Below are 93,057 nucleotides of genomic sequence, written 5' to 3'. Positions count from 1 at the left end.
ACAGGGGCACCGGCTCCTGGAGCGGCACGGTGTTGGCTGAATCGCACACCGTCTCCTTTGGCACGATCGCAGGCTATACCACACCGCCGCCACAGACGGTGACCGTCAATGCCGACCAGACAACCTCCGTCACAGGGATGTATAGCTCCACCCAGCCGACGGCCGCCGTCGTCCTCAATGAGGTGGCCTTTAGAAGGACCCAGACGATTGTCTATCAGGCCACCCTTACCCCAGGGTCTATGCCGCCGACGCCGGTGGACATCTACCTGTTCGCCCGTCTGCCCGATGGGATCACGTTCGTCTCCCTGGTCCAGGCGTCTCCAGGCGGCGCGATCTCCATGGTCCTCGGCCCTTCCCCGATACCCTTCCTGACGGGCGCGACGCTCAGTTCCATGACGGTTCCATTTGCTTACACCTTCACCGGCTCAGAACCGGTCGGCGCCTACTTGGCCTATGCGGGTCTCGTGACGGCGGGGACCGATCCCCTCCAACCCACGATTTGGCTCAGTCTCGACCAGCAGCCGTTCTGGTTCACGCCGTAGCTGGGTGGGCCGAAGGGTCATGACCATATCCCCCGGGTATTTCACGTGCGACGGAAAGCGCATATCGGCGCTCAACCTTGAAGCACCCAATCAACCCGATGAATAAGGGGCAAATACGCATCCTGTTGACAGGCGCCCGTCTGCTTAACCGTATTGGAGGACTCACACTATGAACGCGTTAGCACAGACACTGACTCGCCTTGCGACCTGTTTGACGCTCCTTGCGCTTGTCTGTCAAGCCTCTGAGGCGCAAGCTGGACCGATGACTACTTTTCAGGGGCGCGCCGACGGCGTATTTACTAACCCATCCGGCCCATCTGGCATGGTTACCACCGGCGTAGGCACCGATTTTTTTACTTGGGGCGTGGCACAGCCCGAAGTGAGCAGCTTTAGATTCACTGGTCACGACTTTACCGTTACCACCCCAACAGGTTATATTCTGGGTAGTCGCGCACAGAGTAACAGACCGGTTTTTTCACTTGGCACACTCGATTATCACAACGGTACGACTCGCATTGGTACCACAGCTGAGACTGTGCGATTGGACGCGACTGTACGGTTGACATCCCCAGTAGCGGCGGGTCCCGCGGTCATTCCCGCTCCGCTAGTTATTGATACCACGCAAAATACCGCCGATCCGGTAGCGAGCGCCGATACTGTCTTTCTACCAGGATCAGGCTCGCCAGTGACGTTGACTACAGCGGGTGGTGCGCCCATCACGGTGGAACCGGTTGGCTTCGGCAATATATCCGGCGGCGGCTTCACCCAAATCGGCCGCTTCTCTGTGTTTGAAGATGCCTCGGCATCAGCGGACCTGTTGGCACGGGTGGCTTCCCCCTGCGAGCCGATTATTCGTGGCCAAGTGCATCCAAAACCGCTTGATGCGGGCCGTTGTAAAGCAATGGGGGCATCGTTCATACCTAAGTTTGACCTCACCCTCAAAGAAGCTGCCGCTTTGTGCGGTTACGACCACTTCAATTGGCTTCAAATAGTTAGGAAAGCGCCCATGAAAGATGGATTAGCGGCCGATAAGTACATCTACGCCAGATATGCTCCCAATACGCCACTAAAGGCACCTCCCCCCTTTATAGATCCGGTTCCGGGGGGGTATACGTATCAAGCAAAGGGTTCTGACCTTCGCCCCTTCTTCTATGACGAAGACGATACCCACGAACGCCCCCTAGGAGACGCTACTACCTTGCTCATATTTGAGGATCTGGCCGCAAACCATGCGTTGCCTGACGGAGAATTTATGGAGTTTGTGACTTCTCTCGTAGGCATTTTTGTTCGACCTGACGGTTCTTGGGGCTGGGATAATTTATCTACTTGGCATTGGACAAGTACTTGCAATGGGACAAGGGGCAGTGTATCTGTACTTGCAAGTATAACGCCGGTAGATCCGGGCAGTGGGACTGGCGGAGTGACCATTCTCAACACCGATCTTAGCGCTGAAGACATACCGCAAGATGTGCGAGAGATCATGCAAAGCGCTGGAGCGCGCAATGTGGATGTCTCCGGACCGACGGCGGCTGTCGCCCTCAGTGGAGCACCGCTTAGAACGGGTCAGACCATCACCTATCAGGCCACCCTGACCCCGGGGTCCGCGCCGACGCAGGCGGACATCTACCTTTGGGCCCTTCTGCCCGATGGGATCACGTTCGTCTCCCTGGTCCAGGCGTCTCCAGGCGGCGCGATCTCCATGGTCCTCGGCCCTTCATCGGTGCCCTTTAGGGCAGGGGCGACGCTCAGTTCCATGACGGTTCCGTTCTCGTACACCTTCACCGGCTCAGAACCGGCCGGTACCTACTTGGCCTATGCTGGTCTCGTGACGGCGGGGACCGATCCCCTCCAACCCATGAATCGGCTCAGCCTCGCGGTCCAACCCTTCCAGTTCACGCCGTAGCTGGGTGGGCTGAGTGATCGCTGCCGCCCACACAACCTTCATGCACGCTCGCGCCCGCAAGAACGTGCCTTGCCGGATTTTGCAAAGGCAGCGCGGGCGTGTTACGATCCTCCTGCAAGCCTGCGGGAAGAGTAGTATATGCATGACGCATCGAAATGCCCCATCGAGGTGATCTGCCCCTGCTGCCAGGCGAGGCTCACCGTGGACCCTGAACTGGGCGCAGTTCTGCATCATGAGCCGCCGCCCAAGGAAACGCCCCCCACTGACCTGAAGGCCGCGGTCGAGGAGCTGAAGGGCGAGGCGGGTCGGCGGGAGGCGCGCTTTAAGGAATCGATGGAAGCGGAGAAGGAAAAAGGGAAGCTCCTGGAGCGGAAATTCAAGGAGCTGCTCAAGAAGGCGAAGGATGAACCCGTCGCCCGGCCCACCCGGGACATCGATCTGGATTAGCCCCCGCCTGTGGTGAACCCAGCCGAACCACCCACCGCCATGAACGATGACGACCTGCTCGGTGCGCTCCTGCGGCGGGTCAGCCGCTCATTCTATCTGACCCTGCGTGTAGTTCCCGGCGACGTGCGGCAGCCGATCGGCTTGGCGTATCTGCTCGCCCGGGCCGCAGACACCATTGCCGATACGGCCCTCATCGACCGAGCCGACCGTCTGAAGTATCTTGAGCTCTTCCGCGAGGCCCTGAGGGAATCAGAGGCCGGACGGCTAGGAGCGATCAGCAAGGCCCTTGCGGGGTCGCAGCAGGTTGCGGCGGAGCGAGAGCTGCTGACCCGCCTCGAGCAGGCGTTCACCCTCTTTCGATCTCTCAGTCCATCCGATCAGTCGCTGGTGCGCGGCGTAGTCCTGACCCTGACCGAGGGGATGGTTATGGACCTCGCCACCTTTCCCGGAGAGGATGAGGGCCGCCTCGTCGCGCTAGAGACGCGAGCCGATCTGGACCGTTACACCTACTATGTTGCCGGGTGCGTGGGAGAGTTCTGGACCGACATTCATATAGCGCATCGCCCGTCCCTTGCCGGATGGGATCGTGAGGCGATGAAGCGACGCGGCGTTCGGTTCGGAAAAGGGCTCCAAATGACGAATGTCCTGCGCGACCTCCCGAAGGATCTCCGAATAGGCCGCTGTTACCTCCCCCAACAAGAGCTGCAAGCACTGGGCCTTCAGCCGGCCGACCTGCTCGACCCTACAGCCATAGTCAAGGTCAAACCGTTGCTGCACTCCCTCCTCGCGCTCACCCTCGATCATTACCAGGAAGGCTGGGCCTATACGCTGGCGATCCCAAGGCGAGAGATCCGAATGCGCCTGGCCTGTGTCTGGCCCCTGTTTATCGGCATCGAGACGCTGGCGCTGCTTGCGCGTTCGCCCAATCTGCTTGATCCTGGCGTCGTCATCAAGGTTCCGCGCGGGGCCGTCTATGGAATAATGGCGCGCTCCCTGGCGATAGCCGGTTCCGACGCCGCTCTGGACCGATACTACCGGCGTCTGTGGCGAAGCGTGGCGGTGTCCGAATAGGGAGGCGATGATGACAGGACAAGCGAAAGAGAACGTCAGGGCCCATGTCTGGATCTCAGGACGGGTTCAGGGGGTCTTTTTCCGCGCCTCTACAGTGGATGAGGCGGCAGCCATGGGGGTTGCTGGTTGGGTGCGGAACGGCTCGGATGGTCGGGTGGAGGCGGTATTTGAAGGCGAGAAGTCGGCCGTGGAAGCGATGATCGCCTGGTGTCGGAAGGGTCCACCGGCAGCCCGCATCACCGCCGTTGAAGTGACCTGGGAGAAGCCAAAGGGTGAGCACGGTTTCGAGGTGCGACATTAGCCGATAGCACACAGTGCAGGCGGCTGGTCCAAGCTTGCAGGGGTCTTGGACTCTATACCCTTGGTTCCAGGGCTATACGGATGTGTACAGGCTACAGAACTCTTCGTCGGTGAGCTGGTCAAGCCTGCTGAAGTTGATGTCGTTCGATGCGCGGCCCGGGTACTTGCTAGTGAGCTTGATCCCGAAGAACTCCTCGAGTTTCTCGCTCCTCACCATGGTGATGGCGTTCCACGCATCTCGCGCGCAAGCCTGCGAACATTTGTCGCAGCCGATACATTCATCGAACCGGATCTGAATCGGCGGCACATAGGCGTGGACACTCCGATCGTATCCATGCAGCTTGACCTGCTCCGGCGTCAGGTGCGAGATACAATCCACCGGGCAGACCGACTGGCACGGCGTCACCCACTCCCCCGGCTTGACATCGTGCCCACTGCACCCGGAGCAGTTGCCGGGATCGACCAGCGCGATCCAGGCCGGTTTCGCCTTCTTCTGGCCGATCTTATCCGGGTATTGATCGGTATCGACCAGACCATCGCCGTCCTTGTCCTCAGGACTACGGTGCAGATCCAGGGTCTTCTGCCGAAGTTTCTCAACGAGCTGCACCCGCTCTTCCGCGAGCGCTTGATAGGTCGCGTGTTTTTCCTTCCAGGTTGCGTAACGGTCCAGCCGAAGTAGCCACGTGTAGCCGTTCTGCTTCCAGAACTCTGCCCGCTTCAGCCGGTTTGCCTCTAGTTGCGCTTCGAGGGCAGCCTTCTCTTTCGCGCGCGTCTCGAGCGTTTTCAGGTAGCCGTCGGCGCGTCGCTTATCCCGTTTGTGGGGAGGGAGATACCCCGGAAGTGCATGTTCGCATCTTGTCAGCATTTCAGGCACCATCGTGAAGTCCCCTTTGCCACTCCAAGATTCAGGCTACCCGCTTACCTGGCTCAAGTCAAGCGCTTGCCGTCCGTCGAACGCCACTCGGGAAGGTTGAGGGCTTCGGCTATCTGAGCAGGGTCGGTGATGGGAGTTTGGCAGGTGAAGTTCCGACAGAGATACAGCGTCGCGCGACCATCGACCAACCCTTTCCCCCTCAGTAGAGGGAGGTCGGGTGGGTCGCCTTCGGTCGGATCGTGATGCGCGATGATCCGGTTTGGAAGGTAATGACGGCCGATCTCCCGGCGTAGCGCCTCACACCCCGCCTCTGTCGGTGCGCCGATCAGGCAGAGATCGACCGGCCTCTCCAGGAGGAGGTCCACGACGGCGAGGCTCTTGGCGAAGGCGTGCGGGTAGAGGGCGATCTGCTTCCCATGCGCGCTGATTGCTCGTTCCGCCGCCCTTCGCCACTCTTCCCGGTCCAGGTGAAACGAGAGGCGGGCCAGCGCCGAGGCCGCGACGGCGCTACCGCTCGGTATGGCTCCATCCGTCCCCTCCAGATGGCGCAGGATCAGCGCTTCATGGCCACGCGACGTAGTGTAGAAGGCGCCGCTCTCCTCATCGGCGAAATCGGCCAGCAGCCGCTCGGCCATGCTTACGGCGGCATAGAGATATTGGACTGCGCCGCCCGCCTCATACAGGTCGATCAGTCCCTCGCAGAGGTACGCATAATCCTCAAGGTAGGCGTGCAGGTGCGCCGTACCGGCCCGGTAGGTTCGCAGCAATCGGCCGTCCGATGAGAGGAGCGTAGAAAGCAGGAAGTCGGCTGCGCGGACGGCGGCGTCAAAGTAACCCTTCTCACCCAAGATGCGGTATCCCTCGGCCATCGCGCTGATCATCATCCCGTTCCAGGCGGTGAGGATCTTATCATCCAGGCCGGGCGATACCCGCTTTCGACGGGCCTCATAGACCGTGGATCGCGCTCGATCGACGGAAGCCTGAAGCTCCTCGACGCTGACCCCGAGCTTTGTGGCCACCTGCGCGGCCGCGCGCCGGATGTTTGGGATGCTCTTTCCCTCCCAGTTGCCGCTGGACGTGATGTCATAATAGGCGCAGAACCGGCGCGCTTCTTCCTCCCCCAGGATCGCCTCGATCTCGACCGGTGTCCAGACATAGAACTTTCCCTCGACCCCCTCCGAGTCGGCGTCGGTAGCGGAGTAAAAACCTCCCTCCGGCGCGGTCATCTCGCGCAGGATGTAGTCAAGGAGTTCGGTCGCGATGCGCCGATAGGACGAGTCGCGCGTCACCTGGAAAGCCTCCAGATAGGTCCTGGCCAGCAGCGCATTGTCGTAGAGCATCTTCTCAAAGTGAGGAACCAGCCAGCGCTCGTCGGTCGAGTACCGGGCAAAGCCGCCGCCGATCTGGTCGTAGATCCCGCCCCGCGCCATGGCGTCGAGTGTCATTCGCACCATCTGCAGGGCGTGGGCATCGCCGGTGCGTCGGTGATGGCGCAACAGGAGCGACAAGGCCGTTGCCGCAGGAAACTTGGGGGCGGCGCCGAATCCGCCGAAGGCGGGATCGAAGGTCGCGGCAAAGTGGGTAACGGCGGCAGCGACTTCACTTTGCCCGACCGGCAGCGGGGCGGACGGGCGATGCGCCTCGCGCAGGCGTTCGGTGATCTCGTCTGATTGTGTTCGAAGGGCGTCGGGCTGCTCGCGCCAGAACTGCGCAATCCGCTTGAGGATCGTCGGGAATCCCGGGCGGCCTAACCCGTCCCTGGGCGGGAAGTAGGTTCCCGCGAAGAACGGCTGCAGGTCGGGGGTCAGAAACACGGTCATCGGCCACCCGCCCTGCCCACGGTTCAGGGCCATCGTGGCTGCCATGTAGATCTGGTCGAGGTCTGGCCGCTCCTCTCGATCGACCTTGATGCAGACGAAGTGCTGATTCATCAGATCGGCGATCGCTTCACTCTCGAACGACTCATGCGCCATCACGTGGCACCAATGGCAGGTGGAGTAGCCGATGCTCAGTAGAATCGGACGATTCTCGTCCCTGGCCCGGCGAAGGGCTTCCTCTTTCCAGGGGTACCAGTCCACCGGATTGTGCGCATGCTGAAGGAGGTAGGGGCTGGTCTCGTGGATCAGCCTATTGGTGTGCCGCGGCAGCGCCTCTTTATCTATTTCGTGGGAGCCATTCATTGTATCCCCTCGCATCTGACCTTAGCTGAGGGGAGGAAGGGTGTCAAGCGCTCACGGTGCCCAACGCCTGCGTGGGGGCAGCGGCGATGTATCTCTATCCCGGATGCGAGAGACTTGACCTGACGCACTATGATGGTTATACTATTGGTATGAAAACAGCGGTGTCAATTCCCGATGGCGTGTTCGAGAAGGCCGAGCGATTCGCGCGCCGCATGAAGAAGTCCCGAAGCGAGCTCTACAGCCGCGCGCTTTCTGAGTACCTTGCCCGCCACGCACCGGACCACGTGACCGAAGCGATGGATCAAGTCTGTGCCGAACTCGGTGCCGAACCTGATGCATTTGTCTCTACTGCGTCTCGCCGCGTGCTGGAGCGCAGCGAGTGGTAATCTCACAGGGAGAGATCTGGTGGGCCGATCTCCCTGCGCCGACAGGATCCGGGCCAGGGTTTCGCAGGCCGGTTGTGGTCGTACAAGGAGACGCGCTGAATCGAAGCCGTATCGCAACGGTGGTGTGCGTGCCGCTGACCAGCAATGTGAAGTGGGCGAAAGCTCCCGGCAACGCCTTGCTTACTTCGTGCTTGACCGGACTCCCCAATGATTCGGTTGTCAACGTCTCACAGGTCGTAACGCTGGACAAAGCGCTACTGACCGAGTGCGCCGGAAAGCTACCTCGGGTACAACTTGAACTGGTGCTCGCAGGAATCGATGTTGTACTTGGTCGCTGATCTCGGGAAGCAGTAGGTCTCAATTGAGGAATTCTGCGCACTGAGGTCGTGGCATCGATTCAGTCTGACCGGGATGTCGGCCCATCTTCCTTATATGTTGACCTCACCCAATGGCTTTGGTAGAGTGATAGCGATTTCTTAGGCATTTTCTGAGGAGGCCAATGCCCACGACAGAGTATGCTTTATGGGCCATTGTGGTCCTATTCTTGCTCTTGGTGTGTGCCATGATCCCTGCGCTTGTGCAGATTCGGCGGACCGCCAGGCAGGCAGAGGATTTTCTCAGGCTGCTTGAACTTGAATTACGACCTACGTTGATTGAGCTGAAAGAAGTTATTGGAAGCCTCAACCGCGCCTCTGACCAGGTGGCTGGCGGATTGAAAAAAATGGACGGGACGCTTGAGGCGATTGCTGAGGTGGGGCAGACAGTGCGAGATGTGAATCAACTGGCGCAGCACATCGTCTTTCCAAAGCTGATCACTGGCGCTGCCCTTATGACCGGCCTTCGGGTTGGCCTGCGAACCCTGCTTGTACGACTCGTGGGAGGGAGGTGATCGACATGAGCGAAGAACGGGGATGTGCTCCTGCATCTGTTGCCCTCGCGTTTATCGTTGGCGGTGTGCTTGGGGCGAGCCTGGCGCTGCTATTCGCTCCGGATGGAGGCCGACAAACTCGCACTCGCCTCAGAGACCTCGCGACAGACGTCAAGGATCGAAGCACCGATCTCGTGGATGACGTCAGGGATCGGGTCGAGGATGTGTTCGGGGTAGGCAAGGAAGTTTTTGAAGAGAAAAAGGCAATTCTCACCGCCGCCTACCAGGCCGGCAAGGAGGCGATGGAGAGAGAGCGAGACAAGCTACAGGAGAGATAATCGTCTGCTGTGGCATCGTTGCGGGCGTTCCCGGATCGGAAGGGGGCGCCCGTTTTGCTTTCAAGAGTCGAGACGCAGGAGCTCGGCGAGCGCGCCCTTAGTTCCTCTTCTTGACAACCTGCATTACCTGGTCGAACAGCCGGCCGTTGGTTGAGATGGCGTTCCCCCCCCGGATGGTCGGCCGTCCCTGCCAATCCGTAAAGGTCCCGCCCGCCTCCAGCAGAATCGGCAGTAGCGCCGCGCAGTCCCAGATGTTCATCACAGGATCGAGCATCACCTCCGCACGCCCCGTTGCGACCAGAATGTGTCCATAGCAATCGCCCCAACTTCGGTGCATCCGGGTGGCGGCGGTGAGATCTCGGAAGGTCGACTCCCGCCCATGTGGCTCGAAACCGGCGCCGTCGGTGTAGAGCAGCAACGCCTCCTTCAGGTCGTCTACGCCGGAGACAGCGGCGCGTCGTCCGTTCCAGAAGCAGCCCATTTCCTTGCTGGCGGAGACCAACTCGCCCAGCGCGGGAAAGTTCGCCACCCCAAGGACGACCTCTCCATCGACCTCTAATCCGAGCAGGACGCCGAAGAGTGGAACGCCGTGGAGGAAAGAGGCGGTTCCGTCAAGCGGGTCGATGATCCAGGTCCGGTCGGAACTGCTCTGCTGCTCGCCGAACTCTTCCCCAAGAATGCCGTGGTCCGGGTAGGCCTGTCGGATGAGCGCCCGGAGCCTCTCCTCGGCGTTACGATCGGCCGCTGTCACAAAGGTGCGGTCCGGCTTCTGCTCCGGCGTCAGAGTGGTCTGGAAATATTTCATGACGATCTCCCCGGCCTCCCGGGCTGCCTCGACCGCGAAGTCCAGGAGCTGCCGGAGTTGGTCTTTTTCGATCATCTGCCTTTCCTATGCTTACGTGGTGGGCGCCTTGACGGGAGGCTCATGAGGCGTCATTCCTCCTCATCCGATGCGCAAAAGGCTTCAACAGTGATCAGTCCTCCTCCACGAGGACGAACTCTTCCCTCGGTGCGCCGCAGTTCGGGCAGTGGTCCGGCGGCCGATCACCCTGATGGTGGTAGCCGCAGATGAGGCACTTCCAGACGATGGCCATGACCGTGGTCTTTGCGAACGTGTCCCCTGCGTGCGATGCCGACTACGAGAGTCCACACACATCTTATCATCACCCCTTGCCCGGAGCAACGCGAGATGGCGGGGCGACAAGGCTTCGACACTGCTCGCCGAATGTGGTACACTAACACTAATTTTCACAAGGAGGCCAGATGGACATTGACATGATACGCATGGTGGCGCTGCGGGCCGCGAAGGAGGCGGGCGCGATCCTTCGTCAAGGATTGGAGCAGAAGCCAACCATCGAATTTAAGGGTGTGAAGAACCTTGTCACCGATATAGATCGCCGCTCGGAGGAGGCGATCGCCGACCTGGTCCGAAGAAAGCTGCCCCATCACAGTGTAGTGTGTGAGGAGGGGACCAGGCTGGAGGGCGACTCCGGATACCGCTGGCTCGTGGATCCGCTGGATGGCACCACGAATTACGCCCACGGCTACCCCTGTTTTTCGGTGTCGATCGGCGTGGAAAAAGACGGTGAGTTGATCTTTGGGTTAGTCTACGATCCGAACCTAGAGGAGCTGTTTACTGCCGAGCGAGGCGCAGGGGCGTTTTTGAACGGCAAGCGATTACAGGTTTCGGCCATCGGCACGATGCCGGATGCCCTGTTGGCCACCGGCTTTCCGAATGACGTCGCAGGCGCCACGCAGAACAACCTGGATTATTTCGTGAGGTTCATGAAGCGGGCTCAGGGCGTTCGCCGTCCCGGCTCTGCCGCCCTCGACCTGTGTTATGTCGCCGCCGGCCGGTTCGATGGTTTCTGGGAGCTGAAACTGTACCCGTGGGACATGGCGGCCGGCTCGCTGATGGTCACGGAGGCGGGCGGCCGGGTCACCGATCTGCGCGGTGGGCCGCATGTCCTCTCGAATCCCCAGATCGTCGCCAGCAACGGCCTACTCCACGAAGAGATGCTCCGCGTCCTGGCCATGGAGAGCTGACCCCGCCATGATGTTGCTCTCCGGCGGTCGGCTGAACGTGCTGCTAGGCGACACGCGCGGCTTTGGCGCGCGTTCGAATTGGGCGGCGGGTTATGCGTGACGTCTTCTTCGTCAGTTCCAGGAGTCCTGACAAGGCCTCATTGACGGTCCGCGATGTCGGAAATGCCTTCGCAATCGACGGTTCAAGGAGCGCGACCGACGTGCCTTTCGCCACTTCCGCATAGAACTTTCCCCGTTCGAGCTTCGAGAAGTCGGAGCGCTTGTACTCTCGCCTCATGTCGCCTTAATCCTCTTCGTAGATTTTCCCTAATGACCCACAGCGAGGCAAGAGCAGAGGCAGCAGGAGTCGGTTCCAGTGCGACGGTTCACCGTGCCTCATGCGGCCCGGTGTTTGGCGATCAACTCTCGAACCTTAGGAACGAGTTCAGTGGGGACTTCCATGATGGTCTGATCTGCCGCCTCAAACGCGGCCTCGTCCTCTGCCACAGCCTCTTCTTCCGTTTGCGATTCATAGTGGACAAGGACCCGCTTGACGCGTTCCGCGTCCCATCCAGGGGGGAATTTATTCTGTTTCATTTGCCTTTCCTCCTGCGACGACGCCTATAAGCTGTGAGTGGCTTACCGCGAAGCTCATATGCCGTAATCACGAATACACTATTTGGCTCTGGATCTGGCACATATATTACCCGCAAATATCGTCCACCCGAAGTGCGGCCAAGTGCAACCCGCGACCCTTCACGTCCAGGCCGATCTTCTCCAGCTCGTTGGAGTGCCTGCTCTACCTCCACTTCCGAGACGTCATGGCTATAAATATGGGGCGACTCTGTTTCGAGATCAATATAATACCGTATCCTCACGGCTCCTTAGCCTTTTCATTACAACGTCGCCTGGATCGCCCAGTTCGGTGTACTCCGCCGCCGTTCAGCCGGCCTTCGCCCACGGCTGCGGCTTTTTCGACGGCAGCGAAACGAGCTTACGCCTGCTGCGCCGCTCTTCCTCCTTGAGGGCCTGACAGATGGCGTCGAGGTTGTAGTGGTACTTGGCCGCATGGCGTTCGCGCACACGCCGCACTTCTTCGACGATCGGATCTTTCCACATCGGTTACTCTCCCATAAGCTCTTCTGGTGTACAGATGACCGGGACGCCGTACCCATGATCGTAGGCAACAGCGGCCACCACGTTGCGAATCTCCGCATTCGCGATGTGCTTGCAGTTCCATGTGAGTAGGTAGTCCATACCGTGAACCGTTGCCAGCGCGATGTGGAGCGCGTCCTCTGTGGTCTTCTTCGGGAGGACTGCTGCCTCCGCAACCGCGGCCGCAAGCACTTTGACGGCGTCGTTGATCTCTAAAGCTGGCACTCCCTTGAGCACCGCAATTCGGCGTTGGGCCGCGTGGGCATCACCCTCAGCCGCTTCCCTTACAACAATTTGTGAGCAATAGAGATCAAATCGCTTGCGACGCCTCCACCACCGGTGCGTCACGGCCTGGTGTGCAACCACGATCGAATCGCGGGCCTGCCGTGCAGTGAGGTAGCTTACGACGGTGGTCTCCAGATAAACCTTGGCTCTCGCGCTCATTGCTCACCCCGTCTCGCACACCGCAGCGCAGGGCTCCGAGTCGCGAGCGATGTACTGCGCGGCTGTCTCGAGATCTTCCCAGGCGGGTTCCGTCCAGACTACTTCTCGAGCCACCGAGACATCCGACGGACCACTTCCTGGTGTGTCAGCGCTCGGCCTTCCCGCATGGCGTCTTTCTGTTGCACGTAGATGTGATACTGAATGTCCTCCAGAGAGGCGTCATCCGGCAGGCCCTCAAGCAGCTCGCGCACTTCGTCTTTGGCAGTTTTCATGCTCGACCTCCACGTGCCATCTGTTTCGCTCGTGATACATCCAAGATTCCACATGATTCTCTTGTCTTTCTAAGGACTTGTCAAGGATTCGCGCAACAAGCCCTTCTCGGCAAACACTGGTCAATATAATCGCATTGTGCTAAACCGCAGGCTACCCGCTGCTGGTCCGGGAGCGTGGAGTTTTTATCATTCTGGGCTAGGGATCGGCTGCTTCAGGACACCGAGGCGGCAAAGGGCAAAATCGTACTTTACGGGATCATCAGGATCGAACGCGCGGAGTCGCCTTGTCACCTCTTTGGCCATTCGCCAGTTGGGCTGCTTGATCCTGGTCAGGCCGAGCTGCCGCGCGATCCGGGCGACATGGGTGTCGAGCGGTACGATCAGCTTCGCTGACGACACCTCTGCCCAGATGCCGAAATCGATCGCATCATTGCGACGCACCATCCAACGCAGGAACAGATTAAGGCGCTTGCAGGCTGATCCCTGAGCCGGCGAGGGAAAAAAGAAGCGAACACCGGCCTTTGCCGGAAGCGTGCCAGAGCGGTAGAATGGCGCGACGTCAAGCAACAGCATGCGGCAGGCAAAGCTGGTCAGGGCGGGCTCAATATCTTCGTGAATGGGGTCGTATCCCTTGAGAAAGAAGGCCTGAAGCGATCCCTCCGCCGCGATGGCCTGATGGAGCAGATGGCATAGGAGCGCCAGATCGAGACCTGAGTTGAAGCGATGAACGAACTGCTGGAACCGAGCGGCATCGCGGGTGGGATCGAACCGCCGGATGAACCTGGCTGGACTCTTGCCCATCGCCTCGAGTGCGGCGTTGGCGCTGCGGTGAATCTGCTTGACGTTCCCGTAGGCAAGTGAAGCAGCCACGAAGGCAGCGATCTCACGGTCTTCTGGGCTGCCGTACTGGTGGGGAATGCTGAGGGCGCTGGTCGAGAGAAAGACGGGCCGACTGTAGCGGTGATACAGCTCATCCAGGAGCCGCTTGAGCTGTGCGTGGGAACGCGCGGCCATGGCGACGACTCACTCCTTGTAGTTCAACTCCTTCGCTTGAAAGCCGATGGCATACGGGCAGTGGATCGGCGCTCGCTCGATGGTCCCGTTTGACTTGTGGTATCCGGCGATCCGGATATTGTACCCGTTAATGCTGCCGGACACGCCGCCGCCCTGTACGTAGTTCCATCGCTGCTGCCTCACCGAATCGTTGATGGCCACCACTATGGCGACATTTCCATCCTTGAAGAACTTCCGATCGACCGCGCTCAGCGTCGTGGTCGCCCGGACGGTACCGTACATCGGGTGCGAGTGATAGTCACCCACGCACTCCCAGCGTGACGTACTCCTGACAGCCTCCTCGACCCGCTGACTCCGCATCAGGTCAACGTGCACCTCGCGAAACTTCCGGTTCGCCGTCTGGTACGGAACGACGAAATCGACAAGGATTCGTTCGGACATACTCTGGCCAAGCAGAACCCCAAAGCACTCCTTACGGTAGACTTCAATAGTCGAGACCAACAGCCCGACAAAGGCATTCTCGCTAAGATATAGATCCATTGCTATCAATCACCGTCGATACAACCTGAAAAGGGCAGGCTCAGCTTTACCATGATGGGGCGTGTGATCGTGCGATTGTGATGTTGAGGCGCCGTCACTGGTGCAAAGCGTATCGCTATCGGTTTCGTCTCGGATGATCGTTCGTGAAGATGCGTTCGCGTGGAGGAGGAACCAGTTGAAGCCCCTTACTGGAGAACCTCGATTCGCTAATGTCAAGGTAACTTCAGCAACCGGCGGACTCGCCGGGCGCATAACAAAGATAACCCGCCGCTTGGAGGGAGGCAAGCCTAAAAAAACGGCAGCCAAACCGAGTCAACAAGGTGGAGTCAAATTGAAGAAAAATGCAGGAAAGTTCAGTAATTAGCGTTTAGTGACCAGCATTCAGCCGTCGGCTTCGCACAAATGTGACGATTCCTGGCAGCAGCGAAAGTCCAATGACGAGGGCAATAACGGCCTGGATATACCTGTCGATATCCGGAATGGTTCTCCCAAGGATGTAGCCGATAGACGTCATGCTCACGACCCAGCCGATCCCTCCCATCACGTTATAGAAGACAAATCGCCCATACTGCATACTGCCCACACCCGCCACGAGGGGAGCAAAGGTACGGAGGATCGGCATGAACCGGGCAAGGATGATCGTAATCCCGCCGTACCGATCGTAAAACTCTTTGGTCGTGATGAGGTGTTTCTTGTGGAAAAACAGCGAATTTTCGCGGGTAAAAATTTTTGATCCGGCACTTGCCCCGATAGTGTAGCCGATGGTATCGCCGACAATCGCGGCCAGGCTGACGAAAAGAAAGAGGCTCCACAAGTCCAGGTGCCCGCCGGCGGCGAACAGCCCTGCCGTGACAAGGAGGGAATCCCCTGGAAGGAAGAAGCCGACAAGGAGACCAGTCTCCACGAAGATGATGGCAACCAGGGCTGTGAGGCCGCCGACTCGGACCAGGGCCTCCACATCGTACACGCTATGAAAAAGATCCCACAGCCATTCCATCTTTGTCTCTCCGTAGTCGGCTGAACGCCTACTCCGTATCAGTCGGTGACCGCGCCCTCCGATGCCGACGAGACGACGCGGGCATACTTGGCCATGACACCGCTCTTGTACCGGGGGGCAGGCGGCTTCCATGTTCGGAGTCGCCGCTTGAACTCGGCGGCTGACAGCTCCGCGTCGAGACGCCGCTTCTTGATATCCAAGACGACGATGTCACCGTTGCGCAGCGCCGCGATCGGTCCACCTGCCGCCGCTTCCGGGGCAACGTGGCCAACCATCAGGCCATGCGTCGCGCCCGAAAAGCGCCCGTCGGTCATCAGCGCCACGGAGTCCAGGAGTCCCGCGCCACCGAGAGCCCCGGTGACGCCAAGCATCTCGCGCATCCCGGGCCCGCCTTTGGGCCCCTCGTAGCGAATCACAATCACGTCGCCGGCCTTGATCTTCCCGGCCTTGACGGCGGTAAAGGCATCCTCTTCCCGGTTAAAGACCCGCGCTGGGCCACGATGGATCATCCGCTCGTGACCGGCAACCTTCGCCACACACCCCTCCGGCGCAAGATTGCCCTTGAGGATCACCATACCCCCGGTCGGCTTCAGTGGCCGATTCAACGGCATGATCACTTCCTGCAGCGGAGTCTCTCGGGCGCCTAGTGCTTCCTCGCCGATCGTCTTACCGGTGACCGTCAGCTCGTCGGCATACAGGAGGCCGGCATCAAGCAGGCGTTTAGCCACCACCGGCATGCCGCCCGCCATGTACATGTCCGGAGCAGTAAAGCGTCCCCACGGCTTCAGGTCAGCCAAGAGCGGGGTTTTTCTTGAGATTCGATCGAAATCGTCCAACGACAGCTTGACACCGACGACCTTGGCGACAGCGATCAGATGAAGCACGGCGTTCGTAGATCCTCCCGTGGCCATGACACCGGCGATCGCGTTGCGAAAGGCGTTGCGGGTAAGGATCTGCTTGGGTGTGATGCCGTGCCGCAGCAGCTCCATGACCAGCTTCCCACTCTCAAAGGCCACCTCTTCCTTCCGGGTATCCGTCGCCGGAACGCCATTCCAGCCCATCGGCGAGATACCCAGCATCTCAAAGGCGGTAGACATGGTGTTGGCGGTGAACTGGCCGCCGCAGGCGCCCGCACCGGGGCAGGCGCAGTTCTCAATGACGCGAAGCTCCTCGGACGGCATCTTACCGACATTGTAGGCACCCACCGCTTCAAAGACATCCTGGATCGTGAGATGGCGGCCCTCGTACTCGCCGAAGGCGGTGGAGCCGCTATAGAGCATAAGTCCTGGTATATTCAGGCGCGCCAGTGCCATGACCGTACCAGGAATCGTTTTATCGCAGCCGGAGATGGCGACCAGGCCGTCAAACAGGTGCCCCCTGGCCACCAGTTCGACGGAATCGGCTACAACCTCCCGACTCACCAGAGATGTCTTCATCCCTTCGGTGCCCATGGAGATCCCATCGGAGATCCCAATCGTGTTGTACTCGATTGGCGTCCCTCCAGCGGCCCGGACCCCCTCCTTGACCCGCTCGGCCAGCGTCCGGTGGTTAATGTTACAGGGCATCACCTCGATCCAGCAGTGGGCAACGCCGACGAGCGGTCGAGCCAGATCCTCATCCTTGAAACCGATGGCCTTGAGCATCGCCCGTGCCGGTGCGCGGTCCGGACCATCGAGCAAGGTGCGACTGTTATGTCGTGGGTCGAAGGTCATTGCGTGCTCCTCATGTATAGCGCCATGTGCCTGCATCCTCTCCTCGCGTAGAGTAAAAAGGACTCACGTGGGGAGACGAGTCACGGGCGGGTAATGCTCACGTGAATTCCCTGTCCCAATAAGCGGGGCGGCGACGTGCGGTTGGTTGAAAGCACATAAAGCTTCCCCTCTTCAGTGACCACGCCGATACTATTTGCTGAAACCGAAAAGGGACGATTGGCCACCCGGGCTACGCCGGCCGAGAGATCGACCGGATCAGTCCCGATCCGGTCGAGCGGCACACCCCATATCTTTTTGTTGGTAGGATCATACCAGACCAGCAGGTCCCTCGTCGAGGCGAGGTAGACTGTTCTCCCATGGGCGCCTGTTCTGAGGTCCTCCAGGCCCTTTGCTGCGTAAACCCCACGGACCAGGTCCGGGCTCCGCGGATCTCGTACCACCCAGAAGAGGTGCCGCTCGGTAATCTTCTGCGAGGTGACCTCATATCCTTCCAGCGTGATCAGGGCTTCCCCGTTTTCGAGGCTTGTCACCAATGTGAAGTCAAACAGACTGAATCGCCGCACCCGCGACGCCGGATCCGGCGCCAGCCTGATGATCGGAAAGACCAGTTCAGACGGGACCTCAGCCACAGCCTTGAGCTCTGTTCCATCCAGACGCATGTGCGAGAAGGCCCGCTCCTCAGGGGTGACCTGGGTGCCAAAGACGAGGGTATTCTCAAAGATCCCCATCTTCTCGTAGGCCAGCCCGGAGGCGCTCCCCGTGTTAGCCACAACCGACCGAAGCGGCCCGGTCGGGAGGTCATACCGCCGCATCTCCCTGTTCAGCCCGAAGAAGAGGGCGTCCTTACCATCAATGTTGTACCGGATCACGGTATCGATCGATCCGCTGATCGCGGAGATTTTCTGCTTGCCCCCGGTGAGCAAATCCACCAGGACCAGAATTCGGTCATTCTGGCTCTCCGAAAGATAGAGGAGGTGATCGTCGTCGAGGAACTTCGGCGAGAAGCTTCTCGCAGTCGACAGTTCATCAGAGAAGTTGCGCCTGGCCCCTACGATGTTATTGTTTTCATCCAGATCGGCGACGAACACCTGCTCGAGGCCGGTGGTGGTCCCGCCGGTTACATAAGCCAGTCGCCGGCCACTGGGTGACATGGCAATCTCCGAGATTGCCCCGGACAGGCCTGGGACACGGACGGGTTTACTGCCATCTGCGTTCTGAACCAGGACCGAGGTTGCGCCCTGGTCTTCTGAGACAATGTAGGCGACCTTCGACGGCGTGGTCGCACAACCCGCACTGAAGATTACAACGGCCGTAAGTCCACACAGGGTAACGATCTTCCTTGCTTGCATAGGGGATCTCCTTCTCGCGCGTGCGACGGAATTACTCGCTGGACCGATCCGCCTCTTTATCTTCAAGTTCCTGGTACAGGATTATAGGAGAGAATCTCCTTCGGCACAAGCACCGGCCGGCTCGGTCGGCGTCACCGTTGCACACCCTTCTCCCCGCGTCGGGGTCAACTCGGCCAACAGGGCATCAGCAGCCGTTTCGCCACTATGAATTGCGTCGGGGACGCCAACGCCGCGGTACGCGTTGCCGGCCAGCTTGAGGGTCGGCCACCGACCAAGCTGACGTTCCACCGTTGCCAACCGAGCCAGGTGTCCCACATGGTACTGCGGCATCGACCGGGGATGCCGTGCTATCTGACTCCACAACGGAGCAGTGTCAATCCCCAGGAGTTCCTGCAGGTCGCGGTGAACTGCAGTCAGCAGCCGCTCGTCATCCCACTCAAATGGCTCGGGCTGCAGCGCCCCGCCTGCAAAGGCGCGCAGCAGCGCGTGTCCCGCTGGCGCGCGATTAGCGAACTTCACGCTACTGAAGGAGCAGGCGATGATAGTTCGCCCCTCGCAGGCCGGCACAACAAATCCAAACCCATCGAGCGGATGGGGGATCGCTTCCCTCCGATAGGCCAGGTTGATCGTGACCGAGGAGGCATAGGGGATAGCCTCCAGCTCCTGAGTAAGGTCGCCGTCAAGATCATGAGTTAGTGCTGCGGCCTGGAAGGCGGGGACGGCGAGGATGACCCCATCGGCCTTGAGGTCAGTGCCATCTTTCAACCGAACAGCCCAGCATGTCTCCTCCCGTGCGATCCCAGCGACCGGGCAGCCGAGCCGCACCGTGTCTGCCGGCAGCCGCTCCACCAGGGCATCGACCAGTGTTTGTAGCCCATTGTCCAGCGTGGCAAACAGACTATACCGCGGGCCGCTGTCGGCCGGGGCTTGACCTTTGCCAGGGACGCTCAACCGTCTCCGTCGCAGGCCAAGGATGAGGCTGCGATGCTGCGCTTCCATTTGCAGTAACTGCGGGAAGGTGGCCCGCAGGCTCAACCGTTCCGGATCGGCCGAGTAGATACCTCCGATCATCGGTTGAGCCAGCCGCTGCAGCGCTTCCGTTCCCAGACGACGCCGAACGAACGACGCAAGACTTTCGTCGGGACCTGACTGCCCCCGGGGCAAGACCAGGTCCAAGGCCATTCTTGCCTTGCCGCGCCAGGTGAGCAGGCCTGATCGTACAAACGGTCGCAGTCGCGTCGGCGCCAGCAAGGCGAACCCTTCTGGCAGAGGATGGAGCGCACTGCCCAGAGCAACGAACGTCCGGCGATGGACCCCACTGGTTCCGATGAGCCGATCGCTCAAGCCGAGGCGCTTGATCAGATCCACTGCCCACGGCTTGTCGGTGAATAAGGTATCCGGCCCCGCTTCGAGGATGAAGTCGTCCCGATACGTCGTGCCGATCACGCCGCCAAGGCGCGGACCCGCCTCCAAGAGCAGCGCCCGGCAAGGGAGCCCACCTTGACGCCTCTCGTGCAGACGGTACGCAGCGGCGAGACCCGCGATGCCGCCCCCGACCACCACGATACGCTTCGGGTCGTCACCCCGATCTATCGCCATCCCCTGCTGTCCAAAGCGGCTGTGATCCGTCCTCGAAAAGGGTCCTCTAACCCTGGTTCACGCGCTGCCGCACCAGGTCTGCCAGCGCCCGGATGTAGAGCGGATGATCGTTCACCGTGCTGGCCCGTTTGAGTTCGAGCCCCAGCGCATCGGCCTCTGCCTTTGCTTCTACGTCCAGATCGAACAGCACCTCAACGTGATCGCACACAAATCCTATGGGGGCCAGCACTACCGATCGGCGCCCCTCGGCCTTGAGCCTCCGCAGGATATCGCGCACGTCAGGCGTCAGCCACTCCTGCCGTGGATCGCCGCTGCGGCTTTGATAAGCGAGTGACCAGTCCGGGTGCCCCAAGGCTGCCGCCACGAGCCGGCACGATTCATGTAATTGCTGAACGTAGGGCGACGATGCGGCCATGGAGAATGGAATGCTGTGGGCCGTGAAGAGCAACGGTGTTTTACAACGGAGAGCCGGCGGGATGGCTTGCAGTTGCAGGCGAATCTGTTCGGCCACAGCCGCGATGAAATCCGGGTGGTTGTAACAGGGCTGGGCGAAGCCCACGTGCGGGGCCCTGGGTCCTGCGGCTGCAAGCGCATCAGTGACCGCCTTCACCGATTTCCCCCAACTTGCTGCCCCGGAATCGTGTGCGGCCATGATGAGGCCGACGGCGCGGTTCACCTTATCACAGATCATCTGCTCGACCGTCTCGCTGGTCATGGGGTGCCAGTAGCGCATCCCCACGTAGACGGGAAGCCTCGGCCCCTCCCGCTCCAGCAGCGCTGCCAGGCTCTTCGCTTGCCGGAAGGTCAGCTCAGTGATCGGCGACCGACCGCCAAGCTGTTCGTAGTGTCGGGCGACCGCTTCCAGACGTTCCGGTGGCACCGGTACGCCCCGAAGCACATTGCTGAGAAACGGGCGGATTTCTTCAGGCTTGGTGGGGCCTCCAAAGGCGATCATGAGGACGGCGTCGAACGGCGGAGCCACGTCATCTCGCCGTCGCTTCGTGAACATAGTCGATGAGCACGCGCAGGTGGTCCACGGGGGTTTGCGGCAACACCCCATGACCGAGGTTGAAGATGTGGCCCGGACGTTTTGCGGCGCGCTCAAGAATTCGGCCGGCCTGGCGGCGAATCTCATCAGGCTCGGCAAGGAGCACCATCGGGTCCAGGTTGCCCTGCACGCCGACCCCCTGCCCAAGACGCGACCAGGCCTCACCCAGGTCTACACGCCAATCCAGTCCGATCACATTCCCGCCGGCATCCCGCATCAGTGGGAGCAGCGTGGCCGTGTCGGTCCCGAAGTGAATGACCGGCACGCCCGGCGTGAGCGCTGTGATTACGCGCTTCGTGTGGGGCAAGACAAACTCGCAGTAGTCATCCGGGCTGAGGCAGCCCACCCAGCTATCGAACAATTGCACCACTTGGGCTCCGGCGGCGATCTGGCCGTTCAGGTAGCCGGACACTACATCAGACAGCCGCTCCATCAGGGCATGCCAGGCCCCAGGATCACGGTACATAAGCGCCTTGGTGTGTTGATACTGACGTGACCCGCGACCCTCGATCAGGTACGAGGCCAGGGTAAACGGCGCCCCGGCGAATCCGATGAGAGGAATGGTCGGCGGAAGGGCCGCCCGCGCGAGGCGCACCGCTTCGAAGGCGAACGAGAGCGATTCCTGCACATCGACCGGCTGCAGCCGCTTCAGGTCAGCCCCGGATCGCACCGGGTTGTGGATCACCGGGCCATCGCCCTTCGTGAACTCCAGGCCGACCCCCATAGGCTGCACCACCACCAAGATGTCCCCGAAGATGATCGCCGCATCCACCCCCAGTCGCAGAGCGGCTGTGACTGCCGCCTCGGCCGCTAGATCCGGCCGGCGACACAGTTCCAGAAACGAGAGCTTACCCCGAATCTCCCGGTACTCCTGCATGTAGCGCCCGGCCTGCCGCATGATCCAGATCGGCGTATAGGGGGTCGGCTCCAGGCGGCAGGCTTTCAGGAATGGACTCTCCTGCAGCAATGCTACGCCTCGGTCTTCCCGCACCTCGCCTGCCTGCCGCACTTCGCACGGCGCAGGCAGGCGAGGTGCGCCCTGCATCGCTCTTGCTCGCTTGATCCGTCGCAGCACGTGCGCATGGCGCGCGGCGGTCAGAACGAGGTACCCCATCTTCGGATGCTCCGGCTCCAGGTCCACAACCAGGCCATGCTCGCGCAAGGCCCTGCTACAGGTAGGGCCGATCGACGCGACGACTGTGTCCCGGAGTCCTGCCCGCAGCGACTCTTCCATGCCCTCCTCCGCTGCGACCTGTAGCAGGTGATTCACCTGCACAGCGGTGGTAAAGAGGACCAGATCGACCTCCCGCTCGATGATGGTCTTGATTGCGCGCCGCAGAGGGCCGCAGTCCTCCGGCAATGCCCATCGGTAGACCGAGACCTGCATCACAGAGGCCCCTCGCGCCATGAGTCCTGCAACCAGCTCAGGGTTGCTCCGCCCGTACTCCTGTACCGCCACCCGCCGACCTTGTAGGGGGATCGCTGCGTCGTCGATCGCGCTCAGGATCTCGCGCCAGGTGTTCGGGTCCGGGACAGCCAGCGTAATCGGGACACCCAACTCGCGCAGCACCGCCTGGGGTTTTAGACCGCGGACAATGGTCGGAATTCGGCTCAACGCTGCAAGGAATTCCGCGCGCGGGTAGGTGCCTTCAATGGCGGCAAGCAGGGCACGAATACCCACGCCGGTCAGCAGCACGACCAGATCGATCCGTCCGGCCAATAACTCTCGTGCGAACTCTAACGCCTCCGGGTTTTTTGCGAGCGGGATCTCGCGTACGGCAGGCGCAGAGATCGGGGTCCCGCCTTGGCGGCTGATCAGGTCAGCCATGGCGCCGGCTAAGCGACTCTCAAAGGAGACTACTGAGAGGTTGCTTAGGCTTCCCATCGGTGAAGCAACAATTTGGTTCATCTCACTCACACAGACCTTCCGGACAAAAGCATCTCTTGATCTCAGCTCCGTAGTATACGGTTCACAGCGAAAAAGTGCTATAGCAAAGATAGCGCCTTGTTCGGTTTCGCTTCAGGATCCGCATTTTTGTCTTGACAAGGGGGTCCACGTCCCTTAAATTATCCCACGAAGCTTGCCTAGTCGAACATGCGAGGGGCCGAGCTGCTCTTAATTAAACGACAAGGCGGCCCTACGCGAGGCTGGCTTGTGGATTCTAAACGGTCGCGTTCAAAAGGTCTACGGTATTTCGATCCACATTGATTAGAGATTCCGGGCGGTAAGGGAGGGGATCACGAAATACGCCTCTTTCTTAGGGATCTTTAAGAAAGAATGTTGCGTGCAATGTGGTAGCGCTTCCGTTTAGTATCTGAATTGCGCAGCGCCTCACTGCTCGGGTCAGTTGCTCATCTCGCTGCTACGGTCGTTCCGAGGTTAGCTCTCCATGGATAGTTGCAAGATCGACCTCCATGAGGTACAATCCGGAGCATATCTGGCAGTGGATGGTGTTAAACGGCCCGGGTTAATCGTTAACCAACTAAACTAAGGGGGGAGTTCAGTGGATCGCGGCGACACAATACTATTGTGGCTTGCGGCTGGTGGCCTGTTGATCTTCGTAACGGTCGCCATGGTGATTTCGTTTATGTAGTGGTTCCGGTAGATGCTGCCTCAGGATTACGCGAACTTGTAATATCAGCAGCAGGAATTCCTCAACGGACTGAGGAGCGGATCGATCGTTTCCATCAAAACTGCCATAACGGCGAGAACCTTCCCTGTATGGTGGGGGGAGGTCTATGCGGTTTCAGTATGTGGCAGGCGAGTTCGTGAGAACCTACCGCTCGCAGTAGACTTTCAAGCCACGCACGAACCAGCCAATCCCTCGATAGGCTAAGAGTGCTGTAGCCGAGCGCAAGGGCGAGAGTGCCATCGTTCGATGGCACTGAGTCGTTGTTTTCTCCTTGTCCTGATGCTCGTGCGCCTAGTTTTTACGAAGCCTCTGTCGGAGCTTTTGTTGCGTAGTCCGCACCTCTTGAGCTAGCGGCAGTGGTTCAGCCGTCTGGCCCCGCGCCTCGTAAGTACCCAGGGTACTATTAGATTGGGGCGCTCGTCTCCTCTTTTCCGGCTAACGAGTTGCTTGAAGACGCGCTCAGGGAGCGCGTCTTCTCTGTCGTGGAATGCCGTGCTGGATTTGCAGTCATCATGGAATACGATATGCTCACGCCATGCAGATTGCTTGGCGTAGTGCGCCTAACGCTTCCTTACATTCACTGTTCACCTCGATCCCTCCGATAGTTGTCATGGCGAACGGCGAGAGGCCTCATCCCCGAGCGCGAACAACGAGGACGGGACGATCGGCTGACCGCAGCACATGCTCTACTACTGAGCCCAGGAGCAGGTGCTTCATTCCGGAATAGCCATGAGATGCCATCACGATGAGGTCCGCCTCCTTGGTTGCAGCTTCCTCGCAGATCGCATCATGGACTGATCCGGAGATCTCCACCACTCGCACCTCCGTTTTCACCTTTCCCTCTGCGCGAACCTCCTCAGGCACAAGCGCTTCCAGCGAGGAGAACAGATCTTCCCGGATCTCCGCCCGCTCCTCAGCGAGCGTCTCCCCCGGCGTGGGCTGGGCGTAGAGCGGGTCCGGCATCTCGGACACGTCAACCACGCACAAAAGGATGACAGTGCCGCCCCGTCCTGCCAGGACAGCATAGGCATGGGGGACCGCGGTGTTTCCGAGGGGTGAAAGATCTGTTGTTACCAGTACTTTCTGATACTTTGGTATCATGGTATGGTACCTCCTTGTGTCAAACGGGTCATGATGCCATCTACTCACTGATCACTGACATTAGGAAGATCGCCCCCGATAACTCTATAGCGTGCCTCTTATGCGTAGCATATGAAGGAATACCTGAGATATAATCCTCTTCGAGTTTCTTGTCAATAGGTGAGTCGGTACCCTGCGGATACGCCTCGTCTCGCTCTCGGAGGCGCTTGCTGTCGGTGCGTGAGAGCTGTAGCTGGCGCTGGGGGATGGGCTGTTCGCTATGGGGGAGGCGACCTCGCGCTGAGGGTGAACGGGGAAACGTTAGTGACGGATGGTGAGCCAGCCCACAGACACGATCGACGCAGGCGCCTTCGACCAGTTCGACCCGCCTGACCCGGAACTCTATCTCGACTGCATCCACTGCGGGTTCTGCCTGCCTACCTGTCCCACCTACCTCGTCCTCGGTAACGAGATGGATAGCCCGCGCGGACGGCTCTACCTCATTCGGACCGCTTCAGAAGGGAAGATCGGCGCCTCTGACAGCTTCGTCAAACACATGGACCTCTGCCTCCTCTGCCGGGCCTGCGAGACGGCCTGCCCTTCAGGTGTGAAGTTCGCCTCTCTGATGGAGACGGCCAGAGGCCAGATCGGGCGGCGCTATCAGTATCCCGCTACCGAGCGGCGATTCCGCCACCTCCTCCTGTACACCTTTACCGACCTCGGTCGCCTGCGGACGCTCACCAGCCTCCTGCGGGTGTATCAGCGGTCTGGCCTGCAACGGCTCATCCGGGCTTCAGGGCTCTTAAGCCTCTTCGGCCGCCTGGGCACGATGGAGGCCCTTCTCCCGGAGTTCGCAGACCCTCGCCTGTACGCGCTCGCTGAGGTCACACCAGCTCAAGGTCAGCAGCATGGGCGGGTTGGGCTCCTTTTAGGGTGTGTGCAGCGGTTTTTCTTTCCGCAGGTCAACGCCGCCACGGTCCGGGTCTTGAGCGAGAACGGGTATGAGGTGATTGTGCCGAAGGACCAAGGGTGCTGCGGCTCGCTCTGTGTCCACGAAGGCGACCGGGAACGAGGCAAACTGCTGGCAAGGCACACCATCGACGTCTTTGAGCAGGCAGGCGTGGATCTCATTGCAGTCAACGCGGCCGGGTGCGGTTCGGTCATGAAGGAGTATTGGGAGCTGTTCCGGACCGATCCGGCCTATGCCGGGAAAGCTGAAGCCTTCAGCAAGAAGGTGCGGGATGTCTCAGAGCTTCTGGCCGGGGTCCCGTTATGCGGTACGCTCCATCCGCTAAATCTGACCGCCACCTATCACGACGCCTGTCACCTGGCGCATGGCCAGAAGGTCCGGCAGGAGCCGAGGCGACTACTGAAGGCGATCCCCGGTCTCCGGTTCGTCGAGCTGAAAGAATCCGACTTCTGCTGTGGGAGCGCCGGGATCTACAATCTCCTTCATCCCAACGTGGCCTTGCAGTTACTGGATCGAAAGATCGAGCGGATCAGGGAGACAGGGGCCGACGTGGTGGTTAGCGGCAATCCCGGCTGCTCACTCCAGATCGAGAAGGGCATCAGGGAGCGAGGGCTTCAGATCCGGGTCATGCACCCTGTCGAGCTGTTGGACTGGTCGTACCGGTCCAACTCCCCCTTCGCCCTCCTTTCTGAAAGGGGGGTTGGGGGGGATTTTGGGGGTTAGCCGCAGTGGCCTCCGAGCGTCGCCACTGCGAAGCCGCGTAGAACGTCAACCCGAACCACAGGATAACGGCGAGAAGGATACAGATGGGCACAATGGTGCGCCAAGGAAAGCGATACGATGACCGTAATGAGGGTGGATGGCTTGAGAGAAATGCTATTGAGGGAGAGTGGGTTCGTCAGAGTCGTGGGCTGATCCGATGTGTACGTAGAAGGCGAAAAGACAGGTTGTACGGATGGCCGCGGCGCCGCGCGTTACCCGGCGCCGGGCTAGAGGCCAGGCGCCGGGTGCTTACGCGTTGCAGAAGACATCTAGGGTGTAACGAACTCGTGCTCTGACTGTCGAACGGTAAGAACGGGACATGGGGCTTGGCGAACTACGCGCTCGGCGACACTGCCCATCGGTGAGTCCCAGGGAAACGTCTGACCGATGTTGGGCCCAGGGGTGCTTCGACCATGCGTGCCCATCACGATGAGATCGATCGCGTTGTCTTTGGCGTACTGAAGAATCTGCTGGACCGGGTGGCCCACCACCGTCACCAGTTGCACATTGAGTTCCTTCAGCTCCGTTTCCGAGAACAGGTTCTTCAGTTGCTCGCGTGACCTCTCCTCCCATCGCTTCGCCCGCTCTTCGAATGACAGCCCCATGACCTCGGTCTCGACCGAGAACGCCCATGGCTGAATCGAGGGATCCGGCAACACGTGCAAGGCATGCACCGAGCCGTGGTATGCGGAGGCGAGCGCCCGAGCATACATGACCGCCCCTTTCGAGGTCTCGCTAAAGTCTGTCGATACAAGAATCTTCTTGAGCGTAATCATTGGACCCTCCCTGGAAGGAAACGCGTTTAGGTTTTCCGCTCTTCTCGTCCACAGCCAGCATTGTCAGTCAATGCGATCTTAGCTCTTAGATCTTGGATATGAGGGGCCCTCCACTATCCAATCTCTGCGAGCCGAAGTCTAAATTACCATCAAAGATTACTTTTAACAAGCGACTAAAGAGGGCCGCGTCCACTCAATCACATCTCGTCACGGTTGTTAGGAACCGAACCGGGCGATGTCATGCCGAACCTGCTCCGGGTTGCCCCAATCGTTCCAATAGATCCCCTTGACTCGAAGGACGCCCATGCCGCGTGAGCCGCGCGCCAGAATCTCCCATGAGAAGTTGACGGGGGGTAAGCCGCTGTAGACCTCTTCCAAGGATCGAGCCTCTTCAGCGCTGCCTTGGTTGGCGGAAGCTATATGTCGCTTCAAGTCCTGGGCTTGGGATCAGGCAGGGCTGAAAACAGACCCAAATCGGGATATGGCTGAGCAACGCCAGACAGGTCAGCCATCCGATGATCTGTCGTAGGATAGGCTGCAGCACATGACGGGAGCTATCGGGTAAATCCCTGAATCGTAGGCAGGAAATCCCTGAGGGGGATTAAAGACGAGACCTCACACAACCCCATCCCGGTGTAACTCTGCAATGGCACGGCCATCCAGCCCGAGTAGGCGGGTGAGGATCGCGTCGGTGTGCTCTCCAAGCAAGGGGGGCGGTAGGCGCATCTCGGCTGGGGTTGCGGAGAGGTTGAGCGGCGTGCCGGCCAGCCGCACGGTCCCTATCGTTGGGTGCGGCATCTGGACGAGCATCCCTCGCGCATCCACCTGCGGATCCGCGAAGACCTTATCGATCGCGTTAATCGGTCCCGCCGGCACATCGGCCTCGGCGCACAGTTGCAGCCACTCGGCAACCGTCTTGCGGCGAAGCAAATCCTGGAGCAGCGGGACTAACACGTCTCGATGTGCGACTCGGTCCGGATTGGCCGCAAAGCGCGGGTCCTGTGCCCATGCGGTCATGCCTGCCGCTTCGCAGAACTGCCGCCACTGCGCATCGTTGCCGACGGCCAGGATCAAGTAATCATCGGCCGCCTGAAAGGTCTGGTACGGGACGATGCTCTTGTGCGCGTTGCCCCAACGCCCGGGTATCTCGCCAGCACAGAGGTAGTTGCTGGCAATGTTTGCCAGCACCGCGACCTGCGAATCGTACAGCGCGATGTCAAGATGCTGCCCAACGCCTGTTCGCTCCCGGGCCAACAACGCCGCGAGGACAGCGTTGCTCGCGAACAGGCCGGCGGCCACGTCTGCAATGGCCACCCCGACCTTCATGGGCGGGCCGTCCGGCTCGCCGGTGATCGACATCAGGCCGCTGCGACCTTGGATCAAAAAGTCGTAGCTCCCTAAGTCGCGGTCGGGGCCGGTATGCCCGAAACCGCTGATAGAGCAGTACACGAGGCGCGGGTTGATGGCCTTCAGATCGCCGTAGCCCAAACCGAGTTTGTCCAGGACGCCGACACGAAAGTTCTCGATGACCACATCGCTGCCTCGCGCAAGTTCACGGGCAAGGGCGAGGCCGCGTTCGTGTTTGAGGTTGAGCGTGAGGCTTTGCTTGTTGCGATTGCAGCACAGGTAATAGGCCGACTCCCCGCCAAAAAACGGCGGCCCCCAGTGGCGCGACTCATCGCCGACGCCCGGGCGTTCGATCTTGATGACCTCAGCGCCCAGGTCGCCCAGCATCATCGCGCAGTAGGGTCCCGCCAGATGCCTCGACAGGTCCAGGACCCGCACACCGTCCAGTGCGCCGGCCATCAGGCGTCGGCCTCAAATGGATACGGGGGGAGCGGCCGCGAGAGCGGCTTGTCGGTGCGGTAGCTTAATGCATACTCCGCCTGAATCAACTGGTGGATCTCCTGCGTGCCCTCATAGATCAGTGATCCGCGGGCGTTGCGGAAGTAGCGTTCGACCGGGAACTCGTCACTATAACCATACGCTCCATGGATCTGGACCGCGTCGTCGGCGGCTCGAAAGGCGTTGTCGCAGTTGATCCACTTGGCCAAGCTGACCTCTCGCGTACAGCGCGTCCCCTGATTCTTCAGCCAGCCGACCTGATGGTACAACAGTCGTCCAATATCGCGTCCGGCAACCATGCGGGCGATCTTTTGCTGAACGAGTTGGTGCTTCCCGATAGGTTGTCCGAAGCTCTGTCGCTGCTCGGCGTACGAGAGGCTGGCATCAAGACAGGCCTCTATCAGACCGACCGCGCCGGCGGCGACCGCGTAGCGGCCGTTGTCCAGCGCGCTCAGGGCGATCTTGAGCCCTTCGCCTTCGTCGCCGATGCGGTTGTCGGCGGGCACGCGCGCGTCCTGCAACGCGATGCTGCCGGTGTTGCCGATACGCCCGCCCAACTTGTGATGGATGCTGGAACTGCTCACGCCGTCAAAGCCGCGCTCGACGATGAACGCCGAGACGCCGCGCGCTCCGGCTGAACGGTCGGTGTACGCAAAGATCAGAAAATGGTCGGCGACGTCGGCCAGGCTGATCCAGGTCTTCTCGCCGTTGAGGATGTAGCGTTCACCGTCGCGTCGGGCGGTTGCGCGGATACCCGCGACATCGCTTCCAGCGTCCGGTTCGGTCAGGGCAAAGGCCGCCAGCTTTTGGCCGCAGGCCTGCGGGACGAGGTACCGCTGTTTCTGCTCTTCACTTCCCCATTGCAGCAAGGTCAGCGAGTTGAGAGCAAGATGCACCGCGATCAGGACTCGAAACGCGGTATCGGCGCGCTCCAGCTCTTCGCAGACGATCCCGAGGCTCACGTAATCCAGGCCCAAACCGCCATAGCGGCGAGGAATGCACAGACCCAGCAGGCCCTGGGCCGCCATCTTGGGCACGATGTCGGCCGGGATCTGCTCGGCTCGTTCCCAGTCGCGCAGATGCGGCAGGATCTCGCGGCGGCAGAATTCACGTGTCGCGTTGCGGACGGCCTCGTGGTCCGGGGTCAGGCTGAGGTCCATCATAGGGCGCAGGTGCGAAACCCTGCAAAGACGTCACGTCGGTCCGGTAGGAAAAAGTTACGAAACGTATTGCGAACCAGGCGAGATCGGGTGGCCCACGCTCCCCCTTTCAAGACCTTGCGATAGCCGAACCAAGGCGCCGAGTATTCTCGATACGGCGAATCGACGATAAATCCGGGAAATGGAAAGAAGGGGGACGCGGTCCACTCCCAGGTATTGCCGATCATCTGGCGGCAGCCCAAGGCGCTATCTCCGGCCGCATACGCTCCCACATCGACACACCCCAACAACCGTGAATCCAGGTTGGCGCGTTCGGGTGTAGGCGGCTCATCTCCCCAGGGGTACCGCCGCTTGCGCCCTGTGATGCTCTTTCCGTCGGGGGTGGGCTCCGCGCTGGCCGCCATCTCCCACTCCGCTTCGGTGGGAAGCCGTCTGCCCGCCCACCGGCAGTACGCCTCCGCCTCGTACCAGTTCACGTGGAGGATGGGGGCATGCGCTTCAAGCGGAACAAGCCGGTCGAAATGCCTGCGCAGCCAGCCGTTCTGTCCACGGTGCCAATAGACCGGCTGTTGCGCGCCCGTCTTGGTGCGCCAGACCCACCCTTGAGGACTCCACGGCTCGCGCCGCAAGTAGCCCCGATCGCTCACGAACTCAGCGAATTCGCTGTTGGTCACAGGCGCCCTGGCGATCCTGAATGGGGCGATGTGTACCGGATGCGCCCATTTCTCGTTGTCAAACACAAAGGGCGAATCGGCTGTAGCGCCAAGCTGAAACATCCCTCCCGGGATTTCGACGTCTCCGAGCCAGGGACCGCCACCAATCTCGCGTGCGCTCGATCCATCCTCGGTGATGCCGAGTTCCGGAGCGGGGTATTCCAGGGTCTGCCTCATGTAGGTGAACGCCTCCCCGTGCATATCTTCATGCGATACGGAGAGCAGATACAGGTAGGTCGCTTCAGCGCCGGGCTGGCCGGAATCCAGATGCTTCAGGGCCGACTCCAGCACCCTGTTCTTATACTCAAGGGTGTTCTTCCTTGAAGGCAGGGGCAGACCCCAGCGGTCACAGTGGTCTACCTTGAACGAGTCGTAGAAACTCTCTGCCCCTTCCAGAAGGAACGTGCTGGAGCCGAGGGTGCGCAGGAGAAAGACATCATAAAAAAAGGCCGCATGTCCCAACTCCCAGAGGAACGGATTGACGATCTCCGTTTGGGGAACAACCAGTTGGGTATCCGCCAGATCGTGTACAAGCGCGATGGTCCGCTCGTGGGCATCGGTGACCATTCGCGCAAGCTCAGCAGCAGCAACGATCGTCGGCATCAAAACCTCCCCCTGCTCCGTCATGAGGTCATTGGGAACATGATGGACTTGGCGAATTATACGTCCACAGCTTAGAAACGGGCAAGAGTTCATTCAGTCCCAAAAAATCCCCCCAACCCCCCTTTTCGTAAAGGGGAGCGAGGGGGGGATTTGGACGCAGGAGATAGGTGGTGTATGCTCTCGATCAGGAACGCTCATTGAGCAAAGAGAAAACAAGATGAATACCCCCTACAACCTGGACCAGTTTATTCGCGATCTGCCAAAAGCAGAGTTGCATGTGCATATTGAGGGCACATTGGAACCCGAGCTGCTCTGCGCGTTGGCCAGGCGCAATCGCCTGACCCTTCGATACGCCACAGTCGAGGAGCTTCGTCAGGCATATCACTTTCACGACCTCCAGTCGTTCCTGGATATCTATTACGAAGGGGTCCAGGTGCTTCTTCATGAGCAGGATTTCTTTGATTTGACCTGGGCCTACCTTGAGCGTGCCGCACAGCAGCATGTCCGACACGCAGAAATCTTCTTCGATCCTCAGGCCCACACCGATCGAGGCGTCCCATTTGACACGGTGATTAACGGCATCCGTCGCGCCCTCGAAGAGGCCGTTCCGAGATTCGGAATCTCATCAAGGCTGATTATGTGCTTTCTCCGCCACCTGAGCGCGGATGCGGCGATGCAGACGCTCGAGGCGTCCCTCCGATTCAAAGACTGGATTGTGGCGGTTGGATTAGACTCGTCAGAGCTGAATCACCCCCCCGAAAAGTTCGTGAAGGTGTTTGAACGGGCACGAGCGGAAGGGTACCTGACGGTCGCCCACGCAGGGGAGGAAGGGCCTCCGAACTATATTTGGCAGGCGCTCAACCTGCTCAATGTGTCGCGGATAGACCACGGCGTTCGGTGCATCGAGGACCCGGCGCTGGTCCAACGACTGGTCCGGGAAAGAATTCCTCTCACCGTCTGTCCCCTCTCAAACGTGAAACTCTGTGTCTTCAAGTCGCTGGAGGATCATAATCTCAAGAAGCTGCTCGATCTCGGGCTGTGCGTGACCGTCAATTCCGACGATCCCGCCTACTTCGGCGGCTATATTACCGAGAATCTCCTGGCTTCACAAAAGGCTCTCGGACTTACCAGGCATGATATCTATACGCTTACAAAGAACGCTTTTGAGGTGAGCTTCTTGCGACCCGATGAGAAGCAATGCCTCATCGCTGAACTCGACCGCTTTATGACGGGGGAAGCCGTTCGGCATTCCCCTCTTGAAGGGGCGCGTTGACGACCCATCCGCAGCAAGTTATGATGCTGATAATTTGACCCAATAATCCTGTTGTGCAACCTCCGCTCACCCTTCGACAGGCTCAGGGCGAACGGTATGCGCATTGAAATGATTAAGGATTTCCCATTCGTGGTGAGCCTGTCGAACCACAATAGGTAGTTTGCAGGACAGGCTCCAACGATGGTGAATTATCGTGAAAGGGAGGGCGCAATGATTGTCGTAGCCAACAGGGTACCAATCGCGAAGGGATACGAGCAGGAGTTTGAGAAGCGATTCGAGCGGCGTCTTGGCGCGGTTGATCAGATGCCGGGATTTATTCGAAACGAGATCCTTCGGCCTCTCATGGGCGATTACTACGTTGTCATGACCTATTGGGAGAGCAAGGAGGCGTTCGAGGCCTGGACTCAGAGCGAGTCGTTCAAGCAGGCCCATGCCAACCCGGCGCCCAAGGAGATGTTCGCGGGCCGGAACGTCTTCGAGATGCACGAGGTCATCCAGATGTCGGAGAAAAAACCGTAGCGGGCGGCAACCGCAACACGATGCAGCATCAGGCAAAGAGGACGATTCTCGGCGTCATCCCGGCGCGGCTGGCTTCGACGAGACTGCCCGGCAAGGTCCTGCGACCGATCTGCGGCCGGCCGATGCTGCACCATGTCTTTGCCTGCGCGAGCCGATGCGGGTTGCTGGATGACCTGGTGGTGGCGACCGACGCAAAGGAGGTGTATGAGTACTGCGTCGAGAACCAGATGAAGGTCCTGATGACCTCGAGTCGCCATGCGTCCGGGACCGACAGAATCCACGAAGTGATGCAGGTGTTGCCGGCCGATATCTACGTCAATATCCAGGGTGATGAGCCGATGATCAGGCCGGCGCACCTGGAAGCCCTCGTGCAGCCGCTGTTGCAGGATGCCTCTATGCACATCACCACGCTGAAGACCCCCATCGGCGCTGAAGAGGCTCACAATCCCAACTGCGTAAAGGTGGTCACGGATATGACCGGCAAGGCGCTCTACTTCTCCCGCTGTGCCATCCCCTACAACCGGGACCAGGTGCCTGAGACTCGCTACTTCAAGCACCTCGGTCTCTATGCCTATACGCGATCGGCGCTCGATCGCTTTCATCAGCTTCCACCGTCGAGGCTGGAACAGGCCGAGAAGCTTGAACAACTCCGTTTCCTGGAGCATGGCATACCGATCTCTGTCATCGAGACCCCATACGACACCATAGGGGTGGACACCGAAGAAGATCTCGCTCACGTCGAGCGGCATTTCCGGGACCTCGACCCCTCAGAGCGCTTCTGAATAGCCGCCACATCTTGTTACTTCTCTTTCTCGGTGCCTGCTCCCCACCTGGTACGCGCCTTCCTTTCCGAGTTTTCCCCTTGACGCTCATTAACACGAAGGGATAGGGTCAAGGTAACCGATATTGTATCGTTGTTCTTTCGACGCCACGATGCAAGCAACGAGATACAAATAGCTGGTGCTGATCTATACACTCCCACCCGAGTGTGGCAGCAGCCGGGTGAGGATCTGGCGCAGGCTGGAGACGTTGCAAGGAGGTGAATCATGAATCCGATGACGTCATTACGCCGGCACGTGTGCGGGCTCATCCTGGGTGGGCTCGGAGGGTTCGGGCTGTTGTTGGTGACCGACTTAATACAAATACAAGTGCGCCCCGGCGGCGAACGGATGGCGGATGCCGCCGAGCTCACTGTCCCCGAGGGTACACCCGTTACCAGTTTTAATTTCGAGACGGAGGATCTGGGAAAGTGGAGGGTCTTCGATGGTCAATGGGCAGTTGAAGAGATGCCCGACGCCCCCAGCGGCAAGCGGGTGCTGATCCAGCGCGCTGACCGCAATGTCTTCAACGTCATCATCACGCCCGCCGGCGCTTTTTACAGAGCAGCTATCGACATCTCGGTGAAGTTCAAGCCACTGTCCGGCAGCGAAGACGCATCAGGCGGCATCGTCTTTCGCTTTGCAGAAGGGAAGTACTACGTGGTCCGCGCACACGCCCGTGAGAACAACGTCCGGCTGTACTACTACGATGGCAACAAGCCGCACATGCTCGTCACGGCGAATGTGCAGCCTCTCGCCCTTCGGAGGTGGCACACCATAAGGATAGTAGCCGTCGGTGATCAGATTCAAGGATGGCTCGACGACCAGCTCCTCATCAACTATGAAGATATGCGTTCTTTGGTACGCACAGATCCGCGTTTGGAGGAAGGTGAGGTCGGCCTGTGGACGAAGGCTGATTCTGTCACCGCTTTCGACGACCTTACGATCCGAGGGTTCCGGTCCGCTCTATCGAAGTGACATCCATCAATGTCTTCGAGGAGCAGCGTCTTTTGGCGTCGACTGCAAGGGATCTAAACAGGACACCTTTCTTGACGCTCTGCGCCGTGAGCCTGCTGGGGCGGCTCAGTTACCAAATGGCCAGGAGCCCGGTCCCGCGCGCCTGAGCAGAGATTCTCGACCGGCCAGGGACGTGTCTGTGTAGACAGCAGGAAAGGGAACAGGGATGGGGCTGACCTTCGGTTTTCCTATTCGCCCATCACCTTGATGATTGCCCGCTTCTTGCGCTGCCCGTCGAACTCTGCGTAGTAGATCTGCTGCCAGGGGCCGAGATCCAACCGGCCGTCGGTCACTGGGACGATGACCTGGTGGTGCAGCAGAAGATTCTTCAGGTGCGCGTCACCGTTCGTCTCACCCGTCTGATGGTGCCGGTAGTCTTCCCGGTAGGGGGCCAGTCGTTCGAGCCACTCGTCGATATCCTGGATCAACCCATTCTCGGCATCGTTGATATAGATAGAGGCGGTGATGTGCATCGCCGAGACCAGAATCATCCCCTCCCGGATCGCACTCTTTTTCAGCGCCGCTTCGACCTCCCCGGTGATGTTGACGTAGTCGCGCTGCGTCTTGATATTGAAGGTCAGGTACTCCGTGTGAAATCTCATTGCGGACTACCCTCGCCAGCCGATGAAGCTTAACTGGTGGCCGCTCTTCCCCTCTTTCCGATATGAGTAGAAATCCCCAATGTGGCAGGCCGTACAGGGACCGATCTTGCTGATCTGCGATCGAGGAATGCCTGCGCCGAGAAGCTGGGCCTCGTTGAGCGCCCTCAGATCAAGGCGACCCTTGACCCCCTCGGGCTTCCAGGCGCCCTTGAGTTCCTCCCTCCAGTTCGCCGCGATCTGCGCCGCGACCTCCGGTCCTACCTCGTAGCAGCAGGAGCCGATCGACGGTCCCATCGCCACATGAAGCGCGGCGGGGTCGATCCCATAGGCCTCTTCCATCGACGCGACCGCCCGTGGGGCGATGCCCGCAGCCGTCCCCCGCCAGCCGGCGTGGACCGCAGCAGCGATCTTTCGCGTGGGCTCTACGAGCAGGATCGGGACACAGTCAGCCGACATCACCCCCACACAGAGGTTGGGCGCATCGGTCATCAGTCCATCCCCGATCCCGGCCAGTTTACCGGTCTCACTGGAGACCGGCAGGATCGTGTTGCCGTGGACCTGCCTGGCCGTGATGATCGAAATTCGCGGCAAGCTAAGCGCCAGCTTAAGCTCGCACCAGTTCTGTTTGACAGCTTGAGGATCGTCTCCATCATCGCATGAAAGGCGAAAGGCGGCGTTGGACGGCCGGTCCTTGCCGCTGACGCGGCCAAGAAAGCCATGGACCAAGCCGTCAAATTGTTCCCACTGCGGCACTTCCAGACGAAGAATCTTCATTTCATCAGCACTATTGAGCCTGTCCTGTAAACTCTCATATGCCCTTCGACAGGCTCAGGGCGAACGGTATGGATATTGGGCATTCACCTTTTCCCGTTCGTGCTGAGCTTGTCGAAGCATGAACGGGGGTTTGCCGGACAGGGGTTATTCTAAGGAATTTACCGGAGGCATGTCAAACTTTGGCGTTGGAACATCTCTGCTTTGCGGCCATGATTGTCACCTGGCACTCTGCGTAGTATAATTTAATGAAATGAAGCAAGCCCTTCTCATTGTCGATCACGGCAGTCGCCGCGCTGGATCACACGAGCTTCTCCGCGAGGTCGCGGGGGTGATGCGGGAGCGCTTCGGCCTGAACATCGTTCACTACGCTCACATGGAGCTGGCGGAGCCGACCATTCAGCAGGGGTTTGATGCCTGTGTCGCCGACGGGGCAGAGGAGGTGATCGTACACCCCTACTTCCTTGGGCCAGGGCATCACGTTACGACCGGCATTCCCGCCCTGGTCAAGCAGGCGGCCAGTCGGCACCCTGGGGTCGCCTGCCGGATCACCCAGCCGCTGGGTGTCCATCCGAAGATCGGTGAGGTGATCCTGGAGCGGATCGCTGAGTCCGAAGGCGACAGTCCGCTCTGCGCAACTCCATCGGAACGCGAGGTGACCGGCGGAGGCACACACCCTCACGGCCATCTACACAGATCGGATGGCTCGTTCCGATATTGCCCGCGATGCGGAATGGGGCTCACGCCCAGGCGGATCAAACCGGACGGGCCGGAACTGCCGGCCTGTCAGAGCTGCTCATTCATCCAGTATCCCGACCCAAAGGTGGCGGCAGGCACCCTGTTTACGCTTGACGGTGGGATCGTACTGGTCCGGCGAGCGATCTCCCCGGCGTACGGCAAATGGGTCTTTCCTGGCGGCTTCGTCGATAAGGGCGAGCGGGTCGAGGCGGCGGCCATTCGCGAGACTCGAGAAGAGGTCAACCTGGATGTGGAGATCGATCGGCTCCTGAATGTCTACTCCTATGAGGACTCAGGGGTCGTGATCGTCGCCTACGCGGCGCGTGTGGTTGGTGGCGAGCTTGCCGCGAAGGACGAAGCGCTCGATGCGCAGATCTTCCCTCTGATCCGGATCCCGTGGGAGGACCTGGCGTTCCGCAGCGCCCACGACGCCATCAAGGATTATCTCGCGCTGTACCCGAAGCCGGAGTAACAGGCATGGCCCGCATGCACGATAATGGAAAAGACTATTACGCTACTCTCGGCGTCTCGGAACAGGCTACGGAGGAGGAGCTGCGAAGGGCGTACCGGCGACTCGCGCTCCAACACCACCCCGACAAAAATCCCGGAGACCCCAAGGCCGAGGAACGGTTCAAGGCGATCAGCGAGGCGTATGCCGTCCTGATGGATCAGGGCAAGCGGCGGCAATACGACGCCTTCCGCACGACCCAGGCCGGGATGGGCGGCCCCGGCGGTGGATTTCGATACTCCCAGGAAGAGATCTTCCGGGACCTCTTCTCCAATCCTGCCATGTCATCGATCTTTGCTGAGATGAATCGTGAATTCGCCAGGGCCGGTATCCGCTTCGATGACGCCTTCGTTCGCCAGGTCTTCTTCGGCAGTCGCGGATTCGTCTTCGGCGGTGTCTTTATCGGCGCGCCGATCGGGGTACTCAGGCGGCGCACCTCGCGTATGGCGGTTGATCGCCGAGGAGACCGGTCAGCGGTCAATCAGACTCGGGACCAGGAGGCGCTGGGCGAGAGCCAATCACAGAGCGGGTGGTCAGCAATCGGCCGCGGCCTTAAGGCCGGCTTTGACCTGGTGAAACGGCTGATATCCGGAGATCAGGATTCTGCCGAGGATAGCCCAAATCTTCGGTATCAGCTTACCATTACCGCTCAGGAGGCCGCATCCGGCGCGCGGAAGCGGGTCACCTTCATGCGGGACGACCAACTCGAGGAGCTGATGGTGGCCATCCCTCCAGGCATCCGATCCGGAACGAGGCTACGGCTAAAAGGCAAAGGGCGTGAAATGCAGGATGGAGCACATGGCGACCTCTACTTACGGGTGACAGTCACATAGCGCAGGCATCGTCTTGGCCTCCTGTGCATAGCGTCGTCAGTCGCCACAACGGACGTCGTTGCCCCAAAAGTTCCTCCCACCGGTCCCCTCCCCCTCGGAGGGGGGAGGAGTCCACACCACAAAAGGTGTCCCTCCCCCCCCTCCCCCCACGAGAGCCTGCCCCGGACTTGATCCGGGGGGGAAGGAGAGGATGGGGGGACTTTTAAGGGAATGGCGGATGGCAGACGCGCCTGCGGGTTCTGGTCGTAGAAGCCGACCTGGTACGTCAGGAGAGAAAAGACGTAGGAAGGATAGACCCGACAAAGACTTGTGTGTTACTTTCATCGCTGTCGGCATTCCCGCCTGGTCCAAGATGACCCCAACGACGTAGAATTGACGCTATGCAATATGGCCGCTGTGGTTCAATAAGCGCATGACAATACGAACCAGGTTGACGCTCGGGTTCGGGCTGGTGGGCCTTGCCCTGGTGGCGGCGCCGCTGACCATCTACCTGCTGCAAAGCAGCAGAGCTCTGCAATCGGCGAGTCGAAAGCATGCCGGGATCGCGCCGTCGAAAGCACTGCTGAGGGTGGTGCAGTTGATCCAGCAACACCGCGGGCTTTCCTCCGGCGTCCTGGGCGGGAACACGACGATGGAAGCGCAACGCGCCGCCAAGCAAACTGAAGCCGACAAGGCGGTCGAGGCGTTTAATGCGCTTGTCACGTCCGACATCCATGATCCCGTGCTTACCGCCACTTGGCGCGGGGCGCTCGATGCCTGGAGGGAGCTTGCGAACGGCGTATCCTCGCGCTTGATCACCGGTCAGGAGAGTGTTGCTAAGCACACGGCCCTCATCGGCGAAAGCCTGAAGCTGCTCGATCTCATGATGGATTACTTCGGCCTATCGTACGACCCGACCGGCAATGACTATCACCTGACCATGGCGCTGTTGGTCCATATGCCGAACCTGACCGAATTCCTCGGCCAGGCGCGAGCGCGCGGCATGCTGCTCCTGGCAGAGAAGCGCATTACCCTGGCGGACCGCACCGCGTTGATCGGTCTCATCAGCAACGTCGAGAGGCAACACGAGTACATGGAGCGCGAGTTAGGCAAGGCAGTGGCACTGAATCCCCAGATGAAGACCGATCTTGGTAACATCGCACAGGCAAGCATGTGGCTCGCGCAGAAAGCGATACATCTTGCCAGAACCCAGGTGGTGGAAGCTGCGAGGCTGAGCTATTCGCCGGCCGATTACTTCTCAGTATTCACCCAGGCGATTGACGGGCAGTTCGCGCTGCTCGACAAAGCGATGGTCGATCTGGAGGGGGCGCTGCAGGCGCGTATCGTCGCGTTGCGGATTGGACAGATCAAGACAGTCGGTTTCATCGCGCTGGTGATCGCGTTCGCGATGTGGCTGGGGGCGGTGATCGTTCGCACGACCAAACAGGATATCGCCGCGCTGAAGCAGAGCGAGGAGGCGCAGCGACGCTACGCCATGGAACTCGAAGTCACCGTCGAGGACCGGACGCGAGAGCTGCGTACGGTCAATGCGCGGCTCGAGGCGGCCTCGCGTCACAAGTCGGAGTTTCTCACCCACATGTCTCACGAGTTTCGGACCCCGCTGAACGGGATTCTCGGCTTCTCGCAGGTTCTGCGAGACCCGACCTTCGGGCCGCTTAACGAGATGCAATCCCGCTATCTTGACCACATCTACGCAAGCGGCAAACACCTGCTTGCCCTGATCAACGACTTGCTCGACCTCGCCAAAATCGAGGCTGGTAAGCTCGATCTGCGCCCGGAGCCCTTCGCCGTTCGAGAGACGCTCGCGGCCGACCTTGCCGATGTCCAGCCGATGGCCGACCAAAAGCGCCTGACCCTCACACTGCACGTAGAAACCGCGCCGATCATCCTCACTGCCGACCCCATCCGATTCAAACAGATCGTCTACAACCTCCTCTCCAATGCCATTAAGTTCACCCCCGAAGGCGGCCGAATCACCGTCACCGCGAGGGCCGTACTAAGTTCCGAGTGCCAAGTGCCGAGTGTAGACGCCAACCCCCAACCCCCAACCCCCAACCCCCCGCAATCTCCCGACTTCGTAGAGGTTTCGGTGGCGGACACCGGGATCGGGATCACGGCGGAGGAAATCCCCAAGCTCTTTGAGCGCTTCACCCAACTCAATCCTGCCCTCGCCAGGAAGTACCATGGGGCCGGCCTTGGCCTTGCGCTCACGAAGCAACTCGTCGAGCTACACGACGGCAGGATCTGGGCTACCTCGGAGGGCAAAGGCCGCGGGAGCAGTTTCATAGTGCGCCTTCCGCTGGCGCCACAACTGAGGCCGGCAATGGAGGGCAGATGACTATGAGGGCTTGCCTCCGATCACCTTACTGAGGAAACGGTTAAGGGTCTCCAGGTAGGTCGTACTGCCTACCAGGTAGAGATCGTTATGGTGGGCGCCCTTGATGCGGTAGAACTCTTTTGACTCTTTCGCGGCTTCGAAGAGGCGTTGGCCATGCTGGAACGGAACGATCTCATCGTTCTCACCATGGACGATCAGAAGAGGGGCCCTGACCTGCGCGATCTTCGAGAGGGTGTCGTACTTGGTTTGAAGGAACGAACCGATCGGGAGGAATGGGAAGCTCACCTTCGCCATCTCGGCGATGGACAGGAAAGGCGACTCCAGGATCAGGGCGGCGCAGCCGTGTCGGGTCGCCATCTCGACCGCCACGGCGCTCCCGAGCGATTCACCAAGGAAGACGATCTTGGTCGGGTCTACATCCCCCAGGCCACGCAGATACCGGATCGCCGCATCACCATCTTGATAGGTTCCCTCCTCTGTCGCCCGGCCTTCGCTCCGGCCATATTCGCGGTAGTCGAAGATGAAAATATTCGTTCCCAGCAGGTCATGGCGAAGCTTAATATTGTCCAGCCGGTGACTGATATTGCCGCCGTTACCGTGGAACCAGAGGATCGTGAGGGGCGACCCGGTCCCGGGAATCCACCAGCCATTGAGGTTCAACCCGTCTTCTGTCTGAAAGTAGATTTCCTCATAGGCTAGGCCTCGATCGCGGGGAGTCTCTGCAATCCGCTTGTCAGGGAAGAAGACGAACCTGCTTTCCATCGCTCCCACGCACCCTCCGGCGAGGAACAGGGTCAGCACCACAACCGGTGCCGACCGCGTGATCGCAGACCCCGGATGTGACCACGCCTTCTTCAAAATTTGGTCACTACGGCGATCAGTATCAGTAGGGTGAAGACAACGAGGCCTGCAAAGAGCCCCATGGCCTGCCCCGCTCGGCCGGTCACGTTGAAGGTCTTGATCTGGCGCGAGGCGAGCAGCTCAATCACGATCAGACCGATGACCAACGCGATCTTGGCCCTGAACCAGGCCAGGTGGAAGTTGACCTGGGCGGCATGGATCAGGAACCCTCCGGCCAGCAGGGTCATTACGGAGCCGGGGATCTCCATCATGCGATGAAGTCCTTGCTGGAGCTGGCGAAACTGAGACCGTACGCTTTCGCCGGCGCCGGACCTGGCAGAATTGAGGAGGATCAGCCTGGCCGCCATACCGCCGATCCAGAAGATAATTCCTACGAGATGGAAGATAATCGCAAGCTGAAGTCCTGGCATGGTCATCCCCTTTCAAGAGCTTGGTTACGCTGCCTCGCCGACTATTGGGTATTATGATGGAGAGGTTTCTATCCCACCCCCTCTCTTGCAACGTAGCTCCTCATGATCTATGCGATATACACGGGTAGGAAAAATACGCCCTTGAGTCATCTGTGTCAACCCTAATTGGCCTTGACCCTGTCCAGCAGGGCCGCCTATACTAGCAGTAACTTACGGGGTAAAGGATGAAACGATTTCAAGCCATCGCGAAGGGTCGTTTCGCGCTGCTGCGAAACCGACGGGCGAGCGCTGCCGCTCTTGTCGGCGACATGCCTGCCGCTTCCGTTGAGCTCTCGGCGCTGACCGGCGCCCTGCAGTCCGTACTGCAGGGGAGCCATGCGGCCGGTCTGATTCCAGCCCTCAGAGAGTTCATCGCCGACGAGCAGGCCAGGATTCTTCAGCGCCATCGGAATGGGGAAACCGGACAGGCGGTGGTTCAATCCATCACTACACTCACCGACGCGGTGGTAACCTCACTCTTTCAACTGGCGGAGGCAGCCTGCGATCCCGTGCTCCGGCGTAGCAGTGACGGCTGTGCGCTGATTGCGCTGGGCGGCTATGGTCGGCGGGAGATGAATCCGGGCTCCGACGTAGACCTGATGTTTGTCTACCCTCGCAGGGCCGATGCCTACCTGAATACGATCCTCCATCCGGTGTTGAGCACTCTTTGGGATGTCGGGTTCGTTGTGGGGCATTGCTGCCGTTCCATCGACGACTGCGTGCGAATGGCCCAGACGGATCTGACCTCCCGCACCTCCATGATGGAGGCCCGATACCTTGCCGGCAAACCGGAGATCTATCAGGCGTTCAGCGCCAAGCTGGAACGGTCGGTCTTCTACAAGCACTCTGCCGCTTTCGTCAAGCAAAAGCTTCAGGAATTGCGTGAACGTCATTACCGGTACGGCGCGTCTATCTACGTGCAAGAGCCGCACATCAAGGAAGGTCCCGGGAGCCTGAGAGATCTTCACGCTGCCATGTGGATTGCCCGGATTACCCAGCGTGCGGGCGCGCCGTCCGAATTGGCGCAGAGAGGGCTTCTCAGTCAGGAGGAGAGAGAACGGTGGGACCTTGCCTTGGATTTCATGCTCCGCCTGCGCAATGAACTGCATTACCTCTCTCGAGGCAAGAACGATGTGCTCTCGCTGTCTACGCAGGAACAGGTAGCGGCCAACCTGGGGTTCCTGGGCACGGACGGCTCTTACGGTGTTGAACAGTTCATGCAGCGGTATTATCTGGCTGCAAAGGATATCTTGCAGTTGTCGCAGCAATTGATCGTGCGCTGCACGCAAGGGAGGTCTCAGGTAGAGATGGTGATGCAGAAGCTGAGGGCTCGCGATATCGGCGACGATCTGACGGAGATCGATCGCTGCATCCATGTGATGCCGAAGAATCGAGGCCTGTTTCAGGAGGACCCTGTCCGGCTGCTGAAGGTCTTCTGGTACGCGCAGCAGATGGGATACACGCTGAGCCAGGAGATTAAGGACTACATTAAAGCCGATACGCATCTCATCGACGATGGGGTGCGGCGATCGAGCCGAGCCCTGGGCTTTTTGCTGGCCATCCTTCGAGAGCCGAAGGGGGTGGCCGCGACGCTTCGGAGCATGCATGAACTTGGCGTGCTTGGGAGCTACATGCCGGAGTTCGCCAAGCTCACCCGTCTGGTCCAGTTCGATTTCTACCATCGGTACACGGTAGATGAGCACACCTTCCTGGCCATCGAGACCCTCGAACACCTGGATGAGGTCTCAAGATTTTACGGTGAAGAGTTTCGTTCGATCGCGTCTGATGCGAAGAGGTTGGAAATCCTCCGGTTGGCCCTCTTACTCCATGACATCGGCAAAGGGGAGGGGCCAGACCACGTGCCCAAGGGGACCTCCTTGGTCGAGGCGATCCTGGCCAGGATGGGCATCCCAGAGCAGGATGCCGATACCATTCGCTTTTTAGTGGTGCGCCATCTGGAGATGTCACATATTGCGCAGCGCCTGGACCTCGACGATGAGGCCATCGTGATCGATTTTGCCAAAAAGGTGCAAACGCTCGATCGGCTGAAGATGCTGTACCTGCTCACGTACGGAGACATCAAGGCGGTCGGACCAGGCGTCTGGACCGAATGGAAAGGGACGCTACTGTGGGAGCTGTACATCAAGACCCACACCATCCTCACCAGGGGCATCCCGGAGGGCGAGGATGATCTGGCTCGCGCCGAGCGGGTTAAATCCCAGCTCACCCAGGAACTGTCGCCGGAGTTCGGCGTGGAGGCGGTGAAAAGGCATCTGCACGAGGCGCCTGCGCGGTACCTGCTGACGACCCCGCTCCACAAGGTTGCCTCGCATATGCGCTTGATCCAGCGCGTGCAACGGGGTGAAGAGGCGGCCAGCCAATGGACGGCATTCCCGTTGGCCGGCTACTCCGAATTTACCCTCTGCGCCTATGGCCGCCACGGGCGGTTTGCCCACGTTGTGGGGACACTCACCGCAAACGGGATCAACATTCTGAGCGCCCAGATTTTCACCCTGACAAGCGGGATGGTAATCCGAAACTTCAGGGTCGACAACGGGGGCGGCGCGGCCATTGAGGACGCGACCGTCTGGGATCGGGTCGTGGCTGATCTGCGGGATGTTCTCGCGGGCAGGGTAGCTGTCCGTGACCTGATCAAGAGCCGCAGGAAGGCAGCCCTGGTCCAACCGATCCACAAGGACGCCTTGCCCCCAACCAAAGTGGAGTTTGACAACGTGGTCTCGGAGGCGTACACCGTCCTGGATGTCCGGACACGGGATAGACTGGGACTCCTGTACCTCATCTCCAGCACGCTTTCGGAACTCGGCGTCGATCTGCGCTCCGCCAAGATCATGACCGAGGCCGAGCAGGTCGTGGACGTCTTTTATGTCACCAATAAGGATGGAAGCAAGCTGATGGATGAGGCGCGGAGAGAACAGATTAGGCGTGCGCTGGAGCATGCGCTTTCGGAGGGGTTCAATTAGGTCGATAGCTGGATAGTTGCATGAGGTTTACTGCCGCGGCAAAACTGTTCGTCCTCTTCGGTGATCCTGTGGAGCATAGCCTCTCGCCGGCCATGCAGAATGCCGCACTCCAGGAGGCCGGCATCGATGGCCTGTATATTCCATGGCGGGTAAAGGGCGCGAACTTGCCAACCGCGTTCGAGTCGCTTCGCGGGATGGAAAACTTCGGCGGCGCGAATGTCACGCTTCCTCACAAGGAGCAGGCCGTCGCGTTGGTCGATACCCTGACACCAGAGGCCGCCTCGGTAGGTGCGATCAATACGGTCGTGGCCAGAGGCGGACGCCTACTTGGAGCCAATACCGACGGACAGGGGTTTCTCCGATCGCTTCATGAGGAGGCAGATTTTCTCCCGCGCGGGAAGCCTGCGGTCATCCTTGGAGCGGGCGGGGCGGCACGGGCTGTATCCGTCACTTTGGCCGAGGCCGGCGTTAAGGAGATCGTGATTGTCAACCGGGCCATCGAGCGCGCGCAGTTGCTGGCTGAGTGTGTGAACCGGGACATCGGTGCCTCGGCCATCGGACTGGGGCTTGACGATCCTCGAATGCCGGCCATGGTGAGAGACTGTGCCCTGGTGGTTAATGCCACATCGGTTGGCCTCAACCCTTCAGATCCTCCACCGATCGACCCGACCCTCCTTCAGCCCGGGGTACTGGTATACGATCTGATCTATCGGCCACGGGAGACCGCGTTGCTACGAGAGGCCAAGAAGCGGGGATGTCGGGTCCTGGGCGGGCTGGGCATGTTGCTGTATCAGGGCGCTCTGGCTTTCGAGCTGTGGACCGGACAAAAGCCTTCGGAGGAGGCGATGCGGCAAGCTCTCGTTGCTGCGATTGCTTAACTTATCCGAGGTATGCTAATCTAAAATTTTAGTGCGAATGACTGCGTTGGCCGTGATGCGTTAGCCCTAGGCAGGAAAGGATAGATTCATGCCACCTGGACGATTGGGTGAGATGCTGGTGAGGGCCAACCTGATCACGCCCGAACAGTTGGATGAGGCCCTTGCGCTGCAGAAGACTACCGGCGGACGGATTGGTTCGATTCTCGTCAAGCTCGGGTATGTCAGCGAGGAGCAGATTGCGTCCTACCTGGGACGCCAATATGGGGTGCCGCCTGTTGATCTGAGTAGGGGCACGATCGACCCCGCTATCCTCAAGCTGGTTCCTGCCGAAGTCGCTCGGAAACACCTGCTTATCCCTTTAGGCCGGTCCGGAAATATCCTTACGGTTGCTATGACGGACCCGTCCGACATCGTGGCCATCGATGAAGTCAGATTCATCACCGGCCACACCATACAACCGATGGTCGCCCCGGATACATCCATCCAGAATGCTCTCAACAGGTACTACGAGACGGCCGGTTTCGCCCGAAGTCTGGTCAAGGACTTTGAGCAAAAAGATTTGGGAATCGCTGAGCCGGATCAGAGGGGAATTAATCTGGCCGAGCTATATCGAGCTACCGAAGATGCGCCGGTAGTAAAGCTGGTCAACCTTATCCTGACCGACGCGATCAACAAGGGCGCATCTGATATTCACCTGGAGCCCTACGAGAAGACATTCCGAATACGCTTCAGACTTGATGGCGTCCTCTATGAGGTGATGTCTCCACCCCTTACGCTGCACGCTGCGGTCACTTCTCGCGTCAAGATCATGGCGCGTTTGGATATTGCTGAACGACGCATGCCTCAGGACGGGCGGATCAAGGTCAAGATGGGACAGCGGGAGTTGGACCTTCGAATCTCTACCGTCCCGACGCTGTTCGGCGAGAAGGTGGTCATGCGACTATTGGACCGCGCGAGCCTCGAGTTGGATATGAGCAAACTCGGATTCGAGCCTGAGGCGCTCGCCATGTTTGAGAAGGCTATCCTGGCCCCGTACGGTATGATTCTAGCGACCGGCCCCACCGGGAGCGGGAAGACGACCACGCTGTATTCGGCGCTCAGCCGGCTCAACAGTATCGGCACCAACATCATGACGGCGGAAGATCCGATCGAGTACAACCTGACCGGGATCAACCAGACTCAGGCCAAGTCGGATATCGGTCTGACCTTTGCCGCCTTACTCAGGTCGTTTCTCCGGCAAGATCCGGACATCATCATGGTGGGAGAGATCCGCGATTTCGAGACGGCCGAGATCGCGATCAAGGCCGCCCTGACCGGCCACTTGGTGCTGAGCACCGTCCATACCAACGATGCGATCAGTACGGTGGGGCGACTGGTCAGCATGGGCGCGCCGCCGTATCTGGTGGCTGCCTCGCTCAACCTGCTGCTCGCCCAGCGTCTGGTCCGACGGCTCTGTGCGGAGTGCCGGAAGGAGGTCTCGATCCCCGCCTCTACCCTGGAGAGTATCGGTTTCAGTCCGCAGGAGGCGAAGACCGTAACCTGCTATCGGGGAAAGGGGTGCCTCGCCTGTCGTGACACCGGCTATCGTGGCAGGATCGGCCTCTACGAGGTAGTACTGCTCAACGAAGAGATGCGGGAGGCGATCCTGAATGGCGCCTCCGTCGGCGAGCTTCGTACGCTTCAAGCCAAGCATGGAATGAGGAGCCTGAGGGAGAGCGGCCTGCAAAAGATTCGGGAAGGTGTCACCACTGTCGAGGAGGTCGTTCGGGTCACGAGTTTCTTCTAATACAGCATGGATAGACTGAAGCCTTCAGTCTTCAGCCCGAACACCTCGTTGAGGGCGTGAGTTATGAATCTCCACGAGATGTTGAAGGAGGCGGTTGAGCGCGGCGCCTCCGATCTGCACCTGACCGCCGGCGTCCCACCGATGTTGCGCCTGCACGGCCTGATCTCGCCTCTCAAGGATGTGCCGCTTGCCCCGGCAGAAACGAAAAGCCTGGCGTATAGCGTCCTGACCGATGCCCAGAAACGGCAGTTCGAAGAAGAGAAAGAGCTCGATCTCTCCTTCGGAATCAAGGGATTGAGTAGGTTCCGCGCCAATCTCTATATTCAGCGAGGAGCCGTAGGAATGGCGATTCGGGCCATCCCGTACACTATTCACGCCTTCGAAGAGTTGGGTCTTCCGAAGGTTGTGGCCGATCTCTGTGAGAAGCCGAAGGGGCTCATCCTTGTCACCGGACCGACCGGTTCAGGGAAATCGACCACGCTGGCCACCATGATTGATAAGATTAACCGCGAGCGCCATGAGCATATTGTCACCATCGAGGACCCTATCGAATTCCTGCACCCGCATAAGAGCTGCATCGTGAATCAGCGCGAGGTTCACTCCGATACCCGATCGTTTGCGGAGGCGCTGAGAAGAGTCCTGAGGCAGGACCCGGACAAGGTTCTCATCGGTGAGATGCGGGACCAGGAGACGATTGCCGTGGCCCTCACCATCGCGGAGACCGGGCACCTGACGTTCGCGACACTGCATACCAACTCGGCCGTGGAAAGCATCAACCGGATCATCGACGTCTTTCCTTCGAATCAGCAGCCGCAAATCCGCGCCCAGCTTTCCTTCGTTCTGGAAGGGGTGCTCTGCCAGGCGCTTATCCCCAAGAGCAATGGCCATGGGCGCGTGCTCGCGCTGGAGATCATGATCCCGAACCCTGCTATCCGCAATCTGATTCGAGAAGACAAGATCCATCAGATCTACTCCACGATGCAAACCGGCCAGGAGAAATTCGGGATGCAGACGATGAATCAGTCGCTCCTTGGGCATTACTTGAGGCGGAACATCACGCTGGAAGAGGCGTTATTCAGGAGTTCAATGCCTGACGAACTGGCTCAGATGATCCAGCGGGCACAGAAAAACAGGGTATAGGGTTTAGGGGGCAGGGGTAAGGGAACATGCCGATCTTTGTCTATCGCGGACGAAGTCGGACAGGCCGGGTGGTTGCCGGGCGGATGGAGGCCAATACCCCGGAGGCTGTGGTCGCGGGGCTCCGTCAACAACGGATCTTTCCGATTTCCATCAAGCCCCAGCCTAAGTCGATCGAGTTCAAGATTCCCGGATTCGGCGGGAGAGTAAAGGAGAAGGACCTGGCCGTTTTTACCCGCCAGCTTGCCACCATGATCGACGCCGGACTCCCCCTGGTGCAGTGCCTGGAGACGCTGGCCTCCCAACAGCCGAATAGACAGCTCAAAAAGACCCTCACCGAGATCAGGGTGAATGTGGAAGGCGGTTCGACCTTTGCGGCAGCCCTTAAACGTCATCCGACGGTATTCAATCCACTATACGCCAACATGGTCGAGGCGGGTGAGGCCGGGGGGCTGCTTGATACTATCCTGAACCGCCTTGCGGTGTACATCGAGAAAGCCATGAATCTCCGGCGAAAAGTCAAAGGCGCCATGATTTATCCCAGCACCATCGTAACGGTAGCCATCGCCGTCGTCATCTTCTTACTGACCTTCGTGATCCCGGTCTTTGAAGGATTTTTTGAGGGGTCGGGGGTCCCGCTTCCCCTGCCGACTCAGATAGTTATGGCGGTGAGTCGCTTCGTTCGGAGATATCTCCTGGCCGGCCTCAGCCTCGTCATCACAGGGATCGTCGGCATCCGGTTCAGTTATAAAACGGAGAAGGGTAGGAGGGCCATCGATGGGTTGTTTCTGCGGACCCCGATATTCGGATCGCTACTCCGGAAGGTGGCCGTTGCACGGTTCACGCGGACCCTGGGAACATTAATTGCCAGCGGTGTCCCTATCCTTGACGGACTGGATATCACGGCGAAAACCGCTGGGAACAAGGTTGTGGAGGAGGCGATTATAGAGACCCGCGGGAACATCGCTGAAGGCAAAACCATTGCCGACCCGTTGAGGGCGTCCGGAGTCTTTCCGCCCATGGTGGTGCAGATGATCAGCGTCGGGGAGCAGACGGGGGCGCTTGACTCGATGTTGGAGAAGATTGCCGAGTTCTACGATGCCGAGGTCGACCAGGCGGTCGCAAATCTGACCGCCCTGATTGAGCCGATACTGATAGTGTTCCTCGGAGTGGTCGTGGGCGGTATGATCGTGGCGATGTATCTGCCCATCTTCAAGCTGGTGACGGTGATAGGGCGCTGAAGGCTGACGGCTGACCGCTGCTGATAGCTGATGGTCAATACAGAAACGCTTTCGACAGATGATGTCGCGCTCAGACGACAGGTCAAATGGCTGATCGGTCTCCGGCTCGTCGTCGCATTCCTGTTTTTGGGCTCAGCAGGCATCCTCGCCCTCCGTGAGCATCCCCCCTTCGCGCTTACTCCCCTCTTCGTCTTCATCGCCTGCGCCTGCCTTCTCACCATCCTCTACCTTCTCGCGCTGAACCGCACTACGCGGCTGAGACGGCTCTGTAGCCTACAGATCTGGGTCGACGTAGTCCTGGTCACTGCCTTGGTGCACTATACCGGCGGGATCAAGAGCGTCTTTGCGTTTGTCTACATCTTTCCCGTCCTGGCCTCGGCCATCTTCCTGTCCCGACGGTCGAGTCTGTTGCTTGCCGGCGGAAGCAGCATTCTCTATGGAGCGCTGATTAACATCCAGCTCTATGGGCTCATGGAGCGGACGCAATTCCTCTCTACGGGGAGCATCGCGTACGATCCCGCATACGCGCTTTTGCAGTTCTTCGTCAACAGCGTGGCCTTTTTCCTTGTGGCGCTTTTTGGCAGCCAGCTTGCCGAGCGCCTCAAAGAGGCGGGTCGCAAGCTGGAAGAACAACGGATCGACCTCCGTAACCTTCGGACCCTCCACGAGGATATCATCGAGAACATCCCAAGCGGGATCGTGACGCTGGACCTCGCAGGGAAGATTGTATCGATGAACCGAGGCGCACAAAGGATCATCGGCATTACGGCCGAACAGATACAAGACAAAAGTTGGCGAGAGACACCTTTTGGAGCGATCAAAGAGCTTGAGACGTTCTTCTCTGCCCCCACGCCCACCTTCAGTGGATGCTCGCAAGAGCTGACAATCCTGGGCCAGGATGGTCAGTCCGTCCCGATTGGGGTGAACCTGACACCCTTGAAGTCGTCCGAGGGCAGACTCGTCGGTCTCGTGGGCATCTTTCAGGACTTGACGGAGCGGAAAAAGACAGAGGCCAAGCTTCGTCAGGCCGACCGGCTCTCGACGGCGGGACAACTGGCGGCCGGACTGGCGCATGAGGTGAGGAACCCTCTGGCCGCGATCAGCGGCTGTATCGAACTGATCAAGGAAGCTGGGACGGCCAGGCCTCAACTACTCGATATTGTTCTTCGCGAGGCTGAGCGATTGAAATTGGTGACAGGACAGTTTCTGGATTTCGCCAAGCCGACCCTGGCCTTACAGAAGCGGTGCGATCTCGTGGCGCTGGTCACAGAGTCAGTCTCGCTCTTGGAAAAGAGTTGCGATAGTGCTCACCCTGTGACCTTTTCCATTCAGCGGGAGGCCGAGGAGGTTGTCGTTGCAGGTGATCCTGATCAGTTGAAGCAGGCACTATGGAACCTTGGGCTCAACGCAATTCAGGCTATGCAGATGGGCGGGCAGATCAGTTTTGCCATCCGCCGCCATGGAGCGCAAAACGGCGACGGCTGGGTGGCGATTGAGTTGACGGATACGGGACGGGGGATCCCGCCAGGAGAGGTCGATCGGATCTTTGACCCCTTCTATACAACGAGGCCGGGTGGCGCAGGTCTTGGGCTTGCCATTACGCGGAAGATCATCGACAATCTCGGCGGTCGAATCGAGGTCACCAGCCGGGAAGGCGGCGGGTCGACCTTTCGGGTCTTGCTCAAACAGGCTCCGGATGAATAGGCTGAAGGCTGAAGGCTTTTAGGGGTAGAAACCGAGAAGGTTTTGATAGGAGTTACGTTTTGGGAACGATATTAGTCGTCGATGACGAGCAGGGGATGCGCGAGTTCCTCACCGCCCTTTTGGAACATCAAGGGCATCAGATAATCGCTGCATCTGACGGCGAGCAGGCGCTTGAGCTTGTTACGCATCAGCCGCCGGATCTGGTGATCTCTGATGTTCGGATGCCGAAGGTAGATGGGATCGGCCTGCTGACCGGCATACGGGAAAAGTATCCGCATTTGCCGGTTATTATGATCACGGCATACGCCTCCATGGATTCAACGATTCAGGCCATGCGATTAGGGGCCGACGACTATATCACCAAGCCATTCCGAATCGACGAGATCCGTCTGGTTGTGGAAAAAGCGCTGGCCAGGGCCAGGGCTCGGCAGCATGGTCAGGTCTCCCAGCCGCCGGTGATGGAGGAGGCGCAGCTTACGGGGATCATCGGTCGCAGCCCGAAGATGGTCGAGCTGTATAAACTGATTACTCGAATTGCCGAGTTGGATAGTACGATCCTCATCACCGGAGAGAGCGGGACAGGCAAGGAGCTGGTGGCCAGGACCATCCACTGCGCGAGCCCTCGAGCCGACCGCCCGTTTCTTGCCATCAACTGCGGGGCCATACCCGAGCAACTGTTGGAGAGCGAGCTGTTTGGTCACGTCAAAGGGTCATTCACCGGGGCGGTCTCCCACAAGGCCGGACTGTTCGAGGTGGCCAATCGCGGAACAGTCCTGTTGGACGAGATCGCCGAGATGAGTCCGGGGCTGCAGGTCAAGCTCCTCCGATTCCTGCAGGAGCGGACCTTTCGGCGGGTCGGGGGAACGGAGGACCTGGAGGTGGATGTCCGTCTCATCGCCGCCACAAACAAGGATCTGGTGAAGGCGATGGCCGATGGAGCGTTTCGCGAAGACCTGTTTTATCGGGTAAATGTGATCCCGATCCATCTGCCGCCGCTTCGCGAGCGAACGGAGGACATCCCCCTACTGGCTAACAGGCTGCTGGCCCAGTGTACGCTCCGCCAGCAGAGGGGTACGGCTTCGATCTCCCAGGAGGCCATGGAGATCCTGGTGCGGTATCGGTGGCCGGGCAATGTGCGGGAACTTGAAAATGTCATTGAACGAGCCGTGGCCTTCGAAACCAGCGATCAATTGACATCTGCGAGTCTTCCTTTGGAGATCAGGGAGGTCCCCGATCGGCGAGGTCGGGCGTCCATTCCATTTCCCGAGGAAGGGATCGACCTGGACGTCACCGTCTCCGATATCGAAAAAGGCTTGATGCGCCAAGCCTTAGAACGCTCTGGGTGGGTCCAAAAGCGGGCTGCGGATCTGTTGAAGATCAGTTTTCGCTCCTTCCGCCATAAGGCAAAGAAATACGGGATCACCAAGGCCGAACGCGACGCCTGAAACGGTCTCCCGCTCTGAGTTCCCTCCTCCGCCTATCTTCCTCGACTCAAGTGACAAGAATTGTCAGTCCTCCTGCAGAAACTTGTCAGGAACTGCGATCGCTCTGTTGATCATCCTGAAAGTGGATTCGCGTAACTCATTGGATTATCAAGAGAATATTAATCTATCCAGGAATGGACCTGGTCTTTTTCTAACGCAGAAGAACTTGGCATCCCCAATGCAACCACCTAGACGTATTGGTTTCAATGACATCCATTCAACAGTTCAAAAGGAGGAAAGACCATGTTGCGCCGATTACGAAGAAAGCCCGAGGGGTTCACGTTGATTGAGTTGATGGTCGTTGTGGCGATCATCGGCATCCTGGCGGCGATCGCCATCCCGCTATATGCCAGCATGCAGCAGAAGGCGCGGATCAGCAGAGCCCAAGCCGATGCGGCGGTGGTGGCGGGCGCAGTCGCTGCCTTCGGGTCCCACTGCGGCGATGTTCCTGCAACTGGGGCATGGCCAGCAGCAAACGCTGTCCCGGCCGCCGACCCCGACACCTGCACGAACAACCTCGCTCTTGTTGGACCAAGGGCGCTCACTGGTGCTTCGAGGGATGGCGCAGCTATTGCTGCGGGGCCGTTCCTCCGAGCGGTTCCACAGCCACTAGCAAACTGGACCTACACATATACGAGGACTGGGACTGGGACCTTCACGGTTGTAGCGGCCAGCCCCGCCGCCAATGATAACTTTTCCGTCACGCTGCCGTAAGCAGTCGCACAAGAGGCGCTACTGCGGAGAGGAGCAACCAGGCTTGCCACTGTGGGGCGGTGTGAGGGCTGTCTCACGGTGGTGAGCCATCTCTGAGGCGAATGGTGTTCAGATGGTCTTTCGGCAGAGTCGAGTGGGCGGTCAACGAGGGTTTACCCTCGTGGAACTGATGGTTGCTATTGCGGTCATCGGGATTGTCAGCGTGGGGACCATCCCCTTGTTTATGACCTTTCTCAGGGCGATGCAGACGCGAGGAGCATCCCAAGAGCTGGTGACGGTGCTTCAGCAAGCCCGCGAGTTGGCCATTGCCCGCAACACCGATTACCGCGTAGAGATCGAGCCGGATAACAATCGACTCCGCTTTGTCAGGACCAGCGACAATGTCGTATGGACCGGCCCTGGAACCGATGCTCAGGGCTACAGGCGACTGGTCAACCAGACTCGCCTCACCTGCAGGAAGCCTGAGCCGCCCTCCTTCATCACCTTCAACCCGCTCGGGAGTGCTGGCGGAGGGACCATCACCGTGCAGAACGCTCAAGGCACGTCATCCCTGAATGTCGTTGTCAGCCCATCGGGCCGTATCCGTCAATGTGGCCCGACCGCAGCAAACTGCACACAATGTCCATGAAACGATACCGAGCAGAGCGGCAGGGCGCTCCAAAGCGGGCGTCGCAGGGTTTTACCCTCATCGAGGTCCTAATTGCCCTCGCGATTCTTACCGTCGCCGTCTTAGGGGTGGCGGCAACGACCGCGCTGCAAAGCGGCGGGAGCGCCGGCGCCATCTCTTTCGGCCAGGCCGCCGTGACGCGAGGCTATTATCTATCGACGGCGACCATGCTCGCCCAGGACCGGCTGGAACAGGTCAAGCGGGTCCAGTACAGGGTGGGGGCCGGCGATCCCTTCAACACAGATACAGGTAACCCCCCACCAAGCTTCGGGGATGAGAACCCCGTCGCCGGCTATCCCAATTTCAACAGGCAGGTCAGAGTTGTGGCCGGTCCGGCCGCGGATACCAGACGGGTGACCGTCACCATAGCCTTCACCCTTCCTACGGCTCAGGGGGCGAACCAGGAGAGTATTAACGTCACTACGCTTGTCGCCGCCAGGCCGTAAGGGGGGATAAATCATGAAGCGTGTCCCTGAAACCGAGGGATATAGCCTCGTTGAGCTGTTGATCGTCCTGGCGATTGCAGGCTTAATTGGCGGGGCCATCTTAGGAGTCTACCAGGTCTCGCAGGGCATCTATACTCGGGCCACCGCCTTGGAGGATGCCCAGCTTGGCGCAAGGGCAGGCCTGGATCGCATGGCAAACGAGCTCCGGCTGATCGGTTCATACTGGGTCGGAGCTAACGGCGCAGGCAACGCGATCACGGCTGCCTCCCCAGCCAGCATCACCTTTATGGCGAACGTAGACGACTCTTCCGTGATCAATGGTGTTGAGGCGACGGCCACCGCATTTACCGCGAACACTGTTTCTTTAAGCCTAAGCGCAACGGCGACCGCCGATGCCTTCAAGATCTATGCGGATCCGAATTCTGGTCTGAACGATTATATCTATATCGCCGACGGGGGCACGCGGGATGTCAGGCAAATAACGGGCATAGGCGGCAGCACTCTAACCATTGCATCGCCCCTCAGCTCGGCCTATCCCGTGGGCAGTCTTGTCCGAGATGTCAAGACCATTACCTACACCCGAAATGCAGGCGCCAACACCCTCACCAGGAGACAGGGCGGAGCCAACGCCGATACCATTATCGATAATGTGACAAACCTGACCTTCACCTATTTCAGCGCCGACGGGGTGACGCAGACTGCGGATGCAGCCCTTATCAGGGAGATTCGGATCGACCTCACGGTGCAGAGTCCGGACGGCAGCGCACGCCGCATGACCACCAGGGTCAAGCCAAGGAGCCTGCCATGAAGTATAAGCGGCTTGGAGATGATCGGGGTCTTATCCTTCCGCTTGTGCTCATGGCCTTCGTCGTCCTGGCGGCGCTCGCGGCTGCCATTCTGTCTATCGGAGGCTCTGAGGCGCAGATCGCGTCCAACCTTCTGCGCGCCATCCAGGCCCGGTTCCTGGCCGAGGCCGGACTGGAGCACGCCTTTAACACACTGCGAACGACACCGAGCGACATGACAAATGCCAATGCCACGCTTCAGAATATCATACCCGCTACGCAATTGGGCGGGGCGGGAAGCTATACTGTTCAGTATCAGAAGGCGGGAGATTACACGGTGAGGGTGGTGTCAACCGGCGCCAGCGCTATCGGAGGGTCTCAAGCGATTCGAAGAGCCGTCATGAGTACATTTTTTCGCTCCAATGACGCTATCCTGACCGACGGTAGTATGACAATTGGGGGCAGCACAGACGTGTTAGCAACTGGTGGGACATGCGGGAACGTTCATGCCAACGGTAATCTTACCCTGAATGGTGGCCATGTTGAAATTAACGGCAACGCGACCGCCAGCGGCACTTATTCGAATCCCGCCGGCGCAACTGTCGGTGCCGGCAGCGGGGGCGGCACACCGACAGAAACAGTTCCGCACATCGATCCGGCCGATTTCCTGACCGCCGCGACGAACCTGCTTGCAGGCCACCTGGATCACCTATATCAGATGACGGTGAACGCGAACGGTAAGGGTGAGGTGCGCGACGGCAGCGGCACCCTGCTTCAAACCCTGAATTCCAGAGATACTTCTACTTGTGGATGGAAGTACACCGCCGACACCCCTCTCGCTTCGTGGGACCTGGCCAGCAACACACCCTGTGACGGTACATTCTATTTCGACGGCAGCGTGACGGTGACAGGCTCTACAACCGACCCATGGAAAACTACTCTGATTGCAACCGGCGATGTCAAGATTACCGGCAATCCGACGATAGGCGCCGACGCCGCCTATACCGTTCACGATTCCTTGTTTATCGCAGGCCGTGATGTCAAAATCCAAGGCACCCCAAGCAATGGCTACAACGGACTGATAGCAGCTCATGAACAGTTCGATCTCAGCGGCACCGGGACCATTACCGGACTCATCATTGGTGAAAACGCCCCCGACACGCCCGGCAGCCCTGTGAGCGCCAACATCGTGAACGGCAATATTACGCTTACGTATAATTGCGGTTCCAACCCGCCCCTTCAAGGCCCACTCCAGTTCCTTTCCTGGGGACTTTAGACCCTTTCGTGACAGCTTTATGGTTGGTAACCTGTCCAGGAACTGCTATCCTACAGGCCATGTCGATCGTGTATTCTGTTATCCGGTTGCGGCTTAATCGCTTTGGTAAGTCCGAGACCACGCCATAGGGGGTCAGTCACTCTTGCCCGGTAATCTGTCGCTAGAAAACTTGTCAGTAATCTTGAGCATCCCTCTGGGGCTTGTGGTCGGAAGTTTCTTGAATGTCTGTATATGGCGCATCCCACGCGACGAAAGCCTCGCCCTTCCTGGGTCGCACTGCCCTCGGTGCAATGGGCCGATCGGCTGGTACGATAATATCCCTCTTGTCAGCTTTGTGTGGCTTGCGGGCCGATGCCGACGGTGCAAGGCTCCAATCCACTGGCGTTACCCGCTGGTTGAAGGGCTGACCGCCGGCCTTTACCTTATGACGGTACTACACTCCGGCATTGCTATTCGGACCGCGTTCCTCCTGCTTTTCCTCTCGGTACTGGTGGTGATCACATTTATCGATCTGGATCATGGCATCATTCCCCATATACTCACCCTTCCGGGCATACCCCTCGGTCTTATCTCGAGCGTACTCACCTTCGATCCCTCGCCACTTGAAGCCGTAACGGGGGCGCTTGTCGGCGCTGGACTGGTGTACCTGATTGCGGTGTATGCGGAAGTGGCCTTTCAGCAGGAGAGCATGGGCGGCGGCGATGTGACCCTTCTCAGTATGATTGGCGCCTTCCTTGGTTGGCGCCTCATGCTTGTATCTTTTGGTTTTGCGGTTGTCTCCGGCGCCTGTCTTTCGCTGGGACTGATCGCAGCCGGTGTGTTGTCGCGGAAAGGCCGGATTCCATTCGGACCGTTTTTGGCGCTCGGCGCGGTCGTTACCCTGTTTGCTGGAGATCGTGTGATCGACTGGTACATGAGCCTCTTCAGGTGACATCAGCGTCAACATAATGTTGACACCCTGCCGTGACTCGTGTAGAAATTCTATCTGTGAGTACACGATGACGTACGGCGGTCACCCCACTTTTGCAGTCAGGATGTTCGAGCGGGTCCTGGATATTCTTCCGATTCTCACGACCCTTCTGCTCCTCTCGATCTATCCGCTACTCCGATACCTTCCTGGCGATCCGTTTTGGGCTGAGGTCTTTCGATTTATTGTTATCACCATCTGGATCGGCTACCTGGTCATCAATCAGGTCCGCGCTCATAAGACGCGACAGGAACTGCTGGCCAACATGGAGACCGACTGGCGCGGCAGGATCGAGATCTCTGGCCACTCCTTGAGTCATTATGCGATCCTCATGCCCCTGAAGCGGGAAAGCAACCGTCGTGTGCTGTTTCAGGCGATTCGTTCGATCGAGAGGCAGCGCTACCCGCTCGAGCGGATCACCCTGATGCCGATCGTCGAGGCGGAGGACCAGGAGACGCTTGACACGCTACGCGATCTCCTCCCGACGTTCGAGCAGACCCTCAGGATCCGGCTCTTCATCTATCCCACCGACGGGATCGTGAACAGATGTAAGGCAACATCGATCAGCGAGGCTGGCCGGCATCTTGCGCGCCAGATCGACGACGGCGCACTTCGGGGTGAGGACTTGAAGATTCTGATCATCGATGCCGATACGATTCTGCACCCACAAGATCTTGCCTTCCGAGAGGTCAGCCATCAGCGGGAAGCGGAACGTGCGATGACCAGGGGAGACCGGGGGGTCGTTCTGCAGAGCCTCACCACCTATACCTCGAACTACTGGAAGGTGCCGATGCTGCCTCGCCTGCACAATTCCGGGTTCGTCCTGTATCAGATGGGAAAGATGCAGACGGCGGGCGATTATCTGGTCCTGGGTCCCGGGACAAGCCTCCCCTTCAGCGATTTCCGCACGGTAGACTACTTTGAACCGAATCGTCACAACGAGGATATGCAGTTTAGGTACAAGGTGGTGATGGAAGGGTTTCGCGTGGCCCCTATCAAGATGCCAACCTGGGGGCAGGCGCCGCTCACCACCAGGGACTCGTGGAGCCAGATCGCCCGTTGGGCCCGCGGCGCGGTGGACGTCAAATTCGTAGTCAATTATGTGCGAAGATTTGACGACGCGCGGCCGCCGCTGCTGAAGCATAAGTTGTTCCTGGCGCTTCGGGCGCTGTTTGCCAACGCCATGCCGCCCCTCATGGTCTTTTTGCCGGCGCAACTGATCCTGATCTCCTGGATCAGCCCTTGCGTCGGAGAGCTGTGGCCGTTTCAGGTTTTCCTTTCGCCTGATGTGCTCGCCTTACGGATGGGGAGCAAGAGCCTGTGCGTGAGTCCGCTCGCCGCCTTTAATCTGCGATTCCAGACGATTGTGCTGACCGCTTCAATGTTCTTGGGTATGGTGTTAGTTCCGCACACGCTGAAGCCGATTATTTATCAGCGGCCGCCTCGCCGTTGGCGGCAGTCCAGGACACTCTTTGAGTGGTCTCGCCTCACCTTCACGCCGGTCAACCTGCATAACTATTTCCTGATGGCTACGGCACAGCTTTATATGCAAGCTCGCCTGGCGCTGGGCATCTCCATTACTCACACCGAGATTACCAGAAAATGAACAGTTGCGGATTCCGAGTTTCTTGTTTCGAGTTACAGACAATGAGGTGTTCTGATTCTCAGGTTTGGACCCGAAACCCGAGACCCGAAACCCGAGACCCAGAACATCTGTGAAGATCGGTTTTTTTACCTGTAACGCCTCCCCACTGCTGAACGGCCTCGCTGTCTCCATTCAACAATTTGCGCTTCACATGCGTCGCCTCGGCCATCGGGTCTTCATCTTTGCGCCGCGTTACCCGGACTGCCCGGACGTAGAACCCGACACCTACCGGTTCCCATCGCTGCGCGTTCCGACCCATCACCGTTATGCCGTGCCGATTCCAGCCGTCGCCGTGGGGCTTCATCGTCTGATTGCACGCCTCGGTCTGCAGGTTATCCATACCCATCACCCGTTCCTTGTCGGGCCATATGCCTACCGTCTGGCGCGCCGGCTGCGAGTCCCGTGTGTGTTTACCTATCATACGCTGTACGAGCATTACGCCCACTACCTGCCGGTCGTTTCGCCCATGGCTGCCCGGGTCGCGGAGGCTCGAAGCCACGCCTTCGCTAACCGGGCCGATCTGGTCATCGCGCCCACTTCAGGGGTGCAAGAGCGGCTACGGCGCCACGGGGTCACCGTCCCCATTGAAGTGATCCCCACGGGGATCGAGCCGCCGGAAGAGTCGAAGGAATCGAAGGCCCAGATTCGGCGTCGCCTTGGTGTGCCGGAGGACAACGGGCCGGTCCTCCTGTACGTGGGACGGCTGGCCAGGGAAAAGAATCTCGGGCTGCTTTTGCGGGCAATCCATGCCGCGGTCCGGGTTGTGCCCAACCTCACACTGCTGGTAGTCGGGGAAGGGGATGATGAGCGGTCGTTACAGCGGCTGGCCGCCCATCTGGAAATTGCTGACCGTGTCCACTTCGTGGGCCCGGTCCCGCATCAGACTGTTGGCTGCTGGTATCAGGCTGCGGACCTCTTTGTCTTTCCATCCGTTTCAGAGACCCAAGGCTTGGTTGTGCTCGAGGCGATGGCGCACGGGCTCCCCGTGCTGGCTGTCCGGTCCGTTGGCACCTCGGATTTCATCATAGATGGGGTGAACGGGGCCCTGGCCGACGATACCGAGGGCGATTTCGTCCAGCGCCTGCTCACGCTACTTTGCAATGGGGCGAGTCTCCATCGCTACGCCGAGCAGGGCAGGGTGAGTGCGATGAAGCTGACGGCCGAAGCCTCGGCCGTGCGGCTGCTTGAGGTCTACGAGCGACTCCTGAACCCTATACCCCAAACCCTAATCCCTGATTTTCAATGGAGCAGTTGATCGAGGAGTACTTGAGGTTCCTGACGGTCGAGCGGGGGCTGGCAGAGAACAGCCTGGCGGCGTATGGAAGGGATCTACGCCGGATAGTCGGCTACTTCAAGCAGGCTGGGGTCGGCTCATTTCAGGAGGTCGGCCGCGGGCACGTCGCACGTCTGCTCTTGGCGCTCCGAGAGGAGGGGCTCCAGCCTCGGACGGTCGCGCGCCGCACGTCGTCGCTTCGCGGTCTGTACCGGTACCTGCTGACGCAGGGCCATGTGAAAGAGGATCCTACCGCACACCTTGAGTCCCCGAGCCCCTGGATGCGTCTTCCAGGGGTGCTGAGCCAGGACGAGGTGGGACGGCTGCTGGCGGCGCCGCCTGCCAGTAATCCCCTGGGTCTTCGTGATAAGGCGATGCTGGAACTGCTGTATGCGGCCGGCCTTCGGGTGTCGGAGATGGTGACCCTCCAGATGTCTGATGTGGACCTGGAAGTGGGCTACGTACGCTGCCAGGGAAAGGGCGGGAAGGACCGGGTGGTTCCGTTGGGGAGAGATGCCCAGGCGGCTGTTCGCCGGTATCTCGCCGACTCAAGACCGCACCTTCAAAGAGGACGGTCAACTCCTGTGCTGTTCTTGAACCGCTGGGGGTGGCCGCTGACGCGTCAAGGTTTCTGGAAGCTCCTCCGCGCGTACGCGACGGCGGCGGGGATCGACCGACGAGTGACCCCTCACACGCTTCGCCATTCTTTTGCCACACACCTCCTTGAGCGCGGTGCCGACCTGCGGGCGGTCCAGATGATGTTGGGCCATGCCGATATTTCTACGACGCAGATCTACACACATGTCTCCCGGGCGCATCTGAAGTCGGTTTACGATCGTTATCACCCCCGAGCATAAAGGCGGGGAGTTAGGGGATAGGGGTTAGGGGTTGGGGAATTTGGGATACGAAGCGCTTGGTAACGATGCAGCTTCCGCAATTCCGAAAGCTTGATCCGCTCAGCCGGAGGGTGCTCGAGGCGGCGCGCAGGGCTGCCGCCTCTTCGCCGATCTATGCGGTCGGCGGCTATGTGCGGGATCTCCTCCTTGGCCGGAGCAATATTGATATCGATCTGGTGGTTGAGGGCGATGCCATTGCTGTCGCCAGACGTCTGGCGCACTTCCTTAAGGCGGTGGTGGCGCCTCACCCCAGGTTCGGAACCGCCCACCTGCGGCTTCCCGGAGGCAGGACGCTCGATCTTGCTACCGCCAGGTCGGAACGATACCCGCATGCTGCCGCGCTGCCGGAGGTTCAACCTGCCCCACTCCTTGCCGATCTGCTTCGACGAGATTTCAGCATCAATGCCATGGCTGCCCGCATCGAGCATCATCGGTTCGGGCCGCTGATCGATCCACTGGGAGGATTCCGGGATCTGGAGCGCGGCCGGATCAGAATCTTGCATGAGCAGAGCTTCATCGACGACCCCACTCGGCTCTTCAGGACAGCTCGGTTTGAAGGCCGGTACCGGTTCGTTATTTCCCGTGACACGTTGCGGCTGATGAAGGCTGCAGTACAATGGGGGGCGGTCGGGAATCTTGCCGGTTCGAGAATCTTCAGGGAGCTCTACCTGAGTACGAAAGAACTATCGGCTCCCCGCATCATCAGGCGTTTCAGGGATCTGGGCGTGTTGACGGCCATTCATCCGAAGTTCGCCCTCTCTGCCGCCGCCTTCGGTCTGCTCGAACGCGTGCAGCGGGTTCTCTCTCAGGCCCCATCCATGCCGCCGCTGGAGAGAGCGGTGGAAGGTGAGGCGCTGCTCCTTGCGATGTTCTATTCTTTGCATCCAAGGACGGTTGTTGCCATCCTCAAGCGGCTCACCCCACCCCATCGGATTGCCGAGAAGCTGGTAGCTGATCACACGGCATGTCGACACGCCGCGCAAAAGCTGACACACGCCGTCGATCTGCGCCAAAGCCGGATGGCTCGGCTTCTCGATCCCCTTTCGCCGGAGGCGAGGGTCGTACTTCTGGCTGGGCTTGTGAAGGGATCGGCACAGGAGGCGGTCTCCAAATACCTCACAACCTCATGGAGCATTGTGCCGCTGCTCAAAGGGGGGGACTTGCATCGGTTAGGGCTTAAGCCCGGTCCCATCTACCGGAGGATCCTTGCTGCACTGCGTACGGCCAAGCTGGACGGGCGCCTCTGTACCAAGGAGGATGAGACCTCATTTGCCCTTCAGCGTTTCGCCAGCGCGTGCCTTCGAGATTGACAAGGGGGGTTCCCTTTGTTACGGTAAATGTAGCTAAAGTGTGTATTTGGCGGAAAGCGCGTAGCGAAACGATGCCTGATCTGACGCAGTTCATTCTAAGTTTGAGCGTGAGGCTGCCGGCCATCCTGGCAGCCTTGACGTTTCACGAATATGCCCACGGATGGGTCGCCGACAAGCGGGGTGATCCGACCGCGCGATTGTCAGGCCGCCTCACCTTTAACCCTATCGCCCACCTTGATCCGGTCGGAACCCTGGCTCTGATCTTCACGCCGGTGGGGTGGGCCAAGCCGATTCCGGTAAATTTCGACAACCTCCGACATCCGAGGCGTGACATGGTTTTGGTGGCGGCTGCCGGGCCGTGTGCGAACCTTATCCTTGCCTCCGTGTGCGCCTGGTCGCTTCGGATGTTTGACGGAACGGCAGGGGCGGAAGAGTCGACCTGGTTGCTTGCGTGGTTCACGCCGGTCTATCATATGTTGCACTGGAGCGTACTGATCAACGTGGCGCTGGCCGTCTTTAACCTGATCCCCCTGCTGCCGCTCGATGGCGGCCGCGTCATGGCCGGGCTCCTGCCACCGCGCCAGGCCGTCGCGTATGGCAGGATCGAGCGGTACGGCTTTGTCATTCTAATGGTTCTGATCTTCAGCGGGGCGGTCGATCGGCTGATCTGGCCACCCATTGCACTTGTTGCCGGTCTGTTGCTCGGCGCGTAGGTACGTACAGGAGGAGTACGACAGTCGATGTCGAAGAGTCGAGTCTTAAGTGGGATGAGGCCAACAGGGCGCCTTCACCTTGGCCACCTGTTTGGGGCCCTAGATAACTGGCGCCGTCTGCAGGAGGAGTACGAATGCTTCTTTTTCGTAGCCGACTGGCATGCGCTCACGACTGAGTACGCCGAGACGAAGGGTATCCAGGAGAATATCCGCGAGATGGTCCTGGATATGTTGGCGGCCGGGATCGACCCCTCAAAGGCGACTCTCTTCCTGCAGTCGAAGCTTCATGAACATGCGGAGCTGTACCTGTTGCTGTCGATGATCACGCCGGTGCCTTGGCTGGAGCGCAATCCGACGTACAAGGAGCAGCAGCAGGAGCTGACCACCAAAGACCTCAGCACCTATGGGTTTTTGGGGTACCCGGTCCTGATGGCCTCGGACATCCTGATCTATAAGGCCAATCACGTACCGGTCGGTATCGATCAAGTGCCGCATTTGGAGTTGGCCAGGGAGATCGCGCGCCGATTCAACTATCTGTATGGGGAAGTCCTCGCCATACCCGAGGCGCTCCTGACCGAGTTTCCAAAGGTCCCAGGCACCGATGGCCGCAAGATGAGCAAGAGCTACGGTAACGCCGTCTATTTGTCCGATTCGCCCGAGCAGGTGACCGCAAAGATCAGGCCGATGGTGACGGATCCGGCCCGGGTGCGCCGGCGCGATCCCGGCAATCCTGATGTCTGCCCGGTCTTTGACCTGCACAAGATCTTCACTCCCAAGGCGGAGCGGAATGCTACCATCGATCCCGGCTGCCGGACAGCGGGAATCGGCTGCTTGGACTGTAAGGGGGTTCTCCTGCAGCACATGCTTCCGGTCCTTCGGCCTATTTACGACCGACGTCAAGAGTTGGCGACCCACCCGGAGATCGTCCAGGAAGTGCTGGAGGACGGATGGGCAAAGGCCAAGAAGGTTGCAGGCGAGACCCTGTCAGAGGTCAAGACCGCGATGCACTTGTGAAACCTATTTCAGCAGTCAGCATTCAGCTAATAGCTGAGCGCTGATGGTTGATTTCTTGAGGTGCGGAGATGCTTGATCGCTCAATCCCAGAGGGGCTGACATTTGACGACGTGCTCCTGATCCCTGCCAAGTCCGAGGTTCTGCCACGGGACGTTGATGTGTGTACACGCCTGACCAGGCGTCTTTCGATCAACATCCCAGTCATCAGTGCCGCGATGGACACGGTCACCGAGGCCAGGATGGCCATTGCGCTGGCCCGGGAGGGGGGGATTGGCATGATCCACCGGGCCTTCCCTCCGGATCGGCAGGCCTTTGAGGTTGACAAGGTCAAGAAGTCCGAGAGCGGGATGATTGTGGACCCGATCACGATCTCACCGGATCAGAGGCTCTCTGATGCCCTGGGACTGATGCAACGCTATCGAATCTCCGGTGTCCCCGTGACGCAGAACGGCAAATTGGTCGGTATCCTAACCAACCGTGACATCCGCTTCGAGACCAAGCTTGATCTGAAGATTTCCCAGGTGATGACCAAGGATCGACTCATAACGGCGCCGGTCGGCACCAGTCTGGAAGAGGCAAAGGAGATCCTGCACCGGAACCGGATCGAGAAACTGCTTGTGGTGGATGAGGAGTTCAATCTCCGTGGCCTCATCACCATCAAGGACATTGAGAAGACGATCAAGTTCCCGAATGCCTGTAAGGATGAGCTAGGGCGATTGCGCGTAGGCGCAGCCGTCGGCGTCGGCGAGGATATGCTGGAGCGAGTGGACGCGCTGGTCAGGGCCGGCGTCGATGTCCTGGTGGTGGATACCGCCCACGGCCATAGCAGCGGGGTGGTGGAGACGGTAGTCACGATCAAGCGACGTTACCCCGATACCGAGGTCATTGCCGGAAACATCGCAACGACCGAAGGGGCCGAGGAGCTGATTAAAGCCGGGGCCGACGGCCTGAAAGTCGGAATCGGTCCAGGCTCCATCTGTACGACTCGGGTGGTCGCTGGGGCCGGAGTCCCGCAGATCACGGCGATCGCCGAATGCGCGAAAGTCGCCGACCGACATGGTATCCCGATTATTGCCGACGGCGGCATCAAGTTCTCGGGTGACATGACCAAGGCGATTGCGGCTGGGGCGCATGCCGTGATGCTTGGGGGTCTCCTGGCGGGAACCGAGGAAAGCCCGGGTGAGACGGTCATCTTTCAGGGACGGACCTACAAGGTCTACCGGGGTATGGGTTCGCTGGGCGCTATGCAGCGGGGTGGAAGGGATCGATACGGCCAGGAGGCTGAAACGGAGGAGTATAAGCTTGTTCCCGAGGGGATTGAGGGGCGCGTTCCCTATAAAGGGACGCTGGCCGGCAGCATTTACCAACTGATTGGGGGGCTCAGGGCCGGTATGGGTTACAGTGGCTGCCAGACCATCGAGGAGCTTCGCCAGAAAGGCCGCTTTGTCCGAATCACCTCCGCAGGGCTCCGCGAGAGCCACGTGCATGACGTCATCATCACGAAAGAAGCGCCGAACTACCGGTTGGACTAAGAGCAGCTTTCAGCGGTCAACTATCAGCAGTTGACCGGACAAACAATACAAATGTGTGAAGATAGACTTCCGGAATGCTCGATCGTGCCCCCTCTTGCAGTGCCTTAGCTGAGCGCTGATGGTTAATCGCTCATAGCTGCCCTTCATGCATAAAATCCTGATCCTTGACTTCGGCTCACAGTACACGCAGTTGATCGCCCGCCGCATCCGTGAACTGGGTGTCTACTGCGAGATCCATCCGTTCAACCTGCCGCTAGACGACATCAAGACTTTTGATCCAAAGGGAATCATTCTCTCCGGTAGTCCGGCCAGTGTCTACCAACCGGATGCTCCCCTGTGTCGGCGCGAGATCATCGAGCAGGGCGTGCCGGTCCTCGGGATCTGCTACGGGATGGGGGTGCTTGGACACTTCTATGGTGCCATCTCGACCCGGGCAGCCAACCGGGAATATGGCCGGGCATCCCTCACGATCGACGATGACTCCGATCTTTTCTTCAGTCTTGGGAGTGGGCTTACCGTCTGGATGAGCCACGGGGACAAGCTTGAGGAGATCCCCGACACGTTCCGTCGCCTTGCCCACACGGCCAATGCGCCATTTGCCGCGATTCGCCATCGAACCCAGCCGCTTTTTGCGGTCCAGTTCCATCCCGAAGTCGCCCATACTGACAGCGGGAAGGCGATCCTTGGGAATCTCCTGTTCAGGGTCTGCGGCTGCGCCCAGGATTGGCAGATGCATTCCTTCGCTGAGATGGCCATCGATAAGATTCGGCGTCAGGTGGGGGATCAGAGGGTGCTCTGCGCTCTGAGTGGGGGCGTCGACTCTTCGGTTGTCGCGCTGTTGGTGCATCGGGCGATCGGTCCGAAGCTCACCTGCGTCTTCGTCGATAACGGTCTGCTCCGAAAAGGGGAGGCCGCCCAGGTGGAGCAGGCCATGGGCGAACACTTGGGCGTTCACCTGGTCTCGGTTGACGCGAGAGGCCGATTCCTGACCCGGCTCAAAGGGATCATCGATCCGGAAGAGAAACGGAAGATTATTGGTGCGGAGTTCATCGCCGTCTTTGAGGAAGAGTCGCGGCGGCTTGGACGATTCGATTTCCTCGCTCAGGGTACGTTGTATCCGGATGTCATCGAGAGCGTGTCGGTTCAGGGGCCGTCGGTCACGATCAAATCCCACCACAACGTCGGCGGCCTGCCGGAGCAGTTCGATTTTGAGTTGCTGGAGCCGCTGCGGGAGCTGTTCAAGGATGAGGTGCGAGAGCTTGGACGAGAGCTCGGCCTGCCGGACACTATCCTCTGGCGCCAGCCGTTCCCAGGGCCCGGCCTGGCCGTCCGGATCATCGGCGAGGTGACGAAGGCGCGACTGGACCTGCTCAGAGAGACCGATGCCGTCGTCGAGGCGGAGATCGCACGAGCGAAGATGGACCGTGAGTTGTGGCAGGCGTTTGCGGTCCTGTTGCCGATCAAAACGGTGGGGGTCATGGGCGACGAGCGAACCTACGAGAACGTCGTCGCCATCCGGGCCGTCACCAGCCTCGACGGGATGACGGCCGACTGGGCGCGCCTGCCGCACGACCTGCTCCAGGCGATCAGCAGCCGGATCGTGAGCGAGGTCAAAGGGGTCAATCGAGTCGTCTACGACATCTCCTCGAAGCCTCCGAGCACCATCGAGTGGGAGTGACCTCGTTTGAGCTGCAATGAACCTCGAGGCGTACCGGACTCAGCACGAGATCGATGCGAAACTGATCCACCAAGATCTCTTGTATGACGTGGATGCGTGTGGTATCGTCATTGTAGATACTATAGGAGGGACGCTTTATGACTGCAAGAGTTCAGAAATGGGGCAATAGTCTTGCCCTGAGACTCCCCAAGGCTCTTGCGGACGAATTCCGTCTGGAACAAGGCAGTGCCGTAGAACTGCGTGTTGTCGGCGATAAACTCGTCCTCGAGCCCCACCGACCGCCGCACTACAGGCTTGAGGATCTCCTCAAGAGGGTCTCCAAGCGTAACATTCACCCCGAGTGTAAGACCGGTCGGCCTGTCGGCAAGGAAGCCCTGTGATGGCAACCCCGCATGTCCCAGACCGCGGAGACATTGTCTGGGTCGACTTTGACCCACAGGCAGGACATGAGCAAGCCGGCCGGCGGCCGGCCTTGATCGTCTCCCCCCAGTCCTATAACCAGAAAGTTGGCTTGGTTCTTCTTTGCCCGATTACGAATCAGCGCAAGGACTATCCCTTCGAGGTGTCTTTGCCTAAAGCCCTCAAAGTGGCAGGTGTCGTGCTTGCTGACCAGATCAAGAGTATGGACTGGCACGCGCGACATGCTGAGTTCTCGTGCAAGGCGCCTATGGCGACTGTTCTTGAAGTAATCGGCAAGGCACAGTCACTCCTTGCGGTCTGAAGTGGCTCACGATAACGAGTGGACAATGGCGCATGCAATCTATCGGGTTGTTGACTTCGCAATTATCGGTCCATATACACTACGGCTTACATTCGATGATAGGTCGGAGCAGGTGATTGACTTCCGCCAGGTGCTCGAAGGAGCGGTGTATGGGCCCCTGCGTGATGAAAGGCTGTTTGCTCAGGTTGAGATTGACCCGGAAGCGCATACGTTAGTATGGCCGAATGGAGCAGACTTTGATCCGGAGACATTGCACGATTGGCCTAAGTATGCAGAGGAGATGAAACGCATAGCCAAACGATGGGCCACGGTGAAGGAGAAGGTAGGCACTACCCCCTAAACCCTATGTCCTACACCCTGTTGTTGCAGGAGAATTATGCACCATTCTGATTTTGTTCACCTGCACGTTCATACGCAGTATAGCCTTCTGGATGGGGCGTGCTCCCTGGAGAAGCTGGTGGCCAAGGCGAAGGAGTACAAAATGCCCGCCTTGGCCGTGACCGATCACGGCAACCTCTTCGGGGCGATCGACTTTTACACTATCGCGATGAAGGAGGGGGTAAAGCCGATCATCGGCTGTGAGGTGTACATTGCCCCCGGCAGTCGTTTCGAGAGGTCCAATCAAGACAGCGGCTACGAGGGCGCCAGCCACATCACCCTGCTGGCCAAGGACCAGGTCGGCTACAAGAATCTTATCAAGCTGGTTTCGGCCGGCTATCTGGAGGGGTTCTACTATAAGCCGCGAATCGACCGGGAGCTGTTTGCCCAGCATTGCCAGGGGCTCATTGCTCTCTCCGGTTGCCTGAACTGCGAGGTAGCCAAGGCGTTGCTGGATGACAACGAGGATCGGGCGAAAGAGACTGTCAGTTGGTACATGGAGGCGCTGGGGCGCGAGAACTACTTTTTGGAGGTGCAGAACCACGGGATGGCGGAACAACGGAAGGTTACTGAAGGGGTCCTGCGCCTCGCCAAAGCCTTCGACCTGCCGATTGTCGCCACCAACGACCTCCACTATCCCGGTAAGGAAGATGCCCGTGCCCACGAGGTGCTGCTCTGCATCCAGACCGGGAAGACAATTCAGGACAAGGATCGTTGGCGGTTCTCCACCGATCAGTTCTACTTCAAATCGGCAGCGGAGATGAAGCAGATCTTTGCCGAGCTGCCGGAGGCGGTCAAGAACACCATTGCCGTAGCCGAGCGATGCAACCTCCAGCTCCAGTTCGGGCAGCTTCGCCTGCCCAAGTACCAGGTGCCAGAGGGGCACACACCCGAGACCTATCTGGCCCATCTGGCCTGGCAAGGGCTGAAGGTCCGATACCCGGACGCGAATACCGAGGTTGAGGCGCGCCTGAAGTACGAGCTGGAGGTCATCCAGAAGACCGGCTTCGCCGGCTACTTCCTGGTAGTCTGGGACTTCATCAAGTTTGCCAAGGATCGTGGGATCTCGGTCGGCCCGGGCCGCGGGTCCGCAGCTGCCTCGCTGGTTGCCTACTGCCTCGGTATCACCAACATCGATCCGCTTCGGTACGGCCTGATCTTCGAACGGTTCCTGAACCCCGAACGGATCAGTATGCCTGATATGGACATCGACTTCAGCGACGACCGGCGGGATGAGGTGATCGAGTATGTCACCAAGCGGTATGGAGCCGACAATGTGGCTCAGATCATCACGTTCGGAACGATGGGGGCCAAGGCGGTCATTCGGGATGTCGGCCGCGGCCTTGGGATGCCCTATGCCGATGTGGACAAGATCGCCAAGATGGTTCCCAACCGGATCAATATCAGTCTGGACGAGGCGATTGCCGAGAGCCCACCGCTGACCGAGGCGGTGCAGAGTCGGACAGAGGTGGAGGAGCTGTGGCGAGTCGCCAAGTGCCTGGAGGGACTGACACGGCACGCCTCAACCCACGCAGCGGGTGTCGTGATCTCCGGCGACCCGCTCACCGAGCATGTCCCGCTCTACAAAGATCCAAAGGCCGGCAGCAAGCCGACGACCCAGTACGCCATGAAGGCCATCGAGAAGATCGGCCTGCTGAAGGTCGATTTCCTGGGCCTGCGGACCCTGACGGTCATCGCCAACACCTTGGAGCTGATCGCGTCCGGACGGGGGGATCGGATCAAAATCGAGGAGATCCCCCTCGATGACCCGGCGGTCTTTTCCCTGCTCGGCGAGGCGCGGACCTTCGGGGTATTTCAACTGGAATCCTCGGGGATGCGGGATCTGATGCGTCGTCTGAAGCCGGAGCGGCTGGAGGATGTCATCGCCCTCGTGGCGCTCTATCGACCTGGACCGATGGTCATGATCGATGACTTCATCAACCGCAAGAACGGCAAGGTCAAGATCAGCTACGACCACCCGTTGATGGAGGCGATCCTGAAAGAAACCTACGGGATCATGGTCTACCAGGAACAGGTGATGCGGATCGCCTCGGACCTCGCCGGCTTCTCGATGGGTGAGGCGGATGTCCTTCGCAAGGCGATGGGCAAGAAAGATCCCGAGATGATGGATCAGCAGCGGAAGAAGTTCGTCGACGGGGCGAAGGAAAAAAAGATCCTGGCCCGGACGGCGCAAAAGATCTTCGACAAGATGGCCCCTTTTGCAGGGTATGCCTTCAATAAACCCCATGCAACCGCTTACGCCTTCTTGGCCTATCAGACCGCCTATCTCAAGGCTCATTACCCGGTTGAGTTCATGGCGGCCCTCCTCACCTCTGAGATGGCTGATACCGACGGGATCGTCAAATATATCGACGAGTGTAAACAGATGGGGATCACCGTTCTGCCACCGGATGTCAACGAGTCGGAAAGCCGCTTTACCGTGGTGGGAGAGCAGATTCGATTCGGGCTGGTGGCCATCAAGAATGTCGGCGAGACGGCCATCCAATCGATCCTGGCCACACGGCGTGGCAAAGGTCCTTTCCGCTCCATTTTCGACTTCTGTGAGCGGGTGGACCTGCGTCTGGTGAATAAACGAGTGGTTGAGAGCTTGATCAAGTGCGGGGCGTTCGATTCTCTCGGGGCGGCGAGGGCCCAGCTCATGGCCGTTGTCGACAAGGCGATGGAGGCCGGCGCCGGCGCACAGCGTGAGAGGGCCCAGGGCCAGGTCTCTTTGCTGGATGTCTTAGAGGCGAAAGGCGGGCTCGACCACCAGGCGGGGGCCTTGCCGGTCATCCCTGAGTGGGCGCCGCATCAACGCCTGGCCGCCGAAAAGGAGACGTTGGGCTTCTACGTCACCGGCCACCCGCTGGCCGATTATCGGGATGTCATCGCAAAGGTTGCGGCTATCACCACCGATCGTCTCGCGGCCTGCCAGGACAAAGAGACGATTACGCTGTGCGCCATCGTGTCTGCCATCAAGGAGATTACTACAAAGAGCGGAGAGCGGATGGCCTTCGTGACGCTCGAAGACATGGCCGGGACGGTGGAGGCGGTGGCGTTCCCTGAGCTGTACAAGGCGAACCTGCTCCACCTGGTGAAGGGTGCGGCCGTCATCGTCAAGGGGCAGGTAGATGTGGGGGAAGAGGTGGTCAAGCTGCTCTTGACGGAGGCGAGTCCCCTTGCGAACGCCAGGCGAAATGGAAAGTCGGTGGTAGAGATTACGGTAGAGGAGGCGCACCTGTCCGACCAACGGTTGGAGCAGTTGAAAAGCCTGCTGCTGCGATTTCCTGGACCCATTCCTGTCAGGCTCCACCTGTGCGTTGCGCCGGGCGTCACGGTGACCATTGCCGCCTCGCCAAACATAACCGTGGAACCGAACGAGCTGCTTAGGCAAGAGGTGGAGGCCCTGTTGGGTTCGGGAACGATAATCGGAGTGTGACCTCGGTATAGCCCCTCCCCTGGCGAGGATATGCTCTCCCCCAGGCATCCATTACCCTCCCAACGGCAACACCTGAAGGAGGCGCCATGTGGAAGCTCTTCATTCCTGAGATTTCCATTGCTGAAAAGATACTGCGGTCGGGTGTCGTCTATCTCTTCCTGCTGCTGGCGTTTCGTTTCACAGGGAAGCGGCAGGTAGGCCAGCTTACCCCCTTTGACCTTGTCGTCCTGCTCATCATCTCGAATGTGGTCCAGAACGCTGTAATCGGCAACGACAACTCGCTCGGGGGCGGACTCATCGGGGCGGTGACCATCCTTGCGCTCAATTACGGCGTGACCGAAGTGGCGTATCGCTCCAAGCGTGCTCGCCGCCTGCTCGAGGCCCAGCCCACCCTCCTGATTCACAACGGCCGCATTCTCCAGGAGAATCTGCGACGCGAACGCATCACGCTCGACGAGTTGCTGGCGGCGCTGCGGCGCAACGGCCTGGTAGAACCGGCGCAGGCGCACGTCGCAGTCTTAGAGGAGAACGGCGGGATCAGCGTCATCCCCAGGACCGCCGATGGCGAGCCGTCCCGCTCAAACCAGGCATGATACGTTTCCCTCTCGGATTTTCTGGACTCCTCCATGTTGACGCTGCTATAGCCCATCTGTTGGCTTTAGTGCCCGGCGACGGTCATGCGGCGGATTTTGAGGGTGGGGGCGACGACGCTCTGGCGGAAGCTGGGGTCTTGACCAACCATACCGAAGAAACTTGACATAGCATAAAAGTCGGTCTAGTTTTATGCATGTAGGAGGGTTCGCGATGAGAACAACTCTAGAGATTGACGAGAGGCTCCTCAAGCAGGCGCAGGTTCTTACCAAGGCCAAGACAAAGAAGGAGGTTGTCCACCGCTCCCTGGAGGCCCTTATCCGCCAGCAGCGGATCGAGCGTCTCCTTGGAAAACTTGGCCACTTTCCACTGAACTTAACTCCGAGAAAACTCGCCAAGCTGCGTGCCGATGGCTGATGGATGGGTCCTGATCGACACCTCGGCCTGGATCCATGCCCTGCGGCCCACCGGGAATCCCGTTGTCCGGCAACAAGTTTACGGTTTGCTCACTGAGGGGCGGGCAGTCACGTGTGAAATGATCATCCTGGAGCTTGCCAGCGGCACACGGACGGAAGGAGAGTATCAGGAGCTCCGCGAAGACTTAGAGGCGCTACAACAATTCCCGATTACCGAGTCAGTCTGGAGATTGGCCTACAGGATTGCCCACGCGGTGCGACGTAAAGGCTTATCGATTCCCACGACGGATCTTCTCATCGCTACTGTTGTCTTGAGCTACCCGTGCCGCCTTCTTCATTGCGATAAGCACTTCGACCTGATGGCGCGCCATATTGCGCTTCCGATCTGGAAACCCTAGGCAACCAAGAGCGATAAAGGTCGACACATTCTTGCGATTGCTTCGGGACGGTACCCCTCGCAATGACTCCCCAAGTAACGCGTATGGCTAGTGCCCGGCGACGGTCATGCGGCGGATCTTGAGGGTGGGGGCGACGACACTCTGGCGGAAGCTGAGGTCGTTGCCCACCATCTCGATCCCCAGGAGCATCTCCTTGAGGTTGCCGGCGATGGTGATCTCCTGCACCGGATAGGTCAACTCACCCTTCTCGATCCAGAATCCCACCGCGCCCTGTGAGTAGTCGCCGGTCACGAGGTTCACGCCGAAGCCGATCAGTTCGGTGACGTAGAGCCCGGCGTCCACCGAGCGAATGATCTCAGCCGGGGCGTGCGGCCCGGCCTGGAGGTAAAAGTTCGTCGGCCAGGCAGTCGGCGAATCGCCGGCGCCTCGACTCGCATTGCCGGTCGACTTCATCCCGAGCTTGCGGGCGGAATAGCTGTCGAGGAGGTAGCTGCGCAGGACGCCGTCTTCCATGATGGTATTCCGGCGAGTCGGGAGTCCCTCACCATCGAACGGCTTTGAGCCCAGATGGCCGGGTAATGTGCCGTCATCATAGACCGAGACGGTCTCGGCAGCGATCCGCTCACCCAGCTTGCCGACCAGGAACGACGCCCCGCGATAGAGGGCGGGACCGCAGAGCGCGCCGCAGATGATACGCAAGAGGTTCGTGGCGGTCTCGGGGTCGAAGACTACCGGGACCTCCTGGGTTTTGATCTTGCGCGCACCCAGGCGCCTGAGGGTACGCTCGGCCGCCTGTTTCCCGACCGCTTCAGGCGACTCCATGGCGCCCAGGTGTCGGGCGCGTGAGTACCAGTGATCGCGCTGCATGCCGTCCTCAGACGAGGCGATGGGCGACACCGCCAGGCTGAAGGTCGAGCCGCGATACTCACCCAGAAAGCCCTGACTGCTGCCGTAGATGATCCGATACAGGTTGCTCGCAAACTCCGCCCCCTCAGAATTCGTGATCCTGCTGTCAGAGGACAGGGCTGCAGCCTCGGCCGCCTTAGCCCGATCAAGCTGGTCTTTGACAGTGAGGGTCTCGCCATCCGGATCATACAGGTGAAGATCCGGGACGTTTCTGGCGCATTCTTCCGCCGTCGGCAGCCCGGAGCAATCATCGCGGGCAATCGCCTTGGCCAGGACGGCAGTATCCTCCACCAATCGTGCGAGCGACTCCGTAGAGAGGTCCGAGGTCGAACTGGTGGCCGACCGTTTGTCGAAAAACAGCCGCAATCCGAGCCGGACCTCTTTGGCACTCCGAAGGGTTTCAGTCTCCCCTAACCTGACCTGGGTGGTGACCAACTCGTTCTCAGCCAGAACCAGGTCGGCCTCTGTAGCTCCTTTTTGCTTCGCCTGTTGCAGGACTTCTTCGACGATCTGCTGGCCGATCATTACGCACCCCCTCCCTTTTGTAGGCCGAGGGTCCCGCCCACGGTCAGCCCCTCGATCTTGATAGTCGGCAGCCCGACGCCCACGGGAACGCTTTGACCGTCCTTCCCGCACGTCCCGACTCCCTCATCCAGCTTCAGGTCATTACCCACCATGGTCACTCGGGTCAGGACCTCCGGCCCGTGGCCGATCAGCGTGGCGCCCTTGACCGGTTTTGTGATCTTCCCGTCTTCGATAATGTACGCCTCGCTGGCCGAAAAGACGAACTTGCCGCTGGTGATGTCCACCTGGCCGCCACCGAAGGTCACGGCGTACAGGCCATGCTTGACGGAGCCGATGATTTCCTCCGAGGTCGAGTCGCCAGGCAGCATGAAGGTATTGGTCATGCGTGGAAGCGGTTGGTGGGCGTAACTTTCGCGTCGGCCGTTGCCTGTCGGTTCCATACCCATCAGGCGGGCGTTCAGCCGATCCTGCAAATACCCCCGCAGGATCCCGCGCTCGATCAGAACGGTGCGGCTGGTCGGCGTCCCCTCGTCATCGACATTCAGCGAGCCGCGGCGTCCGGGGATCGTGCCATCGTCCACCACGGTGACTAGCTCGGAGGCCACCCGCTGCCCGATCCGGTCGGAGAAAGCCGAGGTCTTCTTCCGGTTGAAGTCGCCTTCAAGACCGTGGCCGATCGCCTCGTGCAGTAAGATCCCGGGCCATCCGGGGCCGAGAACGACGTCCATCGTTCCGGCAGGGGCGTCGGCTGCATTGAGGTTCATAATGGCCAGGCGAACGGCCTCCTTGGCATAGTGCTCGAAGCGGTCCCGTTCCAGAAAGAACTCAAAGTCGGCCCGACCGCCTCCACCCCAGGATCCTATTTGCCTGTTCTCGCCCTCTTGGGCGATGCAGGTGATGCTCAGGCGTGAGAGCGGCTGGATGTCGCCGATCATGACGCCGGCAGAGGTCGCAATCATGACAATCTTAGATTCGCAGGCAAAAGATGCCATCACCTGGACGATCCGGGGGTCTGCTTGCCTGGCGATGATGTCGATTTGCTGGAGCAGATCAATCTTCTTTTCCAGCGGAATCTCTACCGGCGGGACACGAACCGGGTACAGATCATGAGGAGGCGAGCCGCCGACCTTCACCGGGGGAGGAGTGCCGACACCCGCCCGCTCAGCGATCTCTTTGGCCCGTGAACCGGCGAGCTCCAGGTTCTCCAGACTGATCTCATCAGAAAAGGCGTATCCGGTCTTCTCGTGGGCGAGGGCCCTGACGCCGACCCCTTGGTTAATGTTCTTCGCCGCCTGCTTGATTATCCCCTCTTCAAGCAGCAACGACTCGCTGATCCGGTACTCGAAGTACAGGTCGGCGTCATCAACCTGCGCGCCGAGGGCGGCTCCCAATCCCCGTTCAAGGTGCCGCTCCGTCAATCCGAACTTTTCCAGGAAAAACCGCTCCGGTTTCATCGGGTGTATCGTCATCCAGTCCTCACTCTCTCTTAAGCGATCAGCGATCAGCAATCAGCCGTCAGCTTGCTGATAGTTCATGCCTGAATGTTATTGAAATCGACCTTGCAACTTTTTATACTACGGCCGATGCCGCCCGTCAATAATCACTTCCCGGATCCCACCATTAGACGAAAATTCCAGCAGCGACTGCTGCGCTGGTATGCGCGCCATCGGCGCGACCTGCCTTGGCGAAAGACCTCTGACCCGTACAAGATCCTGGTTTCGGAGGTGATGCTGCAACAGACCCAGGTTGATCGGGTCGTCCCCAAGTATAAGCAGTTTCTCCGGAAGTACCCTTCGATCGAGGTGCTTGCCAGCGCCTCGGTGAACGACGTCGAAGCCGCTTGGCGGCCGCTCGGCTACAATATCCGGCCGGTCCGCCTGCACGCTATCGCGCAGGAGACTGTACAGCAACATGGTGGCAAGATCCCGGCCTCCCTGGAGAAGCTTCAAGCGTTCAAGGGGATTGGCCGCTACACCGCCGGCGCGGTGATGAGCTTCGCTTTCCGCAAGGACGCCCCGATCCTCGATACCAACGTGAAAAGGCTGCTGCAGCGGGTCTTCCTTGGTTCGATGAACGGGAACGGCTCCAAGCCGGTGAAACGCCTCTGGGACCTCTCGGAGACCTTGATTCCAAAGGGCAAAGGGTATGACTTCAATCAGGCTATGATGGACTTGGGCGCGCTCATCTGTACCGCCCGCAAGCCCAACTGCTCGATCTGTCCCATGCGGGCGCTCTGCATCTCTTACCCATGGGATAAGGAAAATAAGTCATGTCTGAAGTTGCGCCGACTGTCGAGGTAGCGGCCGGTCTTATCATCAGGGATGGGAAGATCCTCATCGCCCAGCGCTTGAGCAACGTCCATTTGGGCGGGCTCTGGGAGTTTCCCGGTGGCAAGCGGCAAGCCAACGAAAGCTTCGAGGCCTGCTTGAAAAGAGAGGTCATGGAAGAGCTGGGACTGACCATCGCGGTCCACGAGCAGGTCTCCTCCGCCGAGCACCACGATGCTGAGCGCCAGGTCCGACTTCGTTTCTACCGCTGTACCATCCTGGTCGGTGAGCCCAGCCCCCTCGAGTGCGAAGCCTTTCGCTGGATTACTCCGGCCGAGATCAACGCCTTCACGTTTCCGCCCGCCGACCTACCGCTGGTTCAGCAGATTGCCTCAGGTCAGCGTCTCATCGCCTAGCGGCTCCAGTAGCGGCTGTACTCTGAAAGGTAGGACAGAGTTTCAAGACTTGGCATCCGGTCGATAAACAGCTTACCCAACAGGTGGTCGCGCTCATGTTGGAGTACCCGCGCATGGAATCCGGTGGCGACAAACTCAACCGGCCGACCTTCCCGATCAAGCGCCTTCGCCCGCACCTGCTGATAGCGCGGTGTCTGCCCACGGAAATCGATCAGACTAAGGCACCCTTCCCAGTCGTCCTCCAGGTCGGGAGCAAGCGGGGTTACCTCAAGATTGATCAGGACAGTCAGTGGGATGTCCGGGGCGTCAGGGTAGCGTCGGTTGCCCACGGCCTCAATGACGGCAATCTGCTTGGAGACATGGACCTGGGGTGCCGCGACCCCGACGCCTTCGTATTCCCGCATCGTTTCGATCATATCATCGATGAGGCGCTGAATCTCGACCTCCCGAATCGTCTCTGGTCTCACGGGCGGTGCGACCTGCCGTAAGACCGGATGCCCCAGACGCGCCACCTTCAGGATCGGCAATCTACGCCCCCGTTGCTACCAAGGAATCTCTTCGATCCCCGCCTTACGATTGACCGCCCTAGCCAAGGTGAAGAGGAGGTCGGAGAGCCGATTGATATAAGTAATGAGTACCGGCGAGAGCGGCACGTCCCGGGACAATGCGACCATGCGCCGCTCTGCCCGTCGGCAGACAGTCCTGGCCAGGTGGAGCAGCGCGCCGCCCTCTGAGCCGCCTGGCAGGATAAAGGCGCGAAGTGGGCTCAACACGGTATCGTACCGATCGATAATCCCTTCCAGTTCTCGAACCCTTCCCTCGTGGAGGCCAGCCTTCTCGGCCTTCTGCTCCACATGGCCGGTCGGATCGGCAAGCTGCGCGCCAACGGCGAAGAGGTCGCGCTGGATCTGCAACAGCTCTGCCCTGATCGTCTCGTCCGTCAACTTGGCCCTGATCCAGCCCAGGATGGCGTTCAGCTCGTCCACCTCCCCGTACGCTTCGACTCGAAGGGCGGATTTTAAGAGCCTCACCCCGCCGATCAGCCCGGTCTCACCTTTATCACCCTTCCGCGTATAGATTTTCATAATAAGCTTTCAGCAGTCAGCGCTCAGCCGTAGGTCGGGTTAGCATAGCGTAACCCGACAACTCGGCCAAATCCCCAGTGTCAGCACTATTATAGTCGAAGCCGCGAACGTGACAAAACAGTTCTTACGCGATGTCCTGTGCCGTTCTGAGGGAGAAAACGCGGAAAGGCAAGATGGGAATGTAGACCCATGGCGGATGAAGGGGCGTGAATGCCAGGAAAGAGAAGATGCCGGGGCTTAGGCGGCTCTGTCGGGTCGCGCCTTGATTGCTCGCACGATGAGATCGACGTCGCAGTCCAGAACATGAAGGAGGAACAGCAGTTGGTCGATCGTCTTGCGGTAGTTGGTTTGATCCAGAAGGCGATAGAACTGCGTAGCAGACGTTCCAAGCCGACGGATGATCTCCCGCTTTGCAAGGGGGCTGGCCTGAACCCGCTGTTGGGCTTCGATGGTAAGCTTGTATAGAAGCGCATGCCGTAAGTAGCCAGGATTCTGGTTGTATTCCAGGACTTGCTCCAGGTGCACCGTGCCCTCCAGCCCAGACGTGAGAATATAGGTGAACCCTTCCTGGTTCAGTTCCGGGTCCACAAAGACCCGTTTAAGGGGATCCTGGACTGTAGGCTGGGGATCGAGTTTGACGTAGGGGAAGACCAGCATTCCAGTCAAGGTTGTGACCTCAAACACCTTCTTGCGGTTGTTGCCGGCCACCGCCACGATCTTCATAGCCATCCCTCAGACTCAAGTTCTCCAATGAATTCAGCAATCGTATTGAGAGTAATGTTACCTTACACGGTAACACTTGTCAAACGTATCAGGCAGAACACGTGAACGGAACAGGGGATTGAGATGACCCGCGTCTGTCATCTCCACCCTAATGGTCAGGCACCGCTCACACTGTAGTGAACGTATCTAGTGAAACAGCGATGTCGGGAAACTTCGCCAGGATCTGGGCGCCAGATGTTACGAACGGGATGCTCAGGCGCCGCCTGGCCAATGCGTTGAATTCACGGTGATTTGCTGGCATCTGCCTCAGCGTAGGGCTGGTCTGGCCGAAGGCTGAGACTACTCTTGGAGGGTGTGCAGCTGTTCGAGGGAGGCGTTGTCTTCGCCGTCGAGGCTCAGAGCCGTCATGAATTCTCCGATGGCCAGGTCGCGAATGTCTAGCCGCTTGTAGGCAAGTCCCAAGTGAAAGTGAGAGGAGGCAGCCTCAGGATTCTCGGACACCACCTGTGAGAATTCCCGGATCGCATCCTGCCACATCCGCTTCCGCTCATAGATAATGCCAAGGTGGTAATGCACCATGATATGCGTGGGGTCTGCGTCCAGCACCTTCCCGAAACTCTGTATAGCCAGATCCAGCTTACCCAGATGGAAGTAGGACATCGCCATTCGATAGTAGGCCCACGGGTGGGTAGGGTCCAGAGCTAAGACTTTTTTAGCGGCGTCAATGGCGGCGTGGAACATACACCGCCCGTAATACCAGAGGCTGAGTTGAAAATGGGCATCGAGGCGCTTGGGGTCAAGTATGATCACCCGTTGCATCTCAGCGATCGCTTCCTTTACCTGTCTTGTCTGGTGATACTCCAGCGCAAGCTGGTACCGGGCCTCGATGTTCTCGGGGTCCTGCTCGATGGCCTTACGATACGCCTCAAGGACTGTCGGGACTATTTCGTCTTGCATGGCAGTCTTCCTTCTCGCCAGTACAGCCGTGCAGTTATTCTACCTCCGGTCTTCACAGCGGTCAAGGTACCTTAAGAACAACCTTCAGCTATTAGCTGTCAGCTTATAGCTGTTCTTTTGGCGGAAGGCTCTCGATCCGTGTCAGATGCACTCGCGTGGGATAAGGCATCTCGATTCCCTCTTTCTCAAAGGTTGCTTTAATCCGCCGTCTAAACTCCCGCGCTACCTCCCATTGCCTCTGAGGCAGGGTCTTGACCAGCGCCTTGATGGTGACCTGGGACTCGCCGAATGACTCAATGCCGAGGACCTCCGGCGGTTCCAGGATCAGCGGCCCCATCTGCTCATCCCTTGCCAGATCCTGCCCGATCTGCTGCAGTACGCCGATCACCCGATCAATCTCCTCATGATAGGCCACGCCGATGTCCAGGGCCACCCGCGACCACTCCTTCGTCAGGTTCGAAACGATCTTGAGTTCGCTGTTCGGGATAAAGTGCACCGCGCCACTATTGAAATCCCGCAAGATCGTCACACGCAGGTTGAGTTGCTCTACGCGGCCGCTGATCTCACCTGTCTTGATTACGTCGCCCACCGCGAACTGTCCCTCAAGGATGATGAAGAAGCCGGCGATGACATCCTTGATCAGGCTCTGGGCGCCGAAGCCGACGGCCAGTCCCACCACACCCGCGCCGGCGATGATGGGCGTGATGTCCAGCCCGATCTCTCCAAGTCCCATCATCGTGGCGATGATCACGATCACTGTCGTCCCGACGGTCTTGACGATGCCGGCCAGCGTCAGGGCGCGCTTTTCCCGCTCGCTGACCTGATCAGCCCCTTCTACCGCTACGGCTCTGGCAACGCGATCCGAGGCCAGCTTGAGGAGGCGAACCAGCATCAGGCTCCCCGCCACGATAATCGCCAGACGGACTCCGCCGGTCCGCAGCCAATGGAAGGTCTCTTCAAAGGCCCGCGCGTTCATTCCGATACCGTCACCCCCATCTGACCTCTCCACTCTTGACCCGGATCGAGACAGAGGTCCCAGGTGGGCATGGCAGCCACCCCTTGTACGGTTCGTTCGTACCCATCCTCCGATTGCGAGATCGTTGCGACCAGGTGACTGTACAGGATGACGGGATAGTCGAGTTCGACGCGAAGCTGTAGGCTTGGTCCCAGAGTAGACAAGGTAAAGTCTTCGACTCCGGCCGTGCAAGTCGGGGTAGCAAGCGAAGCGCGCTGATGTCCGATAGTGATAAAAGAGGTACCCAAGGCGAGGCCGGGGAGGAAGAAGTTCAACTCCACCCCGAAGCGGATGGCCATGCGATCGCTTCCCCGATTCTGCATCTGGTAGAGGACAGTGAGGCTCCGATTATTCGTGAAGGCATATTCCTTCCGCAGATAAAGCGGATGACTGAGACCTGTCCTGAGCTCTGTCGAAGGGTCGGACTCGGTTCGAACACGTCCCGATCGTTCAAGGACTACGCCACTGGATGTCGGCCTAAAACCCCAGAGGGCGTCGACGAAATCCCCCCGTTCGTCCAGGCGGCCAGCAACCCAGGCAGACAGCGGATCGCAATCAGTAAAAAAGTGGTCGAGGAACGCGGCGCGTTCCCATTGATCGTAGCAAAGCCCGTTCACAAGATCGGCCGGCGCCGCTCGCTGCAGGTCGTGAATCCCAGGGATTCCCTCGTGCGTCTGCCCTTCCGGTTGCGCTGCCGCACGCCTAATCGCATCGTGATAGACCTCCGGGCGACGAGTGAGGGTATTGAGGAGGTTGGCCTCTCCGGCGAAGTCTGTCCACTCCACCAGCCGACCGCCACGATGCGGCTGAATTTGGGCCGAGAAGCGGCTGTCGTGGACCCAGACCTCCGGCGCCCCGTCGCAATCAAGATCGGTTGCCTCCACCCTGAGTGTCTGGCGGCGGCGAATGCAGGCCTCAGCGCGCGCCAGATGTCGCCAGATCTCGTGTCGCAAATGAGGTAGGTACAGGCCGCCAAATATCCCGTGCCAGTAGCTGTCGTTACACTGAGCCGCGAGGAGCTCAAGCCTGGCCTGTTTGGCCCCACGCCCTACCGGCAACAGTCGGTCAAGCGCCAGACCCTTCTTGTGGGCCCGGTTCGCCTCGGGATACCGGACCAGGAAATGCTTCCAATGCCCTCCGCGCAGATTCGGCATGAACCGATCGGCATCGGGGCCGAGACGGCCCTTGAGCTCTTCAAACCGACGCCCCCCATCCGGTCCCAGAGACCATTCCTCCATCTCGATATATGAGCAGGTAGGAAGGTAACAGAGTCCAGCGGGGCGAACACCGTCCAGCGCCTCGCTCACCGTCTGCGACACGAGCCAATCGCCCGCGCCTTCGAGCAGGTCCAGGAACCCCTTCAGCCACCCGTCCCTGTAGACCCACTGCGCTGTCCCAGGCCAGCCGCCGAACTTCTCGCCATCGTCGGCAGCAATGGCCAGCTGCCCGCCCGTCCGCGCGATCCAGCGCAGGTGCGTCTCGATCTCGGTCGGCGGGCGGAATGGGATCAGATATCGGAGCCCCTTATCGATCGGGAAGACGGCCAGCGACTCGCCCTCCGCTTCGGTGAGGTAGTAGTCGTGCAGTCGCTCAGCCTCAAATCCTGACGTGAGAAAAGCTCGGTCATCCATCAAGACATAGGTAATTCCCGCATCTACCAGAGACGGAATAATTGCGCTGTCCCAGATCCGCTCCGTCAGCCACAAGCCGCGCGGCCGAACCCCGAACCGGGACCACATGCGCTCGCTCATCAGCGTGATCTGGGCGACTCGATCCTCGTGCGGAATGGCTGCCAGGATCGGCTCGTATAGTCCTCCAGTCAGGAGCTCCAGTCGGCCGTGCTGGACCAATTCGCCAATGAGGTCAAGGTAATCCGAGGCTCGGCGCTCCAGCCACAGCAGAAGCGGGCCACTCACGTGCAGCGTAAACTTGAGCGCCGGTCTGGCGTGGATGGCCTCAAGGAGGGGTCGGTAGGCTCTGTCCGTCAGTGCCTGGATCACCTCATCAAAATTGCCCAGAGGTTGATGGTTGTGCAGGACAAACAGAAAACGGAGCTTATCCTGACCGGGTTGGTCTGTCATAGCGCAACACCTGTAGCGGGCTTGAGGATCAACCCGGCTAACGGAGGAAGGGTAAGGAGCAGTGAGAATGGTCGTCCATGCTCCGGGATCGGCTCTGCCTCAACGCCCCCACCATTCCCGAGATTGCTGCCACCGTAGATCGCACCGTCTGAGTTCAGCAGTTCCGCATAGTAGCCCCCGGTCGGCACGCCGATCCGATAGTCGTGTCTGGGGACGGGGGTAAAGTTGCAAATCACGACCACAAAGTCATCTGAGTCCTTCGCCCGGCGCAAGAACGAGACGATGCTTCCCTGCCAGTCATGGCAGTCGATCCACTCGAATCCGTGCGGATCGCAATCGACCTCGTACAGAGCCGGCAGCCGTTGATAAAGCTGGTTCAGATCCCGCACCAACCTCTGTAGCCCTTGATGGTAAGGGCCTTCCGTGAGCAGGTGCCAGTCCAGACTCCGGTCGTGATCCCACTCGCGCCACTGGCCGAACTCTCCTCCCATGAACAGAAGCTTCTTCCCCGGATGCCCATACATGAAGACATAGAAGCAGCGCAGGTTGGCGAACTTCTGCCAGTCATCGCCCGACATCTTTCCGAGCAGTGAGCCTTTGCCATGCACCATCTCATCGTGCGAAAGGGGCAGGACGAAGTTCTCGCTGAAGGCGTAGAGTAGACCGAAGGTCAGGTTATTGTGGTGATGGCTTCGATAGATTGGGTCGAGCGCCAGGTACTCGAGCATATCATGCATCCACCCCATGTTCCACTTCAACCCAAAGCCAAGCCCGCCCACGTAGGTTGGGCGCGAGACCTGGGGCCACGCAGTGGACTCTTCGGCAATGGTCATCACGCCGGGATGGTGCTCGTAGACCAGCTCGTTAAAGCGTCTGAGGAAGGCGACCGCCTCCAGATTCTCGTTGCCGCCATAGATGTTAGGGATCCACTCCCCGGATTTCCGGGAATAGTCCAGGTAGAGCATCGAGGCGACCGCGTCCACCCGCAGCCCATCCAGGTGATACCGTTCAAGCCAGAAGAGTGCATCGCCAAGCAGGAAGTTGTCCACTTCCTTTCGGCCGTAATTGAAGGTGAGCGTACCCCACTCGCGATGTTCGCCCTTACGGGGGTCTTCATGCTCATAGAGGTAGGTTCCGTCGAAGTAGACCAACCCGTGCGGGTCGCGGGGGAAATGGGATGGGACCCAGTCAAGGATCACGCCGATCCCGCGCTGGTGCAGGTAATCCACGAAGTACATGAAGTCGGTCGGCGTGCCATACCGGCAGGTGGGCGCGAAGTAGCCGATAGTTTGATACCCCCACGAGCCGTAAAACGGGTGCTCCGTGATCGGGAGTAGTTCGACGTGCGTGTACCCCATCTCGGTCGCATAATCGGCAAGCCGGTGGGCCAACTCCCGGTATGTCAGACAACTATGCCCTTCCTCAGGCGACCGCATCCAGGAGCCCGGATGCACCTCGTAGATCGCAACCGGTCGCTCAAGCCAATTCTGATGCGCTCGCGCTTCCATCCACGACGTATCTCCCCACTGGTAGGCATCGATGCTGAACACGCGCGAAGCGGTTCGAGGTGGCGGCTCAAAGGCGAAGGCGAACGGGTCGGCTTTAAGGGCGAGCGGCTCGCCGGATTGCGACTTGATCTCGAATTTGTACAGCGCGCCCTCTGTGAGCCCCGGGATAAAGAGATCCCATATGCCGTTGCCGGGATGGTTTCGCATCGGATGGCGACGGCCGTCCCATTTATTGAAGTCTCCGACGACGCTGACTCTTTTGGCATTGGGAGCCCAGACCGCAAAACCGACTCCGGACACGCCATTGAGGGTCATCAGGTGGGCCCCTAACTTTTCATAGTTTCTGAGATGGCTACCCTCACCCATCAGGTACAGATCATAGTCACTCAAGGTCGGGGGAAAACGGTACGGGTCCTCGATCTCGCATCCCTGTCCCTGCCGATCCATGACACGCAGCCGATAGGGAAAGAGGACGTCCCGCGTCGGAACGACGATCTCGAAGAGACCATCTGGGTGTACCAGCTCCATGGGTTGGTCCTCGCTCACGCCATCAGGATGGACGAACGTCGCCTCCAGGGCATCAGGGAGAAAGGCGCGCACGACGACGCATGGCTCCGGGGCGGCGTGCATCTCATGCGGGCCCAGCACAGCGAACGGATCACCGTGCGCACCCCGGACGATCGCCTCGATCACCTCAGCGGCAAGAGTGGAAGGCATTTATGTAATCTCCTGTCATTTTGCGCAACATGGTCCCAAAGATAACATCATCCTTGCCTTCATTTCAATCGCTGTTCCTGTCCCAAGCAAGCAAGGGTGAACGATAAACGCAAGGAAGCGTTAGATGCATGACATGAGGAGGGCTGACGAGGAAAGCGGACAGGCGCCTGCCGGGGCATTCTCAATTGTTGTGCGTCTCGCTCTTATTCGCTTGCCGCAGACGTGAGAGTAAAAGCAGTGACGATAGGGTTATGCGACGTTTTGCATCTTGTTCGCGAAGTCGCGGCCCGACGTCTGCGGAGGAAGAGGCTTGCCATCCTTGTGATAGAGCGCAATCGCTTCCTCGACCACTTGGCACAGCTCCTCGAAGACTGCCTTTTCATCCGAACCGTGGCATCCACCGTAGATGAGCCCAGGTGAACTTCCGACGAAGCACTGATCCTCCTCCGACCACTCAACGATTTTCGCGTATCGTGCGCTTTCCTTCATGACTTTGACTCCTCTGTGGCCCGCCGCACGGCGCGGACTTGATAGTGCTTCGCGTCGTCACCAGGCGCCCCGGATATTGTAATCGGTTTAGCAACCTTCGGGTGAACAAAGTTTCTGTGACTCCCTTGCCCGCCTCGATTGACGAACCCCGAGCGCTCAAGGTCGGCAATGAGTTCTCTGACTTTCGGCGGCACCAGTTCACCCCGTACTGTTACGTCGCATAACGCGAAGTTCAGCGGCCCGCCGGCCACATCACCAGTCGATCAGTGCAAGAAGCGCGAGGGCGGGTCCGCTGGAACGAATGTTAGGCATGCCCCGTGGCACCTGCTGTGCCGTTGGGGTTGGCTGTATCGTTGGTCTGTTCCGATCCGATGAGCGGCCAGCAATTGCCCCCGGGTCACGCTCTTGAAACTGCCGGCTTGCGCTTAGAGGTGATCTTGGCGTCGTTCTCCTGCGACTGCCAGCTTGGCTATCCACGCTTCTGCCTCTGATATGGCTCGTTCCCACTGCCCCGATTTCCCCATGGCCGAGAAGGTTCTCAGACTCTCTGCTCGGGACTGATATACCCTGAGCGCAAGATCCTGACGTCCTCCTCTTGCGTAGATCACGCGCAACCGGCGGTAAGGAAAGTCACCGATGAACCAATCGGACACGTTCTGCTCGTACATCCTGATCGCTTCGGGCGTCAGCTTTCGCGCTTCCAGCTGTTTCCCGAGAATATTCCTCTCGACCATTGCGCCGAAAAGACTTCCCTCTGCTCGACTAGCACTTATTCGCTCGTTCGTCGTGTAGATCTCCGGATCGAGCCCGAGAAGGAGTTCACAAATGAGCCCCAAAGGAACACCGGCGAAGTTCTGCTGTTCAGCCCATTCACGTATTCTCTTTTCGTCTAGACCCTTCGGGATCACGACCTCATGCCGCATATCTTCGATTCCTGTCATTACTCAACGAGTCAGTGTTGTCACTGGTGACGCTCCGCTCCCCAGCCAAGGGCCGATATCTATGCCTACGAGGGTGACTAAAACGCCGGGATAATCAGGATCATTTGGCATTCTCAGACCGCATTCCTTCACGATGGCAGCTCTTACATACTGTCTCGTGAAACTTTTTCGTGTTTCGCCATTTACGTACCACCGAAGGTTGTCGTTGCAGCTCCCCTGCGGACGGTTCAGGCGATTGGGAAGACCACGGCATTGGAAGAAAGTCGTGCAGTCCAAATGTCCAGTCAACGGCTACGGATAGCGGCGAAATAGGTTCTGATTTCAGCGGAACCGGGTAATTGACGAGAAAATGAAGAGTCTGCTCCGGTGAGAGGTGCGAGACACCCAGGCGATTGGCAGCCGAAGGGGTGAGTGCTCCACCCGACCAATCCTGGTTGCACTGCAGTCGATAAGCATCGATCATTGCCTTGCCGACGTATATTCCGGCTTTCTCGTCGGCGAGAAACTCTCCGTATGCCACACCTACTCGTAACCTGGACCAGTCCCAAACCATCGTCTCGAACAAGAGCCAAGCAGCTGTCTCCACTAGATTTTCGTTTGTGTGGTCCTCGTCGTCAAACGCGTACAAGAGTACAGTATCGGAAAACCAAGCAAAGCCGATTTGCCGCTGGTTCTGAAACTGATCCAATATAGGAGCAGAATTAGGAAACTCTTCCTGCTTCATAGAATGGTAGATGGCCTTACTCAGGTAACCCAGAGAATTGTCGATTACCTCTTGTAGGGGATGGGTATTGACCATGTCGGAAAAACCGAGGATGTCGCAAACGGCGACCATTCTGTTCTGAACCATATATCCCTTCCAGAGACCCGCCTAATTATGTAAGCTGATCAGTCTCTCGACCAGCCATTCTTGAAGCTGGCCAAAACTCTATAGCCTTTTCTGGTACTTAACAAGACATTTGTCTGAAGGCGGACGACGGCAAACGCTGCACCTGTGTCAGCCTACCAAGGCTTCCGACAGTGAACTACCCCGCGGTAAGCCGCGGGCAATCGGCCTGCGTAAGCCGTCTGGTATACCATGAAAAAGGAATACCTGGTATTTGATTTTCATGGTATAGTTCTTCTATGGTCCAACGGTCTCACATCCTCTCGCAGGTCCGGCGCGCCCTGTCGCGCAGCCGCGTGGTCTCGCTTATCGGGCCGCGCCAGTGCGGGAAGACCACGCTTGCCCGGCAGATCGTTCCTTCGGATTCGCTCAACTATTTCGACCTCGAAGACCCGGCAAGCCTTGCGCGTCTGGCTGAGCCGATCACCGCGCTGGCAGATCTGCGCGGGGTGGTGGTGATTGACGAGGTGCAGCGTCGGCCGGATCTCTTTCCGGTCCTGCGGGTGCTGGCCGACCGGAGGCCGCTGCCCGTCAGATTTCTTATTCTCGGCAGCGCCTCACCCGTGCTGCTTCGTCAATCTTCAGAATCGCTTGCGGGGAGGCTCGAGACGGTCCCGCTTTCAGGCTTCAGTCTCGCCGAGGTCGGGGTCAACGCGCTGACACGTCATTGGCAGCGTGGCGGCTTCCCGCGCTCGTATCTCGCCCGTTCGCACGCGGACAGTTTGGCTTGGCGACGTCAATTCATCCAGACGTTTCTTGAGCGGGATCTCCCGCAGCTTGGCGTGACCATCCCCGCGCCCGCGTTATGGCGGTGTTGGACCATGCTCGCGCATTACCACGGTCAGCGCTGGAATGCGGCCGAGCCGGCCAGATCGCTTGGGGTCAGCGAACCGACCGTCAGACGCTATCTCGATCTGCTGACGGGGCTGTTCATGGTGAGGCAACTGCACCCCTGGCATGCAAACCTCAAGAAGCGCCAGGTCAAGGCGCCGAAGGTCTATCTACGGGATAGCGGCCTGCTGCACCAGCTTCTCGGCATCAAGACGGAAAGGGACCTATTAGCGCACCCCAAGTGCGGTGCATCGTGGGAAGGGTATGCCATCGAAGAAACACTCAAGGCTGTGCAGCCGGACGAGGCGTACTTCTGGGCGACACATACCGGCGCCGAACTGGATCTTCTCCTGTTCAAGAACAGGCGGCGGCTTGGCGTGGAGGTGAAGCGAGCCGATGCGCCCACCCTGACGCCGTCCATGCGCATTGCGCTTCACGATCTGCAACTCGACCACCTCACCGTTCTATATCCTGGTACAAGACGGTATGCGCTGGCCGAACGGGTGGATGTGGTACCGCTCGCGGCCCTGGCTACGGGCGACATGGATGCCCTGTTCCCGCATAGGGGCAAGTCGACTAAGGGACGGGACACAACGACCCGCTTAACATAGCCCATCGTGCAGGTCCCTCCCGATGCCTGCGGGCTGGGCTCCCGTTGGTAACACCTGTAATGGAAAAGGCATAGCCTCCCGAGCGAACTACAGCGGCTAGGGTCAGGCCCTGGGAGCGGGGTGGGGTTCGTCATCTGTTCTTCTGTGAGCCATTTGGGCAAAGTGTGACTGTGGTCGGCCAGGAGTGAGCATGTTATGATAATACGATATTATTGGTTATACGAGTCGTTCAGAGGGGGCTGAGAATCGATGTTGGAACAAGACCCGGTCGTTTCATTCCGTGCCGGCGAAAAGGTCCAGGGGGGCCTGAATGCGGCGCAGCAGGCGGCGGTCATCCACGGCGATGGCCCTTTGCTCATCATTGCGGGCGCCGGGACGGGGAAGACCACGGTGATCGCTCACCGGATCGCCCACCTGATCAACAGCAGGCGAGCCAGGCCGGAGCAGGTGCTGGCGCTGACCTTCACTGAGAAAGCGGCGGCGGAGATGGAGCGGCGTGTGGACCTGCTGGTCCCATACGGGTTCACCGATACCTGGATCTCCACCTTCCATGCCTTTGGAGACCGCGTGCTTCGGGAGCATGCCCTGGTGTTGGGCTTGAGTCCGGACTTCCGCCTGCTTACGGTGCCGGAGCAGGTCATCTTCGTTCAGGAGCATCTGTTCGAGCTTCCACTGGACTATTTCCGGCCGCTCGGCAGTCCGCTGCGGCATGTGCAGGCGCTGCTCCAACTGTTCAGTCGAGCCAAGGACGAGGATGTCGGCCCCGAGCAGTATGCGAGTTATGCGGAAGAGCTGGCAGGTCGAGCAGCGGCCTCTTCCGATGATAAGGCGCTGGCGGAGCAGGCGAAGCGCGAGGCGGAGATCGCCAGGACCTACCGGCACTACCAGGAGCTGATGGCGCGGGAAGGGAAGTTGGATTTCGGCGACCTGATGACGCAGACACTCAACTTACTTCGGGAACATCCGCTGGTGCTGCAACGGTTACAGGAGCGGTTCCGGTATATCCTGGTCGATGAGTTCCAGGATACCAACTACGCCCAGTTTCAGATTGTGAAGCTGCTGACGGCCTCCCATCGGAATGTGACGGTGGTGGGGGATGACGACCAGTCGATCTTCAAATTTCGAGGCGCCTCGATCAGTAACATCCTCAGCTTCCGCCGGGAGTTCCCTGAGACGGAGACGGTCGTCCTGGCGGAGAACTATCGCTCGACGCCGAGCGTCCTTGATGCCGCGTACCGTCTGATCCAGCACAACAACCCTGACCGCCTGGAATACCAGGAAGGCGTCGACAAGCGCCTGAAGTCTTGCAATGGTGACGGCCCGGCCGTTGAGAGCGTGGTCTTTCAGACCTATCAGGAAGAGGCCGACTGGGCAGCCGGAAAGATCGAGGAGCTGATCGAGGCGAAGGCGTGCGCGCTGAGCGATATCGCCATTCTGGTTCGGCGAAACAGCGATGCCGACCCATTGCTCCGGGCGCTGAACATGAAGGGAATCCCCTGGAGCTTCAGCGGGGCGAAGGGTCTGTACGACAGGGATGAGATACGTCTGGTGATCTCGTTCCTTCGCCTCCTTGCCGACCCATACGACTCCCTGAGTCTCTTTCATTTGGCTGGTTCCGATATCTACGGGATGCCGGCTGCCGACCTGACCCTCTGCAACGCCCACGCGCGCCGGAAGCATCGCAGTCTCTATGAGGTGTTGCTCGATCTGACGAGGCGGCCGGATGCCGTACCGGAGCTTTCCGGGGTCTCGACTGAAGGGATCGCTGCTGCCACGGCCCTCCTGAGCGACCTGCATCGTTATCTGGACAAAGCGGCTCGGGAGGTAACGGGACGTATCCTGTATGAGTTCCTGATGGAACAGCCTGGCTACGGCAAGCGACTGCTGCATTCGAATTCCTCACGCGATCATCAGCGGGTCAGCAACCTCGCCGCATTCTTTGGCCTGGTTCAGCGATTCGGCGAGGTGGCGCCCCAGGACCGCGTGGTCGGCTTTGTCCCGTATCTGACGATGCTGATCGAGGCAGGCGAGAACCCGCCCGTCGCGGAGGGCGAGGCAGCAGAGGAAGGAGTAGCCGTTCTGACGCTGCACAAGGCCAAGGGTCTCGAATTCGAAGCAGTCTTTCTCGTGGGCCTGGTCGAGAAGCGGTTCCCCTCGATCGATCGGCGAGAGGCGATCCCACTTCCCGATGAGCTGATCAAAGAGACGTTGCCGTCCGGCGACTTTCACCAGCAGGAGGAGCGACGCCTATTTTATGTCGGCATGACTCGGGCCAAGAGGTACCTGTTCCTCACGCGGGCGAAGGATTACGGAACAAAGCGGGAGTGGAAGCGCAGCCGGTTCCTGGCTGAGGCGCTGGCGCTGCCGAAAGAAGAAGAGGAGCAGCCCTGGCGCGGGACGGCAGAGGCGGTCATCGGTCGATACGCGCCGCCGCCCCAAGTCGTCATTGATCTTGCGATCCGGGCCGACACCCCGCTCAGCCTCTCCCACTATCAGATCGACGACTATCTGACCTGCCCGTTGAAGTACAAGTACGTCCATATCCTGCGGGTACCTGTGCTCAGGGAGCATACGATCATCTATGGCGCCGCGCTGCATCGGGCCGTTCAGGCGTATAATACTCAACGCCTTGCCGGGCAGATAATGTCGCTTGAAGATCTGATCGAATCGTTTGAAGCCCACTGGGTTAATGAGGG

Annotated in this window: 91 protein-coding genes; 50 read left to right on the top strand and 41 right to left on the bottom strand. The window is 59.4% G+C overall.

Translation table 11 applies throughout. The features are described from left to right. The 5 genes from PHV01_RS04360 to PHV01_RS04340 all read left to right on the top strand — a co-directional run. A partial coding sequence (locus tag PHV01_RS04360; RefSeq protein ID WP_337289921.1) for a hypothetical protein occupies positions 1 to 542 on the top strand: 542 nt, incomplete at its 5' end. A 1,420-nt stretch (positions 543 to 1,962) separates the two neighbouring features. Continuing rightward, positions 1,963 to 2,445: a hypothetical protein gene (locus tag PHV01_RS04355; protein ID WP_337289920.1), complete on the top strand. Its 483-nt coding sequence runs from the start codon at positions 1,963 to 1,965 to the stop codon at positions 2,443 to 2,445. A gap of 138 nt (positions 2,446 to 2,583) precedes the next feature. After that, positions 2,584 to 2,892 (top strand): hypothetical protein, encoded by a 309-nt coding sequence (locus PHV01_RS04350; protein ID WP_337289919.1) that lies wholly within the window; start codon positions 2,584 to 2,586, stop codon positions 2,890 to 2,892. Between the two features lie 39 nt (positions 2,893 to 2,931). Further along, complete coding sequence (locus PHV01_RS04345) at positions 2,932 to 3,963, top strand: phytoene/squalene synthase family protein (RefSeq protein ID WP_337289918.1); 1,032 nt, start codon at positions 2,932 to 2,934, stop codon at positions 3,961 to 3,963. 7 nt (positions 3,964 to 3,970) lie between these two features. Beyond that, positions 3,971 to 4,264 carry an acylphosphatase gene (locus PHV01_RS04340; RefSeq protein WP_337289917.1) on the top strand — a complete coding sequence of 98 codons (294 nt, stop codon included), beginning with the start codon at positions 3,971 to 3,973 and terminating at the stop codon, positions 4,262 to 4,264. A gap of 72 nt (positions 4,265 to 4,336) precedes the next feature. Here the strand turns inward: PHV01_RS04340 and PHV01_RS04335 are convergent, their stop codons facing one another. Both PHV01_RS04335 and PHV01_RS04330 read right to left on the bottom strand, forming a co-directional pair. Continuing rightward, the gene (locus tag PHV01_RS04335) at positions 4,337 to 5,128 is read right to left on the bottom strand and encodes a hypothetical protein (RefSeq protein WP_337289916.1); all 792 of its coding nucleotides are present in this window, start codon (positions 5,126 to 5,128) and stop codon (positions 4,337 to 4,339) included. A gap of 62 nt (positions 5,129 to 5,190) precedes the next feature. Further along, positions 5,191 to 7,317: a thioredoxin domain-containing protein gene (locus PHV01_RS04330; protein ID WP_337289915.1), complete on the bottom strand. Its 2,127-nt coding sequence runs from the start codon at positions 7,315 to 7,317 to the stop codon at positions 5,191 to 5,193. A gap of 86 nt (positions 7,318 to 7,403) precedes the next feature. Between PHV01_RS04330 and PHV01_RS04325 the strand changes: the two genes are divergently transcribed. The 4 genes from PHV01_RS04325 (at position 7,404) to PHV01_RS04310 (ending at position 8,909) form a co-directional block, all read left to right on the top strand. Further along, the gene (locus PHV01_RS04325) at positions 7,404 to 7,703 is read left to right on the top strand and encodes a hypothetical protein (protein WP_337289914.1); all 300 of its coding nucleotides are present in this window, start codon (positions 7,404 to 7,406) and stop codon (positions 7,701 to 7,703) included. Further along, positions 7,697 to 8,041 (top strand): type II toxin-antitoxin system PemK/MazF family toxin, encoded by a 345-nt coding sequence (locus PHV01_RS04320; RefSeq protein WP_337289913.1) that lies wholly within the window; start codon positions 7,697 to 7,699, stop codon positions 8,039 to 8,041. The genes PHV01_RS04325 and PHV01_RS04320 overlap by 7 nt, the downstream gene beginning before the upstream one ends. A 161-nt stretch (positions 8,042 to 8,202) precedes the next feature. Then, complete coding sequence (locus PHV01_RS04315; protein ID WP_337289912.1) at positions 8,203 to 8,592, top strand: DUF948 domain-containing protein; 390 nt, start codon at positions 8,203 to 8,205, stop codon at positions 8,590 to 8,592. A gap of 5 nt (positions 8,593 to 8,597) precedes the next feature. Beyond that, on the top strand, positions 8,598 to 8,909 hold the full coding sequence (locus tag PHV01_RS04310) for a YtxH domain-containing protein (protein WP_337289911.1): 312 nt from the start codon (positions 8,598 to 8,600) through the stop codon (positions 8,907 to 8,909). Positions 8,910 to 9,006: 97 nt separating this feature from the next. Here the strand turns inward: PHV01_RS04310 and hisN are convergent, their stop codons facing one another. Further along, a complete protein-coding gene (hisN, locus tag PHV01_RS04305) occupies positions 9,007 to 9,789 on the bottom strand; it encodes a histidinol-phosphatase (RefSeq protein WP_337289910.1) in 783 nt (260 codons plus the stop codon). 94 nt (positions 9,790 to 9,883) lie between these two features. Continuing rightward, positions 9,884 to 10,003, bottom strand: coding sequence for a rubredoxin-like domain-containing protein (locus PHV01_RS04300; protein ID WP_337289909.1), 120 nt, complete (start codon positions 10,001 to 10,003; stop codon positions 9,884 to 9,886). A 169-nt stretch (positions 10,004 to 10,172) separates the two neighbouring features. Between PHV01_RS04300 and PHV01_RS04295 the strand changes: the two genes are divergently transcribed. Beyond that, positions 10,173 to 10,955 (top strand): inositol monophosphatase family protein, encoded by a 783-nt coding sequence (locus PHV01_RS04295; protein WP_337289908.1) that lies wholly within the window; start codon positions 10,173 to 10,175, stop codon positions 10,953 to 10,955. 43 nt (positions 10,956 to 10,998) lie between these two features. Here the strand turns inward: PHV01_RS04295 and PHV01_RS04290 are convergent, their stop codons facing one another. From PHV01_RS04290 to PHV01_RS04220, 15 genes are all read right to left on the bottom strand, one after another. Further along, complete coding sequence (locus tag PHV01_RS04290) at positions 10,999 to 11,232, bottom strand: hypothetical protein (RefSeq protein WP_337289907.1); 234 nt, start codon at positions 11,230 to 11,232, stop codon at positions 10,999 to 11,001. 98 nt (positions 11,233 to 11,330) lie between these two features. Further along, positions 11,331 to 11,531 (bottom strand): hypothetical protein, encoded by a 201-nt coding sequence (locus PHV01_RS04285; protein ID WP_337289906.1) that lies wholly within the window; start codon positions 11,529 to 11,531, stop codon positions 11,331 to 11,333. Further along, on the bottom strand, positions 11,528 to 11,743 hold the full coding sequence (locus PHV01_RS04280; RefSeq protein WP_337289924.1) for a DUF4258 domain-containing protein: 216 nt from the start codon (positions 11,741 to 11,743) through the stop codon (positions 11,528 to 11,530). Before PHV01_RS04280 ends, PHV01_RS04285 begins: the two co-directional genes overlap by 4 nt. 133 nt (positions 11,744 to 11,876) lie before the next feature. Continuing rightward, positions 11,877 to 12,053: a hypothetical protein gene (locus PHV01_RS04275; protein ID WP_337289905.1), complete on the bottom strand. Its 177-nt coding sequence runs from the start codon at positions 12,051 to 12,053 to the stop codon at positions 11,877 to 11,879. 3 nt (positions 12,054 to 12,056) lie between these two features. Next, the gene (locus PHV01_RS04270; protein WP_337289904.1) at positions 12,057 to 12,533 is read right to left on the bottom strand and encodes a type II toxin-antitoxin system VapC family toxin; all 477 of its coding nucleotides are present in this window, start codon (positions 12,531 to 12,533) and stop codon (positions 12,057 to 12,059) included. 98 nt (positions 12,534 to 12,631) lie between these two features. Further along, positions 12,632 to 12,805 (bottom strand): hypothetical protein, encoded by a 174-nt coding sequence (locus tag PHV01_RS04265; protein WP_337289903.1) that lies wholly within the window; start codon positions 12,803 to 12,805, stop codon positions 12,632 to 12,634. A gap of 186 nt (positions 12,806 to 12,991) precedes the next feature. Then, the gene (locus PHV01_RS04260; protein WP_337289902.1) at positions 12,992 to 13,819 is read right to left on the bottom strand and encodes a TIGR02757 family protein; all 828 of its coding nucleotides are present in this window, start codon (positions 13,817 to 13,819) and stop codon (positions 12,992 to 12,994) included. Between the two features lie 9 nt (positions 13,820 to 13,828). Continuing rightward, on the bottom strand, positions 13,829 to 14,359 hold the full coding sequence (locus PHV01_RS04255) for a Mov34/MPN/PAD-1 family protein (RefSeq protein ID WP_337289901.1): 531 nt from the start codon (positions 14,357 to 14,359) through the stop codon (positions 13,829 to 13,831). A 367-nt stretch (positions 14,360 to 14,726) separates the two neighbouring features. Continuing rightward, positions 14,727 to 15,356: a VTT domain-containing protein gene (locus tag PHV01_RS04250; protein WP_337289900.1), complete on the bottom strand. Its 630-nt coding sequence runs from the start codon at positions 15,354 to 15,356 to the stop codon at positions 14,727 to 14,729. A 38-nt stretch (positions 15,357 to 15,394) separates the two neighbouring features. Then, positions 15,395 to 17,068, bottom strand: a complete 1,674-nt coding sequence (ilvD, locus tag PHV01_RS04245) for a dihydroxy-acid dehydratase (RefSeq protein ID WP_337289899.1) — start codon at positions 17,066 to 17,068, stop codon at positions 15,395 to 15,397. A gap of 80 nt (positions 17,069 to 17,148) precedes the next feature. Beyond that, the gene (locus PHV01_RS04240) at positions 17,149 to 18,417 is read right to left on the bottom strand and encodes a hypothetical protein (protein WP_337289898.1); all 1,269 of its coding nucleotides are present in this window, start codon (positions 18,415 to 18,417) and stop codon (positions 17,149 to 17,151) included. Between the two features lie 81 nt (positions 18,418 to 18,498). Further along, the gene (gene hemG / locus PHV01_RS04235; protein WP_337289897.1) at positions 18,499 to 20,016 is read right to left on the bottom strand and encodes a protoporphyrinogen oxidase; all 1,518 of its coding nucleotides are present in this window, start codon (positions 20,014 to 20,016) and stop codon (positions 18,499 to 18,501) included. 46 nt (positions 20,017 to 20,062) lie between these two features. Continuing rightward, positions 20,063 to 20,998 (bottom strand): ferrochelatase, encoded by a 936-nt coding sequence (gene hemH / locus PHV01_RS04230; RefSeq protein WP_337289896.1) that lies wholly within the window; start codon positions 20,996 to 20,998, stop codon positions 20,063 to 20,065. Position 20,999: 1 nt separating this feature from the next. After that, positions 21,000 to 22,973 (bottom strand): uroporphyrinogen decarboxylase, encoded by a 1,974-nt coding sequence (gene hemE / locus PHV01_RS04225; protein WP_337289895.1) that lies wholly within the window; start codon positions 22,971 to 22,973, stop codon positions 21,000 to 21,002. 1,354 nt (positions 22,974 to 24,327) lie between these two features. Continuing rightward, the gene (locus tag PHV01_RS04220) at positions 24,328 to 24,798 is read right to left on the bottom strand and encodes a universal stress protein (protein ID WP_337289894.1); all 471 of its coding nucleotides are present in this window, start codon (positions 24,796 to 24,798) and stop codon (positions 24,328 to 24,330) included. 310 nt (positions 24,799 to 25,108) lie between these two features. Here PHV01_RS04220 and PHV01_RS04215 point away from each other — a divergent pair, with 310 nt between their 5' ends. Beyond that, positions 25,109 to 26,470 carry a heterodisulfide reductase-related iron-sulfur binding cluster gene (locus PHV01_RS04215; protein WP_337289893.1) on the top strand — a complete coding sequence of 454 codons (1,362 nt, stop codon included), beginning with the start codon at positions 25,109 to 25,111 and terminating at the stop codon, positions 26,468 to 26,470. Between the two features lie 308 nt (positions 26,471 to 26,778). On the opposite strand, the gene PHV01_RS04210 is transcribed toward PHV01_RS04215, so the two are convergent. The 5 genes from PHV01_RS04210 to senA form a co-directional block, all read right to left on the bottom strand. Further along, a complete protein-coding gene (locus PHV01_RS04210) occupies positions 26,779 to 27,285 on the bottom strand; it encodes a universal stress protein (RefSeq protein ID WP_337289892.1) in 507 nt (168 codons plus the stop codon). 216 nt (positions 27,286 to 27,501) lie between these two features. Next, positions 27,502 to 27,717 carry a hypothetical protein gene (locus tag PHV01_RS04205; protein ID WP_337289891.1) on the bottom strand — a complete coding sequence of 72 codons (216 nt, stop codon included), beginning with the start codon at positions 27,715 to 27,717 and terminating at the stop codon, positions 27,502 to 27,504. Between the two features lie 183 nt (positions 27,718 to 27,900). After that, positions 27,901 to 29,091: a CoA transferase gene (locus PHV01_RS04200; RefSeq protein WP_337289890.1), complete on the bottom strand. Its 1,191-nt coding sequence runs from the start codon at positions 29,089 to 29,091 to the stop codon at positions 27,901 to 27,903. Continuing rightward, positions 29,091 to 30,290 (bottom strand): acyl-CoA dehydrogenase family protein, encoded by a 1,200-nt coding sequence (locus PHV01_RS04195; protein WP_337289923.1) that lies wholly within the window; start codon positions 30,288 to 30,290, stop codon positions 29,091 to 29,093. Before PHV01_RS04195 ends, PHV01_RS04200 begins: the two co-directional genes overlap by 1 nt. After that, the gene (senA, locus tag PHV01_RS04190; protein ID WP_337289889.1) at positions 30,290 to 31,606 is read right to left on the bottom strand and encodes a selenoneine synthase SenA; all 1,317 of its coding nucleotides are present in this window, start codon (positions 31,604 to 31,606) and stop codon (positions 30,290 to 30,292) included. Before senA ends, PHV01_RS04195 begins: the two co-directional genes overlap by 1 nt. A 217-nt stretch (positions 31,607 to 31,823) precedes the next feature. On the opposite strand from senA, the gene PHV01_RS04185 reads away from it, so the two are divergent. From PHV01_RS04185 to PHV01_RS04170, 4 genes are all read left to right on the top strand, one after another. After that, positions 31,824 to 32,879 (top strand): adenosine deaminase, encoded by a 1,056-nt coding sequence (locus PHV01_RS04185; RefSeq protein ID WP_337289888.1) that lies wholly within the window; start codon positions 31,824 to 31,826, stop codon positions 32,877 to 32,879. 210 nt (positions 32,880 to 33,089) lie between these two features. Further along, positions 33,090 to 33,398, top strand: a complete 309-nt coding sequence (locus tag PHV01_RS04180; protein WP_337289887.1) for an antibiotic biosynthesis monooxygenase — start codon at positions 33,090 to 33,092, stop codon at positions 33,396 to 33,398. A 20-nt stretch (positions 33,399 to 33,418) separates the two neighbouring features. Further along, positions 33,419 to 34,180: a 3-deoxy-manno-octulosonate cytidylyltransferase gene (kdsB, locus tag PHV01_RS04175; protein WP_337289886.1), complete on the top strand. Its 762-nt coding sequence runs from the start codon at positions 33,419 to 33,421 to the stop codon at positions 34,178 to 34,180. Positions 34,181 to 34,444: 264 nt separating this feature from the next. After that, complete coding sequence (locus PHV01_RS04170) at positions 34,445 to 35,194, top strand: family 16 glycoside hydrolase (RefSeq protein WP_337289885.1); 750 nt, start codon at positions 34,445 to 34,447, stop codon at positions 35,192 to 35,194. A gap of 227 nt (positions 35,195 to 35,421) precedes the next feature. On the opposite strand, the gene PHV01_RS04165 is transcribed toward PHV01_RS04170, so the two are convergent. Both PHV01_RS04165 and pgeF read right to left on the bottom strand, forming a co-directional pair. Next, entirely contained in the window at positions 35,422 to 35,835 is a 414-nt protein-coding gene (locus PHV01_RS04165; RefSeq protein WP_337289884.1) for a secondary thiamine-phosphate synthase enzyme YjbQ, read from the bottom strand. A 6-nt stretch (positions 35,836 to 35,841) separates the two neighbouring features. Then, positions 35,842 to 36,609, bottom strand: coding sequence for a peptidoglycan editing factor PgeF (gene pgeF, locus PHV01_RS04160; protein WP_337289883.1), 768 nt, complete (start codon positions 36,607 to 36,609; stop codon positions 35,842 to 35,844). 250 nt (positions 36,610 to 36,859) lie between these two features. On the opposite strand from pgeF, the gene PHV01_RS04155 reads away from it, so the two are divergent. The 3 genes from PHV01_RS04155 to PHV01_RS04145 all read left to right on the top strand — a co-directional run bounded on the left by PHV01_RS04155 (position 36,860) and on the right by PHV01_RS04145 (position 41,023). Further along, positions 36,860 to 37,816 carry a CbiX/SirB N-terminal domain-containing protein gene (locus PHV01_RS04155; RefSeq protein ID WP_337289882.1) on the top strand — a complete coding sequence of 319 codons (957 nt, stop codon included), beginning with the start codon at positions 36,860 to 36,862 and terminating at the stop codon, positions 37,814 to 37,816. A gap of 5 nt (positions 37,817 to 37,821) precedes the next feature. Then, positions 37,822 to 38,685: a DnaJ domain-containing protein gene (locus tag PHV01_RS04150; protein WP_337289881.1), complete on the top strand. Its 864-nt coding sequence runs from the start codon at positions 37,822 to 37,824 to the stop codon at positions 38,683 to 38,685. A 412-nt stretch (positions 38,686 to 39,097) separates the two neighbouring features. Then, complete coding sequence (locus tag PHV01_RS04145; protein WP_337289880.1) at positions 39,098 to 41,023, top strand: ATP-binding protein; 1,926 nt, start codon at positions 39,098 to 39,100, stop codon at positions 41,021 to 41,023. On the opposite strand, the gene PHV01_RS04140 is transcribed toward PHV01_RS04145, so the two are convergent. Both PHV01_RS04140 and PHV01_RS04135 read right to left on the bottom strand, forming a co-directional pair. Next, positions 41,024 to 41,785, bottom strand: a complete 762-nt coding sequence (locus PHV01_RS04140) for an alpha/beta hydrolase (RefSeq protein WP_337289879.1) — start codon at positions 41,783 to 41,785, stop codon at positions 41,024 to 41,026. It abuts the gene before it with no gap. A 92-nt stretch (positions 41,786 to 41,877) separates the two neighbouring features. Then, the gene (locus PHV01_RS04135) at positions 41,878 to 42,294 is read right to left on the bottom strand and encodes a CopD family protein (RefSeq protein WP_337289878.1); all 417 of its coding nucleotides are present in this window, start codon (positions 42,292 to 42,294) and stop codon (positions 41,878 to 41,880) included. A gap of 224 nt (positions 42,295 to 42,518) precedes the next feature. Between PHV01_RS04135 and glnD the strand changes: the two genes are divergently transcribed. From glnD to PHV01_RS03995, 28 genes are all read left to right on the top strand, one after another. Next, complete coding sequence (gene glnD / locus PHV01_RS04130) at positions 42,519 to 45,314, top strand: [protein-PII] uridylyltransferase (protein WP_337289877.1); 2,796 nt, start codon at positions 42,519 to 42,521, stop codon at positions 45,312 to 45,314. Between the two features lie 20 nt (positions 45,315 to 45,334). Continuing rightward, positions 45,335 to 46,192, top strand: a complete 858-nt coding sequence (locus tag PHV01_RS04125; protein ID WP_337289876.1) for a shikimate dehydrogenase — start codon at positions 45,335 to 45,337, stop codon at positions 46,190 to 46,192. 88 nt (positions 46,193 to 46,280) lie between these two features. Continuing rightward, on the top strand, positions 46,281 to 47,978 hold the full coding sequence (gene pilB, locus PHV01_RS04120) for a type IV-A pilus assembly ATPase PilB (RefSeq protein WP_337289875.1): 1,698 nt from the start codon (positions 46,281 to 46,283) through the stop codon (positions 47,976 to 47,978). A 63-nt stretch (positions 47,979 to 48,041) separates the two neighbouring features. Continuing rightward, positions 48,042 to 49,118, top strand: a complete 1,077-nt coding sequence (locus PHV01_RS04115; protein ID WP_337289874.1) for a type IV pilus twitching motility protein PilT — start codon at positions 48,042 to 48,044, stop codon at positions 49,116 to 49,118. Between the two features lie 26 nt (positions 49,119 to 49,144). Then, positions 49,145 to 50,356, top strand: a complete 1,212-nt coding sequence (locus PHV01_RS04110; protein ID WP_337289873.1) for a type II secretion system F family protein — start codon at positions 49,145 to 49,147, stop codon at positions 50,354 to 50,356. 30 nt (positions 50,357 to 50,386) lie between these two features. After that, a complete protein-coding gene (locus tag PHV01_RS04105) occupies positions 50,387 to 52,060 on the top strand; it encodes an ATP-binding protein (protein ID WP_337289872.1) in 1,674 nt (557 codons plus the stop codon). 59 nt (positions 52,061 to 52,119) lie between these two features. Next, positions 52,120 to 53,505: a sigma-54 dependent transcriptional regulator gene (locus tag PHV01_RS04100; protein ID WP_337289871.1), complete on the top strand. Its 1,386-nt coding sequence runs from the start codon at positions 52,120 to 52,122 to the stop codon at positions 53,503 to 53,505. 282 nt (positions 53,506 to 53,787) lie between these two features. Beyond that, a complete protein-coding gene (locus PHV01_RS04095) occupies positions 53,788 to 54,258 on the top strand; it encodes a prepilin-type N-terminal cleavage/methylation domain-containing protein (RefSeq protein WP_337289870.1) in 471 nt (156 codons plus the stop codon). A 112-nt stretch (positions 54,259 to 54,370) separates the two neighbouring features. Beyond that, a complete protein-coding gene (locus PHV01_RS04090; RefSeq protein WP_337289869.1) occupies positions 54,371 to 54,886 on the top strand; it encodes a GspH/FimT family pseudopilin in 516 nt (171 codons plus the stop codon). After that, the gene (locus PHV01_RS04085) at positions 54,877 to 55,371 is read left to right on the top strand and encodes a prepilin-type N-terminal cleavage/methylation domain-containing protein (protein ID WP_337289868.1); all 495 of its coding nucleotides are present in this window, start codon (positions 54,877 to 54,879) and stop codon (positions 55,369 to 55,371) included. Before PHV01_RS04090 ends, PHV01_RS04085 begins: the two co-directional genes overlap by 10 nt. Before the next feature lie 13 nt (positions 55,372 to 55,384). Beyond that, complete coding sequence (locus PHV01_RS04080) at positions 55,385 to 56,179, top strand: prepilin-type N-terminal cleavage/methylation domain-containing protein (protein WP_337289867.1); 795 nt, start codon at positions 55,385 to 55,387, stop codon at positions 56,177 to 56,179. Further along, positions 56,176 to 57,432: a hypothetical protein gene (locus PHV01_RS04075; protein WP_337289866.1), complete on the top strand. Its 1,257-nt coding sequence runs from the start codon at positions 56,176 to 56,178 to the stop codon at positions 57,430 to 57,432. The genes PHV01_RS04080 and PHV01_RS04075 overlap by 4 nt, the downstream gene beginning before the upstream one ends. A 202-nt stretch (positions 57,433 to 57,634) precedes the next feature. Beyond that, positions 57,635 to 58,363: an A24 family peptidase gene (locus PHV01_RS04070; RefSeq protein WP_337289922.1), complete on the top strand. Its 729-nt coding sequence runs from the start codon at positions 57,635 to 57,637 to the stop codon at positions 58,361 to 58,363. A 67-nt stretch (positions 58,364 to 58,430) separates the two neighbouring features. After that, positions 58,431 to 60,005 (top strand): glycosyltransferase family 2 protein, encoded by a 1,575-nt coding sequence (locus tag PHV01_RS04065; protein WP_337289865.1) that lies wholly within the window; start codon positions 58,431 to 58,433, stop codon positions 60,003 to 60,005. 109 nt (positions 60,006 to 60,114) lie between these two features. Continuing rightward, positions 60,115 to 61,299: a glycosyltransferase gene (locus tag PHV01_RS04060; RefSeq protein WP_337289864.1), complete on the top strand. Its 1,185-nt coding sequence runs from the start codon at positions 60,115 to 60,117 to the stop codon at positions 61,297 to 61,299. Next, a complete protein-coding gene (xerD, locus tag PHV01_RS04055) occupies positions 61,287 to 62,174 on the top strand; it encodes a site-specific tyrosine recombinase XerD (protein ID WP_337289863.1) in 888 nt (295 codons plus the stop codon). The genes PHV01_RS04060 and xerD overlap by 13 nt, the downstream gene beginning before the upstream one ends. Before the next feature lie 65 nt (positions 62,175 to 62,239). After that, the gene (locus PHV01_RS04050; protein ID WP_337289862.1) at positions 62,240 to 63,523 is read left to right on the top strand and encodes a hypothetical protein; all 1,284 of its coding nucleotides are present in this window, start codon (positions 62,240 to 62,242) and stop codon (positions 63,521 to 63,523) included. A gap of 71 nt (positions 63,524 to 63,594) precedes the next feature. Further along, positions 63,595 to 64,236, top strand: a complete 642-nt coding sequence (locus tag PHV01_RS04045; protein ID WP_337289861.1) for a site-2 protease family protein — start codon at positions 63,595 to 63,597, stop codon at positions 64,234 to 64,236. Between the two features lie 27 nt (positions 64,237 to 64,263). Then, positions 64,264 to 65,250, top strand: a complete 987-nt coding sequence (trpS, locus tag PHV01_RS04040) for a tryptophan--tRNA ligase (RefSeq protein WP_337289860.1) — start codon at positions 64,264 to 64,266, stop codon at positions 65,248 to 65,250. 68 nt (positions 65,251 to 65,318) lie between these two features. Next, positions 65,319 to 66,782 carry an IMP dehydrogenase gene (gene guaB / locus PHV01_RS04035; protein WP_337289859.1) on the top strand — a complete coding sequence of 488 codons (1,464 nt, stop codon included), beginning with the start codon at positions 65,319 to 65,321 and terminating at the stop codon, positions 66,780 to 66,782. Positions 66,783 to 66,927: 145 nt separating this feature from the next. Next, positions 66,928 to 68,460: a glutamine-hydrolyzing GMP synthase gene (gene guaA, locus PHV01_RS04030; protein ID WP_337289858.1), complete on the top strand. Its 1,533-nt coding sequence runs from the start codon at positions 66,928 to 66,930 to the stop codon at positions 68,458 to 68,460. A gap of 137 nt (positions 68,461 to 68,597) precedes the next feature. After that, complete coding sequence (locus PHV01_RS04025) at positions 68,598 to 68,840, top strand: AbrB/MazE/SpoVT family DNA-binding domain-containing protein (RefSeq protein ID WP_337289857.1); 243 nt, start codon at positions 68,598 to 68,600, stop codon at positions 68,838 to 68,840. Then, on the top strand, positions 68,840 to 69,181 hold the full coding sequence (mazF, locus tag PHV01_RS04020) for an endoribonuclease MazF (RefSeq protein ID WP_337289856.1): 342 nt from the start codon (positions 68,840 to 68,842) through the stop codon (positions 69,179 to 69,181). The genes PHV01_RS04025 and mazF overlap by 1 nt, the downstream gene beginning before the upstream one ends. A gap of 25 nt (positions 69,182 to 69,206) precedes the next feature. Then, on the top strand, positions 69,207 to 69,521 hold the full coding sequence (locus tag PHV01_RS04015; RefSeq protein WP_337289855.1) for a DUF2442 domain-containing protein: 315 nt from the start codon (positions 69,207 to 69,209) through the stop codon (positions 69,519 to 69,521). Positions 69,522 to 69,557: 36 nt separating this feature from the next. After that, the gene (locus PHV01_RS04010; protein WP_337289854.1) at positions 69,558 to 72,998 is read left to right on the top strand and encodes a DNA polymerase III subunit alpha; all 3,441 of its coding nucleotides are present in this window, start codon (positions 69,558 to 69,560) and stop codon (positions 72,996 to 72,998) included. An 86-nt stretch (positions 72,999 to 73,084) separates the two neighbouring features. After that, complete coding sequence (locus tag PHV01_RS04005; RefSeq protein WP_337289853.1) at positions 73,085 to 73,591, top strand: YetF domain-containing protein; 507 nt, start codon at positions 73,085 to 73,087, stop codon at positions 73,589 to 73,591. A 211-nt stretch (positions 73,592 to 73,802) separates the two neighbouring features. Continuing rightward, complete coding sequence (locus tag PHV01_RS04000; protein ID WP_337289852.1) at positions 73,803 to 74,006, top strand: type II toxin-antitoxin system VapB family antitoxin; 204 nt, start codon at positions 73,803 to 73,805, stop codon at positions 74,004 to 74,006. Next, a complete protein-coding gene (locus PHV01_RS03995) occupies positions 73,999 to 74,403 on the top strand; it encodes a PIN domain nuclease (protein WP_337289851.1) in 405 nt (134 codons plus the stop codon). The genes PHV01_RS04000 and PHV01_RS03995 overlap by 8 nt, the downstream gene beginning before the upstream one ends. An 87-nt stretch (positions 74,404 to 74,490) precedes the next feature. On the opposite strand, the gene PHV01_RS03990 is transcribed toward PHV01_RS03995, so the two are convergent. Then, entirely contained in the window at positions 74,491 to 75,834 is a 1,344-nt protein-coding gene (locus PHV01_RS03990) for a TldD/PmbA family protein (RefSeq protein WP_337289850.1), read from the bottom strand. Beyond that, on the bottom strand, positions 75,834 to 77,303 hold the full coding sequence (gene tldD, locus PHV01_RS03985; protein WP_337289849.1) for a metalloprotease TldD: 1,470 nt from the start codon (positions 77,301 to 77,303) through the stop codon (positions 75,834 to 75,836). Before tldD ends, PHV01_RS03990 begins: the two co-directional genes overlap by 1 nt. A 90-nt stretch (positions 77,304 to 77,393) precedes the next feature. Between tldD and PHV01_RS03980 the strand changes: the two genes are divergently transcribed. Both PHV01_RS03980 and PHV01_RS03975 read left to right on the top strand, forming a co-directional pair. Beyond that, positions 77,394 to 78,134 carry an A/G-specific adenine glycosylase gene (locus tag PHV01_RS03980; protein WP_337289848.1) on the top strand — a complete coding sequence of 247 codons (741 nt, stop codon included), beginning with the start codon at positions 77,394 to 77,396 and terminating at the stop codon, positions 78,132 to 78,134. Then, positions 78,104 to 78,517, top strand: coding sequence for a (deoxy)nucleoside triphosphate pyrophosphohydrolase (locus tag PHV01_RS03975; RefSeq protein WP_337289847.1), 414 nt, complete (start codon positions 78,104 to 78,106; stop codon positions 78,515 to 78,517). Before PHV01_RS03980 ends, PHV01_RS03975 begins: the two co-directional genes overlap by 31 nt. Here the strand turns inward: PHV01_RS03975 and def are convergent. The 11 genes from def to PHV01_RS03920 form a co-directional block, all read right to left on the bottom strand. Beyond that, on the bottom strand, positions 78,514 to 79,044 hold the full coding sequence (gene def / locus PHV01_RS03970; RefSeq protein ID WP_337289846.1) for a peptide deformylase: 531 nt from the start codon (positions 79,042 to 79,044) through the stop codon (positions 78,514 to 78,516). The two genes, PHV01_RS03975 and def, sit on opposite strands and share 4 nt — an antisense overlap. A gap of 15 nt (positions 79,045 to 79,059) precedes the next feature. Next, the gene (locus PHV01_RS03965; protein ID WP_337289845.1) at positions 79,060 to 79,602 is read right to left on the bottom strand and encodes a cob(I)yrinic acid a,c-diamide adenosyltransferase; all 543 of its coding nucleotides are present in this window, start codon (positions 79,600 to 79,602) and stop codon (positions 79,060 to 79,062) included. 237 nt (positions 79,603 to 79,839) lie between these two features. After that, positions 79,840 to 80,331 (bottom strand): hypothetical protein, encoded by a 492-nt coding sequence (locus tag PHV01_RS03960; RefSeq protein ID WP_337289844.1) that lies wholly within the window; start codon positions 80,329 to 80,331, stop codon positions 79,840 to 79,842. Positions 80,332 to 80,664: 333 nt separating this feature from the next. Beyond that, entirely contained in the window at positions 80,665 to 81,282 is a 618-nt protein-coding gene (locus tag PHV01_RS03955; RefSeq protein ID WP_337289843.1) for a tetratricopeptide repeat protein, read from the bottom strand. A 103-nt stretch (positions 81,283 to 81,385) separates the two neighbouring features. Further along, on the bottom strand, positions 81,386 to 82,258 hold the full coding sequence (locus PHV01_RS03950) for a mechanosensitive ion channel family protein (RefSeq protein ID WP_337289842.1): 873 nt from the start codon (positions 82,256 to 82,258) through the stop codon (positions 81,386 to 81,388). After that, positions 82,255 to 84,378, bottom strand: coding sequence for an alpha-amylase/4-alpha-glucanotransferase domain-containing protein (locus PHV01_RS03945; RefSeq protein WP_337289841.1), 2,124 nt, complete (start codon positions 84,376 to 84,378; stop codon positions 82,255 to 82,257). Before PHV01_RS03945 ends, PHV01_RS03950 begins: the two co-directional genes overlap by 4 nt. Then, the gene (gene glgB, locus PHV01_RS03940; protein WP_337289840.1) at positions 84,375 to 86,603 is read right to left on the bottom strand and encodes a 1,4-alpha-glucan branching protein GlgB; all 2,229 of its coding nucleotides are present in this window, start codon (positions 86,601 to 86,603) and stop codon (positions 84,375 to 84,377) included. The genes PHV01_RS03945 and glgB overlap by 4 nt, the downstream gene beginning before the upstream one ends. A 249-nt stretch (positions 86,604 to 86,852) precedes the next feature. Continuing rightward, a complete protein-coding gene (locus PHV01_RS03935) occupies positions 86,853 to 87,092 on the bottom strand; it encodes a hypothetical protein (RefSeq protein WP_337289839.1) in 240 nt (79 codons plus the stop codon). Continuing rightward, positions 87,089 to 87,286, bottom strand: coding sequence for a type II toxin-antitoxin system HicA family toxin (locus tag PHV01_RS03930; protein WP_337289838.1), 198 nt, complete (start codon positions 87,284 to 87,286; stop codon positions 87,089 to 87,091). The genes PHV01_RS03935 and PHV01_RS03930 overlap by 4 nt, the downstream gene beginning before the upstream one ends. A gap of 231 nt (positions 87,287 to 87,517) precedes the next feature. After that, positions 87,518 to 88,015 (bottom strand): hypothetical protein, encoded by a 498-nt coding sequence (locus tag PHV01_RS03925; RefSeq protein WP_337289837.1) that lies wholly within the window; start codon positions 88,013 to 88,015, stop codon positions 87,518 to 87,520. A 118-nt stretch (positions 88,016 to 88,133) separates the two neighbouring features. Beyond that, positions 88,134 to 88,883, bottom strand: a complete 750-nt coding sequence (locus tag PHV01_RS03920) for a hypothetical protein (RefSeq protein WP_337289836.1) — start codon at positions 88,881 to 88,883, stop codon at positions 88,134 to 88,136. A 275-nt stretch (positions 88,884 to 89,158) separates the two neighbouring features. On the opposite strand from PHV01_RS03920, the gene PHV01_RS03915 reads away from it, so the two are divergent. Together PHV01_RS03915 and PHV01_RS03910 are read left to right on the top strand one after the other, a co-directional pair. After that, entirely contained in the window at positions 89,159 to 90,361 is a 1,203-nt protein-coding gene (locus PHV01_RS03915) for an ATP-binding protein (protein ID WP_337289835.1), read from the top strand. Positions 90,362 to 90,610: 249 nt separating this feature from the next. Continuing rightward, positions 90,611 to 93,057, top strand: a 2,447-nt coding sequence (locus PHV01_RS03910; protein ID WP_337289834.1) for an ATP-dependent DNA helicase, incomplete at its 3' end; no start/stop codon positions are given.

This window comes from Candidatus Methylomirabilis sp., assembly GCF_028716865.1.
Lineage (GTDB): Bacteria > Methylomirabilota > Methylomirabilia > Methylomirabilales > Methylomirabilaceae > Methylomirabilis.
This window is presented reverse-complemented; position numbering and strand designations above follow the sequence as displayed.

Coding starts and splice junctions, on each gene's coding strand:
- pilB (WP_337289875.1), top strand. CDS start 46,281: ATGCCACCTGGACGATTGGGTGAGATGCTGGTGAGGGCCAACCTGATC.
- PHV01_RS04165 (WP_337289884.1), bottom strand. CDS start 35,835: ATGAGATTTCACACGGAGTACCTGACCTTCAATATCAAGACGCAGCGC.
- PHV01_RS04265 (WP_337289903.1), bottom strand. CDS start 12,805: ATGAAAACTGCCAAAGACGAAGTGCGCGAGCTGCTTGAGGGCCTGCCG.
- PHV01_RS04200 (WP_337289890.1), bottom strand. CDS start 29,091: ATGGCCGGCGCACTGGACGGTGTGCGGGTCCTGGACCTGTCGAGGCAT.
- guaA (WP_337289858.1), top strand. CDS start 66,928: ATGCATAAAATCCTGATCCTTGACTTCGGCTCACAGTACACGCAGTTG.
- PHV01_RS04250 (WP_337289900.1), bottom strand. CDS start 15,356: ATGGAATGGCTGTGGGATCTTTTTCATAGCGTGTACGATGTGGAGGCC.
- PHV01_RS04195 (WP_337289923.1), bottom strand. CDS start 30,290: ATGGACCTCAGCCTGACCCCGGACCACGAGGCCGTCCGCAACGCGACA.
- PHV01_RS04125 (WP_337289876.1), top strand. CDS start 45,335: ATGAGGTTTACTGCCGCGGCAAAACTGTTCGTCCTCTTCGGTGATCCT.
- PHV01_RS04145 (WP_337289880.1), top strand. CDS start 39,098: ATGACAATACGAACCAGGTTGACGCTCGGGTTCGGGCTGGTGGGCCTT.
- PHV01_RS04310 (WP_337289911.1), top strand. CDS start 8,598: ATGAGCGAAGAACGGGGATGTGCTCCTGCATCTGTTGCCCTCGCGTTT.
- PHV01_RS04110 (WP_337289873.1), top strand. CDS start 49,145: ATGCCGATCTTTGTCTATCGCGGACGAAGTCGGACAGGCCGGGTGGTT.
- PHV01_RS03965 (WP_337289845.1), bottom strand. CDS start 79,602: ATGAAAATCTATACGCGGAAGGGTGATAAAGGTGAGACCGGGCTGATC.
- PHV01_RS03935 (WP_337289839.1), bottom strand. CDS start 87,092: ATGAAGGAAAGCGCACGATACGCGAAAATCGTTGAGTGGTCGGAGGAG.
- mazF (WP_337289856.1), top strand. CDS start 68,840: ATGGCAACCCCGCATGTCCCAGACCGCGGAGACATTGTCTGGGTCGAC.
- PHV01_RS04115 (WP_337289874.1), top strand. CDS start 48,042: ATGAATCTCCACGAGATGTTGAAGGAGGCGGTTGAGCGCGGCGCCTCC.
- tldD (WP_337289849.1), bottom strand. CDS start 77,303: ATGACGATACACCCGATGAAACCGGAGCGGTTTTTCCTGGAAAAGTTC.
- kdsB (WP_337289886.1), top strand. CDS start 33,419: ATGCAGCATCAGGCAAAGAGGACGATTCTCGGCGTCATCCCGGCGCGG.
- PHV01_RS03950 (WP_337289842.1), bottom strand. CDS start 82,258: ATGAACGCGCGGGCCTTTGAAGAGACCTTCCATTGGCTGCGGACCGGC.
- PHV01_RS04045 (WP_337289861.1), top strand. CDS start 63,595: ATGCCTGATCTGACGCAGTTCATTCTAAGTTTGAGCGTGAGGCTGCCG.
- PHV01_RS04325 (WP_337289914.1), top strand. CDS start 7,404: ATGTATCTCTATCCCGGATGCGAGAGACTTGACCTGACGCACTATGAT.
- PHV01_RS04015 (WP_337289855.1), top strand. CDS start 69,207: ATGGCGCATGCAATCTATCGGGTTGTTGACTTCGCAATTATCGGTCCA.
- PHV01_RS04010 (WP_337289854.1), top strand. CDS start 69,558: ATGCACCATTCTGATTTTGTTCACCTGCACGTTCATACGCAGTATAGC.
- PHV01_RS04170 (WP_337289885.1), top strand. CDS start 34,445: ATGAATCCGATGACGTCATTACGCCGGCACGTGTGCGGGCTCATCCTG.
- PHV01_RS04210 (WP_337289892.1), bottom strand. CDS start 27,285: ATGATTACGCTCAAGAAGATTCTTGTATCGACAGACTTTAGCGAGACC.
- PHV01_RS04275 (WP_337289905.1), bottom strand. CDS start 12,053: ATGTGGAAAGATCCGATCGTCGAAGAAGTGCGGCGTGTGCGCGAACGC.
- pgeF (WP_337289883.1), bottom strand. CDS start 36,609: ATGAAGATTCTTCGTCTGGAAGTGCCGCAGTGGGAACAATTTGACGGC.
- PHV01_RS04285 (WP_337289906.1), bottom strand. CDS start 11,531: ATGAAACAGAATAAATTCCCCCCTGGATGGGACGCGGAACGCGTCAAG.
- PHV01_RS04340 (WP_337289917.1), top strand. CDS start 3,971: ATGATGACAGGACAAGCGAAAGAGAACGTCAGGGCCCATGTCTGGATC.
- PHV01_RS04215 (WP_337289893.1), top strand. CDS start 25,109: ATGGTGAGCCAGCCCACAGACACGATCGACGCAGGCGCCTTCGACCAG.
- PHV01_RS03945 (WP_337289841.1), bottom strand. CDS start 84,378: ATGACAGACCAACCCGGTCAGGATAAGCTCCGTTTTCTGTTTGTCCTG.
- guaB (WP_337289859.1), top strand. CDS start 65,319: ATGCTTGATCGCTCAATCCCAGAGGGGCTGACATTTGACGACGTGCTC.
- PHV01_RS04180 (WP_337289887.1), top strand. CDS start 33,090: ATGATTGTCGTAGCCAACAGGGTACCAATCGCGAAGGGATACGAGCAG.
- PHV01_RS04155 (WP_337289882.1), top strand. CDS start 36,860: ATGAAGCAAGCCCTTCTCATTGTCGATCACGGCAGTCGCCGCGCTGGA.
- PHV01_RS04185 (WP_337289888.1), top strand. CDS start 31,824: ATGAATACCCCCTACAACCTGGACCAGTTTATTCGCGATCTGCCAAAA.
- senA (WP_337289889.1), bottom strand. CDS start 31,606: ATGCCGACGATCGTTGCTGCTGCTGAGCTTGCGCGAATGGTCACCGAT.
- PHV01_RS04290 (WP_337289907.1), bottom strand. CDS start 11,232: ATGAGGCGAGAGTACAAGCGCTCCGACTTCTCGAAGCTCGAACGGGGA.
- PHV01_RS03990 (WP_337289850.1), bottom strand. CDS start 75,834: ATGATCGGCCAGCAGATCGTCGAAGAAGTCCTGCAACAGGCGAAGCAA.
- PHV01_RS04260 (WP_337289902.1), bottom strand. CDS start 13,819: ATGGCCGCGCGTTCCCACGCACAGCTCAAGCGGCTCCTGGATGAGCTG.
- PHV01_RS04000 (WP_337289852.1), top strand. CDS start 73,803: ATGAGAACAACTCTAGAGATTGACGAGAGGCTCCTCAAGCAGGCGCAG.
- PHV01_RS04075 (WP_337289866.1), top strand. CDS start 56,176: ATGAAGTATAAGCGGCTTGGAGATGATCGGGGTCTTATCCTTCCGCTT.
- glnD (WP_337289877.1), top strand. CDS start 42,519: ATGAAACGATTTCAAGCCATCGCGAAGGGTCGTTTCGCGCTGCTGCGA.
- PHV01_RS04065 (WP_337289865.1), top strand. CDS start 58,431: ATGACGTACGGCGGTCACCCCACTTTTGCAGTCAGGATGTTCGAGCGG.
- PHV01_RS04255 (WP_337289901.1), bottom strand. CDS start 14,359: ATGGATCTATATCTTAGCGAGAATGCCTTTGTCGGGCTGTTGGTCTCG.
- PHV01_RS04270 (WP_337289904.1), bottom strand. CDS start 12,533: ATGAGCGCGAGAGCCAAGGTTTATCTGGAGACCACCGTCGTAAGCTAC.
- PHV01_RS04315 (WP_337289912.1), top strand. CDS start 8,203: ATGCCCACGACAGAGTATGCTTTATGGGCCATTGTGGTCCTATTCTTG.
- PHV01_RS04105 (WP_337289872.1), top strand. CDS start 50,387: ATGGTCAATACAGAAACGCTTTCGACAGATGATGTCGCGCTCAGACGA.
- PHV01_RS03995 (WP_337289851.1), top strand. CDS start 73,999: ATGGCTGATGGATGGGTCCTGATCGACACCTCGGCCTGGATCCATGCC.
- PHV01_RS04295 (WP_337289908.1), top strand. CDS start 10,173: ATGGACATTGACATGATACGCATGGTGGCGCTGCGGGCCGCGAAGGAG.
- xerD (WP_337289863.1), top strand. CDS start 61,287: ATGGAGCAGTTGATCGAGGAGTACTTGAGGTTCCTGACGGTCGAGCGG.
- hemE (WP_337289895.1), bottom strand. CDS start 22,973: ATGAACCAAATTGTTGCTTCACCGATGGGAAGCCTAAGCAACCTCTCA.
- PHV01_RS04150 (WP_337289881.1), top strand. CDS start 37,822: ATGGCCCGCATGCACGATAATGGAAAAGACTATTACGCTACTCTCGGC.
- PHV01_RS03960 (WP_337289844.1), bottom strand. CDS start 80,331: ATGGCTATGAAGATCGTGGCGGTGGCCGGCAACAACCGCAAGAAGGTG.
- glgB (WP_337289840.1), bottom strand. CDS start 86,603: ATGCCTTCCACTCTTGCCGCTGAGGTGATCGAGGCGATCGTCCGGGGT.
- hemG (WP_337289897.1), bottom strand. CDS start 20,016: ATGGCGATAGATCGGGGTGACGACCCGAAGCGTATCGTGGTGGTCGGG.
- PHV01_RS04240 (WP_337289898.1), bottom strand. CDS start 18,417: ATGCAAGCAAGGAAGATCGTTACCCTGTGTGGACTTACGGCCGTTGTA.
- PHV01_RS04050 (WP_337289862.1), top strand. CDS start 62,240: ATGCAGCTTCCGCAATTCCGAAAGCTTGATCCGCTCAGCCGGAGGGTG.
- PHV01_RS03955 (WP_337289843.1), bottom strand. CDS start 81,282: ATGCAAGACGAAATAGTCCCGACAGTCCTTGAGGCGTATCGTAAGGCC.
- PHV01_RS04330 (WP_337289915.1), bottom strand. CDS start 7,317: ATGAATGGCTCCCACGAAATAGATAAAGAGGCGCTGCCGCGGCACACC.
- PHV01_RS04025 (WP_337289857.1), top strand. CDS start 68,598: ATGACTGCAAGAGTTCAGAAATGGGGCAATAGTCTTGCCCTGAGACTC.
- PHV01_RS04095 (WP_337289870.1), top strand. CDS start 53,788: ATGTTGCGCCGATTACGAAGAAAGCCCGAGGGGTTCACGTTGATTGAG.
- PHV01_RS04005 (WP_337289853.1), top strand. CDS start 73,085: ATGTGGAAGCTCTTCATTCCTGAGATTTCCATTGCTGAAAAGATACTG.
- PHV01_RS04085 (WP_337289868.1), top strand. CDS start 54,877: ATGTCCATGAAACGATACCGAGCAGAGCGGCAGGGCGCTCCAAAGCGG.
- PHV01_RS04090 (WP_337289869.1), top strand. CDS start 54,371: ATGGTCTTTCGGCAGAGTCGAGTGGGCGGTCAACGAGGGTTTACCCTC.
- trpS (WP_337289860.1), top strand. CDS start 64,264: ATGTCGAAGAGTCGAGTCTTAAGTGGGATGAGGCCAACAGGGCGCCTT.
- PHV01_RS03920 (WP_337289836.1), bottom strand. CDS start 88,883: ATGGTTCAGAACAGAATGGTCGCCGTTTGCGACATCCTCGGTTTTTCC.
- PHV01_RS04350 (WP_337289919.1), top strand. CDS start 2,584: ATGCATGACGCATCGAAATGCCCCATCGAGGTGATCTGCCCCTGCTGC.
- PHV01_RS04135 (WP_337289878.1), bottom strand. CDS start 42,294: ATGCCAGGACTTCAGCTTGCGATTATCTTCCATCTCGTAGGAATTATC.
- PHV01_RS04335 (WP_337289916.1), bottom strand. CDS start 5,128: ATGCTGACAAGATGCGAACATGCACTTCCGGGGTATCTCCCTCCCCAC.
- PHV01_RS04140 (WP_337289879.1), bottom strand. CDS start 41,785: ATGGAAAGCAGGTTCGTCTTCTTCCCTGACAAGCGGATTGCAGAGACT.
- ilvD (WP_337289899.1), bottom strand. CDS start 17,068: ATGACCTTCGACCCACGACATAACAGTCGCACCTTGCTCGATGGTCCG.
- hisN (WP_337289910.1), bottom strand. CDS start 9,789: ATGATCGAAAAAGACCAACTCCGGCAGCTCCTGGACTTCGCGGTCGAG.
- PHV01_RS03925 (WP_337289837.1), bottom strand. CDS start 88,015: ATGCGGCATGAGGTCGTGATCCCGAAGGGTCTAGACGAAAAGAGAATA.
- PHV01_RS04220 (WP_337289894.1), bottom strand. CDS start 24,798: ATGATACCAAAGTATCAGAAAGTACTGGTAACAACAGATCTTTCACCC.
- PHV01_RS04080 (WP_337289867.1), top strand. CDS start 55,385: ATGAAGCGTGTCCCTGAAACCGAGGGATATAGCCTCGTTGAGCTGTTG.
- PHV01_RS04300 (WP_337289909.1), bottom strand. CDS start 10,003: ATGGCCATCGTCTGGAAGTGCCTCATCTGCGGCTACCACCATCAGGGT.
- PHV01_RS04345 (WP_337289918.1), top strand. CDS start 2,932: ATGAACGATGACGACCTGCTCGGTGCGCTCCTGCGGCGGGTCAGCCGC.
- PHV01_RS03975 (WP_337289847.1), top strand. CDS start 78,104: ATGTCTGAAGTTGCGCCGACTGTCGAGGTAGCGGCCGGTCTTATCATC.
- PHV01_RS03915 (WP_337289835.1), top strand. CDS start 89,159: ATGGTCCAACGGTCTCACATCCTCTCGCAGGTCCGGCGCGCCCTGTCG.